Origin of the sequence: Leptospira dzoumogneensis (assembly GCF_004770895.1) — a bacterium.
Lineage (GTDB): Bacteria > Spirochaetota > Leptospiria > Leptospirales > Leptospiraceae > Leptospira_B > Leptospira_B dzoumogneensis.
The window spans coordinates 57672-173014 of record NZ_RQHS01000019.1 but is presented as its reverse complement, the minus strand read 5'-3'; the positions used below and the strand labels follow the sequence as shown (position 1 = coordinate 173014).

Below are 115343 nucleotides of genomic sequence, written 5' to 3'. Positions count from 1 at the left end.
TTTTTTCGGAAAGAATACGATGTAATTCTCTGGCCTTATTCCTAAAGGATTCGTTTGCAGGATAACAAAGGATCTGGTCCATTCTTTCCTTTCCCTTTTCCCAAGGAATAAAAACGAATTTTTCCCGATCCAGGATTTGATAATATTGATCTGCGGAAAATTCCGCTACTTCTCCTTGTATCTCGGATGCAGTAGGCGGAACGCTGCGCCTAAAGTAGAATTCATCCATTGCGAAAGAAATTTTGGACTTCTGCTCTGCGGAACGGATCTTTTCTTCTTCTTTGATCTTTTCTTGTATTTTTGCCTGCTCTTCTTTTTTAGAAGTTTCGTGGTTCCTGGCCTTGAGATAGTTTTGTTGTCCTTTGATCTTTTCTTTTGCTTGTGCAAAGAACATATCTTGGAATATTCTTCCTATCCCGATCAAGTCCAGAATGGTATAATACCAGGGGAAATAATCTAAATAACCTTTTCTTAATACTTTTCCGTAAGCTTTGACCAGATCGGGTTCTCGGAATATAGATTTGATCTGAGGTTCGTTGGATTCCACAAGTTGTCTGATACATAGGATTTTCCAAGTTTCTACGCTTGTGGCCGCTCCCAAACTTAGAATGATCTGTCTGACACTATTTGCATTTTTGTGAAAGAATGCATGGATAGTGGTGGTCTTGGTCTCCCAAGTGGAATAACCGATCTCCAGATCATCTATCAGCATTCTTTTTAATTCTTCCGGATAAGATTTGAATTCTTTATCAGGAACCAAAAGAACTTTCTTTTCCCAAGAACCTGATTCGGAGAGAAGATTCTTTTTTATATCGTGGAATCTGTTCCGATCTCTTTCCGCAGATTGTTTATGAAGTTCTTTTTCCGCAAGTTCGGAAAGACTGCGAATTAAAACCACACTCAACATTCCCGGAGTTCCAGGGCTTGGAGTGCCGGGTAGGGCTCTTGCAAAAGCTTCCGCTCTTTCCGTTTTGAACTTTGTGGTTTCAGGATTGGAAGTATTAGAATAATATAATTTTTCTTCCATAGCGATCTTTTGGAATTCGTCCATCAGAACGTGGCGTAATTGTTTTGTTCCTTTGGATTGGATAAAATCGTCCACATGATCCATGATCTGGACGGCTTCTTTCGAATTTTTGATCGCGAATAGTCCGTATCCAGGAACGTCTATTACTCTTCCCTTTTTATGAAGATCATCTTCTAATTCGAATAAGAAATCCTTAATAAACTCTCCGTTTGCCGGAATTCGGAAATGTTCATTATGGAATGCCTGTCTTAAATACAAAAATAACTGAGGGAATGGAGCTTCTTTCCTGGCCCCCCATTCCAGATCCGATTCCAGATTTTCCCAAAGAAGTGTTTTGCTTGTTTCTTGTTTTCGGTCCAGATAACTTAAGAGAGAAGAAACGGAATAATCCAGGAGTTCTAGATAGATCCTGCTCAGGTCCAATGATTCCGCTTCCGGAAAAGAAGCGTAACAAGGAAGTGCTTCCGGTTGTTTTTCGGCACTGTCGCTGACCAAGTAAGCAAGTTGAGAAATTGTGCCGTCTTCTAACAGACGTTTTAAGTGAAGATCGATATCTTTCGGACCTAGTTCTCCAACTTCAGGGACTTTATGATGAGGTTCGAATAATTGTCTTTTTTTTACGTTCTTGAAAGATGTTGCGGCAGAAATGGCTTTATAGACGGAATGAGTTATCTTGTCGTTCATGTAGTAACTCACTACTTCGTTTAACTTCTTAACTTTTAAGAAGCTGGGAACGGCTACGTTGCCTGTGTTCGGATCTAAGGGTTTGGGACCTTTTGCGTTCATCTTTGTCTATGAATAATTAAATATTAAGAATTTAGCATATAGTCTGCGAAAAGATATCCGCATAAAGATATGAGTATCCCTGAGGATATTCAAAACCATCATATAATGCATTCTAAACGCTTCCACCGAAAAACCTAATTCCTCCTTCTTTTTCGATAAAACCCGTATAAACCGAAGGGTGTATGCCGAAGTCCTTATGTGAATCCTCTTGACGAAGCATGAGGAAGAGCTTTCCTGGAATAGAATGCAACTAAAGAAAAAGACTCCCTTCTCTCCCAAAAAGGTATTATTCGTAATTTTAGACGGCGTAGGTTATACTCCTAAAGGCCCCGAATTCGGGAATGCGATTGCAGGCGCCAATCTTCCTTTTCTAAATAAGCTTTGGAAAGAATCTCCCACGATACTTTTGAAAGCACATGGGACTGCAGTTGGTATGCCTTCCGATGAGGACATGGGAAACTCGGAAGTAGGTCATAATGTTTTGGGCTGCGGGCGCATTTTTGATCAAGGAGCTAAGTTAGTCAATAACTCTATCGACGAAGGGTTGTTATTCGAAGGAAAAGCTTGGAAAGAAATAGTAGAAAATACTAAAACCAAAAATTCCACACTTCATCTGATCGGTTTATTTTCCGACGGAAATGTTCATGCACATATAGATCACACAAGATCTTTGATAGAAGCAGCGATACGGGAGAAGGTCCCAAGGATCAGATTGCATATTCTTCTAGACGGAAGGGACGTGCCTGAAAAGTCCGCTTTGGATTATTTGATCCCATTCGAAGAATGGCTGACCTCGCTTAGATCTAAAGGTGCAGATATAAAGATCGCTTCCGGCGGAGGAAGAATGACGATCACAATGGACCGTTACGAAGCGGATTGGTCCATGGTGGAAAGAGGATGGAAAATCCATGTCCATGGAGAAGGTAGAACCTTCCCGGATGCAAAAACTGCAATCGAAACTTTTAGAAAGGAAGATCCTGCAGTAATCGATCAGTATCTTCCTAGTTTTGTAGTGGAAGAATCGGGAAAACCTGTTGGGAAAATCCTAAGCGGAGACTCGGTAGTATTCACGAATTTCAGAGGGGATAGAGCGATAGAGATCTCGCAAGCGTTCACTCAGAAAAATTTCGGACCATTCGATAGAGGAAATTTCCCGGAAGTATGTTACGCGGGAATGATGCAGTACGACGGGGATTTACAATTGCCTGAACGTTTTTTAGTGAGTCCACCCGCAATAGATCGCACCTTAGGCGAATATATGGCAAAGTCCGGGATCAACCAATACGCGTTATCCGAAACACAGAAATACGGACACGTAACCTTTTTTTGGAACGGAAATCGTTCCGGTAAATTCGATCCTAAAAGCGAAGAATATAAGGAAATTCCTTCCGACGTAATTCCATTCGATCAAACTCCCGAGATGAAAGCCAGAGCGATCACTGCGGAACTTGAAAAAGTTTTAGCCGAGGATCATTCCGACTTCTACAGGATCAATTTCCCGAACGGGGACATGGTAGGTCATACCGGAAATTATCAAGCCACAGTCAAGGCTATGGAGTTTCTGGATGAATGTATGGCTCGCCTTGCAGAAGCATGCAAAAAAAATAATGTGATTCTATTAGTGAGCGCAGACCACGGAAACGCGGACGAGATGTACCAACTAGACAAAAAAGGAAATGTCGAGAAGGACAAAGAAGGCAAACCTGTTCCTAAAACTTCTCATACCTTAAATCCGGTTCCTTTTAGCGTTTTGGACCCTGAAAACGGGATTAAATTAAGAACAGATCTACAAAGTCCCGGGCTTGCGAATGTTGCGGCTACTATCTTAGATATTATGGGATATGAGACCCCGGAAGGATATCATCCCAGCTTGTTAGCAAAGTAAGATCAATCGCTTACACAGTGAATCGCATAACCTAGGCTCTTATCGAATTGGTTTACAATTCCATACATAAAGACTACGGTCCTCGCGTATTGATCCGCTGGGGACCCTGTGATCCCTCTGGACGCCGTCCAAGTTGCGGGAGATACAGGATTCGGGAACGCAGTAGTGTTTATGAATGGATCCGCACCTCCTTCTACCAAGGAGTACAATTCTTCCGCTCTAGGAAGTCTCCAGTTTTCTCTGTCCGCATATCCTATTCCAGGGCCATGTATATAATTTAAGTAGGCGCATCCGTCTAACGCGTTTGCCCAAGTAGAATTTGTGGTAGAACCGGAAGCGCAGCCAGGTCCCGTTCTTCCTTCCCAACAAGTTTTCCAAACTAAACCTGTAGAAGTATCCGTAGTAGTAATATCGCCGGTATAGGTTCCGTGTGCAGTTGGGCCGGAGTAGACTTGTCCTCCTGTTACTGTGGCTCCTGCCGCAGTAGTGAAAGTAGCTTGTTGCGAGACTCCGTTTCCCGCTAAGTCTTTTAAAGAACTAGAAGGAATAGTCCAACGGATCTGGGAATTCTCCGGAAAATAGGTCCAACTGATCGTAATGACTAAAGTTTGAGAATCCTGCCAATCGAAGAATGAATTGCTGTTTGGGATCGTTACCCATGAAGTTCCATTATAAATTTCTGTAGTCATGGACATTGTAGCGGATGTGTCCATCGGTTCCGCAAAATTCAAACTGATTGATCCTGGAGAAAGTGCTACTCCAGTTGCGCTGTTGCTTGGGCTTGTAGCGGAAATCGTAGGAGTCACTGTATCCACTGTGATGTCTGCGCTGTCAACTAAGGATACATTCCCCGCCTTGTCTCTTGCAACATACTTAAAGGAAGTGGTAGAATTCGCGGCAACATTGATAGGAGTAGAATATTGAGTGCCTACATTTATAGTTCCTGTTGGCCCATCAATATCCGGAGTAGAAGTGTCCGTAACATAAGAGATCTTATCACAACCTGCTCCTCCAATATCCGAACAAATAATGGAAACATTTTTAGAAGAATTATATGCGCCGCCTGCAGGATTTGTGCTCGTAGTGGGATAAGTATCATCCCGAACGATCTGGAAAATCCCGGAACCAGTAAGATCTTCGACCGGATCCGTAACACAAACTCTAATATAACTTGTTCCAAAAGGAAGAAGGCTCGCATTGATCGAAGCTAAATTATCCGAGTTTGCGACTGCAGTTCCGGTAGTTAAACTTGTGCCGCTTGTGCAAGAACTAGAATCTATTCGGACATCATAAGGTCCGGCAGTATCCGATCTCCAAGTAAGGTCGGAAGAATTGACTGCTCCGGAATTATTGCTTACGAATTTTGCGGTAAGGCTTCCGCTAATAGCAGGCCCGGGAAGACAAACATCTAATTCCCCCAAAATGCAGCGTACAAAGGTAGTTTCCCACCAAGCATCCGAAAATGGGATGGCCGGGTTATGCACTTCGATTGGTTTGCATAACATTCCAAATCCAACTAAAAAGATTAAAAGACGAGCCCGCATTTTGCTATCTTGACAAGGTATTTAATAATAAAAGGACGATTTTATCCTTAGTTCTATTTCTACCTGGTAAATAAGTTTTTAACACTTATTTTATCTATCCTATCGGGGATAAACTCCGACAAAAAAACTCATCCCATCCTGGATTTTAGGCTTTTTTTATCTGTTTTTCTTTCTTTTTCGTTATTGGAGATTGCCGGACTTTTGAAAACCCTTCCCATAACATTTCGGCAGATTGCTCCAAAAGGGAAGGATCTATGTTATTTTCGTGGATCCGGTGATAACGCAGGATCCCGGTAAAAGAACCCAGGATAAGAGAAGGATAAAGTAGTCTTAAATTTTTATCATTCTGAGCAGGAGCAAAATATTCCGAAATTTTTTGTTTTAAGGCTACTGCATCTTTTGCGCTTTCTTCATCTAGTATATAAGAAGATAGATTTCTTTCTATCATGATCAACTGGTCGAATTTGCCTTGGGAGAATAAACCAAGTCCTTTCCAAAAATCAAAAAACTGTTCTTTCGGAGACAAGTTCTTGGAGATAGATCTATCTAAGAATTCCGAAAATTCTTGGACTGAGATCCTATCTCTTAGGTTGAATGTTAACAAACCTGCAAAATATTTAACTTTAGTAACTGAAGAGAGTAGGGTAGAAGAAGGTAAAAAGAATACAGAGCGCAATCCTAAGAATTTAAGAAAACATCTCTCCTCTATTAGACTGTATAGAAAGCTTCAATCAGGTATTGATACAGATTTCTATGAAAAAATTACCAAAAAGTTCTTAGATGATTTCTATCCAAAGAAATGTATTAATCCTGCTTGCGAAGAAAGAATCTTAGATAAAGAGATCTCTACTAGACCAGATATAATACGCTGTAGTAAATGCCACCGACAACAGTCTCGTCTTAGTTATACACCATTAATGGGATTAAAACTACCTCTCTATATGTTCGGAGTGGTATTCCATGAATCCTTTTTACAGTTTCCTAAAGTTCTTACAGCAACAGAGATTTCTAAAAGACTTGGAATAGAATACAAGAGTGCATTAACTCTAAAAAGAAGATTCCAGTTATTCTGTTCTGATCAATTACCAAAATATAAAGTTCTTACTTACCAAGCCTTGGAAGAAGAATATAAAGGATTTAAACTAGATCCTAATATAGAAACAGATGTAGCTCCTAAAATGGGCTTAAAACCCTATGTATCTGCTGATTCTTGTGTTTTATACAGTACTAGTCAAAGAGCCAATAAGGGAAGATCCCGATACAGACATGGTGGTCTTACTAGCTCTATATATATGAATAAGAGCCTTGGGGGGAGGCAAATAGGGACTTTGGTACATGGTATCTGTGTACAGAATGGTCCTGCTTTCTTTGAGAGTGTTTCTGATACTAAAGCTAATACAATAGGACCACTGTTAGTAGAACAAATTCCTTATAGCGTACCTCTTTTTACAGACCAAGGTTATCCCTACTTATATAATCTCTACAAGAACCATAGATCGGTAAACCATTCGAGTAAATCTAAAGAGTCTCGTTCTGGTTTTGCTAGAAATAGATTCCAAAAGCATAATGTACATTCTCAAACTATTGAAGGGAATTTTAGACTACTGAAATCATCATTTAGTAGTTACTGTTATATAAAACCAGAATATAGTAAGTTATATTTGGATGAGTTTAGTTTTATTAAGACTGCGAAGTTTTTTGGACTAGATTGTATAACTGAGAGGTGTTTCGGATCTCATTTTTTCTGGGTAAGACGATCTACCGGAGCGGGGTCTGCGACGGTGGTGAGGATTGGACAGGAAAAATATCCCCATAGAAGAAGCACCAAAGAGACTAAAAAATGGCTTTTCCAAGCTATCAAAAATAGGAAATACCAGGAGCTTGAAAATGAAGAAAGGTTAAGGAGGGATAAAGAACAAAACAAATATGTTCTTAACAGTGCTGAAGCTATAAGTCGAAGGAGAAAAACTTTAGCAGGTGAAATGAAGAGGTTTAATGATTTTTGGTCAGATAATCAAAAATCAAAGCACAAAAGAAAGAGAGAGCTAAAATATGAAAACCTCTCTTTCAAAATATGGAACTCAATTCAATATTATAAAGAAACTTCTGGAGAACACCCATCAGTTCAATACATCGCAGATAGATTTAAGCTAGATAAAAGAACTCTTATGATCATCTTAAGGAAATGGCTTAAGTATGGTCTAATTCAAAAGAGAAAGCTCTTTAATAAAGAATCACACGACAGAAGGGTAGATTTCTCTATAGTCCAGAGATCAGATTCTTTGCCACATCTTTTATATACTCAATTTCCACGAATAAAGAACCAACTTCAAAAGGAGGTTCGCTAATGGAAACTGAGAACTATAAATTCGATGCTCCGGAGTTTTATAAGAAATTGGGTTCTCAGAATGAGATATGCTTTCTTACAGGAAGACACTTGAGTCCAGACAGTGCAAGAGCAGAACATATAAAGCCCTTGAGGCTCGGTGGAAAGCATGAATTTCAGAATATTTGTATAGTCTTAGGACCACTTTCTAAGCTGAAGAGATATCACACCGAAAAAGAGATAGTGGAGATCGCTTTTGATATTGTTAAACATAAGGGGGAGAAGTATGGATTCTCAGCAAGAAGAAAGACTTCGTAAGAAATTTCCTCATCAGTTTGCAGGACAAATAGCAAATAATCTGGAACTGAAATATGCATTCTTCCTCCGGGAAAGAGATAAGCCTCCAGTATTCTATACTTGGGGTAAATGTGCTCAGAAATCCGTAGTGAACTTAGATAGCTACTTAAGGCAATACATGTTGCCGAAACCAAAAGATCCTAAACATGCAGAATGGAATGTTTGTGTTAGAGTAAGCACGAACAGATTAAATGCCTTTTTCAGAAAGCCGAGGGAGAGATTTAGTCTTGAATGGGTCTTGTTGGAGTTTAACAACTTTTCTTCTTTGCCTCCCGAAACTCTTAAGTATGAATATCAATATAAATATTCAGCGAAGATAGAAGTTCAAAAGGTAAATAATCTTAAAGGTACCGCTGAGGATGTAGGAAGGAACATTGAAAATTTTGATTGGGATTATTGTGCTAAGAGGAATTGTATTAATTTAAATTCCTATAGCAGAGAACCAGAAGATGTTCTTGATTATAAATGGAAGAGGACCTATCTGATGAATATAAAAGGAATATTGGGATATAAGAATCCTGAGTGGGATGATAAGGTTAAAAGTATCTGCACTAATTTAAATCGTATAGCAAGGGAAATGAAAGATTAACTTAGCTTTTGATGGTTTTAAACAATTTTGAAAATGAATGATAATTATAACCTAAATAAATTAACATTAGAAATTGAAGATCCTCTTCTAGATAGGAAGGAAGTTATTTTAAATTTCCTTTCCTGCTTCGATAAGCAGATCCTAAAGGTAACAACCTGGGAAGGTGAATCTACTGTAGGAGTTTTTAAGTTTTTCCTAACTGAGGATTTAGAGAATAAGCGAATTATATCCGCTCCTTTTGATTTTGGAGAGGTTCTACTATTTGATACTTACGGAGAAATGCACGTATTTGAGATTGGGGAAATAGGAATGATCGAGGTAATCTCCGATCCGGTTACAATAGCTATTTTCGAAGAACATGAGCTACTTGGCTACTATTCCAATGAGAACGGATATTGAATAACCATCCCACCCAGATAAAGTGAGCCGCTATTTAATTGTGCAATTCCCTTTAGTTAGATAATCCTTAATATTTTCTGGTGGAAATGGATTCTTATAAAGGACTACTCCCTTTGACAGGGATTTCGGCTTTATTAAGACTTTCTCACTTTCAGTGTTATAACTAAATTCGAGTGTAGTCACAAAATTAAGATCTGAAAAATAGTTTCCTCCTGCTTTTGAAGGAGGTTGTGAATCTGTCTCCTTTTTCAGATATTCCATTCCTTCGCATCTTCCTTCAAGGCAGCCAAACATAGCACTGACCGTATAAACTGTCACAGCAGATATAGCTACGAAATTATAGAAATTCTTAGTGGTCCCTTTCCAATTAAAGCAACGAACCTGTTTGGGATAATCCGCAGGTTTCAGCGGGATTAACATTTTGCCGTCAAGCTGTAGATTTAGATTTCTAATTGAGAATGGCTCGGGATCATCTGATTCATTTTCAATTATGATTAAACCAACCAAATAGTCTTGAGATAAATGAATTAAGGCAGATTCTGTATTATCGACAACAAAGTTAGAAAGGAGATGATCTACAAAATCAGAATCTGACTTAAGTAATATGATTTTTCCTTTTATATCGTGATCCGATATCTGAATAACTTTTATAACGTCCAACTTTTCATCTCTGACGGTATCAGGATTAAAAGATATTGATTGTTTATCTCGATCAGGAAGTATGCATTGGGATAGAAGAAATATCAAAATAAAGAAACTTTTTCTTTTCATTTATTTATCCGAAGTCTTGAGAAAATATTATAATTAAAATCCAAAGTTAATAATTTCATTTTCTAATTAAAATACCTAATTGTATAGAAATTATTACTAATAGCCCGATCACTACGTAAAGGATATACTGTCTGATTCCACCGCTTGATGTATTGGATTCTTTTTGAAGATTTTCCCTAATTATATGAAGATCATCTCTAATCTCTTTCAAAAGATCTGTCCATTCAGAATTATTAGTTGGCTTTATATTTGAAGTAACGAGTCTATGATTTAAAGAACTCAACTCCATTTCTGTAACTTCGTTTTGCAATTCTTGATTTAATGACCATTTTTGCAGGGCTTTTTTATAATATTCCCTTGCGATCCTAATGTTACCTTTCTTCCGCTCCTGTCTTGCAATTCCAACCCATGCCTTTGTAAGTAAATATTCTGCCTTCGAGTTTACCGGATTTTCATCTAAAAGAGGGAATATTAATTTTTCTACATCTCTATATTTTTCTTCAGAGAGTAAAATTTCTGCTCTGGAAAGTTCATCTTGATTCTCTGCGGAAATTCCGTAGTGAAGAAAAACTAAAATCGTAAAGAATATAAGGTATTTCATCTATCTATCCGTATTGCTTGGTGTCCGAAACGAGGAATAGGCATTGTGCTTGAGAGAGTGTTCCACGATCCACTTACTGGTGATGCAGAATCTATGGAATAAATAGTATCTAATGGAGTGTTCAAGTTATTCGCTCCACCAAAGACATATATCCTTCTTGTTTCATAAGATATTTGTGATGCAGGAGCATAAAGAGATTGGGGGAGATCTGGACCCGCTGAAAATGATGTCGAACCTGGCTGATGAAAATCTGTTTTTGCACTCGACGTTAGTGCAGAGATCGGCTCAGAAGTATCTGTCACTATAGATCCACCAATCACACTAAACCATTGGTTATCGGATGGATATAAATCTTTTGGCTCAGGATTTACACAAACTCCCGCTCCACCGGACCTCGCAACATTGATAGATGGTTCACTACTTCCAGTCACTGTATTCGCAGTCGGAATAAAGCCATCGGTTCCAAATTGGACTGATCCATTACTTACAGATCTTCCGCCAGAATAATAGATCACACCGTCAATACTACATCCGGACATGTCTGTTCTTGATAAAATAGAAGAGTTAGAAGTATAAGAGAGCCATTGTCCAGTTGTTCCCAAATCTGGATAAAGTTTCAGAACCGTGTTCAAAGTTGGAGACGTTGTCACCGTTGCCGACCCGCTTCCCGAGATAACGTAAATTTCATCTCCTATAGAACCGGCAATTGCCCCTAAAGAGCTTTGCGGTAGATCTGCCTTAGTGATCCAAATATCATTATAGGGATCATAGGCTTCTACTTTTAAAGAAGTTGAATATACTGATCCCGATTTTTCTAAACCACCGATTATATATATTAGGTTTTTGTGAGAAACTATAGAAGCGAACGCTCTAGGGGTCGGGACACTCGTTATTGTTGGATACCAGGTTGCTGTATTTGCATCAAATAAATCTATTTGAGAAACAGGATTGCCATCGGAACCGATTCCTCCTACTATCCAAATTCCTTGCGTCTTTTCAGGAGAAGCTGAAACCCAAGTTCTAAATCGGATAGGAATGCCATTAGAAAAATTTGGTTTTTCGCAAGATGCAAAAACTTCATAATTGGTTTGAGGACTTAGTCCTGAAATTTCCATTATATGGGTCTTTGCAGACGTTAAGCTTGGAAAAATTCCTGTAGGTCCGAGTAAATATCCTTTAGTTAACCTAGAACACTTCCATAGAATTGTTACATTATTAGGTCCAAGCTTTGTAATTGAAGCGAATTCAATCTTGGAAGATGTTTCATCTTCAATACCCGATAAAACGGAATTTTGACATGCGGATAATAATGAAAGAATTATAAAATAGACTCCAATCCTTATCATAGATAGAGTCCCCAGGAAAAACGAACTCCTACCCTACATAAATTTGAATCGGATTCAATAGCGCACTGAACTTGCGGACCAAGTCGGAAAATATATCGTCCCGGCTTATCCCAATTCCAACCAAATTCCAAAAGAACACTTGGATCAACACCACCTCGACTACGATCTGATGAAGTCCAAGAAATAGAGCTAGCTCCTATCCCAAATAGAATATAAGGTGCTGAATTTCCGAAACTCTTTCCATAGTAGAAAGTTTGACTCCATATTGAAAGTTTACCGTTACTGGAGTTTCCATAGGAGTAATCCGATTGAAATCCAGCGAAAGAATTTTTAATGCCCCAAGATTTCTCAATAAAACCACCTGCTCCATATGTTTGTGGAAACAGGTTAGCCCAAGACCCTAATGATGCATTTCCGGATAATTGAAGTCCAAGTCTCCAATCATTTGAAGATGAAGAGACTAAATATACTTCAGACAATTCTGGCTTTAAATCAAAATTATCGGAAGGATGAATCTTAAGGATTTTAGAGGATTCTAACGAAACGAATCCTTGGTCGGTTTTTAAAACAATAGTATCATGTGCTCTTTCGACCAAAATACCACGTACTTCAGTTCCATCCGATAGAGTTACAATTGTATATGTATAGGAATTTTCTGGACCAATTTTACTTGGATCAATTCTAAGTATATCCTCTTTCGGAATACTATAACTATGACTTTTCCAGGATGTAAAAACTTTCCCATTCTTCTCAGAAACTTCTTTAACTATAAAAGCACTTCCATTTTGCAGGAGAATTTCCGCTGCAAAAACAGGAACATAAGACAAAAGAAATAATAAAACACAAACTCCTGCCGAACAGGCACTAGTTATATTAAGTTTATTGAATGTAACTGTGGATCGAGCGTCTGTTTGGAGCTTAATTCTCAATTCAGTTTTCTTTCCAAACGTTATAGCAATTTCGCATAACGAAAATTTTTAAAAATCATCAATTCCTATTGACATACTTTTTACTTATACTTCACGATACAACTGCAAAAAGCACATGTCTGTTTTAAAAAATGAAATGGTATTATATAAGTCTGGAGTTTTGAGATTTCATGTTAAAAATTCATTCGTTTAGAAAATTTTGGGAACCAAAGAAATTAAAAATGGTTCAAAGATATTTAATACTCCTATTTCTTTTTCCAATACTCTCTGGATTTTCAATCAAATCCATTATTGCCAGCTTAACTGGCAACCTTATCCCTCAAGGATTGCCTAAGTTATCTGCCACTCCTTCAGGCTCATTATCCTCAGATATAGAAATCGTTTTACCTCAAGGAACCAAGGGAATTATACCTCGAATATCTTTATCGTATCTATCCGGAAGTGGCAATGGGATTGTTGGAGTCGGGTGGAACCTAGAAGGGATTCATTTTATTTCAAGAGATTCGAGATTCGGGGTAAAATATGATAGTACAGATGATTTTGTCTCATCGCTTGCTGGACCTTTAGTAGATGTTTCTGGAAGTCGTATAAAGTTCCATTCCAGAAAAGAATCCTGGATTCAATTTATCCCAAGTGGGATATGCGGAGACGGACCCTGTTCGTGGACTGCAACGGATAAAGATGGACTTACATATACATTCGGCTCTACGGCAGATTCTAGAATTGAAGCCTTAAGCAGAAACGGTTCCATAAGAGTTTGGACGCTCAGTCAAGTTCGAGATTCTTTCGGAAATGGCTATAACGTTAACTATATAGAAGATGCCACAAACGGAGAATATTATCCGAAAGAAATTACATATCAAAATCGAAGCATCCAATTCAGTTATGAAGACAGATCCGATTCTTCTCCAAATTATACTTATGGTTCTCTTGTCCAAACAACAAAGCGTTTATCTGAAATAGAAATATTTGTAGATGGTTCTTTGATTCGTGGATATGGCTTGGATTATTCCTCTGGAAATTTGTCAGGAAGATCTATTTTAACTACTTTAAGCAGAGGAGAATCGAACGCTTTTGGATCTGAGGACTACGATGATCTTTCGTTTACATACGGCAGTGACGGATTCAGCTTACAATCTTTATCGGATACCAATTTAAACACTACGACTTCTGTTATGAATTTATTTGTTCCGAGTGGACTTTTAGTATATGCAAACGCATATTTCGGAAATCCTCTTCCAACTCAAGCAACTGCTACAGAAAAAAGACTAGCAGATTATCTACAATATTCGATGAGCATGCCTGTCCCAGAAAGGGATAGTTGTAATTACGGTCCCGCTGCTTGTTTATGCGCCGCTTACGCCCCTTGCTGGGGAGGTAATCAGGTTTTCTTTGAAAACCTAGTTTCTCTCTGCTTAGATTATAATAATTGGGGAGGTCCTACGTACTGCGCTTCAGGTATCCAGTCAGGTCTTACCAATTGGATGTCTATGGATATAGATGGAAATGGAATCCTAGATTTTGCAAGTGTAGTTGGTTCCGAGACTACAAACAGTATCCGTTTGAGAGCTTGGACTGTGAAGAATGGAACCATAGATTCTTCATCGAGCTTCTTAAGTCCTATAATTCCTCTCCATTATAATACATTTTCGCAAGCGGTCGATTTAGATGGGGATGGAAGAACTGATTTTGCCTTTGAAAACGGAGGCAAGCTCAACGTAATTTATTCCAAATCAACTTCTTTCTCAAGTGCAACGTCCTTTTCCAACGTAGCCATACCAGCTGCCAATAGGAATATGACAGTGTTTGCCCCCTATTCCTACTTTTTTGAATATTCCAGCACAAATCCCAAAAGAATGGCAGCAGATAAAGCACCTGCTGATTGGTTCGCGGATATGGACTCAAACGGTCTTGCAGATTTCATACATTACGATGGCAGTAAATTTAATGTTTATTTGAACCAAAAGGGAAGCTTTGCAAATCCGATTCAAATCTCAGGAACTTCTAATTATTTTATCAATGATTTTATTGATATGGATTCCGACGGCAAGTCAGAGTATGTTCGCTTAGTTCAGTATAGTGAAAACGCTCAATATACTGCATTAAGCTCGCAACTAGATGATCTTAACTCCCAAGCTCAAACTATTACGAATACATATAATACAGAAAACAATGTTTTAAACTCGATTATTAATTCAGGTGTATCCAGCGTTTCAAGCAGCGATTTAAATTCGGTAATTGATTATTATTTAAAAGGGTGTACCTACTATATTGCAAGTTTATCACTTAATTATTCAATGGATGATATCGTTCTCGTCCTCAATAGTTCTGGTGAAAACGTAGCCTGTCTCAATACGGATGTAAATTATACAGACATTACACAATTACAAGCTGCTCTCGCAGGTGGAACAATCTTAGCTTCAAATACTTTAACGAATGACTTACAGCTGGTATATGCAAACGAAATTAGCCCAATAAATACACAGATAAGCAATGTACAATCCCAACTAAATACAATCAATGCCAACTCTAACGGAACTATTCGATATCGTTTGGACGTTACGACTTTCGACTTAACTAAAAAAACTTCTGCTACCTCCCAATATGACTTAGGAACGAGTGCAGATCGTCTACAAAGCTTCTTTGGAGATGTAAACTCAGATGGTCTCCCTGATTTTTTAACTGTAGTCGGAACTAAAATTAAAGTTTCTTTAAATACAGGTAACGGATTTGCATCTCAGATTTCTAGTGATCTAAACTTGAGCGATGGAAAGAAGGCAACTCAGTTTAACTTCGGAGATGTTAATGCGGACGGACTTGAAGACGTAATTTTATACAATAAAGATTCCCAAAATGTAGAAAGTTACCTCTCAAACGGTTCAGGCTCGTTAACTTACAATAGCTCTTACGGATTCGGATCTTTCGCTTTAAGTGAACAAACCACAAATGGGGTTTACAAAGCGGACATAGGAAAGCTAACAATCCAAGACACAAATGGAGATGGTTTTGCAGATGCCTTACTTGTTAAACTTTGGATGGATAAGACCCAAGGACATGTTTTTGCAAGAAATAGTAATCTAAAAACTGCCCAAGAGGATGATCTGGTTTCTGTTAGTAACCGCGTACAAACCTCTACAGCAAGTTATACGGCAAAACATCTACATTCAGGAGCAATCCAATCAGGAACGGGAGATTACCCTAATTTGGTAGATAGTTCTCCGGGATTTTTAGTAACAACCTTAAATACAAACCTTGGATCGAACATAACCATCGGAGAAACATTCCAATATTATAATGCAAGATTATATTCCGGAGTTAGGAGTTTAGCAAGAGGTTTGGGTTTTGCAACCTTTACAGAAAAAGATTCTGGAACTGGATTTTATACTATTACAGAATATTTCCAAACTGATTATCGATTAGCAGGAATAGAAAGCACCCAAAGAAGCTATAATTCTTCCGGCAATTTAATGAGAGAGACCATCCAAAGTGGTTTTCAATTCCCAAATCCATATGGAACTGAAATTTCCGCGGCTACTAATATCTCTAAAAGTTCTTATCATAACGGAGATTTAGAAGTAAGTTCCAATGAAGAAATATCTTACGATAACTATGGATTTCCCACAAACCAGATAGAAACAATTGGTAACCATACAGTAATTACTACAAACACATATTCCCACGATACTTCTAATTGGAGGATCGGTAGAACAACTAGGACCAAAAAGACTGTGGATGGAGGTTTGGTACAAGATCAACTTTTTTCCTACTCTGGAGACAGTATAAACTCATTAACCCAATTTCCAGGAAATAGCGTAGAACAAACTTCTACTTTCACTTACGATTCGCTTGGCAATCCAATCACAATTACGAATGCAATTGGAGCTACGACAACATTATCATATGACGCTGCTTTAAGCCTATTTCCATCTCAAAGTATAAATGCCCTTGGACATGTTACAAAGACTGAATATGATATTTCCTTAGGAGTAGAGATATCCAAAACAGATCCAAACGGAGCTAAAAGCTCAAAGACTTATGACCCCTTCGGAAGACTTCTTACTGTTACTTATCCTGGAAATGAGGGTTGGAACGAATCTTACGAATATTCAAATACAGGAAAATATGATTTAAACGATTTATCTTCGAATGAATCCATCAAGAAGATTGTAAGAGATACCACAAGCGGAGTAGAAACTGTAGTGGTGCAATACACGGACCCAATGGGAAAAGTTATTCGAACAATTTCAGATACTGCAACTAGCGGTGTAAACTTGATAGAAGATACTGTTTATGATTACACCAAGGATACTATATCTAAAAAGACAAAACCTTATTTCAGTAATGGGACTCCTATTTGGATCACTTATCAATACGACGATCCAGACTTTAGACTCACTAGAGAAATGACTCCAGACTCGGGAGGAAATATCGCAACCACGATTTCTTATAACGGACTAACGACTACAATAAGTATTCAATATCCCGATGGGCAAACAAAAACGATCGTAACAGTGAAAAACGAACTAGGGCAGGAAGTTTCCAAATCGCAAAATGGAAAAACAATCACAACAACCTATGCACCAAATGGACAACCTTCGATCATTGCAGACCCAACGGGAAAAACCACGACCTTTACATACGATATATCTGGAAGAAGGATCAGCGTAAGCGACCAAAACTCTGGAACTGTGAGTTTTAGCTATGACTTACTAGGGCGAATTTTGAAGCAAACAGACGCTAGAGGGAAAAGCATAGACCTCACCTACGATCCATTGGACAGAGTCCTTACTAAAACTGCAAGTGGTGGAGAAACTCCCGTTACATATACCTATGATGAAAATTCTGTTTCCTATGCTATAGGAAGAACAACAAAGATAATAGACTCTTCTGGATCGACTGAATTTTCTTACAATGCTCAGGGGAAACCTACTCTACAAAAGAAAACCATAGATGATATAGCATTGATTAATGAAATCGAATACGATTCACTTGGACGAGAAACGGATTTGACTTATCCTGATGGAACCAAAGTCCACCAATCTTATTCGTTAAATGGCAACTTGCAAGAAGTCACTATGGATTCAGTAGACGGAACAAGTGTCGGAATCAGTGTTGCAAAATATGAAGGACCAATCTTTGCTGATGGTAGTCCAACATTCCGAAAAATCGCAGGTAATGGAGTTACAACAGATACAGTTATTAACTCGATCAATTTTAGAACTTCTCAATTAATATCTAAAAAAGAAGATGGAACTACTCTTTCCAATCTAAGCTACGGGTATGATGGACCAGGAAATATCTTAACGATTACGGACAATTATAAATCTGTAAATAATCAAACTTTTACTTACGATACATATAACCGAATTACCAAAGCAGTGGGAAATTATGGGACTGAAAACTACGTATATGCTGATAATGGAAATCTAATTCAAAAAGGAGATTATACTTTTACTTATGGTGACTCCAGTCATGTGAATGCAGTTACGAAAGCATACAGCCAAACTTCTGGAACACTCACTTATTCCTATGATGCCTCTGGAAACATGATATTTCGAAATGGGGATGTTCTTTTATACGATACATTCGGAAAAATGAAGGAAGTAGACTTTGCGGATGGAGGAGAAATTGAATACTCTTACAATTACGCTGGAAACCGGATACGAACATTAAATAAGAAAACGAATGCATTTACTTACTATTTTGACGATCTATATGAGATCATAAACGCTCCAGGAGTTCCTTCTAAACATACAGTATACATAAAAGGATTCCAGGGAGAAATTTTAACTCAGATAACAAGAGAAGATGCTGTTCTGGTTACTAAGAATACGGTAGCTAACACTTCTCTCGCATCTGAAATAAGAAGTTGGCTGGATGATGCAGGAATATGTTCCGGGGTTTTGATAGACTGTGAAAAATACTGGAAAAACCGATTCACTTCACCGACTATACAATTATTTACGTATTCTAAATATTTTCATCAAGGAATTCCGACTATTTATACCCGAATCGGGTATATCCTGTTTTTCTTAACCTTGCTTTACGCAGGTTATCCGTTCTTCCTTAAAGGAAACGAAGTCCTTAAGAGAATGAAATACGTAGGGTTAGGATCACCTATTTTACTGCTGTCGGTATTCGGAGTACTTATTCTAGAAGATTGCAATGGAATCTTGGGGACAAAGCATAAGAATGCTCCTTGGTTTTTATTAGCAGGCACATCTTTCAACTCAGATATAACTCCAGTATCTCCAAATCAACCTGGCAAATCAAACTCCTCTAGCAAAGCAGGAACTCCAGCTGTAGGAGCTTATTTTTATCAAACAGATCATTTAGGTTCCACGACTATGCTCACTGACGGATATGGGAACCAAGTAACTGGTCCAGGACAATCCGGTGTTAGTTTTATTTCATATAAACCTTATGGCGAAATCAATTATGCTAATTCTACCGGTCCAGATATTTTCCGTTATAAATTCACAGGACAAATGTCAGATTCAGAAACTGGAATGTATTATTATAAATCACGTTATTATGATGCATTTTTAGGGAGATTTGCTCAGGCAGATGACCGCTTTGATCAAGGAATTAACGGTCTCAATCGCTATATGTACGTAGGCGGAAATCCGGTAAATAGTGTTGATCCAAATGGACATAGCTGGTTAAGTAATTCCTTGAGTAAGGCGGGAAATTGGTTAAAGAAATCTCTTTTTATTAAGTCAATGGGTTTGCTTGACCCTAATCGGATTGATACAGGAGGAGTTGGAAGATCAATACAAGAAAGGACATTTATTTCGCATGATCGTTGGCGACCTTTTGAAAATAGAAAAGTAGGAAAAGATTTTAGAAGAGCCTTTTATCATCCAAGTTCCAAACACGGGTTAGATTATCAAAAGCAAGGCGCAGTTTACGGATATTTACTAACTGGCACTATCGAAGGTGCATATATGGGCTACAAATTAGGCGCATCAAAAAACCAATCGATTGCAGCAAAAAGAGAAAGAAATTTTCAAGTATTAGTGGGTTCTATAGAAATTATCGGAGCTTTGTTTATTGCATATTTCGGTCCAGGTTGGTCATACCCAATTGCAGGTGCGATGGCGTCAGACGGAGGCTCTCGAATTGAAAACAATAAGTCGAATCTTGCAGAAAGTAATTATCAATGTTCATTAACGATAGCTATAAATTACTACGCTTCACAACCTACATATGATTCTTTTGGTAATGTGCAGCCAGGAAGAACCGTCTTTACACAAGATCAAGTTGCAAAGGAATGCTCACAGAGCGATTAATCAAAAATTATGAATTTCAAGAAATTTACTTTAACAATCTTAGCTTTCACCGGAGTTATAAATTGTGCTGTTCCGCAAATGAAACTAAACCCTGCTTTAGCAGAAGTGAAAACTTATAGATCAATAGGGACTATAAATAACATAGAAATTGATGACCTACGAAGTCCCCTAGAGTTTGAAAAAGGTATTACTGCAAAGAATTCAATATCTCCGCAAATTTGGAGCGGCGATACTAATCCAGAAGTTAAAGTATATCTAGAAAATCTCATTACAAATTACATTCAAAAAAGTAATGTTCTGACATTTAACAAGAATGGAGATTTTTATATTAAGGTAAAAATTAACTCATTGAAAGTTGAAAGATCTGTCACAATATATAGATACTTAACATTAGCTTTATTAGATTTTCCAGTCATTGTGGCAAACGTAGACCTTACTGTAGAAATTAAAAAAGGAAAAAATTCATACCCTCCAATAAATATTCATAATACGGAAAAATTAAGTTACTGGGCATACACAGAAACTGGGTGGCAGCAGGTTTCGGACCAGGCGAAGGAGTTATTGGAAAAAGCAGTTAATTCATCCATGACATCTCTATTGGATCAATTAGCTTCACTCGAATTTCATTCTAAACAAAAATAAGTGCATCTTGGATCAAATGAACTAACATGCTTAAATAAATGAAAATATATTTCGTTTTTTCCCTTTTTTCAATATTTCTATTAAACTGTTATAGTGGAGGATTCTTTTATAAAGAAAATCCCAAAATATTACAAAGCGAAAAGACTAATAGTTTAACTATCACACAGGTGATCGACAGCCGACCTAATATTCCGAATGAAAGAAAAAGCTGGATTGCACTTATCCCACTTGTAATCTATGGAACTAACGACATTAATAAAATTGAGGATTCCAAAAGATATAATCTCGGGACTCCTATTTTAAATATATTTAATGCAGGAATTGAAACCGAGTTATCGAAAAAATTCTTATTAATAAAGAATGGGAAAAGAAAAAATCTAAGTCTTGAAGCGAGTTTAAATGGGCTAACGTGTAAAGAAAAATATTTTACATATGGCTTAAGTTTCTTCGGATCAATTCTATATATCTTAGGAGCGCCTGCGTTAAGACTTGAATGCAAAATAGAAGTATCTTTCACCCTTAAAGAAGGGAATAAGATATCTGATCAAATATCGATTACCCATTCCGATTCAAAGTATTCGATTCTTTATACTGACGCAAACTTGAACAAAATTAAGTCGCTTCCAATTGAATTAATTAGCGATATAATGTTCCAATATACCGAGCACCTTCGAACAAAAGGATTTTGAAAGAGTAAATAGAAGATTTTGTGAAGAATTATTTCAGTTGAAGTAACACAACTTAGGGAGATTTTGTATATAAATAGGATGCCCATAGGAAAGGAATCGTTAAAGAGACAGATTGGATGTTATGGGAAGTTAAAAGCCTGCTTCACTGAATGGATTTTTACTGTTATCAATTTTAAAGTTATTAATAATTTTAAACTCTGAACTTCCTTCAATTACTTCTCCAATAACATTCAGACCTGATTGAGTAGTATGGATAAATCTATATTTTTGAAAATCATAAATGTAAAACCCACTTTCAATTTTTCCATTGTGATTAATAGGCAGGATGTCGGAAGGTAAAATACCAGAGAAAACAATTATCCCAGTTTTATTCGTAAGTCGATAAGCAAGAATCCCATTGAATTGCTCATGTATTCTCTCCATCTTCTGAAACTCGGCAGTCTTTATATTATAAGCTAAAATATCACCGACACCTGCAGTTTCATTGACATTTGCAATTGTAAAGTCTTCTACTTTAATTAAAATTTGAGCAAACCTATTTAAATTTTCCTTCGTAAGTATCTTAAATATTCCATTTCCAAATTCTTTCATCCGCTGCAAATCAGATTTCAATTTAGTCTCGATCTTTTTTAAATTCTGTATATTTTTACTAAAATTTGGAGCTTCTGCTCTTTGAAGCCAGCGATTATAAATAGATTCAAGAAATACAAATGAAAAAGACCCAAGTAATTCTAAACCTCTTCTGAACGGAACTAATAATAAGCCTAAGATAATCGGTCGCCATAGAGAGAATTCATTGTTAAATATTTCAAGATCAACGTGAGTCACAATTAAACCTTGAGCAGAAAGATAAGCTAGGCGATAGATTGGATCAAAATTCCAAAATAAAATAGTTAAAGAAATTGTTCCTACTATAGGGGAGCCAACTCTTTTCTTTGCTTCTTCGTATATTTCTCTAAATATATCCATAATGAATTCGAAAAATTAATATGAATTTAGATAATCAAGGATTTCATAAAAATCCTGATGAACAACTTTCATTGCCAAACGTTGCTTTATTACTGAATTATCTGCTCGAAACTTAACTATCTGCCTCATTCTCATCAAAATCAGCCTTAAGAGATAATCTTTTCCAGATATACAATCAATTGGATTAACATTAGACTTAACTACTCGTTCAAAAATTTCCTTACATGAACTTTCAATGTCGGTAGTAGCAATAACCCGTAACATTTCTGAAATTAATTCGATTTTTCTTTTTTCGAATTTTGCTAAGTCAATTATACCATCGCTTGATGATACTAAGTGACTAATAGGATTACTAACGGTAGCTATTCCTATTGAATATTTATGCGAAATTGCAAAATGAACAAAAAGATCAAATAATATTGTTTCATTATTTATTTTCCAATTTTCATAATCAAATAGTTTCTTTAATTGTTCTTTTGATTGCTCTATGTCTTCTTCATCGAGAACTTCAAGAATTGCATTTTCATCTATAAAATAGTTTTCAATGCAATACTTCTTAAGAATAAAAAGCCGAAAAACTCCTGTTGGATTATTTCCCAACAAAAGTTCTAAATCTCCATCAACAATGAATATTTTTTTCCTACTGAAATCAACGTCAGCTTTGCATTCATCAATAACAGATTTTTTACCTCCAAGTGGAAATACTGTATTAACACGGAACGCAGTTTTAAATATTTTAGACAGTAATATCTCATAGAGTTTCTTACTTCCTGGTCCTGTATCCTCGATAAAAACATCAATATCATTGAAAGAAGTATAGAAAACAGCTTTAGCCTTCTTTCCCTTAATACTTCTTTCAAGCATTTTTGCCTACATCTATTGCTTTTTGCTCAAAACCGGCAATGATCTCTGGGGAATGTGTTGCAAGTATTAGTTGATTAGATGAATTCACATTAATTGCTGTGTCTACAAATCGCTCTTGCCATCTTAAATGTAATGAAAGTTCAGGTTCATCTATTATAAAAACGTTGCTCTTCTTTGCATATTCGTTAAGAGAAAGGTGAGCAAATATTATAAGTAACTGTCTTTCTCCAGAAGAAAGTGCTTCTATTTCTGCAAAAGAACCATCTGCACGAATAATTATCAAATGTCCTACAGTATCTATTTCTAATTTTTTTTTCGTATCTAAGTAAAATGAATTAATAGTTTCTAGAAATCTTGTAATCGGTTTATATAATACATCAATTTTTGCTTTATGATCATCTATTACTTTAATAAGTCCTGAAAGTCTTTCAATCTGTGCTTTATTAATAATCCACTCGATATTGAAACCTGGTTGATCTTTACCCACTCGTAAGTTATCAAATAAATTATTTAATTGCGAAAAAAATTCCTCTAAAACCGTTTCTGTTCTTTCACTAGATACACCAATATTAGTTAACGCAGCTTGAATTTCACCTTTTCTCCTTTTTAAATCATTCTTTTCAGTCCACAAAGGGACTTGTCCCTTAAAGTCTTCATCTACATTGAATTTTGCATAATTAAATGAAGAAACAAGAATACTTTCCCGTAATTCTTCCCAATATTTGTCCTCTTCCCTTCGAAGCCGTCGATAAGCATCCTGAATCAAATCTTGCGTTTCAAATAATCCTGCCGCCAACGAACCTTTGAAAATTTTTCGAAATCTATAATTTACGGGAGTCTTCTTAAGATAGTTTCTTTCAACGTAATATTCTTCAGGTTCATTTAGAATATCTTTATGTGTTCTATCTAATCCTAATATCATTGGAGGATTAACATTTGTCAGAAATTTGAAAACATCATGATCCGCATATTTTCTATTGAAATACTCAAAAATTTCTTCCTCCCCCATAGACCTTGCCGAAATGAATTTATATTCATCCGTGCTCTTCATTTGGATCTTCATTTTCCTTTCATTGTTAGATACAATTAACTCTAAATTTTCGTTCTCTTTAAGAGCTTTTACTAATACTTCCTGACCACCATCAGTATAACTCAAAGATACATCTGAGAATGGAATGGATAAAAGATCAGATAAAGAAGGAGTTAAAAGAGCCTGTATTAATTTAATAATAGTAGACTTTCCGCTACCATTTACTCCTGTGAGAAATGTTAAATTTGCATCGAAGTTAATATCGAACTCTAAATAATCATATACTTTGCTTGCTTTAAACTTTGTTATCTTCAAATTTTATTTTCCTCGGATATAGGGAAAACCATAGTACTAATCCATCAACTGCACAGAACCAACACAAAAGTGCAGTCAGAATCGCGGTCAAAACTACCCGTTAGACGCTCGTTGACAAGGGAATTTTTTCTTTACAGATTTTGAATAATACTTATTATATGATATGTACAAATTTGTTTGGGTATTATCATGGCAATGACTGCAAAAATTATCCAGTTAGATTCTGCTCGAAAGAGATCCGGAAAGCCTCCGAGAATTACTGATCAGGAAGGGTCAGCATTTGGAAAAGGTTTAAGTGATCAAACTATGAGAGAACTTAAGAAAAGGTTCTCCAAACCCATCACAGAAACAGAATATCGTAATAGAGCAATTTTCTCTGTAATGTCCCAAACAGGAATGAGAGCGAAAGAAGTAGTTTCTTTAAAGTTTTCAAATATTTTAAGATCACCAGAGGATGAAATACTTATTAAGTATAGAAAAAAGGGCGGTAAGGTAGCGTATTCTCTTCTTACCGAAGAAATTCTTACTCATGTGAGAGAGTATCACTTAAGGTTTGGAATCAAATCCGACTGGTTCTTTCATTCTAGACCAAGAAAAAACCAACATATTAGGAAACCATTATCTAAGAGAGGTTTGCAGTTTACCATAGAGTCCTGGGGTGTTTTCACTCTTAGCGGTCGTCGCATTCATGCACACTCACTGAGACATACCATTGGGCAGAAGGTAATGGAGAAAGCTGGCAGTATAGCTGTTCAAAAGATATTAAATCATTCATCTCCAGTAATATCATCTAAATTTTACCTTAAGCCCTTTCTTTCTTCAGCCACTGAATATTTGAACTGGGACTAAAATTTTGAGTAAAATAGAAGACGATAAGCTTTGGAAACAACTAGATTCCGTGGGAATCGATCATTTTAGAAAGATACAGCTTTTGCTAAATACCTTATATGAAGACATAAGGTTCCATCAAAATAAGGAATTAGCTTACTTTAAAATGAGATTAGTTACGGAGGAGAATATTAAAATATTCATTCAGAAAATGGGTAGTGAGGTTGAGCGCAAGAAGCATTATGAATACTTGATCTATTGTGAAGTAATCTTATTTGATTTCCGAACGGAATGTGAGAATTGGATCCACGTTGATGGAATTCAATTAGAGCGAGACAATTTAAGGAGCAGGGGAATTATAGATCATCCGGCTTTCGAGATTAACTGTGTGACTGACCTTTATTGTAAGTTTTCTAATCCAGTAGAAGAGGATGAAGTTCCGAATATAAATGACTTAAAATAACTTTTACTAATGACAACTTAGCTTCCGCCTTTACTACTTTTCCCGAAGAAGATTAACTTAAACCAATGAAATAACCATTCTTCACTTCGAAACATTTTATAGTCCCTTAATCTTTTTGTTTTCTTTAGACTTTTCTGCGATTACCTTACTTTCGATTCCTTTTTTCTTATTGGATTTTTTCCTTGAGACATTAGTGAGAGCATTTTTCATCTCCGGGGTTATATCGCTTATTTTCGTAAATTCATATAGTTCCATACTTTTTAGATATAAAACAAACTCAGGACATTCTTCTTTTACTGCTTCTATTATTGCCGCTTTTAGATTCTCTTGATTCGAGTAATATTCGGTTCTATATAAAGAACCCTGTATATGTTTAAAAAATCCTAATTCAATTAGGAATGCTTTAAGATCCTTTTGATAAATTGCCGGAATGGTAGATCTATCATGACCGGATACTTCCATGAGCTTGGTATCCAAATCAAAAGAAACAACGAAGATTTTATTTTTACTATTTTTCATCTACTTTATTAGTAGATGATTACTTATTTAATTTTCTAAGATAACGCTATACCACAATAACCCCGAACTTGATAGATACAGAATTACTGAGAATACTATCCAGTTTTCCGAATCATTGACGATTATTTCTTTATTATTATGAACTCACGCTTGAATCAAATCCAAATGCGGACTACGAACATTTCCTGGGGCTAAGGGTTTAGATGTTTTTATACATTTTGGAGCATACGAATATTAGCTAAATTCCTTCGGAAAATAATTAAAGCTAACTCTTTGTTTTCTTCTTTTTTCTAATTCCTCCTCTTTTAATTTTTAAATGAATTTTCTCTGAAAATTCTACTGACTCTTTTCCAGAATCAGAAATAGTTTTTGGAATCTTCTTTTTCTCGTAATCGCCTTTTTCTTTTTCTTGAATTGATTTAATAATCTTGTCATGATCATCTGGTATATCATTGTAATCTGCAAAATTCTGCCGTTTTATGTATGGGATAACTATTGTGTAGGGATCATTTACTTGAGCGATATATTCTAAACAGAAATCCTCGATGTCGCCTAATGATAATTTCTCCTTCTTCAATACCTTAAGTCTGCTTTTCTCGAATGTATCTTGGATTTTTATTGTAAGTATTGGATACGCGAGACCTTTAAATGCCCCTTTCAGAATTTCTTCATTTTCTAAAAATATTCCACCGAGCTTTTTTTCTTCTTTTGATGTCAAAGTATCAGATAAAATATACGCTAACTCAATTGAGATAATTAAATTTCTCGGATCAGAAAATTTTGAAAGGCGAAACCCAACATCTATACTTGGTCCAATATAGTCTCGCTTTACATCACCTTCCTCATCGATAGTAATTTCAGCATTAATAACTGGAAATCCAGCTATCCAAGAAGTCGCTTTTATTTTTAAAGGAAGGTTTCTCTCAGCAAGTTGATCGTGATATTCATTAATCGTCTTATAAAGAGCTAATATAATCTCTTTAGGTTGATTTTTATCTGTGATATCACAGTGGAATAAAATTTCATCACCTGCCGTCTTCCAAATGGTAGGGTAGCAAGTCGCTTTTTCGCCGATATTTTTTCTTAGAAGAAAAGGAACAACTTTATAGAAATTATCAAAAAATTCAAGCCAAGGTTGTTCCTTTCCTAAGCTCCTTTTACTATAAGCGTACTTGAATGAAGTTGAGCCAACGAGATCAATGCTTATGAATAAAGAAAGTTTTGATTCGAACGATTGCAATTTATATTATCTTATAGTAAGCCTAAAGTTTCTAATCTTACTTGCATTGCAGCAATTGATACTTGAAAATAAGTAGCAGTAACACTTAAGCTTTGATATTTTTTAAATTTAGATTTTACTTGGTCCGCAGGCATTAAGAATGCCGCAGCAAACCAATTAGCCTCCCATTCGAGTCTATCACTCCCGTTCCTTTCAACCTGAATGGCGATTTCACCTTGGCGTGAATGTAAAAAATAATGTCCTAACTCGTGAGCTATTGTAAATCTATCCCGAAGAATCCCAGTATAATTAGATAAGAAAATTTCAAAGTCCCCTTCACCATGGACAAGAATTGAGCCGTCCTCGGTAGCTTCTAATTTTTCTGGGTCTAAATAATGAAGCTCACCACCTAATGAATTAATTAAATCTTCAAGATCTGTTTCTGGTTTAAATTTTAATTTCGAAGCGATTCTTTCGGCATATTGACTAATCGCCTGCTTACTTGCATGAATTGGATTTGGTCTATCATATTCTATGTCGGATCTTTTAAAAGGGTGAATGCCACTTTTTCGTCTTCTCATATTGACTCTGCAAATGTATAGTATATTAATAATAGGTTATTCAGCAATATTTTTCTGGCTCAAAATATTCATGCGTCAATTTTATTATGTCTCTTTCGTTTCATATTTTATTCGATTATTAATGAAAATCAAAACATAAATCCATTTTTTCGCCAAATATTTGCCTCATTCTGTCACTTTTTCCCGATTTTCTATAAAGGAGAAGTGGCGGTGGAAAGTAAGAAAGAATTAACGGATGATATCGGGAAATGGTCAGAAATCAAACTAGATATTATCCAGGGTTACGCGTCTCTATTTCAGCAAATCTTAAGTAAAAAATTTACTACAATCTATATTGATGCGTTCGCCGGATATGGCGTTCATAAATCTAAGGAATCCGGTGTAGAAATAGAAGGCAGTCCTCTTCGTGCCTTAAAGGTAAACCCACAATTTATGGAATATCACTTCATCGACAAAGATGCTGATAAAGTCGATCATTTAGAAGCTCTCATAAATCCCTCTGACTATGATAATGTAAGATTTTATACGGGAGACTGTAATCTTGTCCTAAAGAAACAAATACTACCAAAAATTACTTTTGAAAGTTTTAAGAAAGCCTTCTGCGTTTTAGATCCATATGGAATGACATTAGACTGGGATACCGTTTTAGCGTGTGGAAAAACACGAGCAACAGACATTCTTATCAATTTCCCAATTATGGATATGAATAGAAATGCTCTTCGAGCAAATCGAGAAACAGTAACAGAATTTAATGAAGAGAAAATGAATTCATTTTGGGGCAATGATTCATGGAAGAAAATTGCATATCCAGAAACTCAGTATGAACTTTTCGGAGAGGATTCTCCAACTAAAATTAAGGGAACTGTTGATAGAATTCTTAATGAATATCTAAGACGCCTCAAGGAAGAAGCAGGTTTCCAATGCACTTTAAAGCCTCTGCCAATGAAAAATTCAAAAGGAGCAGTTGTCTATTATCTAATTTTTGCAGCCAATCATAGAAAAGCATGTGATGCTATGAGATATTTCTTCCGAAAATATGGAGGGGACGAATATGGCAGTAAAATCTAACATTGAATGGACAGAAGCTACTTGGAATCCTGTAACTGGGTGTACCAAAGTAAGTGCCGGATGTGCAAATTGCTATGCTGAAGTTCTTACACGCAGATTTGAAAAAGAATGGGGAAAATTTTCAGAAGTAAAAATTCATCCTAATCGGTTATCTATTCCTAAACGAAAAAAAACACCAACTACTTTCTTTGTAAATTCTATGAGTGATCTATTTCATAAAAAAGTTCCTACGGAATTTATTTTAGAAATATTTCAAGTGATGCGAGAATGTCCCCAACATATCTTTCAAATTCTTACTAAGCGTCCTGAACGCCTGGTTGAATTAAACTCAGAATTAATTTGGACACCGAATATTTGGATGGGAGTGACCGTAGAAAACAGAAAAGCCTATCCACGAATTGATCAATTACGAAAAACAAATGCAATAGTAAAGTTTCTTTCTATTGAACCTTTATTAGAAAGTGTTTTTGATATTAATTTAGAAGGGATTGATTGGGCTATAGTGGGGGGGGAATCAGGAAGAAATCCTCGACCTATTCAGAAAGAATGGATCATCGAAATTTTAAGAGAATGTAGGGGAAAGAACATTCCGTTTTTCTTTAAACAATGGGGAGGGACCAATAAAAAACAATCTGGTCGTCTTCTTAATGGCAGAATTTACAATGAGTATCCTAAAATATCTAAGCGCAAGAAAGCAATTTAATTAAATTTAAAACCTAACAATTCAGATTCATACATCTATTAAGAAATAAAATTTGAATTCCAATCCAATTTAGCTACATCTAAAATAGGAAATTCTTGAGACTTCTTTCCACAGACACATTCAACCCAATATAACCATTGCTTAGTTATAGGATCTTTTCGCTTTTTTGTAGAAAGACCATACCAGCTAGCGGGACAATTCAAACAGGGTTTTAAGTTTATACGGGTAATATCAGTTGGTTTTCCCATAAAGTAATTAATTCTTCTTAGAAGCTTCCTTTTTGATACCAATTCTTTTTACATACTCGTGCTGATAAGCTTGGTATCGATCAATTACTCCATTGAAGCTACTCATATCAATCGCTAAATCATATTTAGAAATTAGATACTCAATTAAATCCATTGTTGTTCCGTATTCTTGATATCTGTTTTGGATTATCCTAATCGATTCTTTAAAGTGATCGTTTTTACTAAACTCACTAAGTAATTTTTTGACATCTAGGAATCTTTCTTCGACTGTTTTCCAGCATAGACCATCCTTAATAGTAATGAAAGCTTTTGATTTACCGCCCACTTGCTGGTTCGATCCGTAGGATCTGAAGAATGCTTCATGAATTAAATCAAATAAAGTAGCTGTTACAGGTTCTTCTAAACGAAATACTGCAACATTAAATATTTTCCTTTTCATATTGTAGTCAGGACTTCTGAAAATAGCAGTTAATTGATCCCCGTATTTTCCAAGAATTTCATCTTCAGACCAAGAGTATTCAACACAAAGCAAGTTAGCAGATCTAAAGTTTATACCTAATCTTTTTGTAGTGTCTGCCCTGTTCTTTACTGCCCAGATAACACCATCTTGATTTAGGCGATTGAATAATAAGTCCAAAGAAGGACTCTTTAACTGATTAAAAAAATTGAATGAATTACTTCGGTAGGAAGTTATTTTAGATAGGTTGGATACGAAATATGGTGGCTCTATCACCTTATTCTTTTTTTGCTCCTCTTCTGTATTCCTTGCGAACTCAACAATTGAGACATTCGTTTTTGAGTCTAGTAGCTCTTCTGTTTTTCCTACATTTTGATTTTCCTTATTAAACATTTGTATTTCCTTTTTCAAATTTTAAGTATTATACATTAGACTTATCTACTATTTAAAATCGAAAGTCTGGAATAAGGAACCCTAAAATAAGAACTCCCTACGCAAATCTTTAAATTGATATTTGTGAATGACCAAATTCCCTATGTGATAAAGCCCAACCACAATAAACTAAAGCCCGAACCAGTTCTCTTATTTCCTTTTCTGGTTCGTTAAAATACTCAAGACTTTGGTGAGTGGCCCTTTGTAGTCGTCTAAACTTTCTCGTAAAATTAAACCCACCTCGTATCATTTGGTAATTCTCGGCAATGCCAGATAATCCAGCAACTCTCCAGGTATAAACTGCTTCTGATAATAGTGAACTTCTAACTATCCAAGGATCTATATTTCTTGAGAGTATCTCATCTGTTATTTTATCAGATAGTTGTTTTAGGATTCGATTAGCCTTCTTTGGATTTTCTGCATCTGCTCTGATAATGTATTTGTTAAATTCTGAAAGCAGTTCTAAAGAAGTTTTAAAAACATTATTAACATTGCTTATACCAGCATTATAGATACTGGCAATTAAGCCTTGGTTGTAGTTGTTATAAGTTACTGATAAACATTCCCAGGCATAACTATAGATAGACCAAATAGCATCTATAGCATTCCTCTGGTTCGGAGCATTATTGAATAACCTATCTATTCCCGGTAATTTCTTTAAAAACTTTGGTAATACTTGTTTTTTGGTTATGGATCTCTGAGATCCTCTTTTGTTTTTTCTAATAGGAGCTGCTTTTGGCATTTCTTTAATTCCTTGTTATTATATTTTCGAGTTATTGTTCAGAAAAGTCTCCACTCGAACAAAAGGCTTTTCCATTCATTTATGTGTTTATCTTTGCTTTTTTAGAGCCATTCAATTGATTGTACGGTCAACAGTCAGGCTCCATTTATATATTTTGTTATTTATACTTTCTTAATCTTACTTTTGTTATTTTATTAAATTTTTATTCTTCTTTTCTAAAAATTAGATTTATAGCATAACCAAAGGGTCCAATCAACCTTCTCTTTTTACAAATTCTGAGTTTTTATTACCAACAAGGATCTTTCGAATCAGAGAAAACATTGGTAGAATATTTTCTCAGCTACCATTTCGAAACCTAATTCAGTATATTAATTAGTTCAATATTCTTCCTTGAATATTTAAAATTGTTAATATAATGAATCAGTATTTAATCCTATGTATTAGACAGTTATCGCAAAACAATACATCGATTTCTGTCAAAAATATCAGATTTTCCTATCTGCTCATTTAACATTTCTATTTCCAGTATCTACTACCAGTTATTTGTTCTCTCCCTATCTAGTTTACTTATACATTCTATTTTCGTAGTAGTGAATAACATCCCAGATTCTTCGTCTGTTTGTTATATTACTAAATAGAAACTGTTTGAGTTCTACTAGTACATCCTTCAGTTTATTAGTTAGTATGTTAGACTCATCTGTTATTTGGTTTCTGTATTGTTGAATAGCAGATTTAAACCTATCTATTTGAAAGAAAATATTAACATTCCGAACTGTTACTGGAATATCTTCCTGTTTATATTCTCTAAGATCTATTACAGAGTGATCTTTATATTTTGAGATTGTTTCATAGAATATATTCAGATATTTTTCACATCTTTCTATTATTCTCATTTCATTAGGAGTAATCTTTATTCCATTATCTGTTTTACTAATTGTGTAGCCTAAGAAATGGATCTCATCTTTATCTAAATCAAATAATAACTTCCTAATCTTATCAGAGATTCCTAAGTTATACTTTTTTAAGTTACCAACTACAAATCTTAGGAGTTTAAATGCTTCGTCCTTAGTTGTACTAAAGAAAACAATATCATCTGCAAACCTTACAAACTGAATCTCTGGAAATTCTACTGTAACTGGCTTATCCAATATTTCATGTAAGTAAATATTAGAGAGAAGAGGACCTAAAACAGATCCTTGTGGAGTCCCTCGAGAGTTCTCTATAAACTGATTTTTCTCTAGCTTAGAAGACTTTAAAAATGCCTCTACATAGCTTAGGATCTCTGGACTTTTAACTTTCTCTTCTAGGATCCTAAGTAGGGGTTCATGATCAATTGAGTCGAAGTATTTCTTGATATCGATTTTAATACAGTATCTGTAGTCCCTTGATTTTAGCCTCTCTGAGAGGTATTCTAAAGCCTTGTAGGGCGATTTTCCTGGTCTATAGGCAAAACTGTTAGGAAGGAATAAAGGCTCGTAAATAGGTTCTAAAATGGCTTTTAGAAGGCTTTGAACAACCTTCTCAGTAGTTGAGAATACCCCTATTTTACGAGTTCTGGAGGGATCTGAGAGGTCTTTAGCGAACTCAATAATTTTGTATGGGGCATGGGCGTATTTGCCCTTTCGGATACGCTTAGAGATAGCCTTACAAACTCTAATTCCTCGCTTCATTCGGTGGTATATATCAATACCGTCGAGTCCATGAGATGACTTTCTATTTAATAGAAGAAGGGCTTCCCCGATCATATATGGGGATATAAATTTTGATATTTCTAGATTAATATAACCCTGTGTAGCTAACAGGGACTTAATTATATTTTGAAGAGATTTTATACATTTTTCAGGATCATATATTTCTTTTAACTGATCTCTAAAAGTCTTAGCTATCTTTGTTTTTTCACTTGTTGTATATTTCTTCAGCTTACGCTGTCTAATTTCATTAACCATTTACCCCCAGAAATATATTGAGAACAATCTTCCACCGACTCATTACGCATTTATCTGTTTCATTTCCTTTCACTATACTCTGATAAAATTTTCAGAAAAGTATAGAAACCTGTCAAGTCATTTTTATACTTTTGTCATTATACTTTATAAATTAGTTTATTATGTTTTTAGATTATTATATCACAACTTTTGAAGGAATGAATTACTAAATTACAGCATATTTCAAAGGGTCAAATTCTAAAATAATAACAAAACAGACAGAACAATCGTTCTTATTATCAAAAAATAAGGGCTAACGATCGAGGAGACTGACATAACAAATAACGCAAAATTTAGAAACTATTTTGTAAAAAGTACCAACTCAACTTAACGTTTATGGATATAATATCTAAATAGAGATTTGAATTTCTGATCTTATCTCTACTAAATAACTGCAAAAGGTTTAAAAATGATAGAATTGAATAACTTAATTGATGGAGTAACTGCGATTGCTACTAGTATGGGAGTAGGAGTAGCATGTAGTGGGCTAAAAACTTGGAAACAACAGATTTTGGGTAACAAAAAGTATGAGATATCTATAGAAACTTTGATAAAGCTAAGAATACTTTTAAATTTAGTGAAGAGGTTTCGAGCACCATTTATTCCTGCTTCGGAAGCCTTTGAATCATATAAAACGAAGAAAGGGGTTCCTCTTGATCTAATGGATAGTAAGGAATTAGATCAAGCAAACAATTATGCGATGGAGTCGAGATGGGCTAAGGTCATTGAAGCATTTTCGGATTTTGAAAGCTCATTCATTAAACTGGAAGTTATTTTTAGTGAAAAGAAATTAAATGAATCTGTTGGGACAGAGAGGATTACAGAGGTTTTATATAGATTATCAGATGCTTGGCGACAGCATACTTACTATCTATCTCAGTTAGAGAAAACCACATTACCGAACAAAAGAATGGAATTGGATCAAAAAATAGAAACCGTAGAGAAAATCTTATATTCACATATGGGAACGGAAATAGACAAAGAGTTAGAATCTTACTACTCTGACTTTGCGAAAGAGTTTAAAGAACATACAAAGTGATGCTGTAATAGATGATCGCTTAATTTAAGCAAGGGAAACCAAAATAAACTGTGATTTCCCTTGTAGTTAGCTTTGTCTTTATTTGTTTAGTATATAATTACTAAACTCGATAGCTTCATTAAATAGGTTCTCCTTCCAACTTTCATCTTGTACTGTTGGATTTTCTATCCGAACTATCTCCGTCCAAGGTAACTCAAGAATATCTTTAAATTTTGTTTCCGATTTCTCATAGGCATTTGAAAAAACTACCCCTATGCATTTGTAAAGATTAAGTTTCGCCTCATTAATTATATCCATGATATCTTGTGCTACAAGATGAGAGGATAAAATAGCAATATCCGATTCGTCTCCGCCTTCGGATCGGGTAAATAAGTCGGCAACCTTTCGGAATCTTTCTTTTATTTCTTGCCAACTTCGCCCAAGAACAAAGATTTTTTCATAGTTTTTAAGACCTGATCTCAAGCAAATGCTATGTACACGACCTGTAGACAATTTAGTATATGACTTGCCTGCAACTATCTCTAAAAGATATTTCTGAAATGTGGTCTTGCCGATATCCCCATTTCCTAACAATATATAGGAATATTTTCTTCTCATAATATGATAATCACCCTTTTTATTTTAAATATTGAATAGTTGGATTTTTTTGCCCCTGGTTTTATATAGTTAATTTCTGCTTTTTGAATTTGTGACATAAGGTTAATAAATTATTTGGAATTATTTGTAACAAGTTATCGTTGATTACTTTTGGAACCTATTTATTTTACTCTATTAATGTGTTCTCGTGTTGCTCAGTCTAATCGTTGGTCTAAAGCCCAACCCTTTCTCTTTGTCAAACCTGAAAAGGAAACAAAAAGCAGATACAATATTACTTTAACGGATAAAGCAGATATTATTCTTAAACCTGGAATTGACTATACCGTTGAAGATGCAACTTTTTGGCTTATAAATGAAGGGTCCAAAAGCTTTAAAGAAGCTATGCAGTATTCTACGTTTAATGCGAAAAGCGAAACTATCTTTGAACTGAAATCTTTTAAGAACAAAATAAGTACTCAACGATGTATATTGCCAGTTGATGCATTTTATGAATCAACTGGAACTAGCGGAGCTAAACAACCTTTTGCTTTTCGATTAAAGGATGGGCTACCTTTTGGAATGGCTGGTGTTTTTTCTAAATGGTTTAATCCCGATATCGGTAGTGAGATTTTCACCTTTGCAATAATTACAACCGAAGCTAATGAACTAGTAGCTAAGTATCATGAGAAGAGTCGGATGCCTGTGATCCTTCCACCAGAAAGTTACGAGCATTGGTTGGATGAGAAATTATCCCATAAGGATGACATAGCTTTGTTTTTTCAGACTTATCCTGCTGAGAATATGGAAGTTTTTCCTGTCTCAAAACAGGTTATAAGCACAAAGAATCGCATTTATGATGAGAATTGTCTCAAGGAAGTATATATAGAAGAAAATTCTCCAGAATTATTCTGAAGTACTTGCCTAAGTGCATATTTACTATATATACGTATAGATTATGAGTGAAGCTCAGATTTATATAGAAAAATCCACTGTTAAGATTCCTTTGCTTAATGTTACCTTAGCTGCTGGATTTCCTAGACCTTCCGATGATTACCTTCGGAAAAGGCTAGATCCTAAGGATTTGTTGGAATCAAACCCTTCTACAACATTTTACATGCGTATCTCCGGAAATGCTTGGAGTGAGTATGGAATTCATGATGGAGATCACGTTGTAATTGATCGTTCTATTCCTCCAAGTCACGGACGTATTGCAGTGGTTACATATGCTGGCAACTTTACTATCCGGCGGATTGGTAAAGTTGGTGATAGGTTATTTTTTCTTGAAAGAGATAACTACTTAAACCTCGTTCCTGTAGAACCTGAAGGCGATGTAGAAATTTGGGGGATCATTTCTTTTGGAATACATCGATTCTAACAGGAATCGAATATTTGCTCTCGTTGATGTTAATAACTTCTACGTTTCTTGTGAACGCCTTTTCCGACCTGATCTAAAAAGAAAAGCAGTCATCGTCATGTCCAATAACGATGGGTGTGCTGTTTCCCGAAGTGAAGAAGCAAAAGCATTAGGCATCAAGATGGGGATGCCCGTCTTCCATGCTAAGGAGATTCTCGGGGACAAAGAACTTATTACCCTTTCTAGTAACTATACAGTCTACGGAGATATTTCTTCTCGTTTCCAAGAGGTTCTAGAAACTCTTTGTTCAGATGTAGAGGCTTACTCTATTGATGAATGCTTTCTTGAGCTAACACATATGGCAAAAGCTAAGAAGGATCTAAGATCCTTTGCTAAAGAAATTAAAATGCGTGTAGAGCAATGGTTAGGGCTTCCTGTATGCGTTGGTATTGGTTCTACAAAGACCTTAGCTAAAGTAGCTAATTACCTGGCTAAAGAAGATAAAAGTAAACAAGGCATATACCTTATAGGAGAAGATAAGGAAGCAGTATTGTCGAATGTTCCTGTTAATGAAATTTGGGGTATAGGACCGGCATACCAAAGCCTTCTCGGTACAATAGGGGTACGTAATGCTTGGGAGTTTAGCCAGCTTCGTAAGAACTGGATACGTAAGAATATGACTGTCGTTGGATTAAGAACTGCTTATGAACTTAATGGTTATGCTTGCTACGAAATTGACGATATGCCTCAAACAAAAAAGGAAATCGTTGTAGCTAGAGCTTTCGGAGAAAGGATCGATAATTTAAATTCATTAATTGAAGCTACCTGCACGTATCTAACTCGTGCTGTTGAGAAACTTTGGAAGGAGCAAAGATTCGCACGAACCCTAACAATCTATATTCGTACAGATCCTTTCAAAAAGGATGAAAGACAATATTCACAGTCAGTTAGAATACAAATTCCAGTTGCTACGAGAGATCTCTTTGAATTACAGAACTACTGTATACAGGCTCTTAAGCAAATCTATAGATCTGACTTTCTATATAAGAAATCTGGAGTTATGCTATCTGATTTAGTAACCGAGGACCAACTACAGAAGGATCTCTTCTATGGTGATTCAGATGACCGGGTAACTGAAACGGTAGTAGGTATAAACAATCAATACTATACAGGCAAAGTAAGGACTGCAATTACTGGGTTTGGAAAGAAGTCCTGGCGAATGAGGAGAGAAACTATTTCTCCTTTTGTTACTTCGAATTGGAAAGATATTCCTGTGGTCCAAGCTAATTGTTAAGAAGTGGGAAAATTTGAAAAAAAGATTAATACCAGACTTCTAAAGCAGGTGATCCAGGAATCTTATCCCAAAATTGTCGAGAATAGCCTTCTCTAATATCCCAATGAGGTTTATAAATCCTTTCGGCATACTCTAGCACGAACCTATCAAATCCATCAACTTTATATCCATTAGGGCTAGCGATTCTAATAGATACCGCATCTGGAAAATACATTAATAACTCATTTTCCTCAGGATCATAGCTGAAGCCGGTAATTGAATTATTTTTAGCATTTCTCTTATCATACCATGATCCAAAGATTTTAACGTAGGCTCCTTCAAGAGGATTTTTCTTACTTCTTTCCAATAAACTTTCTATAAAATCTTGGAGCGGAACTTCTTTCATAATCGGCAATGATCTCCCTAAATGAGATTTGGAGACAATACTTATTTTAGATACGGTTGAAGGGGACCCAAAACTCTTAAGTCGCTTTTGGTGATATCCCATTTCAGGATAATGATAACTCTTTCTTCTCCCGATACTGTTAAAATAAATTACACAATATCCCGTTTTAGAATATTTGGTTAAATTGATTAAATCAAAAATCTGCGGACTTTGCAGAAAGGTAGGAGAAATAAGTGAGACTAAGTAAATTTCTAAAGGAAAAATACTATGAAACTCTAATGTACAATATGCGAGTGATAAGGGGAAGGTTGTATATGGTTCTTTATTATGCAAATAGCATTGAAGAAGACAGAAAGAAGGTTGGTTCTGATTCTTTACGGAGTATGAGTATGCATAGTGAATTTCTAACAGAATCGTATAATGAATATTATGCATTAAAAACTCATCATAGGAATTTTATATTACGTATACGGGAGACATATTCGTATATGGAAAAAGAATATAATCAAAAGACTTTTCCACCGGCTTTAAGAGATCATATCTTTCAGCGTGATAATTACACGTGCCAAAGATGCGGTATATCCAGGGAGCAGACGATTGCAAGGGGATATCGATTAGAAGTTACTCACAAAATACATCCGAAAGAAGGAGGATCGACTTCGTTTGCAAATGGAGAAACCATATGTTCTGAATGTAGGATAGGCAAGCAGCAGGCAGAAAAACAAAAGATCGGTTCGCGTAAAAGGCGTAGGCTTTCTAAAGTCTAACTCGATTGGATTAGTTCAACAGTTCGTTTATATTACTGCTGATAAAGAAATCTTTGTCTCTAAAATATAAACGAACTCTATGAAAGGATTTTTTAACTGTCATTCGTCAAAGTATCTACTCTCAGGAGCGGACAGCGGAATGGATACTATCAGCAAAAAACAAGTCGAGAGAACTTTGGAGAGAACGAATCGTAAAGAAGTTACTTTGTCCAGTCCTGAGAGTAATTTTTTACAAGATGCTTTCTTTGATGACCGGGAATCATTAGGTGAAATCATAGAGATTTCATTTACTACGCTGCCATAAGAATTATCTATTTCTTAATATAGATTATACTTTAATACTCTTCTCTGCAAGTCCGATCATTAAGGAATCTAACATCAAGATAAATCGGTATACTCTCTCATTGTAAGATAAAGAGTATTTCGAAATTGTATTTGGATTATCACTTGGATAAATCTTGTCAAAAGTAAATTCCTTATTAAAGGATTTCAAAGGAAGTAGAAGACCTTCCGGATTACCTTTTCCATTTTGAATGGCTAAGCCCGTCTGGTATACACTAGCATCGGTAAAACGGAAACCGTTTACAGCCACCTTTAAATGGTCGTGTTCTTCATGATTCTCCGGTGGTAAGGATTGATAATAATCCTTCAATAACTCTCCATCTTTTAACGAGAGCATAAGGAATATACATTCCATACTATCGTCTGGGTCAACTGCCAGCCACTGATGACTTTCAGTTACAAAAATTCCGTTATGCTTGCGATAGTCGAAGATTTTCATTTTGAGGTATAGATGTTCCTGCTAACGTATATTAATAAATTCCCTATATTTGTCAAAAGAATCTACTGCGATCTTTTCTAATAGACCATCTAATTCTTTGTAGGTTTCCCAGAATTCTTTGCCTATCATAAATGAAACCAGTTCTATTAAATTCATTTCCAAGTCCATATCACGAACTCCGGTCCAAATTCTATCTGAGATGACTGATATTAAATTTTCAATTGTATCTACTTCGTCTGATATACAGTAGTCTGCGATTTCTTTTGGAAATCCTAATAGTAAAAGAAAATCTCGACCGGCTTCTTCATGAAACTTACCTTCAACTGATAATTCTTCTGGATATAAAACTTTCCCAATATCGTGTAGAAACACTCCAGAGAACAAAATATCGGTATATAAACTTTCTCGTAACTCAGTGGAAAGGCCATTTACAACTCTTATAGCTACAGAAAGAGTAATTTCATGATGTTTAAGTAATCTTTCAGGGACTCCTAACTCTTTTTGAAAATGGTAAAGATCTTCCAGAGCTTCTAAAGTTCCTTCAGTTAAGGAATTTCTTTCGATTAATTCTAACATTATATTTTCTTCGAATCTATGATTGTATCTCAATGAATTTTAATTCTCTTATTATAGAAATACTTTTCAATCTATGACTTCAAAGTCCAATAACTCACATCTTGCTTTTGAGAAATTGGATTTGTTTTCTATGGGTGATTCCAAATTAAATTTGATAACTGTTCTTGGAGGATATATGTCCTCTGGTGCTCGGATCTTCGCTGAATCTAAATCGTAATCATTCTTTGTCTGAATATATACTCTAATTGAAGCGTTCTTTATTGTTTGATTAGAGTTATTTCTTATAGAAGCCTTACAGAATATTTCGTAACCAGCATCTGGATTATCTCTATTAATAAACCCTGAAAAAGGTAGAGCTTTACGCCAACAGGAGCAAGAAACAACTGGAAAAAGTGTCACATTTTCTTTTGCTTTAACTGTCGGCTTAGTGTGACAGGAATCCAAACATTTCCCGATCCAACCGACAACAAGAATGAATAGAAGAATCAATCCGATCTTTTCTCTCATTCTTCTTCTCTCTTGAAATAAACTTCTTTTACCTTACAGTCTGCTTTTCCATATCGCAGATCGTAAGCAGTTCCGTACGTTGATTTTAGGGAAATTAGTGATCCGGGTCTGTAGTTGTCTCCATTTGAGGTAATATCAGTTTCAGAAAGCTTATATCCTGTTTTGGTTTGGATTTCTACAGTAACATCAACTCCTAAAATAGTTTCTTTAGAGTTATTTTTAACAGTAGCAGAACAAAATAACTCATATGCAAGATCCGGATGACGACCGGCGATGAACCTTCCAATAAACTGAATAGGTCTTTTAGTACATGAACAGTGAGTAACTTTTAAACTCTTCTTGATTTCCTCTTTTCTTTTATCAGGACTACAAGAAACTAATATTAAGATACTCAAAACTGTCGCAAACAATTTATGGACAAATATAGGATGCAACGGCGTCACTTGTGTACACTGAGCTTTGGTAATTTTCTTTGTTTTCTCCGTTTAACTCTACAGATGCTGTTTCATAATACAAGTATCCAGAGGCTCTACTGTCACTGAAAGTTGATGAACTTAAATCGATCCCAGTATAGTTACCTGTCCAAGAATCAGAAGAGCGAGTATAGGTATAATTTGTTCCATCTTGTGGACCACCAGTGATCAAAACAGAGTATGTAAGGTTCTTAGCTTTAGGAGAACCAGGATATAATTCTCCCTCATCTACTAGATCCGCTCTTGATGCGTAAGTATAAGTAGAGACTTTAGAAAAATCTATTTTATTACCGAATGTATTGTGATCTGCATAGTTTTGATACTCATAAGTGTATAGATTCTCGGTAAAGACTATCGTTGTATCATCGGGCATAGACCATAAGGAACTACCACCGAGATTGTTAAGGACATACCCTCCTAAGTTAGTCATTCCCCCGTTTATTTTACCGTTAACACCCATATTGGAATATACTGAGCGACAGCCATCACCTGGGAGTTTTGTATTAGAAATATTCCATAGAACATTAACAAGGTCTTGAGTATTTCTTTTGTTCGTTTCAGCGACTCCATTTCCACAACCTACATATGTGAAAATTAGAAGAATTACCATTGTCAATTTCTTGGTAAGCATAACTATCCCTCCTTTTTGATTGGATCAATGCTGACTAAATTATTTCCTGTATTGATTATTTTTGTTATCTATATATCTAGCTGTAGAAACACAGCTTTTGAAATCATCTACACAATCATCAAAGGAATCTGTTCCTCGATAGTTATAGCAGGCGCGGTTGAGAATGACTTGGACTACGAGTTCATTTTCTCTGAGGAAGAGTCCAGAATCCTCGAAGTATTTATAACCGTCCCTTATGTTGTCTAAGGAGAACTTGCGAGAACATTTGGTATACTCGGTTTGCTTTGCTTTTTCAAAATCTTTAGTAGCGAGTGCTAAGAAGTTTTTATCATCTCTGAATTTAAGTCCGTTAAATACTTCCATAGGAATGACTTCGGTTCCGGATGAATCAACTACTGAGTAATAGTAGTGAAAAATCTTACTGACTGTCTCGTCGTTACTCCTCCAGAGCAGATTCGCATCAAGTTTAGAGAAAGGGATTTCAACAGTTCCGTCTTTAAACGCGAAAGTCTTATCAAACTTAATACCTTCATTTTGAAGTTTGAGTTTAACTTTAGGATTTTGAATTTCTTTCTTTTTTGTAGGAATAACCTCTTCAGTAGTTTCCGATTTAGAACCAGAGAAAGCGACTACGAAAGGTAAAGAAATTAAATCGATAAGCATCGCCGGTATAGTAAATGCATACCCTAACCCCATTATCCTCAGAGGTTGGAAAAGCATACAATTCCAGTAAGATTCTGCTTCGAGTGTATCCCGAGTGAACACACATGAAACTTTCTTTGAAGAGGTATCGGGAGATCTGGAGATAGAATACTCCTTCTCTTTCTTTACTTTCTCATACGTAACTTGAGTTTCCGAGTAGTTGAAAAGAAGCCCGTTAGCTGTAAGTCGGTAGTCGATCAGAAACTCTGATTTTGTTTGATCTGGGATCCTAGTTAGCTCTTTTTCAGAGGTTAAGCTGGAAGTTTTTATATACGGAAGGCAACCAACTAGGGCTGTCCAGAGACAGGAGACCAGTAACAGGGCGGCAATTTTATTCCAAATAGGCATTCGTTCCTCCACTCTCGGTTTTAGGTTTAGGTGTTAGCATAGGGATTTTCTGCTTCACAGGCTGAAGCGATGCTGGAACCGTATTCGTTGGTTCAATTTAGCTTAGATCTCATTTTATGTTAATAACATAATTTGTAAAGCTTTATTTTATTGACATTTACATTAAATGGCTTCAAAAAACACAGAAATAATATTTGGTGCGAAGACTAAGGCGATAATTGAAGCGTCAGGAGATACGCAAACTGAAGCCGCTAAGAAATTAGGACTTTCAGTACCTGGTTTAGGGAGCATAACGCAAAACAGAGTAAAAACAACTTCTCATGAAGTTCTAATTGCATTGGTTAATGTTTACAATGTCGATTTGCTCTATCTAGTTGATAACGATATTCCTGTCCTTCCGATTCGCTACAATTCTTCGAAAGAAAGAATGAAGCCTGAAACCGATGAAAACAAAGTCTTTTATGATTTGATAATAACTACGAAAGGTCTGAAAGAAATAGTATTTAATTTATTGAAAATCCCTGCAAAACATAGGAAAGCTATAGGAGACATGATAGCAGCGTTAGCCGAAAGAGATGATGATTAATTAAATATTCTTAATCTTGAAATCTCATAATTTTAACTTTACAATAATCTGAAAATTGAATCATCTAGGTAGCATGAATTATAATCCTATTGTAAATAGAATAAAACTGAGATTATTGGACTTAGCGAAATATCATAATCTAAAGTCGGGTGGATTTTTATCAGTACAGAATATTACTGGATACTTAATGGATAGTTCAAAGGGACCTGTGGAAAAAGGTCCAGATATAACTGAGGCAATTAAGTTGATTGTAGAAGAAGGATTATTCACTGTAAATGAAAAAGACGCGGGAATATTTCTAACTGATTCTGGTTTTCAATATATCAATGAAAACGCATGAAAGTATTCTTCAAATAAGTTTGAGTACTTTTTAATAAAATAGTCTATCTACCTATACTCTTTAGCGAAATAATTCAAAGCACACCGAAATTTGGAAATTTAGAGACATCGATATTTTTAATCTATATCAACAGTCCTTACCATATTCTTTTTATATATAAAGCAGAGCTTTTAATTCTTCCAATACATCCTTACTCTTTGATTTTACAATCGTATTAAATAATGTAGCGTAATTAGTAGGCTTGTGATTCAACAAATGGCTTAAATTATTTTCCGTAAAAAAATAATCATAATACGGTAAACTTAATGCAGCATGCCTAAAATCATCAAAATCATTTGCTTCAAATTTAATCTTATTTAATCCGCATCTCACGTTCGCATTCAATCCTGCGAGAATTCGGTAGGCAGGCATTTCATCGTTTATCTTTTCATATTTAAACATATTATAAATCATATTCATCATACCTGCAACACTTTCGGGTTCTTCTTTTTCAGGTAAACTCCCGTATACTTCTTCAAATATGATAGACATAGCTTTAATTACAAATGGTTCACTTAAGGAAACCATACCGCTAATTTCATCCATAAAAATCTTTTTAAAATCATCCTTACTGTGATTTAATGATTCTTCATCAGAATTTAATTTTGAAGCTAATCTTTCTTTATCCGAATTGTAACTATCATGTTCCCTTTCCTCAAGGAGATCCAATAAATCAATCATCTTCAAATGTGATTGCATATCTATTAGAGCTTTCTGAAATGCTAATTCTTGATTCTTTTCCAATATAGTGTTTGATAGATATGATTGTCCGATTATTTGACCTATACTGACCCAACAGAAATCATCTCGTTCGACATGAAGTTCTTTATGTGTATATTTTGTGAATAGATAAATTATTTCATTGGTAAATAAGTCATAATCATAGTCGATACCGATTCCGCCAGAAAACATATCCATTAATTTAGCAGTTGCCTTTCTCGTACTTAAATCTTTTTGCAAAAACAGTTCTGCATAAAGGGCAGAGCTAAGGGGTATTATAATTTTCTTATCATTCACTAGACGATTAATAATTTCAAATATTTGTTTATCTTCTGCATTATGAGCGACTCCCATAAATACTTCCCGCAAACGTATCCAGTATTTAGTATCTAAATAGATCTTCTTTTTTCCTTTAACTTGCTTTGACATCCTAAGTCTAAAACTCTTTAAAAATGATCTTATCGAAACTTGGCTTTCAGTGAGATATTGTTGATATATAGAAAGAAAATCGAATCCATCTTCTTTAATACGTTTTAGAATACTTTGTAATTTCGGATTTGATTCGCTATTCATATTGAAAACATTCCAATTTAATACTTGACAAAAGTCTCCACATATGTATATATTCCGCATCTAATTTTTTGAGAGGAATAGATGCCGCAGACTCTTTTAAAACCGGAATTTTATTTAGAAAATGATGTTTCCAGTGGTATATACAGAAAATCTGAAACTTGGTCGGAATTAGGCATATCTCTTAGGTTGAATGTTAACAAACCTGCAAAATATTTAACTTTAGTAACTGAAGAGAGTAGGGTAGAAGAAGGTAAAAAGAATACAGAGCGCAATCCTAAGAATTTAAGAAAACATCTCTCCTCTATTAGACTGTATAGAAAGCTTCAATCAGGTATTGATACAGATTTCTATGAAAAAATTACCAAAAAGTTCTTAGATGATTTCTATCCAAAGAAATGTATTAATCCTGCTTGCGAAGAAAGAATCTTAGATAAAGAGATCTCTACTAGACCAGATATAATACGCTGTAGTAAATGCCACCGACAACAGTCTCGTCTTAGTTATACACCATTAATGGGATTAAAACTACCTCTCTATATGTTCGGAGTGGTATTCCATGAATCCTTTTTACAGTTTCCTAAAGTTCTTACAGCAACAGAGATTTCTAAAAGACTTGGAATAGAATACAAGAGTGCATTAACTCTAAAAAGAAGATTCCAGTTATTCTGTTCTGATCAATTACCAAAATATAAAGTTCTTACTTACCAAGCCTTGGAAGAAGAATATAAAGGATTTAAACTAGATCCTAATATAGAAACAGATGTAGCTCCTAAAATGGGCTTAAAACCCTATGTATCTGCTGATTCTTGTGTTTTATACAGTACTAGTCAAAGAGCCAATAAGGGAAGATCCCGATACAGACATGGTGGTCTTACTAGCTCTATATATATGAATAAGAGCCTTGGGGGGAGGCAAATAGGGACTTTGGTACATGGTATCTGTGTACAGAATGGTCCTGCTTTCTTTGAGAGTGTTTCTGATACTAAAGCTAATACAATAGGACCACTGTTAGTAGAACAAATTCCTTATAGCGTACCTCTTTTTACAGACCAAGGTTATCCCTACTTATATAATCTCTACAAGAACCATAGATCGGTAAACCATTCGAGTAAATCTAAAGAGTCTCGTTCTGGTTTTGCTAGAAATAGATTCCAAAAGCATAATGTACATTCTCAAACTATTGAAGGGAATTTTAGACTACTGAAATCATCATTTAGTAGTTACTGTTATATAAAACCAGAATATAGTAAGTTATATTTGGATGAGTTTAGTTTTATTAAGACTGCGAAGTTTTTTGGACTAGATTGTATAACTGAGAGGTGTTTCGGATCTCATTTTTTCTGGGTAAGACGATCTACCGGAGCGGGGTCTGCGACGGTGGTGAGGATTGGACAGGAAAAATGAGATCCTAAATGCCTCATTGAACAAGTGATCCTTGTTACGGAAATGGCGATACATTGTACCAACTCCAACTTTTGCATGAGCAGAAATTTCGGGGATCCTTGTTTCGAAAAATCCTCTTTCTGCAAATAACTTGAGAGCGGAGCGAACGATCCTCTCTTTTGATTCATCCTGTTTCTTATGTAGTCTTTCTTCTTGAGGCTCCTTTTCTGTTTCATGTATGGGATCCTGATCGGGTGTGAGCTCTGGATCCGTGGAAATATCTAGGGTTTCTATCTGGGGGCTATTTTCCATTCGGGTAACCATTTTCAAATTTTATTTTTCTTAAATTTCTTTCTATAAAGTAAGGCCGAAAGTTTCGACTAACGATCATTATTGTCAAGGATGAAAGGCTAAATTAACATAATTTATAATCTATCTGATACATTTGCCTTCGATCAATGAAAACAAAGTTAATTCGATTAGACCTATTGGGATAAACTTGCTATTCATCAATACCGGAATCTGAATTCAGATTCCGTAAATCATTAGAATCTAATATATAAGCATATTAGAAAGAGATGTTATTTGAGAAATGATAAATTGGGATTTGAAGAATGTATAATTTGGAATATTGTTTCCGCTTTTAATAAGGATCTGGTTTGGAATGATTCTTATCTCTTAGGAAATAAATTTCAGAATGGGCAGGAGTTTATTTCGCCAATGCTTTCCAGAGAGTTAAACCGGAAGCATGTAATGTCTCTGCAGAAAGTCGGATATAACCGCCTTTTGCCATCTTCACCATTCCCACAAAACTTCCATAACATAAGGAAACTAGTTCCATGGAACCAAGGTCAGATTTTATATCTCCCTTTGCTCTTGCCTGTTCTAAGAATGTACAGATGAATTCCATAGTTTGGGAGGTTGCTTTTTTGCTGGCTTGGTCCAGATAAGGGGAATGATAGTGTAACTCTAAAAATTCAAACGCTTCCGGGTAACGGTGGTAGAAGGTTGCAAGCGCTTTCCACAAATGAACGAATAAGTCCTTGGACTTCGCTTTTTCAGGATAATTTTCTGCGAGAGTTTCTCTCAGTTTGTTTTTCCAGAAACGATATAGTTCGTTTACCAATTCTTCTTTGTTCTTATAATATCTGTATATAGTTCCGGCGCCTATCCCTGCATCCTTAGCAAGATCCGGTATAGGGGTTCCTTCAAAACCTTTTTCGGTGAATAACCTTAAGGCAGAGGTGAGTATTCTTTCTTTTTTATCTTCCGGATCTCGAACTACTGGCATTTGATTTTCCTGGAATTAAGGAATGGAACCGAAGTATTCCACTTCTCTTTGTAATAACACACCTGTTTCTTTTTCCACTTTTTCTTGGACGGTATTTACAAGTCCATACACATCGGAGGCCTTTGCTCCTCCGGTATTCACTATAAAATTACAATGTTCCGGAGAGATCTGAGCTCCACCAATTTGTAAACCTCTTAGGCCTACTTTATCTATGAATTGCCAAGCTTTGATCTCTTTTTCTTGTTCGTCGAATACCTTTGGGTTTTTGAACATGGAACCTGCACTTTTTTTATTTTGAGGCTGAGAAGAATTTCGTTTGTCTCTTTTTTCTTTGAGAGAAGTTTCGATCTCTTCTAAGTTTCCAGGTTTTAATTGGATCAGAATGGAAAGAATAATAGAATCTTTTCTTTTTAAAAATTCGGTAAATCTATAGCCGTGTTCTATCTCGGTAGGTTTTCTTTTAAGAATTTCTCCGTTTCTTAAAAATTCCACTTCTTGGATAAGATCGAAAAGTTCTCCTCCGTAGCAGCCTGCGTTTTGTATGACTGCTCCACCAGTCCAGCCTGGGATTGTGCTTAGGAATTCCGCTCCTGTATATCCTTTCTGAGAGATTTGGCGAAACACTGGAGTGGTATTAGTAGCTGCTCCAACTTGGAAAAGACCTTCTCCCATGTCTTTATACTCTTTAAATCCACCTGAAAGTTTTAAGATCACAAAATCATTCGGATGATCTGAGATTAGAATGTTTGTGCCGCCTCCGAGGATCTTCCAAGGCAGGTCCAGTTTTTTGAATACGGAAAGAGTTTCTAGGATTTGTTCCTGGGTTTCAGGCTCGACCATTACGGGAGAAATTCCTCCGATCTTAAAGGAGCAATGGACGCTCAAATCCTGATTTTCCCGGTAAGGTAGACCGGAATTTTCTAGGGAATTCTTTAGTTCTCGGATCTGTATTTCGGAAAGAATGGCCACTTTATTCAAGTTTCCCTGTTCGGATCTAGGAGCAAGAAAAAAGTCTAAGGCTTAAAAAAGGCTTATGAGAAGAGTGGATCGGTCCGAACATTCTTTTAGGGGCCGAAAGAATATGTTTTATTTGCTCTTACAATCCGTGTATCAAGATTATATCACCGGAAGATCGGATAGGGAAACTTATATCAATTCCGTGATCCGATTGGCTATGGACCAAGAAAAATTAGCAGGTCTGGTTTAGCTCGACCTTCTTCAAGCGTCTAAACCTGCTTACACGTAGGTTTTTTCAGTTTCCTCTTCCAATTCCTCGTCTTCTTCCCAAGGTTTAGTACTAGAGAGTTTTGCCTCTGCTTGAGAGTAAATTCTCTCTTCTATCCGATTCAATAGAGTTTCTAATCCGAAACCTTGGATGGCAGATACGTAGATCGTATCCAGATCTGCTTCTCTCAGAAGTTCGTTTCTTGCTTCTTCCGGTAGTCCGTCTACTTTGTTGAATACTAAGATCCTCGGGATATCGGATAAATTCAAATCTTCTAATATAGTTTCGACTGCTTCCATCTGTTGTCTGAATTCAGGATTGGAAACATCCACCACATGCACTAAAAGATCAGAATCTCCTAACTCTTCCAGTGTTGCTTTAAATGCATTGGATAGTTCCGGGGGAAGATCATGGATAAATCCCACAGTGTCGGAAATAATGATCTCTCTTTCTTCGGGGAAACGGATCCTTCTGGATGTAGGATCTAATGTTGCGAATAACTTGTCTTCGGATAATACCGTAGAATTTGTCATCGCATTCAGTAAGGTGGATTTTCCCGCGTTCGTATAACCCACGATACCGCAGACTGGGATCTCGTTTTTCTTACGTCTTCTTCTTGCGATCTCTCTTCGTTTTTTCAAGGACTTAAGTTCTTGTTCTAATCTGGAAATTCTTTCTTCTACTCTACGTTTTCCGATCTCTAGTTTTGTTTCTCCAGGTCCTCTTCCTCCGATCCCCCCGGTGAGCCTGGACATATTATCATCCAACTCGGAAAGTCTTCCTTTCAGATATTTTAATTGTGCGAGTTCTACTTGTAGTTTACCATCTCTGCTTGTTGCGTTTCTTGCGAAAATATCCAAGATCAATTGTGTTCTATCTAAAACCTTCAGATCCGCATAATCGGAGATCTTTTTTGCCTGAGAAGGTGTGAGTTCCAGATCGAATACTAATAGTTCTACCTGCTTTTGGATAGCTTTTAGTACGATCTCCTCTAGTTTACCTTTTCCTAATACTGTAGAAGGATCTAAACGATTTTTTCTTTGGATGAATGAGTCTACTACATGAACTCCCGCTGTCCTGCAGAGTTCTTTTAATTCTTCGATGGATTGTGCAGGAGGACGTATTCTATTATTTTCAGGATACACTCCTACTAAAAAGGCCCTGTTCTCTTTTTGGGCTCCTTTCAGATTTTTACGATATCTGGTCATCCTGCTTTCGATGTCCAGAATTTCGTCCAGTATACCTTCTTCCAATTGTCCCGGAACTTTTTTAGAAAGAACAGTCCAAGGTTCTCCCTCTTCGTCTTCCGGATTTACATGTGCGGAATAATAAGACTTAGGAAGTCCCTTATCATCCATTGTGACTGCAGTTATATAATCTAAACGTAATAAAGCTAAGTCTGTAAGATCTTCCTGGTTCAGGCTTTCTTCTTTGAGATGGCTGTGAACTAATCGGACACCTCTTAACCTGGCTTCGGATGTCCTGATCCGATCCAACCAAGGAATATCTATGGAAGAATCAGATCCCACGATCACGTGAGTTACGTATCCGTTTCGATCGATTAGTATTCCGATTTGTCTGCTGATTTCTAAGGAAAGTTCTGTGAGTGTTCTGGAAACTTCGGGCGTGATGATCACGTTTTCCCGAATTCTACGCTCGGAGAGTTTTTTGAGTCTTTGGATCTGATTGGACTTAAGTCCGGAAAGGTTTCCGCTGAGCTTACTGATAAATTTGCCTCTTCTCTAAGAATTAGACGGTACCATTTTCCAAAAGGAGAGTCAAGCAGTTCCGGCCGCAAAAAAGGTAAGAAGATCGAATTCTATAGATATAAAGGTATAGATGGCAAATCTATATCCTGTTCTGGAAAGAAATTATTACTTTTACGGTTTCATTACTTGCAATCGAGGATTCTAGCATAAAAAAAGGTAAACGGCCGATAACGGATGGTCGAAAAAAAGAATAGAGGCTGGCACAGGGAAATGTTTCTTGGACCAAAGCTTGCTTTTCGATTAAAAGAATGTTTGCCCCATTGAATTTCAGATTTTTATTTCCAGGCTTATTATTGATCGCCTCCCTTGGAGTCTGGTTTTCACCAATTCTTGCTCAAACTCCCGAAGATCCTAACAATACTTCCGACGTAGGGAATAATTCCTCGGACACAGAGGATACCTCTTCTTCCGATGAAACGGAAACGAATAAGAAAAAACCTAAAAAGCCGGTCCTGGATCCTGAAACCAAACGTTATAATGATCTTTTAAAAACAGGTTTGTTAAAGGTTTTTGAAGCGGAAGCCACATACAATTATCCTCGTTTAAAACATTTCGGACTGACACATCCAATTCCGAGAGTTAGAGCAGCAGCAGCTTTGGCTTTAGGAAGATTGAAAAATCCGGTAGGTGTAAAAATTTTACACCAGATGATAGATCGTGACGGGGAATGGGTGCGCCAGGCCGCATATAAGGGACTCGCGGATATAGGTTCCAGAAGTTCATTAGATTATTTTTATGTAGGTGCCAAGTCTTCCGATAGAGAGATCAGAGTTGCCTCTTTCCGAGGAATGGGTAAAACATTAGATCCTGGAGCAAGAGAAGTACTCTTAAAAAAAGGTCTTAAGTCTGACGATAAGGAAATCGTAAAGTCTACTCTTTTGGGCCTTGGATATTACCAAGTTCCGGAAGACCTTCGTATATTTATAGATTATCTAAATTCGGAAGACGAAGAATACCAAAAGGCTGCTGTGGAAGCTTTGGGTCGTCATAAGACCAGAACTTCCATGAAAATTCTGGAAGATTCTTTCAAAGATAAAACGAATCTTAGGAACCAGATCCTGGATACGTTGACAGAGCAGAAAAATTCGTTCGCGATCTTTGCATTATTAAGAATTTTGAATGCTAATGCTGATTCCGAAAATATAGTAAACGAGATCAGCGCAAGGTTGTATAAACTAAAAGCTGTCGGAAAATATATGACCATTGTTTCCGATAATACTCCTCTCCTAAGAGACCCTTATGTAGGAGCTCCTAAGATCCGCGACTTAGAAGCAGGGGAAGTTGGAAAAGTGATCAGCAAACATTCGGTAGCTTATATTATTGCGATCGAAGGCCAGAGAATAGAGGACTTTTATTATAAGGTTTTAGTAAACACCAAGTACAAGGATGCATTTACTGAAACTGTACAAGGCTGGGTGTTTGGAAAGTATATCCAAATTAGGACTATTTCCATGCCTAAGGAAGAAAAAGAAAAGAAGAAAAAACCGAAAAAACCTTCTATCTTGGATGATATGGAAACTTCCGAGCCGGCTCCTAATACCCAAACAGAAAATCCTAATTAATGTTTCTGTTTTAGGATGATCGATCTTTCTGAAATTTTATCCGTTTTTAAATTTGCATCTAAATCTGCCGGAACTGAGATCCTAAAATTATTCGGGAAAGAATCCACATTCGATCTGAAGGATCCAATGCAGATTTTGACCCAAGCGGACTTGGATTCTCATCGTGTATTAGAGGAAATTCTCAAAAAAAATTTTCCCGGAATTCCTTTGGTTATGGAAGAGCAGAATAATCATGAACCTCTTACGGAAACCTTTATCGTATGTGATGAGTTAGATGGCACTACTTTGTTTTCCAGAGGGATCAAAGAGTTTAGCGTAATTTTAGCTTATATAGAAAATGGATCACCTAAAGTCGGATGTATTTATTTTCCTGCCTTGGATACTTATCTCACTTCTCAAAGAGGTATCGGAACTTTTATCAATGATAGAAAGATCCTTCTGAAAAAAGGAGGAAGTCTGGATCGTTCCGTTCTTTCTCTTGAGATCAATAATACTTTCCAAGAAGAAGACTATCGCTGGATCGCAAGTGCGAGTAAGAATACTCTTGCGACTCGTGCTTTGGCGGCAACCGGGGCAGGATTTTTAGAATTATTGGAAGGCAAGACCGATCTATTCATGAACCTAAGCGGAGCCAAGATCTGGGACTTTGCCGCAGGAGTCCTTGCATTGGAAGAAGCAGGCGGGATCGCTTTGGACAAAGAAGGCAATCCTTTGAAATGGGATAAGATCAGAATGTCCGCATTATTAAGTAGAGATCCGAATTTTCTAAAAGAAGTTTACCGGCTTAAACCTTAGATCATTCCTTGGATTATGCAGGAATTTCTAACCATTTTGGATTCTAAAACGATCGATACCATTACGGTAAGTATTCGGGTGGCTTTGATCATTATTTTTGCCGGCGCCGTTGGCTGGAATAGAGAAGGCAAAAATCATGGGGCCGGTTTCAGGACCCATATTTTGATCGGTCTTGCTTCTACAGTTCTAATGTTATTATCTATTTTTATTCCGGAATTTTATTCCGTAGTGGGTGGAGATCCTTCCAGGATTGCGGCTCAAGTAGTTTCCGGAGTTGGTTTTTTATGCGCAGGCGCGATCATGAAGTTCGGATTGACCGTGAAAGGACTGAATACCGCCGCTTCTATCTGGATCGTTTCCGCGATCGGTTTGCTTGTGGGTGCCGGTTTATATTATGCAGGATTTCTAACTACGGTTGCTACCCTGATCATTCTGGTCTTATTCGATCTGGTGGAAGAAAGATATTTTGGAAAGTATGAATATAAGGTTTTGATCCTAGACCTGAAACAGAAAAAATTCCACCGAAAAGGGTTTAAAGAATTATTATTAAGAAATAAGTTAAGATTGGTTTCTGAATCCTTTATGCAGGATTATCAAACTAAAAACGCTCAGATCAAATTAACCATCGCGATGCCTAGAGACTTTGATATTCTAAAGATCGTAGATGAATTCAGAAATCTGGCGGATGTAATAAAGATCAGTATTGAATCGACCTGAGGTCGGGAAACTAGTACCGCGACAGGGATCGCAGCGGAAATCCGGCGATGCGCCATTTATGGTGCGTCGCTGATTGGAGCGTAGAGCCCGGTCCGAGCGAAGCGAGGAGTCGCCCCAAAATCTAATATTACAATTCCGAAATCTGTTTATGTCCTATTAGTTTCTCTCGGAATCTATTCGAATTTCGGAATTTGCTATGCTTTTTTATGAGCTTATAAAATGATTCTGACCTGGGAATATGGCCGAAAAAAGAACATCGATCCCTTCGGATCTCGCACAGGAACTTGTAAAAATTATCCGGCTTCTTGCCATGTCCGGCAAAAAGAATTTTAAAAAATATCTATACGATCCGTTTATCTATGCGGGCTGGGAAAAGGAAAAATCCCATTCTGCTCTTGCCGCAAGCAAGATGATAGATAAGATCCAAGAGGATTCTAATAATCCGTCGTACCTGCATACTATTCCTCATCAATGCAAACGTTTGGTCTCTCAAGCAATTATAGAAAGTCTTTCCGCTTTAGGTGACTCTTGTATTTTCTTTCTGGAGAAGATCCAGGAAATTGGAAGTGTTGCCGTTTCTCCCGAGGCTTTGGAGTTTATAGCAGTATTAGAAAAACCTTTAAAAGAATTCGAAAAAGTGACAAGCAGTAATAACGAGAAACTTTTCGAAGATTCCATTAAAAATTTTTCAAAAGAAGAATTAAAATCGGCATTCGAGCCTGTAAAACTGGATGGGACCAGACAAAAAGTATATTTGGATACCGAGGTCCATACTTTGTATCAGCAGATCCTTTCTGCGGCAAAGGTGAATAATCTGGTCCGCTGCAAAAAACTACTTTCCAGATATATTATTAACTACAGTGATTCGGAAACTTACAGCGAACAAGAGGTGGAGAATCTTTTGGACGCATTAGGAAAACGTGAAGTTGGATTTAAGGAAACTTTAAGGGATTCTCTTGCGATCGAACTTTACTTTTCCATAACAAAGGGTATATTAGAGGGAAATGCGAAGAAGGCGATCCAAGGTATCCGGAAATACGCTCATATTTTCGAAGGGGATCCGAATACAAAGTATTACTACGAAATAGACTCTTTAGAAAGAAAATTATACGGAATCATCCAAGCGAAGGATTTAATGAAAGAATTAAGGAAGGGTGTGTAAATGGCGAACCTCACATTTAACGAAAAAGTGGACGGAAGCAAATTGATCCTCACTGTCGCAGGAGAGATCGATGCTAAGACTGCTCCGGATCTGAAAATCAAATTGGAAGCGGCGGTTGGGAACGGGATCAAAACGATCATCTGCGATTGTTCCGCTCTTACTTATATCGCTTCTGCAGGGATCGGTGTTTTGAACTCCATCCAAAAATTCCTGAAGGAAAAATCAGGAGAGATCGTTTTCTGCAGTCTCAAAAAAGAAGTAAAGGATACGATGGAGTTGATGTATTTCACCAAAAAGGTGAGAGTTTTTCCTTCTTTAAATGATGCGTTAGGCGGAGTTTGAATCCTATTATGGATTTCTCTCCGGAAAAAATCCTATATTACTCCGTCGATCTGGACGAACTTTCCAAAATTCGGGGAGAGGTCCGCGAATTTTTAGGAGAAGATTGTTCGGATATAGTTAAGGGCAGGATCGTATTCTGCCTGGATGAAGCTATGACCAATGTAATAGAGCACGGATTTACGGAGCCTGATACTTCTAAAATCGAATTAAGAATGAAAAAAAATAAAGGAAGCTGGAAGTTTTCCATCCTAGACCAAGGCATTCCTTTCGATCCCACCAAAGAAAAAAGCGAAACCTGGAAGGAATTATACGACAGCGGAGCAGATGGAGGTTTCGGATTACGTTCCATTAAAAAGATAATGGTCGTACGTTACCAACGTCTCAAAAATCCTCCGCGTAATAAACTCACTCTGATCCATACGAGATAATAAGATGATTAAAAACAAATTCCTAAGAGCGGTTCTGCCCGGTATTCGGGCAAAACTTTCCTTTTTCACGGCCGCATTGGTCATCTCTATATTAGGTTTTACTTCTATAATCCATTATTCCCAGCAAACAAAAGCTTTAGAAGAGAAGCTGGAGTCCGAGTTAAAGGCTCCTTTGGAATATGTGAACTCGGTCGTTTTGGATCTGGAGAACCTGAGCCGAAGTATGATCTTGATCGAAGAATTCAAGGTCAGGGTAAAAGAGAAAAAAAAGCAGCTCAGTAAGTTCAAAAGGACAGTTGTCCAGAAGGAAGGCGGATTTTTCGGAGCGTTAAAATCATTCGGTCAATCCATTGGTCTGAATGTTAAAAGAGGAAATGTTTATAAATCTGTAGATACTTATTTTACAAAATATCTTTCCGAAAAAGAGATCCAAGAATTCGAATCTAAGGTTCGTAACGAATTAAGAAAAGAGAATGGGGCGCCGATTGACACTCCTGTTTACGAAAGGATCAGATCCATTGCTGAGAAGACTGCGCTTGCTCGTATCAGCGCGGAAACTTCTAAGATCAGAATAGAAGAAATTACCGAAGAAGTTAAGTTTTTAGATGCAGAGCTCGCTAAGGCAGACTTAGATCCTAAAAAGAAAAAAACATATCTAACAGATAAGGATAAATTGGAGAAGGAGAAGAAGCTTGCCGAAAAAGCGATCCCGGATGGAGAGAAAAAGGCAGCGTCAGGGGAGACTGCATTAACAAAGGCACTCCAGAATTTTTTCAGAGGATCTTTTAAGGATCGAATTTCCTCTTTAGGACTTCTTCCGGATAAAATTAGAATTTTAGCATATGATAGAGTTGGGAAGGAAACTTTAGATACGGGTTTACTCTTCTCTCAAAGTTCGGAAACCGGGAAAAAGTTACTCGCCCAGGCCGATTTTACGGAAAGCCGTAAAGGACTTTTTGGAGATACTGATGTTTTGGAAGTCATTCAAAACAAATCCGAACCTGAAAGTTATGAAGTAGGTGGGAGACAATACGAAGTTGTTTATCGTCCTGTTTTTAGGAATCCAAGCACTGCTGAAAGATCCAGATCCATGGCGGAAGAAATCGTGGAGAACCCGAAAGACTGGGCAAAGTATCTGGAAGAAGATCGAAAAATTTCCGCAGAGATCGCTGAGATCTCCCAAAGATTGAAAACTAGAATGTCGGAACTTCGTAAGGACGGAAAAGCTAAACCTTCTTCCGACAAAGAATTCAAAAATCTGGCTCTTGCTTATAGGCAAATGCTCAAAAAAAGGGACACTAAGTTAGAGCAGCTGCAACCTTATAGTTCCGTTTTCGAAAAGAATGAGAAAAAATGGAATGATGATCATAAATCTCTAAAAGACAAGATCTCAAACACTTCTAAAGAAATTTTAGAATGGGAGAAGATGCTGAAATTCCCTCTTAAAGAAGGAGAGAATAAAACTTCTCCGGAAGAGATCCAAGAAAAGATCCGGATCTTAGAATCCCAAGAAGAAGAATATAAAGATTCTTTAATTCGTTTAGAATCCACTAAGGGCGACTGGGGGAATTCTTACGAGCATAAGGCGGAAGATGCGTTTTTCGGTTTGAGAGAAGCTGCATTAGAAGATTTTACTTTTATTCCTTTCAAAACCGGTCCTGCAGGTATTAGAAGATATTATAAGGATGAAAACGAAAGAAAATCCGTTCAGGTCAAATGGAGACTTTTGAGAGAATGGATCCTTTCCGGGAATTCCGAAACCGAACTTCCTAAAACTCCTAAAGGGGTTGCTTGGGATTCGGGAATTCTGGTCCGAAGCAGAAGTGAGGCGGAAGAAGTAATGTGGGCGCTGGATTCTACTCCTCTTGTTGCTTCAGGAGAAGAAGAGGGGAAAGGGCTGGTTTATGACCTTCTCCGCAAAGACCTATTAGGATATAATATTATTCTAATAGATCGGACCGAAGGTGTCCGCCAAATGAAATCCAACCGGGAAGAGATGATCCGATATACCGGGATCATCGGGACAATCGCAATTCTTCTGGCTTACGGTTTAGCTTGGTTCGTAGTGCGCAGGATCAGAGTTATCAGTAAAAACGCCGAATCGATCGGAGAAGGTAATCTGAATGTTGAATTCCCTCCTGCCGGTTATGATGAGATCGGTATTTTAAGCGAATCCTTGAACGATATGGTTCATGGGTTAAAAGAAAGAGAAGAAATGAAAGGAGAACTTTTGGCTGCAGAAGAGATCCAAAAACGACTTCTTCCTGAAAAACTTCCCTCTAGTTTGAATGATTATGTTGAATTCGGTGCATTCTATAAGGCGATGACCGGAGTAGGCGGGGACTATTACGATTTTATTGAATTAGGTGGAGGAAAGATCGCGATCTGTATCGGTGATGTTTCCAACCACGGTGTGGGTCCTGCGATTGTGATGGCTCTTTTCAGGGCTCAGATCCGAGCAATTCTACGAAAAGGTGAAAGAGATCTGAAAAAGATCTTATTAGAGGCCAACGGTTATCTGTATGAAGATACTCCTGATCATATTTTTATCACATTCTTCTTAGCGATCTTCGATTCTAATACTTCCAGATTGGAATATATTTCTGCGGGTCACGTTAAACCTCTTTTCTTCGATGCATCCGATGGAAAGATAAAAGAACTTCCTGCTGGTGGCTTGCCTATCGGTATGGATGAAAATTCTTTCTTCGAAACTACGATTGAGAGAAGGGCATTAACCTTGGATTCAGGAGATATTTTCTTTGAATATACCGACGGTCTGGATGAGGCGAGAAGTCCTAACTCCGATATGTATACCAGAGAAAGGCTTGCGAAACTTCTGCATGCAAACGGAGAAAAACGTCCGGAAGAATTGATCAAGACGATCGTTACGGATGTGGAATCTCATACGCAACAGGATTTGAGTGCTACAGGTTTCTCTAAACTTTCGGATGATATCGCGATGATTGCGATTAGAAAAAGATAAGAAACCCACTGAGCGCTTTCGTGTGCTTATTAAATTTCCGTTGGATCCGTTTGTAGGAATTCCTACAAACGGATCTTAAACTAAGGCAGAATTAGATCTTTCCAATCTTCTTCTGAATTGGAAGGAGAAATATACACTTCACCTTCGGAATATTTATTTTTATTTTTTCTCCAATGAGAAAGTTTGAGATCCGCTTCTTCTAAACCTGTTTTTAGTACTTCTCTTAATTCGGAAACAGATCCGAAGGTCCCATCTAAAACTCCGGTATTTTTTGCGTCAAAATCAGCTCTGGATTTTTTGGTGAATGATCCGAAAAATTCCTTTTGGATAGATTCAATTTCTTGAATATTCCCTTCCTTTCTGAGTGCGGAAACTTTCGCTCCTTGGAATAGATCGAATGCGGAGTTTCCTCCCATCACTGCAAGAGTTGCTTCCGCCAGGGAATAATATGCGATTCCCGGTCTTAAAAATCCGCTGAATGCGTGGATCTGCCTTCCTCCGTAATTTTGTCTTAATACTATGGAAACTACAGGGATCTCGGAGAGAACATTTACATCAAGGGATTCTCCGCCGATTTGTTGTATCCTTGCTCTTTCTTGTTTAGTGCCCGGAACAAAACCTGGAGCATCAGAGATCATTAATAAAGGTATGGAATGTTTGTTTGCAAATTCGGTGAATACTCTGAATTTTTCGGTGCCGGGTGCGTCGGGAGAACCTCCTCCTTTCGGCTGATCCGCAATGATAGCAACAGTTCTTCCTTGTATTCTTCCGAGTCCTGTGATCAGGCTGGAACCTGGATCCCATTCTCCGAATTCTAAGAAAGTATTCTCATCCAAAATTTTCTGAACGATCTCTTCTTTCATATCGTAAGAAACAGTGATCTCGCTCGGAAGTTCGATTTCGGTCTTGTTCGAAGAAAAATTTTCGATCCTTCTATGATTTAATAAATGGAAGAATTTTTTAATGATCTCATAAGCTTCCGATTCGTTTTTTGCGGTGAATGTAGCCCATCTTTTTTTATTAGAAAATTCTTTATGGGTAGAAGCTTTACTTTTTTCATTCGGTTCTAAAAGAAGCCATACATCCGCACTTGAAGCGAGTTCCGAAACCCTAAGTCCTTCCGGATTTTTCACGAAGTGTAAGCAAGCACCTTTAAAGTTTTGTAATGATTTTTGGAAATCCCTTCTAGGTCTTAAAGAATCATAATCATCCAAATGGGAACTTCTGAACCATTTATTTCCATAGACTAAAAGTAAACTTGCTCCTGTTTTCTCAGCGATCCGAACGGACTCCTTCGCTTTGATAATACATGGAAGAGAATGAAATCCATCGCTGGTTCTCGGTCCCATGGAAAGAACCGAAGTTTGCCCCAATCGTATGAATCCTGAAACTAAAGATCCTGAACCGGAATAATTTTCTTTGATCGGTAGGAAAAATCCGCTCTCGGAGTGATGGATGAGTTCGTTCTCGTCTAAAATATTCCAATTTTCTGATATAACTCTTTGGCTTTTCTCTTTTGGAAGAAGGTTACATCCCAGCAAAGAATCTTGGATCCTTCTTATGATCCAAATGAGTTGGATCTTATCATTGGCTACAAAATCAACAGTGCCCGTTGCCTGACCCATAATTTTAGCGCCGCCGATCTCATAATTAGTAAATTTCTCACCGGTTACGGATTCAATCACGGAAGACCCGGTTAGAACTCGATAGGATTCATCTTCGTTTAAAAGAACCTGCAAAGATGCTTGAGAAGAACCGTAAACATCCAGCCCGGTGGAGGAACCTGTTCCGACTGCGACCGTAAAACAAAAATTGGGTCTATCTTCCGAGCTGTATTTTTTGAATTCCGATCCGTATTTTTTTTCGGTTTCGGAACATACTTCTTTTAAGATCGGATCCGAATGCGATTCGATTGCGGCTCTGAATTCGGACGCTTTCAAGTTTGCACTTAAAAGTGAATTCATGAAGAAGCCCTCAGCAGCTCTGTTCAAAGAAACCATTCCTTCTTTGATATTTGCTCCCGCTCCGTCATTCCAGATATATAAAGGCAGATCTTTTCGATAGGCGTAGTACGCGGCTGCTATATATTTTCTTCCTTCTAAATCTCCCGTTGCTCCGCCTGCAACTCTGGAATCTTTAAAAAAACATAATGCAGGTTTTCCGCCGATCTTTCCTTCGAATATTCTTGCTCCGGGAATATAGATCTCTTCTTTTCCTGTTTTAGGGTTTTTACGAAGAAGGTCGTCTGTTCCCGGGATTCTGATCTCTTTTGATGAATCGGTATCGAATACTTCGGAGACCCAGCATTCCAAGGGCCATTTTCCTTTTTGAAAGACAGCTAGATCCTTTGGATCCGTTCCGATACAATATGGAAATCTTGGATCATTCGGATGAGCGATGTCCATTCTAAGCTTTCCATCCTTAAAGAAGAAGGAAAGTGTAACTGTCTTTTCCGTATTTTCCGGAAGAAAATCCATTGTGAATTGGCTGTACAATCCATGTAAGAAGAATCGAAGGACCGATCCGGCTGATTCCATTATATTATTATAATTGAATACGTTTTCTTCGTTGGATCCCGGATCGAATTTTACTTTGAATCCGGAAACGAGCACTTCTAATCTAAAAATATCAACTTTTTTGAATATTTGAGAACCTTGTAAAATACATGCTCCCACTTTTGCGGTAGTTTCCAGATCGAATCTTGAAGTTCGTTTTTCAGGTTTAGCGCTTAAAGTGGAGAAGAGTATATATTGTTTTTCTTTTTCGGTTTCTAAGAAATACAGGAAATGTCCCGGGCTAGGGGAGAATAATCTTTTGATACTTCCTTGGGTCTGCCAATATTCCAGTTTTTTTCTTATTTGAGATATTAAGGATTCATCAAAATTTTCCGGGATCAACGGTAAGTTTTCCGAAAAAGATTTTTTGAATTTTTCCTCTAAAATCTCGGATCTTTCTTCGGAGACTGAAGACCAAGGTGATTTTAGAAAACGTACATAGTCGAATACATGTTTTCTGGAAATGGTTGCATCCCCCCCTTTGAATTTTTGGGGGCGATTTCCTCTGGAGTTTAATATCCTTCTGACCGTTTTTTCGAGTAAACTTTCCTTCTCTCTTTCTTCCAGATATAAGATACCATTCAATGCAAGATCTATAGAAGGAGTAGGCGGGGCATAAATGGAAAGTATCTCCAAAAGTTTTGCAGTAAGTTCTTTTCCTTCTCTTAGGTTTGCGTAAGCTTTTACTAAAAATATAAATGCATCTTTTTGGTCTTTAGTCCTGCGAAGAGGATTCCAAGGTCTGATCCCATAATAATGAAATGCATTCGATAAAAGTTTTTTTGTGGTCTTAGGCGGATTATATCCTTCCGTATCCCATTCGGAAAGCGCTCTTTGTATCTCTCCATAATGAGAAAATTTAGTCCCGGGATCCGAGGAGAATATTCTTCGCACTAAGACGTGGAATTTCAAAAGTTCTATATAGAAGTTTGCCCAATATCGGTTTTCAGGATCCGAAAGTTTTGAGAATTCGAAATTGGAAACTATAGAATTTATCTTTTCTATTGCATCTTGTTCTCTGAAAGTTCCTAGTATCCAGGACTTCAATAGAGTTCTTAGATCGGCACCTGAAGTTTTTTGGATAAGCGAAAGTCCTAATTCCGAATTCTCCTCGATCGAAGGCCAGATCTCCCAGATGGATCCTTTGAGCACATTATGATTTTCTAATTCTTTTTTGGTTTCAGAGTTCTGTTCTGTTTCTATTTTTGCTAGAATTTCTCCTTCGCTTAAACCTTTTCCCAAAACCATTCCGGAAGCCGTCATTCCTCTGACTAATTTATTCCTATCTCCATGTTCCAATAAATAGCCAAGTTTTCCGCCGACAGGCGCAGTAAGAACTGTTTCCATCTTCATCGCGGAGATGACTAGGATCGGATCTCCTTCTTGTATAACTTCTCCTTCTTTCCATGTCTCATTCGTTTGAGGATTATTGCAGATCTTTACGAATGTTCCTTGGAAAGGAGAACGTAATATTCCTTCGTTGGATATGTTATTCTTTTTATCTTTGGATAGAATGGAGAATCTAAGATATCTGAGTTTTCCTTGTTTATCCGGAAATCTTACTAAATGAAAAGAAGGTCTGCGGTCTATTCGTACAGGGATCGTTCTACCCGCAAATTCCACTAAAAATTCTTCTCCTAATTCTCCGCGGACGGAAACTCCGATAGTTCCTGAATCTTTTCCGTTTAGTAAGATCCTGTAACTGGAAATAGAAGTACGGAACAGGCGAGTCTTATACGTTTTTGTTTCCGATCTCAATTCGAATTCATAAAGAGAATATTCCGACTCTTGGGAATGAAGTAATTTGGGAAGGTCCCTGTCTCTAAAGGATCTTTTCAGATCATTCTCCGTTATAAATACGGATTCTGCAAGAGAACAGATAATCGCACCTTCTTCTTCCGATTCCTTCTCCGCTTTTGTAAGCTCTTCATTATTAGATAAAATTAAATTATCATATTCTCCCGAGCGAAAAAGATCATGTCTTATAAGTTTGATCAATTGTTCAATGTTTGTAGTGATCCCGCGGATATATAGATCGGAAAGTGCTCTTTCCATTCTAAGAAGAGCTTCTTCTCTTGTTGTTCCCGTAGTGATCAATTTTCCGATCATAGGATCGTAATCGCCTAAAACTCTATCACCTTTTCTGAATCCGAAATCGCATCTCACTCCGTTGAATGTAGGCAGTTCCAGATCTTTTATTTTTCCGGGAGAAGGTGAGTAGTTCTGAAATGGATCTTCAGCATAGATCCTGCATTGAATGGAATGATTTCTATCGGAGAATCTTCTTTTGATCACCGAGTCGTAAGGGATCTCTTGCTCTCTTCCGTCAAAAAATAAAATTTGCCATTTGGCTAGATCGATCCCGAGAGATTGATCTGTCACAGGATATTCCACCTGTAGCCTGGTATTCATTTCTAAAAATCCGAAATCGCCTGTTTCACAATCAAGTAGGAATTCCACGGTTCCCGCAGCACATCCTTCCGAGTAGCCGGAGATATAAGCGATCTTTTCCGCGGATGATAATAATTGTAATAATGTCCTATCATCTAAAAAAGTTTCTCCACTTTCTTCTACGACTTTTTGATTTCTTCTTTGTACTGCACATTTTCGAATTCCGACTGCAGTGGAGTTAAAAATTTGAACTTCGAAGTGAGCAGGTCTCTCTACGTATTTTTCAAAGAAGAAGGTCCCGTTCCCGTAAGATTGTAGTCCGATCCGAACCGCACTTTCTATTGCGGGAAGAAGTTCTTTGGAATTTCTTACGATGACCATTCCCTTTCCACCGCCTCCGCTGTCCAATTTGATCATGATCGGGTAACCGATCCTCTCCGCTTCTTGGATTGCGATCCCTTCTCCGCCGGTGATCGGTCCGCTTCCTAATAAAAGCGGGATCCCGTTCTCTAATGCTAATTTTCTTGCATCCAGTTTGTTCCCAACTTTTCTCATCACTGAGGCTTTTGGTCCCATGAATATTATATTTTTTTTATATATAAGGGAAGCTTCTTCTAAAGACTCCACGAATTTGAAGTCTTCCGATAAAAATCCATATCCGGGATAAACCGCATTTGCGTCCGAAAGTAAGGCTGCTGCTATGATCGTCTGAGAATTTGTGTATTTATCCGAACTTCCTATGTATAGGATCTCGTCAGCGGATTCATACCAGGATTGTTCTCTATCCGGATCGGTTACCACTGCGACGGAGCGGATCCCTTCTTCTCTTAAGGCTAAAAAGAATCTTTTGGCGATCTCTCCTCTGTTTGCGATGAGTACTTTTTTCAGGACTCCTTTTCTTTCCGGCAAAACTTCTTTTTTCTCGGAACGTCCAGGATTTAGGACTTTTAATTCTTTTATAACTGAATCTATTTCAGGAATACTTAATACTCCTTGGGTAAATGAATCTGGCTCTGGTTTTCTTGTGGGTATCATTCGCTTTCTCCTAAAATATCAGGAGGACTTCGGAAAATGCATAATCCCCCGTATGGCTGATGCTCAACCGAATAGAATTCGGCTTTAAGTCGTTCAGATAAGTTTCAAAATTTCCGTAAAAGCGAAAATAGGGACGGCCATAATCGTCGTTACGTATCTCTATTTCGGAATAATTTACGTTTAAATCGGGCTTTTGGAATAAACGATATCCATCTAATGCCTTGATCAATGCTTCTTTTGCTGCGTATCTTCCTGCGAAAAAACTTGCTCTTTGGTTTTCGGGTTTCGTTTGTCCTTTTTTTCTTTCCCAATCCGTAAAAGTAATTTTAAAGAAGAAGGTTGCCTTATCCTGTAAACTTTCCTTGAATTCCGGAATATAAGTAAGATCCACTCCTACGGAAGCATAGGGATTATTAATAGATTCGAAACCAGGAAGAGTTTGTGATTCTAATTTCATCTTTTTTCTTCCTGCTTGGATCTGTAGTTTGCGTTTAGCAGAATACCGATTTCTTCTTCCTGGAAGTAGGACTTGGTATGCCTTTCATACAAAGGTTTTCCTATACCCATTCTGATCTCATGGTATCTGTTTCGATTCGTGATCTCTCTTTTTCTTCTTAACTTCAGATAGGTTTCTCTTTGTTCTGAAGTCAATGCAGCCAAGAAATAATCGGAATGAACGAAAAGACAAAGCGCACCCACATGTCCGAAACCTAAGGTAGTCAACATTCCTGCCTTAATATTATGTTTACCGAATGGAATACTTTCATCCGTAAAAGTGATGAACTGATAATCGTTCATGTCCGGATCTACTTCTTCCAGGTTGCGGTTTCCGGTTACGATACCTTCTTCCAGGGTTTGTAATACTCCGATTGTTTGCCAAGCGGCGGCTCCTCCTTTGGAGTGCCCAGTAAGAGATTTTTGAGAAACTACAGGTAGTAAGTTTCCTGGACTTCTTCCTAACTTAGATAATAAATTATACAAAAGTTTGTTTTCATTCTTATCGTTTGCTTTTGTGGAAGTATCGTGTTTGTAAGCTACACCTATATCATCCGCTGTGAGTCCGAATGCGGCTAACGCGATTCTCAAAGGAGATTTTTCTTTTTCGGATTCTGCTCCTAAAGATAAAAGCCCTAAACCAGGCGCAGGAATAGAAGCTTGGATGCCATCCGTTTTAGAACCTGCATACGCCAAAATTCCATAAACAGGAAGTCCCGCTTCCAAAGCTAAATCCGCTCTTGCAAGAAGAACGACTCCTCCGCCTTGCGCTTCTACGAATCCTCCTCTTCGGATATCATTCGGGCGGCACATTCCTTTCGGATCGATCCCTTGTTCCAACATTTCTACGCTGCTTGCAGTCGCTTGCATGTCTCCGAATCCGACCAAACTTTCCATCGCAAAATCATCGAAGGCACCGGCCAACATAAAGCCCGCTTTGCCTTCTTTGATCAAACTTGCCGCCATCTCCAAAGAAATTCCCGCAGTGGCACAAGCTGCAACCGGGGTTTGGACGGGACCGTATCCTCCTACATAGGAAGTGAGCGCCCATGCTGTAGTAACGTTGATCAGTGACTCTTGCAATGCGTCATGCTGTCTTTCTTTGCCGAGTAAGAAGTCATGGAACATTCTTTTGAGTTTGCCCATTCCTCCCATACCTGAACCGACTGTGGAGCCTACAAGTCCTGGATGCAGGAATCTATACAATTCCATTGGTTCCATTCCGGAGCGTAAGAATGCTTCACATGTGCAATAAAGATTATATACCGTGATCGGATCTACTTGAGCAGTCAGATCTTTGGTGAGTCCGTATTTTGCCGGATCCCAACCTTTAGGGATCTGTCCTGCAACTTTTCTATTGAAGTCGGAAGCTTTTCTGGCTTTGATGGTGCTTCCTTTTTTTCTTCTCACGAACCATTTGTCTTTTTCCGGATCGTGATAGATTTCAGTGGCTTCCGGTTCCGCTTTTTTGAATTCTTCCGCTTCTTTAGAATTAGAAACAGGAATGAAGAAGTCCTCTTCCAAGACCACATCCACAAAGGAGAATAACGTGGAAGGATCGAAACCCACCGATTCCTTGTCTATGATCCGAATTCCAGTATGAGCTAAGATCTTTTCTTCGTATTTGGATTTGATCTCCCATTCTGCGAGAGCTTCTCCCGTTTCGGAATCTGTCCAACTTCTTCCTTTATCTGCCGCTTGGAATTTGATAAATCCCATCATCCAAGCAAGTTCTAGAGAAGCCTCTAAGGAAAGTGTGCCTGATTTTTCCAATTCCCATCTGGTCATGGAGCTGCCCGCTGGCCCCAATTCCGCAAAACCTACCACACAAATAGTTTGAGACAGATCTAATTCTTTTAAATGTCCTATCTCATTCAGTTTAGATTGAGAAGGGATAGAAGGATACTTATACACTTCCTTAGGCAGGAATTCTCTCGTAATAGATTTATGTTTTTCTAATACGATTTTATTCTTAAGTGCGAAGGTTTCCTTTTTGATCTTTGCTTCCGAAAGAATATCCGTGCGGATCTTCCCTAAAGTTTTTCCAAGATCGGTTTGAGAATCCAGGCCGCCCGTAAAATTTGCCTTAGTGATCTGCTCGGAAGAATGGAACACACAAGTGTGGATCAAATTTCCTAAAAGAAGCCCCATCTCTCTTCTGGAGAATGTAAATACTCCTGATCTTTCTTCCAGTGCCTGGGCAACAAGATCATTGGCCTCCATGAGACCGGTTCCTCTTACCCAACCGATCACACAACCGTGGATCCTTGTATGTTTTCCCCAATCATCTTCCTCGGAGAATTTTTTGCGGAACAATGTCTCGAGACCCAATTTAGTTTCTGCATACATTCCATCTCTTCCGAAGATACCATGATTCGGTGAAAGAGGTAAGATCACATGAAGCGGAGAAGTTTCAGTAGGTGTGTTTTTCACTCTTCCTAGAGTGCCTATCAGTTTTTCAACACCGAGCAGCATGACTCTCAAAGATATTAAAGAAGAATCATCCAACTGTGATCCTGTGTTTTCTTCTCCGACTGCGCCGAACGGAATTAAAACATCCGGCTCCCAATCTTTTTGGACCAGCCATTCCGATAAGGAGCGTATGTCTTCGAATGATCCTTGGGAGAAAGGAACTAACGTGAGAGAGGCGCCTTTTGCTCCGTATTTTTGGAAAATTCTTTTATAAAATTTAACTTTTTCGGGAGAATAAGAAGTAGTCGTTAGAATAATATCCGCTCCACCTGCAAGCAGAACAAAAACTGTTTCTAATGCGATTGAATTCGGACCTCCGCCGGTTACTAAAACTTTCAAACCGGAGAAAGAAATTCCGTCTTTGGAGGAATTCGAGATGGAGTTTAAAATGGCTGCCGTCTCTTTTTGATCCTCGCTCCAGTTCCCTCCCTGATCCTTACTTGTTCCGATGGAAATTTTTCCTTGGAAAAAATCCTTTAAATTTATAGAATATTCTACTTCTTTAAAGTTAAAATTCCCTTCTTCGGAGATCTCTAGTTTAGGTCGTAATACGGAGTTCTCCGCTTGGAAGACCGGTTTTCTGTTTTTATCCCACTGTGAAGAAAGAGACTTTAAATATTCTCTTTTGGAGCGAATGTTTTTTTTCTCTTCCGGAAATTGGATTTCATCCTTCTCCAAAATTTGGTCCCAATAATTTAAAACCTGAGACAACAGGGGATTTGTATGATTTGCAAAATACTTTTCTTCTTCTAAGCCGAAACTGTTCAAAGTTCCGACCCTGATCTTTGTGAGTGCTTGCAGTAATTTTTTCTTTGCCCATTGTTCCGAGTTGGAAAAACGAACTATCTTCTTCTCTTCAAATAAAGAAGAAGGTGTCGACTCTGCTTGGATCTTTTGCCTTGCTTCCTGTAGAATGTTTAGGTCTTTAATTAAAAATTCCGCAAATGGATCTTCTCCTAAAAGTCTGGATTGGAAATTCTTAATTGCTTTTCCAAATATTCCTTCCGCTCCGAAATATTTTCTTTCTAGTTCTTCCAGAGCGGCTGCATCTACTTTTGCTCCTCCGCCTGATCCTGAATTATTTGCGGAAAGTTTTCCGATCCGTATTCCTTTAGATTGAGCGAATAGATCTACCGCTTTATCCAGCCATTTAGAAGCGTCTTTAGAATTTCCTATCCGAGAACTTAACGAGATCGAGCTCAAAGCTCCTTTTCGCAATGAATCTCCTTCTCTTACGTATAAAGGAAGATAGATGCTGACCGCAAAAATTCCGGAAGAGCTTAAACCTCTTTCCTCTTTTAAATGTTTAAAGACTTCCGTTCTGCCGAAATCAGGCGGGAAAAATTTCTTCAAAGTTTCTTCAAAAGAAGTCCTAAGATACGGTCCCGGTTGTGTGTATGCGGACTGTTCTTCTAAGGATTTTACCAGATCTTTTAAGGACTTTTCATGAGCCCCATCTAAACTTGTGGTCTTGAATTCAGCTCCAAGATCCGCCATCACCTGATTTCTTTTGGAAGAATTCCCTCCGAATAGAGTATCTATGTTTTCGTCTTCTGAAATTTCTTCAGGTCGAATTCCCGCCTTCAAAGCAAGTAGTACGAATAACGCATCTTTCTTAGTAAGATTTACGGATGTTTCTTCCCCGCCGAATTGCTGAACTTCTTGGATCATTTCCAGGACTTGTGGTGCAGCGGTCCTGGCTTCCGTTTTTGCGATCGGAGCCTCTGCCGCAATTGGTTCCTGAATTTCTCTGAGTTTTGAGAATTCAGCAGTGTCACAATCTTCTAATTCTGAAAAGACCACATTTCGATTTTCTTCTATATGCAGTATTTCGAATGAAGAAGGATCCGAAATTTCTCTGAGAGTCTGCCTTGCCATACCTGCAAGATCTCCTCTGGCTCCAAGATCTATTAATCTTCTGACTTTCAGATCTTGGAAGAATTGATCCTGGGTCTTGATCCATTGAACAGGCATCGCAAATTGATAAGCGAGTAATTCGATCAGCAGGATCCTTCTGAGTTCCTTATCAGAAAGTTTCCGTTCTTCTTTTAGGATTTTCTCTAATATCGGGCTTCCTGATACTTCCTGAACGTATTTAATGAATTTCTTATCAATGGAGAATGGTTTTGCCACCAGATTCGGGATATATTTGCCATCCAATTCTTCGAAACCGGATATTTGAGGGACATTCGCTTCCAGGGTTTTTCTGAATTCTGAAACTCCGTTTACCAAAACTCTGGAATGAAAAGGTACATCGATTCCTTCTAAACGGATTGTGGTTTTTTTTCCTCTTACGATCTCTTTAAAACGATTTTCCATTTCGGTGAGAGCTTTTAGATCTCCCGTCACAGAATATTGTTTATCTCTGATGTTTAAGTTGACGACTTCTAAAGGAAGGCGCAGATCTTCTTTGATCTGCGCTACAACTTTTAGAATGGTTTCTTCATCCAAGCCTACATGACGATTTCCTAATACAACACTCATCCCGAAAGGACTTCTTCCTTCCTTGTCCCTTGGGACCAGACTTTGCATGGTAAGTCCTCTTCCATACACGATCCGGATCACATTCTCTAATCCTAAAAATCCTCTGGCAGATAGAGCGGAGAATTCTCCTAGAGAATGGCCTGCGAATGGCGCTTCCGAATCTAAAAATCCTCTTTCTTTTAAGATCTCCCAATCCGCCATGGACTTGGTGACCAAAGCAACTTGCGTAAATTGAGTAAGGTGAAGAACACCTTTAGGATGGTTCCAAACTTTTTTTCCCACTTTCAATGAAGTCGGATTGTCCTGTACAATTTTTAAAAGAGAGAAGCCTAACTCGTCTTTTGTAGTGTTCTCCGCTCTTTGCCAAACATTTCTAGCTTCCGGAAACTCATCCCTGAGTTTCATTCCCATTCCTTGGGATTGAGAACCTTGGCCTGTAAACACGTATCCTGTTTTTTTAGGAGAAACGATTGCTTTTGCGCTTAACTTCCTTTCTCCATTTCTATTCTCCAAGTTAACTGAGAGAACCTGAGATCCTTTTTTCTGAGAAACATGGATCGCCTCCAAAAGAAGTTCTTCTCCCAAATATACCGGAGCTTCGAAAGTTTCCTCGAAGGAAGATAATCTGGACGGATCCCCTTGGCATACGTCCATTACGATTTGTTTAATTACTCTAGAAGAGGTCCACAGTCCATGAACGATCCTTTCTTTCCAGCCGGCATATTTTGCAAAATCAATGTCCGTATGGATCGGGTTCGTGTCTCCGGATGCGGCTGAATATTCGCCCATATCGGAAGGAGCGTAAAAAGTTTCGGATATGATCTTGTAAGGTTTAGTAAGTGAGACTTCGGAATCCGCTTCGGTGAGATTAGAGAAGAATCGATCAAAAGATGTTGGAATTCCAACAGTAGTTTTTTCTTCTAATTTGAATTTTCCCCATTCTTCCGAATGAGAACCTGAAACTTTTTCGATCTTACCTTCGATTGTATGAAGTTCTTGGTCCGAACCTAAAGACAGAATAAGACGGTTTGCAGATGTGAATTTTAATTTGGATCCGATTGAATTCGTTTCTCGGTCTTCATTTTTATAGATCCAAGGGATAGAATTTAGAAGATTGGATTCCGCTTCCGATTTGATCAAAATACTTTTTTCGAAAGGTAAAGAATCGAATTCTTCGAATTTGGAATAAACATCTCGGATCAAAAATCCGGTTTGGAAAGAGCAGATCTTATTTTCTTCTTTTAAGATCTCTCCTAAGATCTGGATCTCTTGCCCTGAGCCTAGTTTTCGAACTTTAGCGAGTCTTGCTTTGGATCTTAGTTTATCTCCCGGAACTAACTCATTTGCTTCTTTTTCCCATCGGAAATTTTGGGAGAAGTGCAAAAGCCTGAATAAATTCTTATTTTCTAATGTAAATAAAGGAGAAAGGAGGACTTTCCAAGCGAATGCAGTACTCATCCCAAGAGGAGGATTCGGATCCGATTTTAGATCGGTTCTCCTTAATTCTCCGATTGCCTTTCTGAAATTTAAAATGGATTCTTTATCGATTACGATCTCGGATTCTAATTCTTGTGAAATACCCTTGGAAGAATTTAGATCGATCTTTTCATCCAATCCCCATGTTTTCAAATAGAGGTCTAGGCCGGATTTTTCTCTAAATGCGAGATCTTCCTCTATGAATGTACCTAAAGTTTTTCCTGAACTAAACTTTCTTTGGAAAGGTATTGCAGTTCCGTCTTTAGGATCGTAGAAGAATAATTTTAATTCCGCGGAATCTTTTTCTGAAAGTTTTAATTCTACTTTTAGTTTGTTTTCTTCCCAGACCTGGATCAGTAATAATTCTTCGGAGCCGCTTGTTTCCCAGATAAACTTTCTGCCGATCCTTGGTTCGAAGAATAGTTTTAAGTCGGATGTAGTTTGTCCGATTTTAGGGGATCTTAAAATCGCAGTCAGGAACCCTTTTCCTAATTCCGCTAAACTCAATATCCAATCATTTGAAGTTATATCAAGATTTTCAAATATAGAAATGGAATTGTTCCTGATTTGTTCTTCCGGGAACAAGTTCAGTATATTTTTCCCTTGAGAATTCGGATCGAATAGATCTTCCCAATGGATCTTTTCAGGTTTAGAATTTTCTAAACTTGCTTGTAAAAAATTTCGGAAGATGGAGGAGACAGGCTCGTTCGCCTTATGAATTCCTTTGATCGCTTTTGGTCCAGGGATCCAAGCGCAAGAATCCGGTTCCATATCCTCACAATGAGAATACCAAAGAGAATCCGAACGGATCCATTTTACCAAGTCCTCATCGATTACCGGGATAAAGTTTACCGGTTTGCCTGGTCTTTTGCAAACATCAAAGAAAAAAATAATATCTTCCGGTAAGATTAGGATTGTATCTGCGTTCTTATATCTGGTTTTCCATTCGTTTAGAAAAACATTCGGATCGAAGTCGCATCCTATTAATTCCAGTATAGAATTTTGATCGTTCGGTTCCGAGATCCGAGCTTCGGATCTTTGTACTAATTCTATAAATCTATTTCTAAAACTTTTATCTATAAAAGGATGATCCGGCCACCCTTCCGGAGAAATCAATCTTTGTCCAGGGCAGGTCAGTTCTAAATATCTAAAAAGAATTTGAGTATAACTCATTTCTTCTAGATCACCGAAGTAGGGCTTAGCAGTGGAATTTATGAGAGAGATTAATTCTTTCTTTTTGGATAGAACTGCTTTTTTAGCTTCTTCAGTTTCTTTTCCTTTTGTGAGTTCTTCTGCAAGAGTGGAAAGTTTGGTCCAAGTATTTTCCGCATAATAAATATCAGCACCTAATCCTGATCTACCCGAGATCACTCCGCCTGCGTTCTTTCCTTCTTGGGTGCTTTTCCAATTTTCAGAACCTGAGATCTCTACTAGTGCTTGTTTAATCTTTTCCGATGTAGCGCATTCTTTGGCAGCCATGAGCCTGGTTCCTAAGAATACCGCATCCACAGGCATCGGATTTTTTCCTGCCCATGTCCCGAATAACCAAGATCTGGAATCTTGAGGTTCTGCGATCCCTCCACCGACTGCTAGAATAATATTTTTACAGTCTCTGATCTCGCTGTAAGTAGAGCGGACCAATTCTTCCAGATCTTCCCAGCTATGATGTCCTCCTGCGGCTCCACCTTCTATCTGCATTAGGATTTTTGAATCCGGTATTTGTTTAGCGATGGAGATAACTTGTTTGATCTGTTTTTGAGTTCCAGGTTTGAATGAATTCAGCCAGATCCCATGAGCTTCAAAATCTTTTAATATTCGAATCGCTTCTTCCGTTTCCGGAATACCTGCAGAGACAGTAACTCCTTCGATTGGAGCACCTTCACTTTTGAGTTTTTTCACTAATGGAACTTGCAGGTTCCATAAGTAAGCATCTAAGTATAGTAGATTGATTACTATACCTGTACCTGCAGGTAATTCTTTTCGAAATACTTCCATTCTTTTTCGAAATAGTTCTTCGGTTACCTGTCCGCCTCCTGCCCATTCTACCAGGTATCCTTCTTTTGCAGCAGCAATGACTATTCCAGGTTCAACGGTAGAAGGAGTCATACCTCCTCCGAAGATCGGAGCTCTTCCTGTCCAAACAGAATAATTGTTCTTTAAGAAAACTTTACCATTCGGAAGCTCTACTGTTTTCGGCTGGAATTCCTTCCATGATTTAGGAAATTCTAAATTTACTTCTTTAGTAAAAGATCTGTAAGATTCGGATTTGCTTAAGTTCCGAACGAGATGGGATTTACCTTTTAAAATAGGAGAGCATAATTTTTCGGCGTCCACTCCCGGTCCGAAAGAGATCAGCAAAACTTTATTTTCTTCTTTTTCTAAACTTCCTAAGCAGATCTCCCAATCTAATGTTTCTGCCACTGCCATTCTGGATAATGCAAGTGCAATGTCGGATTCGGTTCTGAGATCTCTTCCGTCTCTTGTATCGTATAAAGGAATTTTTAGATCGGATTGTTTAGGATTGAATCCGATCCTTTTTACATCTTCTTCTAAAAGTACGGGGACCCTTCTTAATAGGGGGCTGTGAAATGGAGCGGAAATTTTAAGAAATGCCCAAGAATCCAGGTTAGGAAAACTATTATTTGTAAGGAAACTTCTGAACTCTAATAAAGACTCCGGGGATCCACATACTACTCTAGCCTTTGGACCATTCTTTAGACCTAAATATACGGTATCTTCTGAACTTCTGGTTATATTAAATTTTTCTAATTCTTCCTTTAATAAAGGATCGTTTTCCGATCTTAAGGCCGCCATAGGAGACGCGATCTCATCCGGTTTTAAAAGTTTTTTAGCGGAAATATCCAATTCTAAGATCGGAAATTCTTCTTGGACTCGAATTCCTAAACTAATCAAGTTCTTAAGTATCAGAGATAGATTCTTTAAGAATGTGGTTTTATCCGGAGAAGAAGATAGTAAAAATCCCGCATATACCCCTTGAGAATGGCCGAATATTCCTGAGGTTTCGTTGAATAGAACGTCCCAATTGGATTCATCTTGGAGAACTCTATATAATGCGGCAGCTTGGGCTAAAAAGATAAGAGGAATACTATAAGAACAATTCTTCAAGATAGAATGATCCGGAGTCAGCTCTGGCTGATCCAGCCAATCCTTTAAATGAAAACCTAAGGGTAATGCTCCTATAAGTCTGTCTTTATGGATTGTTTTACATTCTTCTTCGATAGAAGAGAAGATAGTTTGCCAAAATTCGGAATTAGAATGACCTTCTTCGTAGAAAGAACGTAACTCGGGAATTGGATCTAATCCTTGTCCACTAAAGGTTACGAATATTTTGGCGGATTGAGCGGAAAGATCCTTAAAGACAGGTGATACTTGTTCGGAAGACAATGCTCCGTTTGAATAATTCGTTTTCATTTACTGACCCTTCCATTTTTATTTTTTCATTTATAAAGATTTCATTTGAAATGGAAGAGTTTACGTTTTGATTTCAAGAAAAAAATTTTTTACGCTTAATAAAATCGAAATCGTAATATGCGAACGCTGTTCTACAACATGTAACAAATGCTATACATATCTATTTTCCTATTTTATAATATGAATGTATAATTATTATGCTGATGAACATTTGTTAGTTAAATAAGTTAGTTAACGATCGTTCGTTAATTGTATTTGATTATTGTTCAGAATATTCTATCTTGAGTTGAATGAATTTAAAATAAATGAACAATTGTTTACTATTTATTAGTAAAACGTTAAGTTATTTTGACGTATAAAGAAGAGGTTGTATGAAGAGATATTCGTTTTATGGGGTTCTGTCATTAGTCTGCGCATATTTGGTATGGGCGTATTCTTTTTTAGGAAATTCACCTGAAGAGAAGGCTCTTGAGATCAGTTCTTACTCTTATGGAAAGGATTCTAGTAAGGGAAACCTAATAGGAGTAGAACCTTTTATGCTTCCAGGTGATTATTCTAATCAAAAAAGATTTTTAGAAAAGACTGAGTCTTATTTTATACATGCAAAACGATCCGGATGGATCACTGATAAGACAATTTTCGTTTTTCCGGAATATTACGGGACCTGGCTCGTTGTTTCGGGAGAAAAATCTTCTTTATATACTTCTCCAGACCTGCAATCCGGGATGATCTATTTCATTCTTCGAAATCCTTTTTCTTTTTTGTATCACTTCTTCACTTCGAAGGAGAATGATAAGATACAAGCGGCTATATTTAAGATCAAAGCGGATAAGATGAGGGAGATCTATGGGGATACCTTCTCCGCACTTGCCCAAAAATACAAAGTAAGCATATTGGCGGGATCCATCGTTTTACCTTCTCCTTCTGTTCGGAATGGAAAGATAGTTTTAGGCACTACTTCTTTATTTAATACGAGTTTTGTGTTCGGAAAAGATGGTTCTGTTTTGGGGGAACCAATTCGCAAAAAGTTTTTAACGGAAGAAGAGAAACCGTTCTTAGATTCTAATTTAAAACCGGGAACAGTCATAGATACACCTGCAGGGAAAATGGGAGTTTTGGTTTGTGCGGACTCTTGGTATCCTGAATCTTATTCGAATCTAAAAGGATCCGGTGCGGATTTTGTAGCAGTTCCTTCTTATATAAATCGAGGAGAGACTCCGGTTTGGGATCAGGCTTGGGCAGGGTATAATGGAGAAAAAAATCCTTCCGATGTGGATCCAAAAGATATCGGTAAGATCACGGAAGGGCAGGCCTGGAAAAAATATGCGTTGGAAACTCGAGCTTCTCGATCCGGATTTAAGAACGGGATCAATGTATTTTTACAGGGAAAACTCTGGGATCTGGAAGCGGACGGCCGGGCTTTTATTTTACGGAACGGAAAGCCGGAAACCGTTTTGGTCCCAGAACATAATAAAAATAGAATATATAATCTTTGGCTTTAGGACTTTAGCTGGGACAAAAAATCGGAAGAAGCGCCGTTCGTAGGTAGAAGGACTACTTCCCCTTTTTTTAACGGGACCTTAGGGATCATGTATTGTACGCCCGCAAACCAAGGAAGGAAATATTTGCTTACTGCCATTACTCCGGAAACATCAAATCCGGTAGTGGCGATCACTTTAATCCCTGCGAATCCATCTTGGTAAATTTTGCGGATCATCCAAAGTCCGGATGTTTGGGTTTCCATCGTGATATCTGTGATGACAGCTTTAAGTTTTTGTTTATTCGCGAGATAAAGATCCCAGCCTTGGGATGCATCTATCGCACGAAGAACTTCGCATCCATTTTCTTGGAGATAAGTTTTTAGATTATTCGCATAACGATCATTGTCGTCCACTACAAGAACTAATGGTTTCAAGGTAACATCCCCGCTCCGGCGTATTGGTTATCTGTAAGTTTTCGATAAAGACCGTTTTGTTCCATTAGAGAAGAATGATTTCCTTCTTCTACAATTCTTCCGTTGTCCATAACGAGTATGCGTGGAATATCTTTGATCGTGGAAAGTCTATGTGCGATCACGAATGTGGTACGGTTTGCGAATAATCTGCGGAATGCATCGCTTACCAATCTTTCTGACTCAGCGTCTAATGCAGAAGTTGCTTCGTCCAGGATCATAATTTCAGGATCTCTTAATAAGGCTCTTGCGATCACAAGTCTTTGTCTTTGTCCGCCTGAAAGATTTAAACCTCTCACTCCCAAGATACTATCGTATCCATTGTCCATTTGTTTGATAAAGTCGTGAGCGTGAGCAAGTCTTGCAGCTCGTATCACATCTTTACGAGAAGCTCCCGGTTTTCCGTAGGCTATATTATCCGCCACTTTTCCATGAAATAGAAAAATATCCTGTGTTACGATACCTATCTTTCCACGGAGATCCGAAAGAGAAAGATCTTTGATGTTCTGTCCGTCAAACTCGATTGATCCGACGCTAGGATCGAAGAATCTAGGAATTAAGTCCATCAATGTGGACTTACCGCAGCCGCTTGCGCCTACGATTGCGATCGTTTCTCCCACTTTGACGTTCAAGTTAATGTCTTTGAGAACTTCTGCATTTGTTCCAGGATAAGCGAAGTTGATCCCTTTGAACTGGATGGAGTCTGTGACTCTTTCTACTTTTACTTTTTCATCTTCACTGTGATCTTCCGTTTCCAGATCTATGATCTCAAAGATCCTTCTTCCTGCGATGATTGCCTGGGAAATTTTTCCCACCATTTGTGATAGCTGTGTTAACGGGCGTAGAAGGAAAAGTAATGTCAGAAGGAATACCATGAACTGTCCCACTGTGAATGGTGAGCCGACGTTTCCTGCGAGAATATACCTTGCGCCTAATGCAAAAAATCCAAGAGCAACTAAAGAAGAAGTCAATTCCACTAAGCTCGGGGCGATCTGCAGATAATACTGTCCTTTAAAATTCCTGCGATAAACGTTCTGATTGATCTTCTGGAATTTTTCCTTCTCATACTTCTCCGTATTAAAAACACGGATCACTTTAATTCCGGAGATCATTTCTTGTAAATTCGCGTTTAGATCCGCCAGTTTCTCTTGGAATCTTTCCGTGGACCTTGTGATCTTTTTAGTGAATAATGTTACCGGCAGAATGATCAAAGGTACGGTCCCGCAAGCGATAAGAAGAAGTTCCGTATTCAAATAAAGTAATACTAGAAGGTGAGTGATCACATAGAAAAAATTGATAGTAGCATCTCTAAAATTGGAAGAGATAACCGCTGCCACGACTTCTACATCGTTGATGATCCTACTCATCAAAAGTCCCGTTTTTTCCTTAAAGAAAAAAGTGAGAGGGAGCATTTGGTTCTTCTCGAATAATTCCTGTCGTATATCCCGCACGGCCCAATAGCCCGCAGTCGCAAGACAATATACCGAGGCAAGATATGTGATCAGTTTGAGTCCGTATAAAGGAAGGATCAAAAGACAAACCGCCCAGACCACTTCCTTAGGTTCCATATACTTAGTGCGTCCGTTAGACCATCTTTTAACGTCGATAAGGACTTTTTTAGCTCTTTCTACCGGATTTAAACGGATCTCTAAATTGGATTCTTCTTTAGCGATGATCTCCTGCTCCGCTTCCGTAAATTCGAATTGGAAGCGGGTGTTCGGATCCGCAGCCATAGTATCGAATAAAGGAATGATAGAAGTTAATGAGACTGCATTTAAGACGGCAGTAAGAAGAGCGAACGCAATACCTAATGAAAATCTGTACTTATAACGTACTGAATAGCTCATTAAGCGGAAAAAAATTTTCATTCGATTTATGCTTCTGAAACGATTCGAGAAAAGTTTCTCACCAGTTCCAATCCGTTTTGTGTCATGATAGACTCGGGATGGAATTGAACTCCATATAAATGAGGTTTTGTTTTATGACGTACTCCCATGATAATCCCGTCTTCCGTCTTGGAGGAGACTTCAAGCACGTCCGGAAGACTTTCCGGTTGGATCACAAGAGAATGATATCTGGTAGCTAAAAATGGAGAAGGCAAGGACTTATAAATATCCTTACCGTCATGTTCTATCAAGCTGACTTTACCGTGCATGATATTAGGAGCGTTTACTATCTTTCCGCCATGGACAAGACCGATTGCTTGGTGACCTAAACATACACCTAAGATCGGTAATTGTCCCGCCAGTTCTTTTAAAATATCGATACAAACTCCAGAATCTTCAGGACGTCCAGGGCCAGGACTTAAGATAATTCCTTTCGGAGCCAATCTTTTGATCTCGTTCAGATCAATTTTGTCGTTTCGGTAAACTTCTACCTTATTGCCGATCTGTGAAAAATACTGATACAGATTGTATGTAAAAGAATCGTAATTGTCTACGAGAAGGATCATCTATTCCATTCTCCTTTCAATCCGTTCCTTGCGAAGTCTACTGCTCTAAGTAAAGCGGCCATTTTATTTTTGGTCTCTTCCAATTCGCCTTCGGGAGAGGAATCATAAACCACTCCACCGCCTGCTTGGACGAATGCCTTCTCTCCATAAAAGGAAATGGTACGGATCACGATAGCCATATCGGTATCTCCTTGGTAGGAAATATAACCTAAGGCTCCGGAATAAATACCTCTTCGGGTCCTTTCTAACTCGTCTATGATCTCCATAGCTCTGATCTTAGGTGCGCCTGATACCGTTCCTGCGGGAAGAGTAGCGCGGAGAAGGTCATAAACAGATTTACCTTCTTCTAAAATGCCGGAACATTGGCTCACGATATGCATAACGTGGGAATATTTTTCTATAATTTTGAAATCTTCTACACGGACACTTCCCGCTTCGCAAACCCTACCTAAGTCATTTCTTCCCAGGTCCACGAGCATGATATGTTCAGCGATCTCTTTAGGATCCGCCAAAAGATTTTCTTCCAAAAGTCTGTCCGCTTCCGGATTAGCTCCTCTTGGTCTTGTTCCAGCGATCGGTCTAAGGTACGTTTTTCTATCCTTACATTTTACCATGATCTCGGGAGAAGATCCCACTAAGGAAATATCGTCCAACTTTAGGAAATACATATAAGGACTTGGATTTACGGTTCTTAATCCTCGATACACTTGGAAAGGAGGGACACCTGGTCGGAATTCCAACTTTCTAGAAGGAACTACTTGGAAAATATCTCCCGCGTAAATATATTCCTTCGCCTTCTGGACCGCTTTTTTATAATCTTCGTCGGGAATATTAGGAGTGTATTCTAACTTCTCTTTAGATTCTACCGGATGTGCTACCCAGTTAGGAAGTTCTCCTTCTCGAATCTCTTTTTCAATCGCATCAATTCTTTCTAATGTAGCTTCGTAACAAGCTTTAGGATCTTCGTATTCTGAAAGTCGTGCATTTACAACGATCCTTAAAAGTCGATCCACATGGTCTACTACCAGGACTTCATCATATAAAGCAAAGTATGCGTCCGGAGCAGGTTCATCTTCCGGTTTAGTATCCGGAATATTTTCATAATAACGAACAGCACCAAAGGAAAGAAAACCTACTGCGCCACCTTGGAAAGAAGGAAGTCTATGATCCGGAACGTATTTATCGTCTCCCATAGAATATTCCAATAGGAATAACGGATCATAAGTGATGATCTCTGTTTCGGGTTCTTTTCTTTTGGAAACGTAGAATAGACCGTTCTTTCCATAGAGCAATCTGTACGGATCTTTTCCTAAGAAGGAATTCCTGCCTACATTCTCTCCGCCTTCTACCGATTCTAGAAGAAAAGAATGTTTGGCCTCGGTGCCTCCCCATTTTGCAAAAAGAGACACCGGGGTTTCCAAATCCAAGAAGACTTGTTTGAAAACAGGGATTAGATTCCCGGATTTTGTTTTCTCCAGGAATTCTTCGTATGTTAAGGAAAATTCCTTCAGAGGTTCGGTCCTTCTATCCCTTTACCTTCTGTCAGGTAACGAGAGATGATCAATCTTTGGATCTGAGAAGTTCCTTCGTAAATTTGGAAAATTTTAGCGTCTCTCATCAGTTTTTCAACCGGATACTCCGAGTTAAAACCGTAACCGCCTAACACTTGAACTGCGTCAGTCGTAATTCTCATACAAGCGTCGGCGCAGAATGCTTTAGCGATGGAAGCTTGGTATGTATTTCTGTAACCGTTATCGATCAACCAAGCTGCTTGATGGCAAAGAAGTCTTCCCGCTTCTATATCTCTTGCCATCTCGGCGATCATAAAAGAAATAGCTTGGTTCTCTATGATAGGTTTACCGAAAGCGGTTCTAGTTTTAGCATATTCTAATGCATGTTCCATAGCAGCTTTTGCAACACCTACCGCTCCAGTCGCAACTCCAGGGCGAGTATGATCGAATGCTCCCATTGCGATCTTAAATCCATCGCCTTCTTTACCGATCATTTGGCTTTTATGGACCTTCACTTCTTCAAAAGTGATCCCTCTTGTGTCGGAACATCTTTGTCCCATGTTCAATTCTTTTTTGCCAATGACAACACCAGGAGTTTTGGAACTAACTATAAATCCAGTGATACCTTTATGACCTGCAGCAGCATCGGTTTTGGTAAGAACGAAAAACCAATCCGCATAACCTGCGTTAGTGATCCACATCTTGGAACCGTTGATGATATATTCATCTCCAACTTTTCTTGCAGTAGTGCGGATACCTGCAACGTCTGAACCCGCGCCAGGTTCGGTAACTGCATAAGCGCATAGTTGGAATTGTTCCGTCATAGGTTGGATCCATTTTTTCAGAACTTCGTCACTTGCTCCGATAAGCACAGGCGCTAATGCCAAATTGTTTGCAAGGATAGCGGTCGCCATCGCAGAACAACCCCAGAATAATTCCTCACCGATGATCGTATCATCTAATTCGGTCATTCCGGCTCCGTTATATTTTTCCGGAATATGGATATTCATTAATCCGATTTCCCAGGCCTTTTTCAAGATCTGAAGAGGATATTCTCCCGTTTTATCGTGATGTTCCGCTTTTGGGCGGATCTCATTTTTTGCAAAATCTCTGGCAAGACCTCTAAGCGCTTTTTGATCGTCTGAAAGAGCGAAATCCATTATAACTATAACCTTAATTGGAATGAGGGTAATCTGCGGGAGACGCGATGTATGAACCCTGGGAACAGGTTCTAAGCGGAAGGGTACCGAGTCAAGAACGTACGATTGGATTAAAGGGTATGAGAAGAATCCTGAAATCCTTTAAATGCCGAAAAGACGGCATCGGTTTCGGATCCAGGTTTTGGAAATAAATTTCCAATCGGGAAATGCCGAGCGAAAAACTCTCTTCATCTGAGACCCGAATGAGTTTTCATTTCGTTCCATTTTGAAGGTTTCAAATCCTTCTTTTAAATATGTTTTATAAAAAAAGAAGAAGGTTAGATTAGCGAAATTTTATATAAGCTTTCGAATTTTGATTGTGGGCGGTCAGAACTTTTCCGGATTATCTTTAACCTCGGTCTCGGGATTTTACCGAGGCCAAAACAATTAAAAGGATGTTTCCATGAAAAAACTAGTATTAGCGCTTACGACTCTTGCTCTCGTTGCAGCTTTCGCACTAAGCGCAGAAGAGAAAAAAGAGGCTCCTAAAAAAGAGGAAGCAAAGAAAGAAGCACATAAGGCTGACGCTAAAAAAGAAGCAAAAAAATAATCCCGAAAGGGTTTATTGACGTCAGCACTGGATATAAGAGTGCAGCGACAAAAAGGGCCTCCCGTAAAGGAGGCCCTTTTTATTTCAATATAGCTAAAGAAGAACTATGTGTAAGTCGGTCTTCAAAAAAGAATCCGGCAGGTCAGACCGCACCGGATATAAGAGTGAAGCGACGATAGGAGTCCGAAGACTCCCGTTTCTTATTCATAAGATCCTCCCCTCATTGTCAGCTATTTTTTCCCACAGGCCCATTTCTGACTCTTTTGGTCGCCCGTGCGTAATTACGGAATTTTTATCTGTTATAACATAATTTTTGCTTGTAAAACAGATGCTTTTATGGTATGGTCTTTTGCACACCGGAAGCGAAAACGGAAGGTGGAATTAAGGAAAAGGAAGAATTCCAAATGAAAAAACTAGTATTAGCAATCACCACTTTGTCTCTTGTCGAGCGGCTTTTGTATTTAGGTCCCTAATATTTGGGATTTCATAAAATGAGCGGACCTTCTACCCAACTCCAAAGCTAATCTTCCGTTTTCCATTTTGTTCGGATGAAGATAAGGAGTATTGGTCACTACTCTGATAATTTTTTTACCATACTTCTTAGCTAATAATTCTTTAAGATCTCTAGTCTCACTTGCGATCACACTTACGCAAGAGTCGAAAGCCCTCATTAGAATTTTATCAGAAACAGGCTTGCGGTTCTCAATATCGTGGATCACGATCCTTTTGATACTTGGATCCAATATAAATTCTTTGATCGGTTCCGCATCCGCAACACCACCATCTAAAAATTCCTCTCCTTTTAGGTTTGGAATTTCGAATAAAATGGGGAATGTCATGGAGGCCATGATCATATCTACGATATTCCCTTCGGTCTTTAATTCTCTGATACCTTTTGTAAGATTAGAAACTGCGATCCCCATTTTAATAGGCATCTCTGAAATATCCTTACCTCCTAAATAAGGTTCTAATAAGGTCCTGATCTTTTTTCCGGAAAGAATGCCTGAATAATTTTTAAGTCCTTTTTTAAACGGTTTCAAGAACTGACTGAAAAAGTTCCCGTCCCAAAAATCGCTTTTTTGCAAAGTAAGAATAAACCTTGTGATCTCTTCGGGGGGAATTCCTGCAGAGACTAAGGAACCGATCAAAGCTCCTGAACTAGAACCCGCGATCGCAGCCGGTTTGAAACCGATCTCTTTTAGTCCTAGAGAAAAACCTGAGTGAGCATAGAAGCCGAAAAACGCCGAGTTCAGCGCTAATGCGTCATACGATTTTTTAAAGATAAGATTCGGCGATTTTTTGGAAGCCATTGCGAATTTCTTAATTTGGAGGGCGGCTTTGTCGAGAATTTTACCTCAACTTTTAGGACTTTCGTTTTGCGAATTCGGAAGAATCATCTTGAAACAATTCAATTCCGGGAGTATCACTATGGTATGAGCTATCGAACTTTTTACGTCACCACGAAGAACGAAACCGAGGCTTTAGAGATCGCGGAAACTTTAGTAAACGAAAAACTGGTAGCCTGCGCAAATTTGATCCCTGGAATGAAATCCATTTATAGATGGCATGGAAGATTGGAGCATAATCAGGAAACGGTTCTTTTGTTAAAAACCAAAGATTCTGAGGCGGAAAAAGTCGTAGCAAGAATTTCGGAGCTACATAGTTACACGGTCCCATGTATTGTTTCCTGGGAAATCAAAGAGGCGAATCAAAAGTATTTACGTTGGATAGATTCGGAAATCGGAAAATAATTCTTTCCCTTTAAACAATCTTTCCATACATTCGGATATTTTTATCGAGTCTCTTGGTTGGAAATTCCGACAGATTCGTGACTGAGGCGGATGAATGGAAGAAAAAGCGGAAAAGTTTTGGACCTGGTTTTCCCAAAACAGCCGGTATTACACTAAACTAGATGACCTGGATGATAAAGAAAGAGATCGCCTTTTGGACGATCTGATGGATCGACTTCAGGAAGTGAATTCCGAGTTTTTTTTCGAGATCGGTGGGGGAGATGAAAGTCCTCACGAATTCACAGTCGTGACAGCAGGAGACGAGGATCTTTATGCGGAAGCGGAAAGATTCGTAGACCTCGCTCCTGAAATTTCAGGCTGGGACGTATTTTCCGTAGACCAGTACCAAGAAAAAGGTACAGTCATATTTCACGAAGGACTGGAATTAGATTCGGAAGAGATCTGGTTTCTGCCTTTAGAGAATACAAGTCTTCCTAAAAGTTTCGGAGTTCGGATCTGTTTCCCTGATTTTCCGAATGTAGAATCCAGTCCTCATCTCAAAAAAGCAGTCGGCTTATTATTAGAAGCTCTTCTCGGCGAAGATACTTATACCAAAGAAATAGGATATTACGAGATTGGAATGCTTCCTGACGATCCTGAAGAGGAAGGATTTATAGAACTAGTGGAATTGCCTGATTATATCCAGTGGAGAAAGGAAAGAGAGGCATAAAAAAAGGCGGGCAAGCCCGCCGTTAAAAAAGGGGAATGGAAAACCGAAATTAATTCTCCGATTGGATCACTAAAGTGGTTTGCGGGGTTTTGGAGTGTTTCACATCCAGACCATAAATCAGCACAGTAGGCACCGCGTATTGGGAATCGAAAGTATCGATAGCGATCGCGATCTTATTTCCTGCAGGAACATCATACGCTACCGCATTTAGATCGATAGACATATCTTTTGTTTCGTACCATCCAGCATCGAAAATAGTAGATGTACCATGAGTGATCAAGGTAGCAGTGCCGTATTTGTCTACATCGTAGAAGTAAACGTTCACGTTAGCCTTTCCTAAGCTGGAAGAGATCCTTCCGTTCCAGAACATTTTACCTCTGATCTTCAACGTAGAACTTAGGTTAGAAGATTGGTAAACGATACCGTTCACTCTGCTTACTAAAGCTAAATTGGTTGTCACAGGAATATCCGCGTGAGAAGCAAGAATATCCGCAAGTAAAGGAAATCCGGTGCTCGCAGCAGTGTCCGCTCCGGAAAGAATTCCGGTATTAGTAACGGTAGTGTTTTGGCTTGTACCGATCTCTCCGTTAGTGAATAGACCTCTAGGTTTCAGATAAAAAGTTTTATCGGAAACGGTAGGAGAAGGCCAAGAAGGAAGAGTCACTCTAGGTCCTGCAAAACGTTTTTGGAAAGTAACCTGAGGTTTGTCCATGATCCCGTTATTGATCCCTTTCAACCAATAATCGAACCAATCGTATGCGTTATCCCAAACTGTACCGGAAAAACCTAGGATACCCCCGATTTCTGCGGAAGCATGGATCCCTTCGTTCATTAAAAGTTTTTTAGGAACAGTGATCTTAGAATAATAATCCAAAACCGCGTTCGGGTTAAATAAATAGTCCTCGAAGTTATTCGAGATCAGAACCGATTTACCTGCAGAAGCATTCAACTGTCCTACAAAAGTTTCAGGAGAACGATCCGCTGCCCATGTGGTCACAGAATCGATATCCGTATGCTGTAAAAGTTTTCCGAAATTTTGCGCGATGATCGGATCAGGTTTTCCTGTGATATAGCTGGAAGCGACAAGCAATAATCCCCAGATCAATCTAGGAGTATCGTTGCCATAAAGAGAACGTTTGAGATTTCCCCAGCCGCTCATTGCAACAGCAGTTTTAATTCTAGGTTCGGTGCTCACACCCGCTAAAGAAATTCCGGCACCATAAGAGATACCTGAAATACCGATATTTGCGGAATCGGTTTGAGTGTTTGCAAGCAGCCAATCGATAATTTTGCTAAGATCCGCTCTGTCTTTTGGACCGGCAGTATCAATGAGTCCTCCGGAAGCCCCGAAACCTCTTGTGCTATAAGAGAGAACAATATATCCCTTTTTAGCGAGTTTTGCGGCAGGAACCAGATACTCGTATTTATTCAACGCCCAGCTATTAACGAAAATTACCGTTGGGTATTTTCCGGTAGCGGAAGGGGTAGAAGGTGTGAAAAGGCTGGCTTCTAACACAACTCCGTCGTTTGCAGTTACCTTAATGGTATTGTCGAAAGTGAAACTTCCGTCGCTCTCTTGCGCGAATGCGTTTTGGATCTGACCGCTTGAATCTTCTAACTCGGAAACACCTTTGTTTCCGGAAGCTTGAGCCAGGCTTGGATCTAAGGAAGCTAAGAGGGCTGCAGCTTCCGCATTTTGGGAAGAATCACTTTTACAAGAGTAAAAAGATCCTCCCACGATCATCATTAGTATGCAAAATCGCATAACTAACGTTCGGTATATTTTTCTCATCACTATTCTCCATACGCTTTTTCAGTCTTTGACTTTTAGCTAATTTATGAAGATGGAGTATAAGACAGTTATCAGTGAGGGTCGTCTTGGATTCGAATCTTGGACAAATTAAAAGGTCTTAATTTTTTATTTGAACAAATTCAGAGAAGAACGTTCGTTCAATTAAGAGACTTTAGATTTTCTAAGATACTCTCTAGGAGAAACGCCTTGTATAGATTTGAATGCAAGATTGAAAGTCGCCTTTGAATTGAAGCCGGATCTGTAAGCGACGGAGAGAATATTGGCTCCTTCTTCTTTTTGTAATATACGAACTGCTTCCGCTACTCTGAAACCGTTCACGAACTTTGCAAAGTTAGTTCCTTTTCTTTGGTTTAGAAATTCTGAAAGTTGATATGGTTTGATGTCTAACTGATTAGCGAGTGTGGAAAGGGAAAGATCTTCCTGCAGGTATAATTTTTCTTTTGACATCAAACTTTCTAAACGATTTTCCAGATCGGATGTGTCCACACCTTCTAATCTGGAGTTACGATATGCATCTCTCATAGAAGGTCCCATCTCGCTGAAAACTTCAGGCGCATAAATTTGTGCCAGATAACCTGCGACCGCGTAGATGACCGTGCTTAGAACGGAAATGAATAATAAATGAATATCTCTGATCAAATAAGAGATAACAAGGATAGAAGTTACACTTCCGCTTCCGATTATAACGAACAGAAGTATCCTCGCACCCGCATCTTTTTTCAGTCTTTCCAATCTGAAAGCGGCTCTTGTCTGCCAAACGATAGAAGAATAAAATACCAAATTCGCGGAATAGGCGCCTAACAGCAGGATATCCGACCAACTGGTGGAGCCCTTTTCGAAATAATCTACAGGTCTGCTCTCAAAGATTTGAGGCAAAACTAAATAGAGTACAGGGAACAAGATAAGAAGAAGTATTCCTGGAAGATAAAAACTCCTTTCGAATGCTGTGAACTTCTCCTCTCGAACCGTAACAGAATACAAACTGTACATTCCGGGTCCTAAAAACCATGCGAATGGAATATGAAGATGATTTAAAAACGAAGGTTCGAAATAAATCCCCTTCAAAAGAAAATAAACATATAAGAACTGGATAGAAACACAAAATGATAATAAAGATAAGATCTTTAAACCGGCAGATTTCTCCGGTCGGAGCAGGCATGCCACAGATAGAAGCATACAAAACAGAACTCCGAAAAATACGATCTCATGGAAATGAGGAATCACGAACTAATTGGATGAATTTTTACCGCCTGCTTGTCAAGTTCTTACGTTTAGAATAGAAGGCCCTAAAATCACTTTTCAGAGCAGAAACCTGGGCCCTTTTAGTCTAAATATCCTGGAAAGAGACCCATTTTTTGAGATTCCTTTCTAAGTTTTTGGGGAAATTTTTCGAAACTATAGATATGGCATTCAGAGGGCTCCTCATCTTCTTCTTCTTAATTCCCTCTTATATATTTTCCGAAACTCCAATACTGTTCCGATGGAAAATGAGATCCGGAGACGATCTGGAATTGAATGAATACCATAGAGTAAAGGCCAGGCAAGGCCTTAGAGTTATCAATAGAGAAGATAAAAATCGAATTTTGTTAAAGGCGACTAGCTGCAAAAAGGAAGGTTGCGATTTTTCAGCAATATTCGATACATATATTAAATTTCCTGAATTAGATCCTGCATTCTATAAAGACAAAACTTTTAAGAGTAAATTTAACATTTCTGAATTGGGCCAATATACGGTTCCTCCCGAATACAGTATGCCCAATCTAAGATCGCTGCCTAGTTTCTCCGCGAAAGAAGTAACTGTGGGAGAAGAGTGGACCAAACCCGCTTCTGAAAGTTTTCAGTTCCCTGCAGCCAGAATAGAGATCCCGGTCCAGGCAAAGTATATTTACCAAGGTAAGGGAAACTGGGAATATGCAGGCAAAAAGGGGAATGCTGACCTAATCGAATATAATTATAACTTAATGAAAGAATCGGAGCCGATCGCTCAGAATATACCCTACAAAATTTACGGTTTTGCAAAAGGAAAAGTATTCTTCGATTCCGAGCAAGGTATTCCTCAATACAAATATGTCCAACTTGCTTACACATTCGTATTCCCGAACGGGGTCGCACAAGAAATGTCTTTCGAGATCCACGGAGTGTATTCTAAACAAAATTCCGTTACCGAAAACGATAAAGATAAGATAGCAGAAGAAGTCAAAAGGATCTTAGGTCCGTTCCCGGAGGGAACTACTTACCCTAAAAAGAAACCGACCGGCAAAAAGAGCAATGGATTGGAATGGCCTGAATGGGAAGGAAATCCGGAAGAAGAAGTTCCGGAACGCGCACCTGTCGAGATCAGAAAATCGAATGAAGGTGTTGTACTTTCCTTAGATAATCTTCTTTTCGATTATAATAAATCAGAATTAAAACCGGAAGCCAAAAAGGTTTTAGAAAGAATTGCGGACGTTCTGAAAAAATATCCTGACAGAGAAATTCGGATCGGCGGACATACTGACGATAAAGGAAGCCAAGAATATAATCTCAAACTTTCCCAGGACAGGGCATTATCGGTTCTGCAAGAGTTAAGGGATTCTCATGGAATAGAAGAAACTAGAATGTCTTATAGAGGTTACGGAAAATCTCAACCTGTAACTGAAAATTCCACGGAATTAGGCAGGGCGAAAAACCGAAGAGTGGATATCACCATCGTTTTAGAATAATATCGGCTTTTGCCCTTTTGCAAAAATACGAATTAAAAGTAATCTTCACTTTTGCATTCGTTAAAATGATTATTTTCCATTAAGCAGGAAAGAAGGATGCTATTATAGGATTCTGTTCCGGGCTCGTGTGCGCCTACAGCTTGACAAACTGCGTCTCTCATAACTTTTCTTCTGTCTTGGCAGCGTTCCACCGGATTAATTCCGCAGGATATAAAACCGAATATTAGAATAAGACAAAATACGAGATTTCTAACTTTCATTCTTTTCACCTATTTCTGTTTGGATTAGCAAGCGGATAACATAACGAAGGATATGGAAAAAGCAAGGAGTTTTGGCAAAAAGAGGCGGAGAAACTTTGTTATAAAACAAATTCTATTCGTGGATATAACCCCAGCTTTCTAATACTTTTCTGACTTCTTTTCCTAGCGCTGCCTGCTCCGAAGATTCTGAATTTCCCGAAAGACCGGCATCGTTATAAAAATAAGGTATTTTAGAAGTTTTGAATTCGTAAGGAAGTTTTGCAGAAGCAACTGATTCGGGAGAATCTCTGTAAATTTTAGAACTCGCTTCCGATAGAATTCCCCATTTTCCGGATTTATAATCTTCCGGTTTTCCATCCTTGGAAATGGACAAACGAAATCCGAAAACAGGTTCTACTGTGTAGAAGGAGAGGATACTTTCTTTGCCTGGTGCTTGTTTTACAGTGAGAGAAGCGGACTTTGTTTCTAATCTATTTTCAATAAATGGAGTATCGGATTGTATTTTATAAATTCCAGCTTGGATCCCGATCTCAATCTTACGAGTACATTCTTTTTCGCATTCAGGCAATCTGAGTTTGAAAACATTTTTCTTTAAACTATGAGAATCTAATTCCTGTCTCGCCTTTGTTAGAAGTATAGAGTTACTCGCAGAAAGATTTTGTAATTCTCCGGGGTCTGAAGCCAAGGAATAGAATTCCTCGGACATTTTATGAGGTTCTCCTTCTTTGGTCCTTCTTACAAAATCATAACCTGGATATCTACGGATGAGTTTGTATTCTTTGGTCCGAATGGATTCCGAAAATCTTCCTTCGGTATATACAAAGTCCTCGGATTGCGGACCTTCTTCTCCATAGATCGCTTTGGAATAATCATTTCCATCGCAGGAATTCGGATCACAAGGTAAGCCCAATGCTCCGGCTAAAGTGGGAAAAAGAGAAAGCAGGGAGACTTGTTCGGGGAAAGTTCTTTTTTTAATATTCGATTTTGCTGATGCAGGAGGATGGATGATCCAAGGAACCTTGATCTCCTCGTCGTAATGTGTTTCTCCGTGAGCATGAAGATTTTCAGCCACAAAATGATGATGATAATAATGTTCCATGGATTGTAATTCTCCATGATCTGCGACTATTGCGATCCAGGATTTATCGAATGCACCTGTCTTTTTAGCTTCTTCTAAAATTAATCCTATAACTTCGTCCGTATATAAGATCTCTGCCATATACTTTCTTACATAAGGATCGTAACTATTCCAGATCTTAGGATCCGTCTTCTTCGCTAAGATATCCATATACTTTTTTTCAGGAAGATAAGGATAATGAGGAGTGTTGATATTAATATGGAGAAAAAATCTTCTGTTTTTATTCTCTTTCAGGAACTTTATGGATTCTGCATGTATCAGCTCGGTATCGTCTTTGTCTTTTCCTGGTTGGAATAATTTATGAAATCCTAGATCGACTCCCACTCCAGTATAATCCAGGAGAAAGACATTATTCATTAGGCTTGCAGTTAAATAACCTTTGGATCTGAGATGGTTCGGAAGAGTTTCCGGCTTTTTAGAATAGAATATTTTTCTATGAAGATTGCTGGAATAGAACCAAGCATTTCCGAGACCCAATTCGGATGCGATCTTAGAAGTAAAAAAGGAGATCATACTCGGCTTGGTCCAATTCCCGTTAGAGTAAGCATTCTCAAAAACGATAGAGTCGGAAGCGAGTTCGTCCAAATAAGGACTGGTAGGAACAGGTGAACCGCCGAATCCTAAACGATCCGGCCTAAGTGCATCCACCACGATCAATATTATGTTTTCTTTAGGTCCCCAAAGTTTTGGGTCGGCTACTGAAGCATATAATGCAGGCTGTCCTACAAATAAAAGATCGTTCTGATTTTTAGGAGCCCATTCAAAATTCCAAACAAGAGAAGGATCCTCTTCCAAAGATTTGGAAATGGATTCCGGGATCTTGATCTTATGATCGATCCATTCTCTCCCTTGGCTTTGTACATCTTCGGAGAATACGACATTATTTCCTAATTTCACGATCAGTTTTCCGGAACTTGGAACATTCTCCCCTAAAGAAGAAAGTGCAGTTGTGGAAAAATCCAGAATGACATTTTGTAGATCGTAAAGTTTTGCTCCAGGAATAATAAACTCGGAGGAAATATCGCAGCCTCCATTTTGGAATAAGAGTAAACTATCTCTGGATTCGTTTAAAAGAGTTTGTTTATCTTTTAGAATGGTTAATTGAGTGTTTCTCCATTTTTCATTCAGAGGAAGTTCCGAATAACGGGATGGATTTTTTTTATAATGATAAGAGATCTTTTTAACGGCTTCTTCCGAATTTCCTCTGCATACACTTCCAGATTTTTTTAGAGAACGAAGTCCGTCCCAAACAGGGATTATGGTCTCTTCTTCTTTTGAAAACGATCCGGGAAAAATTTGCCTACAATCCTGCAAAAGATTACAAAGCAGGATTGGGATCAATATCCTAGAAAGTTTGGAACCAAAAGAAATCATGAGAACAAGGACAGAATTTTACTTGAGGGGTCCGTTTACAACACTTATCATCCGGATGAACACCATTCAGTCGGCGCTTGTTTGAGCGAACAGAACGTTCGTTACTAAAAATTCAATGGACCTGTGAGATCGGTGTCTAAAAAATAGGGCCATATAAACGATCTTCGATCCTTCGAAGGTTTTTAAACCAATCCAAAGGAAAAGGATTATGGCAGAAAAAGGCATTTCAAAAGACCTGATCGGCACAAAACTCGACTCCTACGAATTCGACGTAGAAAGAGGAAAGATAAAAGAGTTTTGTCTAGCGATCGGTGAAAGCAATCCGATATACTTCGATTTAGAAGCGGCAAAAAAAGCGGGATACGAGGACATTCCAGCTCCTCCTACATTTCCCACAGTGATCCAGTTTTGGGGATATCCTAAAATTTGGAAAGATATGGAGAACATGGGAGTCGATACTTCCAGGATCCTACATCTAAAAGAAAAATATAATTATGTTAAAACTCTTTATCCCGGTAAGGTTTCTTCTCAGGGAGAATGTGTTAACGTAACTGTCGGTAAAATGGATACAATGACTTTCCGCACCACTATTCGTAATGCGAAAGGTGAAACTGTGATCGAAGCAGAGATGTCCATTTTCATCCGTAAACCGGAACAGTGATAGGAGGATTAAGATGAGTAAGATTGAATTCGACAAGTACGAAGTAGGACAAGAGCTCCCTCCTTTAAAAGTGGATACTATTACGCACGCGCACCTAGTACGTTATGCGGGAGCGAGCGGTGACTTTAACCCGATCCATAACGATCCGGATTTCGCTCGTAAGACCGGATTGGACGGAACTATCGCTCATGGTATGTTCGTAATGGCTCAGATCGGAAGACTTTGTACTTCTTGGGCAGACCAAAAGCAGATCAAAGAATTCGGAGTCACTTTCAAAGCAATGACCAAGCCTGGACAAAAGTTAACTTGTTCCGGCAAGATCAAACGTAAAAAAGAAGAAAACGGAGAAAAACTTCTTACAGTAGCTGTAGAGGCTGCCGACGAATCAGGAGAAGTGAAAGCCTCCGGAGAATTAGTAGTAATCTGCTGATCTTTTCGTTTATCCGAACTATAAAAAGGCCTCCGATCTCGGGGGCTTTTTTATGCAGGATATTCGGGAGTTTCTCTGGATTCGATCGCGATGATAGTGATATCATCGTATCTTTGTTCGTCTCCTCTGGATCTTTCTTCCATTACTACTAATTCTTCCAATAGTTTTTGGAGGCTGACGCTGGAAAGTGTGGAGGCTCTGGATGCAATTGTTTCCACAGTGCTCCATCTATTTTCCTTTCTTCTGTTCTCGATGAGTCCATCAGAGAAAAGTAATAAACGGCTTCCTGTAGGGAACTTATAGGTGGAGAATTCGATCTCTAGATCATCGAATAATCCTAGTATAGGACCTGTTTTATGGAGTAATTCGAAATTACCGTCAGGAGAAAGCAAGACCTGATCGGGATGTCCCGCAGAAGCATATAGAACTTCCTTTTTTTCTAAATAGATATCTGCCACAAAACAAGGGAAAATACTTTCTAAGGTATCGAATTTTCTTAAAAATCTTCCATTCAATTCTTTTAATACAAGAGTAGGGCAGGCCAGTTTTTTCAATTCTTCGTATTCGGTTTTTAAGGCCATGGTCATTAAGCTTGCCTGGACCCCATGTCCTACTGCGTCCGCTAAAAGCACTCTAACTTGGCCGGGATTGATCTCCGAAATATCTAAAAAGTCACCGCCCACTTTTTCCAAAGGTTTGTAAACGTAGTCGAAACGAATTCCTTTGATCTCTCTTTCGGGAGGAGTGAGTATTTTTCTTTGTACGTTCTGAGCGATCTCTAATTCTCTATTGATCTGCTGGAGGGTATCGTTTAGAGTTCTAGTCCTATCTTCCACCTTTTGGACCAACTTTTCTTTCATTTCGAAAAGTTCTAAGTTCATAGTTTGTAGATCTTCCGTAAGAAGTTTCGCTTCTTTATATTTGGAAGAACGATCCGAAGCGATCACCAAAGACTGCAAGAATACGAAAAGTACGAGTGCAATATGAGAAACCTGGTGGGACGAAACTTTTAGGATATAAGTGTAGAATAGATCTATAGCTACTCCTAAGAATAGTATACCCGAACCGTATAAGATATAAGAAGAGTTATTTTCTTTATCAAAGTCTATTCCAAAGATCACATAGATCACATAACCGATCGTGATACCTATAAATAAATGGAAATAGGCAACCTTGCTGCTATTGAATTCCAAAGAGCCGAATAAGGTCATTAGGATGAACAGAGAGATGATCGCTAAAGAAATTCTTATGTATAGTTTAGATGCATAAACTGTAAATGTTTCATAGAAGAATAGCAGATATAATCCGGTAGCGCACATCATGGAAATCTGTTCTATCATCTGTATCCCGTTCTGGTTGATAGAAGGGAAAAATTCCATTAGAAGTCTTGTATTCGTGACAAGAGTCCTAATGCCGATCGCCATACTCATAAATCCGAAATACAAAGGAGCCTTGCTGGATCTTAAATATAGATACAGGGAGATATGATAAAGCCCCATGATCACTAAACTGGAGAATGCAAAAATATCCGTGAAGATTGTCCTTGTCCTTGTGGACAACATCACTTCGGAAGGACCTAACTTAATAGGAGAGCTGATCCCGCCTTGTCTTGCGAAATTATTCGTAACAAAAATGGAAATTTCTATCTGACTGGAGCTGGGAACAAAAGAAAAAGATCTGGGCTGCACTCTTGCAACGCTAGACTGAGTAGAAGTAGACGGGCCTCCTGATTCTCCTTGGAACTCTCCGTCCAAGTACAATCTATAGGAACTCCAAACGGTGCCTAAACCTAGAGTAAGTACCTTCCCCACCCAAACATCCGGTAAAAGGACTTTAAGTCTATAGGTTGCATAACCTAATCTTTCATAAGATGGATGTAATTCTGTTTCTCTATTCCAAGAACCTGGAACAGTCATGTTCCCGTGAAAGGATTCTAAAATTTTTCCAGGCTCTTGGCTCCAGAAAAATTCCCATTCTCCGGATAGATCTACCGGGCCGGAACTTGCACTTTGGATGCCTCTGAGATCTATTACACCTTTGTAAGCGCGTAAATTTTCCTCCTTATGCCAGGGGGTGAGAGACAAAAGGAAAATGAGGAAGCCGATGGGGCCTAATAAGAAGAATAAGTACTTTGCAGTGTGCATTGAGCAGGAAGGTTGAACCATCCTCCATCGGATTATATTTTCTCGTCAATCTTTCTCCGACTAACAAGAGTATTCGAGAGAATATTGGAAAATAATAATTTCCAATATTGACTATAGAACGTTTGACCTTCTACTTTTTGCTTGGATTCCGTAAATACGAAAGAAACTTCCCAAAGCCTAAATTCGGGGAACTTCAAAGATTATTAGAGGAAAAAAATCGAAAAATTATACGTCCAATCAGGCGTTTTTCGGAAAAAAGAAGTATTTTGGCAAATAGACTTAAAAACCGGAAATTCATGTTGCCATGTCGATCCTCCGGAAGAGCATGAAAAAGACCGATACGAATCATAGACATGGACCGTTTTCATTTTTTTAGAAACTATTCTATTTTAGCTAGCGTTACACTCGTATTGGCTTCTTATTCCTCTTGTTCAGGGGAGAAGGATGAGCCATCCATTCTAGAGATCAGAGATTTATTGGACTCCGGTCATTTAACGGAATCCGTTCAGAAGGCTAAAGATAAGGCACTTATTACGGGAAAAATGGACCAGGTCCATTATTTGAGAGGATGGATCCATTATTTACGCAAAGAAGATCCTTCTGCAGAGAAGGAATATAAACTTTGTTTAAAGGAAAATAAAAACTCTATCGATTGCCTTAGAGGTCTTGCGCAGATCGAAAAACATAAGCAGAATTATGAAAAGGCAGAAACAAGATACAAACAAGCCTTAGTGATCGCACAGGCAACCAAAGACCAAGAATACAGTTCTATGTTACTTACCGATCTCGGAAATTTATCTCTTTCTCAAGATGAAAGAGAAGAAGCAATGGACTGGTACAATAAATCCATCCAAGTAAAACCGGAAGGTTCTGCCTATTATGGACTTGGTTTTGTACATTTACTGGATCGAGACAAGGTTGCTTCTGTCCAATCCTTAAAAAAAGGATTAGGGACCGAATACAGAGATCTAATTATCAAAGCGGAAACCTATTATCTTCTGGCAAAGTTACAAAACGATTTCGAAAAAAATCCTAAGGCAGCAAGCGAGTCGGCAAAAAAAGCCTTCGAATTATTTCCAGCAATGGAGAAATACTCAAAATCTTGGGAACAATATTCCAAACTTTCCAGTTCTAAATAAAACAGGACCCAATGAATTTTCTCAGAACGATCTGGCGTATCATCCATAAACAAATCATCTTACCTTTCCAAGAATCTTATGCACCTATTCACGAAGTTTGTTTAGGCACCACTATCGGTTTACTATGGTCCATGACTCCTTTAGTAGGAGTGCAGATGTATTTGGGACTAGGAACCTGGTTGATACTTCGATTATTCCGTATCCGTTTTTATCTACCTATCGCGATCGCTATGATCTGGATCACAAATCCGGTCACTCTTCCGTTTTTTTATTCTCTATTCTATTGGATAGGCAAACAGGTTTTACTTTTACTCGGGATCCCTTTCCAACAGATCAGTTTTGATACGTTATTATCTATCTCTAAAGAATCTGAGTCTATGGATCTGATCAGCGGATTATATCATTGGACAATTTTCTTATTCGATAAGATGGGACTTCCTATGTTCGTAGGTGGATTTGCTTTCGGGATCCCTTTGGCTCTACTCGGTTATCCGATCACCTATCGTTTATTAAATTCGTATAGAGCCAGAAGAGCACATGAAGAAGGTATCAGCCTGCAGGAATGGGAACTAAAACACGTTAGAAAAGATGTGGGATTGTTCGCAGCCAAAACACCTTAAGGTTCATTGTGTAACGTTCGTTCTTTTCAATATATTTTTTCCAATTTAAACATTATTTGTTGTCCGAATTCCTTTTGGATCGGCATAGTATTTGTTACTCGATTCAATCCGGGAGAATATATATGATTCGTCGATACTTGGCCCTTTTCTTTTTTACGGCCATATTATGGAGCCTTCCTGTTTCCGCTCAAAAATTTGAAACAGATGAGGATTTAACTAAATGGATCAAATCCTTAAAATATGAAACTAACCTAGTTCCTCTTTCCAATAAAGACGGAAAACTGATCGCGAATATCCAAGTCCCGAAAGGTTATAAATATCTAAATCCAAAAGATAGTAAGACAGTATTGGAAGATGTTTGGGGAAATCCTCCCACAAGCGAACCTGGATTAGGGATTTTATTCATTGCAAGCGAGACTCCATTGGATCTGGGGTCTTATGCGATCACTATTGACTATGTGGAAGAAGGTCATGTAGACGATGAAGATTCCAAAGAGATCAAATACGACGAATTATTATCCGAGCTGCAAGAATCCGCAAAAGAAGAAAGTGAGCAAAGAAAAAAAGACGGATACTCCGGATTGGAATTAGTTGGCTGGGCTTCCGCTCCTTATTATGATTCTGCCGCTAAAAAATTGCATTGGGCAAAAGAATATAAATTCGAAGGAACAGAAACGAATACTCTCAATTATAATATTCGAGTTTTAGGAAGAAGCGGTTATCTTCTGCTCAATGTACTCGGAGACATTTCCGTTTTAAAAAGAGTAGAAGGAGATGTAGGCAGAATTCTAAAGAGTGTTGAATTCTCCGAAGGAAATCGTTATGCAGATTACGATTCTAAAATAGACAGCTTAGCTGCTTACGGGATCGGAGGTTTGATCGCAGGAGGACTTCTGAAAAAGGCGGGATTATTTGCAGTGATCGGCGGATTCTTGCTGAAAGGAGCAAAATTACTGATCCCGGCTGCGATAGGATTATTCTACGCAATCAGAAGATTTGTTTTCGGAAAAGGAAAACCGGAAGATACAACTGCTTCCGGACCTTCCGACAAAGAAACCTAAACAATTCCCAAAAGATTAGAAAGCGTTTCCGCATCGTATTTAGATTTGCCGGAACCGCTTTCCGCTTCTGAGATCAAAGATGCGATCTTACGATTGATCGGCGCCTTATGACCGATCTCATCCGCTAAACTTATAATTTCTCCATTCAAATAAGGAATCTCGGTTTTTCTTCCGTGATGAAGGTCTTCCCACATTGAAGATCTTGCCTCCGGATCAATTTTGACCATGGAAGAAGCCACTCTAAAAAACAAGAAGTCCGGCAAACCTAAAATGATAGGCGCAAGCCAAGGGATCATTTTGCCTGCACTTGCAGGTTGTATCCCGGAAAGTTTAAGTATTTCTAAACCTTCTAAGATCATAGAAGCTAAAATTTTTCTGTAAGTTCTTTGGGACAATTCTTCTCTGAGAGGAATACCTGCGAGTGCGTTTAAACTATTATTCAAATTGAAAAGAAGTTTTCCCCAAAGAATACCTTCCATGTTTTTATGTACGATAGAAGGTAGACCTGCTCTTCTCAGACAAGAATGGATCTTGTTCCCGAATTCATTCGACCTGACTACAAGTTCTCCGCTGGTTCCCTGATGGAATTGGCCTTTTCCTTTCGCCACCACATTGAACGGGACCATGCCAGGTAAATTCCTATCGTTTAACTCCGGTAATACGGAAGCTAACTCTTTTGAGTTTCGAACTCCATTTTGAAAACTGACTACTATAATTTTGGATAATTCTTCAGGTGAAAAAAGTGAACGAATGGATTTTCCTACTTCTACCGTATCCTTACTTTTGACCGTGATCAAAAATACGTTAGAGTCTTTGGCTTCTTTTATGTCGGTAACATAGCGGACCTGGCTTGGGGCGAGGGTGAAAGAATTTCCCTTATAGTCGCTGATCCCTAAACCGAATAATTGGATCTCTTGTTTTAATCTTTCTCTACCTATAAATACTACAGGATACCCTGCTTTTACCAAGTATGCTCCGATGTATGTTCCGATACTTCCGGAACCCAAGATCGCAAATTTTGGGGAAAAACTCATAAGCGGAAAGAATGAAGAATATTAGAAAAATACCAACTACAAAATCAGTATTCTGCCCTTAGGTTCGGGCATAAAAAAAGCCGGGAGATTAAACCCGGCTTTTTTCAGACTCAACGTTCGAAATTACTGATTCGATTTCGCGTTGGAAGCCATTTTTAGGAAGTAACCTTCCACGTCATACCAAGGTTTTCCGGAATTCAAAGTGTTGGAAGCTTGTAAGTGGTCCACACCAGTTACTAGAAGTCCGTAATCAGGTCCACCTTTGAAGGTTCCCCATTTCAAAGAAGTGTAAGGAACTAATCCGTCGCAAGTTCCGCCTTGTCCGTTGAACAATCCGCCGGCAACACATGCAGGTTGGATGATCCCCATTAAAGGGTGTTGGATCAGGTCAGGAAGAGTGATGTAAGATCCGTAAGAGAAATACTTAACGGAAGAAGCATCGGGAGTGCGAGTATTGAAAGCCGCAGTTCCGCTGGTAGTTAAAGAACCTAAGGCTCCAAGAGCGTCTTGGTTTCCGCTGCCATACACCAATTGAACTACTACACCTAATACAGCGCTCACGAAAGGTTTGATCCAATCAGGAAGAACTGTGCTTACGATGTCTGCAATTGGGGATCCTCTGTGAGGAGTATTCAACGTGGTCAAAGTGGAAACTTTGGAAGAAAGTCCTAAGTTGGAAATCGCCCAACGGCTATCCAATCCACCTTGAGAGTGCCCAATGATATGCACTTTGCTAAAGCCGTTTGCGGCCATGTATACAAGGACTTTGTCTTTTAACTGAACACCGCGAGTCTCATTGGATTGAGCTGCAGTTTTAGTAGGAGCATAAGTAGTCGCACCTTGGGATTGAAGGTAAGTGTCCATTCCTCCCCAATAGTTCACGATACTAATAATTCCGGAAGAATCCTTTCCCCAACCGAAAAGTCCATGGGAAAGAACGATCGGATATGATCCGGCTAATGGTTTGGAGGAAGATCCTCCCCCTGAAGCGAACAACGTGCCGCTACACAAAAATAGGAGCAATACCGCTAGTCCTAATTTACGCATTTGAGTTTACCTCTTCACTATTCTCTTGCTGTCTGTATGGTCTCAGATTGAGATTCGCTTAGTTTAACTTGTTCGCTTTTTTATCTGTATCACTCAGTACAAAACCGAGCTTTTGAAGATTAAATCAAGACTCATAACTGTCAAGATAAAACGTTCGAAAAAAGTACTGATAAAATAACGTTTGATATAGAACTAATTTCTTTTTATAACAGTCGGTTTTTAATAGATATTCCCTTAGGGATGGATTTAGGGCAGAAGGTCCCAAGCTGAAAAATCCGAATTTTCAAGCCTGACTAACGCATTTGGGATAGAAGGTCCTCTGGTTTGGAAATTTCTTTCCGAGAGAAAGCGGAGTGGACGGGTCAGTCAGAAGATGATCTGGATTGAGATTGGAGCTTGTTCTATTTTAGTGTTGGGTCCATGCGGGTGAATAGGCGAAGGTTCGCATATTCACTACAACTAAAAACCCTTCTTCGATTCATCGCAGTATCAAAACATTTTTTCTTTTTGTAAACAATCGTTCATCTATATTCAAAAAATTTGAAAAAGATTGACTGTGGATTATTATACACTTTCGTAGCGAAACTCTAAGAGATAGAATAGAGAAGAGGGATCATTATGAAATACGATGTTCTTATTAAAAAAGGAAGAATATTCGATGGAGAAGGGAACGGATCCTTTATCGGAGATGTAGCAGTTCTTGATGGAAAGATTGTAGAGATCTCTAAATCAATTTCAGGCGATGCAAAAAAGATCTACGATGCAAAAGGACTTTGGGTCACTCCAGGATTTATAGATTTTCATACGCACTATGATGCAGAGATAGAAGCTTCTCCGGGACTGAAAGAATCCGTGATGCACGGAGTGACTACGATCACAATGGGAAGTTGTTCTCTTAGTCTTTGTATCGGATCACCTGAAGATCTTGCTGATATGTTCAGCAGGGTAGAGGCAATCCCGAGAGAACAGGTGCTTCCACTATTACAAAAAAAGAAAACTTGGAATTCGATGAAAGAATATGCGGATCATTTGAATTCACTTCCTTTGGGGCCGAATGTTTCTACATTCTTAGGACATTCTGCCATCAGAGCTTATTCCATGGGATTAGAGAGATCTCTTTCTTACGGAGTAAAACCTACAGAACAAGAGATGATCCAAATGGAAAAACTTCTGCAAGAAGCGATCGATTGCGGATACTTAGGACTTTCTATCAATACTCTTACTTGGGACAAGATGGATGGTAGTCGTTTTAGAAGTAAACCTCTTCCTTCTACATTTGCGAAATGGTCCGAGATCAGCAGATTGAATAAGATCGTTCGAAGAGAAGATAGGATCTTCCAAGGAGTGCCGAACGTTTCTACAAAATATAATGTGTTGTTGTTCTTTAAGGAAAGTCTTGGGATTTTTAGAAAAAAGCTGAAGACCACGATCATTTCTCTTATGGATCCAAGATCCAATCGTACTATCTATAAGCTTGTGGCATTTCTGACTCGGATCGTAAATACGATCTTAAAAGGAGATGTTCGATTACAGGCTGTCCCTGCGGTATTCGATCTTTACGCGGATGGAGTGGACGTAGTCGTTTTCGAAGAATTCGGTGCTGGAACCGCGGCTATACATTTAGCGGACCTTGCGGAAAGAAGGAAACTTCTACTCGATAAAGGATATAGAAAATGGTTCCGAAGACAATGGACAAATTGGTTTTTACCTAGGGTATTCCATCGAGATTTCAATGAATCCAAGATTGTAGAATGCCCCGATCAAAAGTTAGTTGGCAGATCCTTCTCCGAATTAGCTAAAGAAAGAAAACAACATGTGGTCGAAACATTTTTAGATCTATGTGCGGAATATGGGAACGATATCCGCTGGTATACCGTGATCGGGAACGATCGTAAGGGTCCTTTAAAATATATAGTAAGTCATCCGGACGTATTGATCGGATTCTCGGATGCGGGCGCTCACTTAAGAGGAATGGCACATTATAATTTTCCATTACGTTTTTTGAAATTAGTCAGAGACGCGGAACTGGAAGGAAAACCTTTCCTCACTGCCGAAAAAGCGGTATGGAGAGTTACCGGAGAGATCGCGGACTGGTTCGGTTTGGATACAGGCAAATTGAAAGTGGGAGCACAAGCGGATATAGTCTTACTAAATCCAAACGGATTAAACGAAAAAGTGGAAACTATCCAAGAAACCTCAATGCCTGAATTCGGTGGAATGGTCCGTTTAGTTCGCAGAAACGAAGAGGCGATCCGTGCAGTTCTTATCAATGGAAAGATTGCAGTCGAGAATGGGACCGTTCTTCCTGAGATCGGTAAAGAAAGCGGCTTTGGAAGATTTATGGCCTATAAGGAAAAAGATTATCTATATTCTTCTGCGAAAACACAAAAGAGGGAAGCTGTAGGATCGGTGGCTTAAAAGTTCCTCATCTTTTTGTTCGGAGTATGAAATCGGAAAGTTCGATTAAGGAATTCTGACTACGATCTTTCCGAAATGTTTTCCGTCTTTTAGATATTCTAATGCTTCTTTGAATTCGGAAAGTTCGTAGACCTTATCTACTACAGGTTTGAGTTTCCATTCTTCTATCTTTTTGTTCATAGAAAGGAAACCTTCTCTATGACCCACCACTATCCCTTGGACCTTGATTTGGTTCATGACTAAAGGTAGAAGATTCAAATCCTTGATGGCACCTGCTAAAATCCCGATCAAATGGATTGTGCCGAATAGTTTTACTGCCTTAATGGATTGTTCTAAGGTTCCGGCTCCTCCCACTTCTACGATATGGTCCGCGCCTTCTCCTCCTGTTAGCTCTCTGATCTTTTCTCCCCAAGAGATAATGTTTCTATAATTGATTAGATGATCCGCGCCTAAGGATTTTCCTCTTTCCAGTTTTTCATCCGAAGAAGAGGTGAGATAAACTGTGGCTCCAATAGCTTTAGCAAATTGTAATGCGAATAAGGAGACTCCGCCTGTTCCTTGGATAACGACGGATTCTCCTTTTTTGAGTTGGTTCTCCACAAAAAAGGAGGACCAAGCGGTAAGTCCCGCACAAGGAAGTGTGGCTGCTTCTTCAAAGCTAAGATGAGAAGGCATCGGGACCACACCTGTCGCAGGAAGAACTGCATATTGTCTTAGGGTCCCGTTTAAAGGACCGCCGAGTGTGGTTCTGAGTTCTTTTTTATTTGCGTGTCCTGACAACCAATATGGAGCAAAGGTGGCGTTGATCTTGTCTCCTGCTTTGATGCCTGAAACATTCTCTCCTACCTCTATAATTTCCCCTGAACCATCGCTGCAAGGAATCATTGGAACTGGAAAATTCGGATTGTACTTTCCTTGGACTACGAGATAATCCCTGAAATTTAAGGAAGCCGCTCTAAAACGTACTAAAACTTCTCCAGGGCCTGGCTTGCCTGGGTCTGGTAGATCGATTAAGGAGAGATTTTCTTTTCCGAAAGAGGAAAGTTGGACCGCTTTCATTTGATTATACTTTTATAATATAGTTCGGAGGACAGAAGGGCTCCCGGGATCAGGAGCCCTTCTGCGTCAGCTTAACTTCTGCCTAGTCCTAGTTTATCGGCGCCTACAAGGATACTCATGTTTCCTGCAGGGTGTTTGTTTTCTTTCATCAATTGGTGAGCTTGCGCAGTTTCGTGGAACTGGAAGGTTTGAGAAAGAACTGGATCCACTTTTTTATCGATCACTAATTGGTTCAGACCGATTGAGTTCTCGTCGTTCGCAAAGTGGGAACCTTGGAGACGTTTTTGGCGCATCCAAAGGTATCTTAAATCTACAGTTGCGTTATAACCAGTGGTTCCAGCGCAGATCACTACCATTCCTCCGGTTTCACAAACGAATACCGAAGTAGGGATAGTGGTCTCACCCGGATGTTCGAATACGATCTTAGGATTGTTTCCTTTTCCTGCGATGTCCCAGATTGCTTTTCCGAATTCTCTGGCTTGTTTGGTCCATTCTATAAATACTTCAGGCTTATTGATATCCGAAGTAAGAGCGCCCCAATGTTTGAAGTTGTTTCTGTTGATCACTCCGGCAGCGCCAAGTTTTTTACAGAAGTCGATCTTATCATCGGAAGAAACTACTGCGATCGGAATTCCACCGGCAGCTTTTACGATTTGGATCGCCATAGCTCCTAATCCGCCTGCTCCTCCCCAGATAAGAACTACGTCTCCCGGTTTTACATCATTCGGTTTCCAGTGGTGAAGCATTCTGTATGCGGTTGCTCCAACGAGCATGTAAGCGGCTGCTTCTTCCCAAGAAAGATGTTTTGGTTTAGGAAGACATTGGTGGTCCTGGACTTTACAGAACTGTGCGAAAGATCCCCAGTTAGTTTCATATGCCCAAATCAATTGGGAAGGTGCAAACATAGGATCTTTTCCTTCTTTGACCCAAGGATCGTTTTTGTCCCAGATACCGCAGTGTAGGACTACTTCGTCTCCTACTTTTACGTTCTTAACTTCGGAACCTACTTTATATACGATACCGGATGCGTCTGATCCGCCGATATGAAACTTTTCAGGTTCACCTTTTTTGTTTCTCGCGCCGATCACATCGACTGGAAATCCAAGACCAGCCCATACGTTATTATAATTAATTCCGGCCGCCATAACTGCAACCAGCACTTCGTCAGGCTTAATTTCTGGAACGTCGATCTCTTCGGGTTGGATAGACTTGATCGGGTCTCCAAAACGCTCCGGTCTAATGACCTGTGCATGCATTTTTTTAGGGACCACTCCTAATGGAGGGAGTTGGCCGATTGGTACGATTTCAGGTGCGCTCATGGGGACCAGAAAACCGAACCGACCGAGGCTTACGAGAAAAAAAAGAGTCCTAAACCTAGCTTTCGGGCTTAAGTAAGAAGGATATGATCGATCCTTTCTTCCAAACCGCGGACCCTATCCTCAAAAAATCGTACTGAGGAGATAGAAAGTATCAAACTATGCAATAGATCCACAAGAAGGGAAAGCTTTAGTTCTGCATTTTTGGCCGGGGGATTACGATCCACAGCCGCATCCAATAACTTTCGGTACTGTGCCCCATAATGATTCGTGTATTCTTGGACCAGATTTTCGGGTGCAGAATATACCAAGCTGAACGGAAGTTTGGCTCTATCAGGGAACTGTCTCGCGATATCTGAAATTGCTCTGAATACTGAGACAACTTCTTCTCTTAAACCTTTATCTTTTACCAATCTGCTTCGGATATCGTTCAATATCATTAGATGAGTGGCGACCAACGCTTTTCTGAAAAGGTTTTCTTTGGAATGAAAGTGATGGTAAATGCTAGGCTGCTCCAACCCGCATTCTCTACTGATCTCTCTGAGAGAAGTTCCATGGAAACCTTTGCGAGCAAAAGCTATCGCAGCGCCTTCTAAAATTCTCTCTCGAGAATTTCTGAAAACTCCGTTTGTGGGGTAGACAGGGCTACCGTCCTTCTTTTTCACCGATCCGACCTCTTTTAGGAGGATTCATCCGGCGAATTTATTTTTTTGTCTGAAGATCGAAGATCCCGAAATCGCCGGAAGATCTATCCTTTAGGATAGAAATTTCACTATATTAGCGAAGATATAACAAACGCCAGAATTCCGCAATTCATTAACTTATTGGGAAAGGCTATTTAAGTTAAACTTGCAAGAATGCTAGTCTTACCTGATTGTAATGAAGTTCTAAGGATCAAAACTCTTTTTTAAAAACTTCGAAGTAGTTGTTCAACTCACTCGTACCAGGAAGCCTTCCTTCCGCTCCCGGTTGTTTTTTGCCTGGAGAGCCGGGTTGGTTTAGGTTCTGGTCTTTTTCTTCCCGCCCGAATGCCGCTGCAGGAGTGTATAATTGGCTACCGAATAGTAGTTCAAAGTTTGCAACGTTAGACTCTGATTCATCTAATCTGATCTCTACTAAGAAATGATTCTCTCCGAATCTTGCTTCCCATTCATACACGAAGGAAGGTTCCACAAATCCTGTGAATAATGGGGATAACTTTCTATCTTCGCTGTCAGATTGAAAGATATGTACCATAACGGACTGTTCCGGATTTTCATGAGCAAGCCCGACGCCTAACTTGCGGACGATCTTTCTGTCTTTACCTTCCGGGAATTGAAGTTTGAATGATACTGTGCTCCCTTTAAATACGGAACCTGTGAAATGGGATTTTCGATCTACGATATATCCTCTATCTTTTAGAGAGACCTTAACTTCTTCTACTAACTTCTTGAATGTAGGAGGTCCTCCCGCTATGGACTCTTTCGAGTTAGCTGGTGGATTTGTAGTAGAAGTTTGGGAATACAGACCAGTTTGGATAATTAAGAATAAAAACAAAATAAAGGGAAAGAATCCGAATGTGGGAAGTTCTAATAGAAAAGATCGCATGATTAACTAACAGACTAACTCGGATCGTACATTCTCGCCAGATTTTTTCGAAAATAATTCGGAAAATAGGTGAGAATCCCTCGGGAAAAGCCGGAAAAAAACGATAAATTAATTATGCGCCCTTGTTCAAAGACAAAACTCGGAGGAATCATGAAAACGAATCTGGGTATTTTCACCTTAGCTATTGTCTCGATTTTCATTCTGTCCAACTGTGTTTCCCAATCCAAGTATGATGCCTTACAGGCGATGTACGATCAGAAAGCGAAGGACCTTTCTAATTTAGAAAAAGATAAGTCTTCTCTCCAAAGATCGGTAGAAGATATGAAAAGGATCCAGGAAGAAACGGAAAGAAGGATCGCCGACTACAGAAGCCTATTAGAAAGTTTTAAAGGAATGATCGATTCAGGAAAACTTAAGATCAGGATCGTAGATGGAAGAATGGTGGTAATACTTTCTTCCGATATATTATTCCCTCCAGGTTCCGCGAGTTTATCATCCAAAGGAACGGATGCAATCAAAGAAGTCACAGGAATTCTATCTTCTCTTCATGGAAGAAGATTCCAAGTAGAAGGTCATACGGACGATGTGCCTACAGGTATCAAAGGATATTCCAACTGGGAACTTGCATCTGCAAGAGCTTTGACAGTATTACATACAATGGTGAAATCCGGAATGCCTGAAGAAAGGATCAGTGCAGCTTCTATGGGATCTTCTCGTCCTTCTGTCCCGAATACAAGCGTGGAGAATAGAACCGCAAATCGAAGGATAGAAATTGTAATCGTTCCTGACTTATCTAATTTACCTGGAATTGAAGAATTACGTAAATTGAGCGAATAGACCAAGCCTAGGATTCGCTTGGCGAATTCTAGCACCTTATAAACTATGGTCCTATCCCCTCTTTTAATAAGATCCCTTCGGTGTTTAGGTAGGTTGTATGATCAGCGTTTCGGGTTTGTCTCTGAATTTCGGAAAGAAAATTCTTTTTGAAAACGTTACTGTTAAGTTTAAGGAAAGCTGCAGATACGGTCTGATCGGAGCCAACGGTTCCGGTAAATCCACTTTTATGAAAATCCTTGCCGGAATGGAACAAGCAGCTGCAGGTTCCGTTGCAATTGACGCAGGCGTAAAAGTCGGTTACTTAAAGCAGGACCATTACGAATACGAAAACGAAACAGTATTGAATACTGTGATGATGGGGAATAAAGAACTTTGGGCAATCGCCAAAGAAAGAGACGAAATTTATTCCAAGCCTGAAATGTCCGACGAGGACGGTATCCGAGTTTCCGAATTAGAGGAAGCTTTCGGAGAAATGGGCGGATACGAAGCGGAAAGTGTAGCCGGAGAATTATTAGAAGGTTTAGGAATTCCTACAAACATCCATGGCCAGACACTTTCATTTTTAACAGGCGGTTTTAAACTCAGAGTATTACTCGCTCAAGTACTATTCCAAAAACCGGATGTTCTACTTTTGGATGAGCCTACCAACCACTTGGATATCAAGACGATTCACTGGTTGGAATCCTTCTTATTAAATTATAAGGGAGTGGTCATAGTCATTTCCCACGACCGTTATTTCATCAACTCTGTTGCTTCTCATATCTGCGACTTGGACTATCAGACCATGACCGTTTATCCAGGAAACTACGACGAGTATATGGAAGCTTCTCAGGCAGCAAGAGAAAGAGCTCAGTCTGATAATAAACGAGCAAAAGAGAAGATCGCGGATCTGCAGGAGTTCGTTAGTAGATTCAGTGCGAACGCTGCAAAATCTAAGCAGGCAACTTCCCGCCAAAAGATGATCGAGAAGATCAAAGATAATATGGCGGAGATCAGACCTTCTTCCAGGCTTTTCCCGTATATAATTTTCAAAATGAAAAGAGTTCTTGGTAAGGACGTAATTCTTGCGGATAATATTTCCAAGGCTTACGAAGACAGAGTTATCTTTAAAGATTTTACGATCAATATCACCAAAGGGGAGAAGATCGCCATCATCGGAACGAACGGTGTAGGAAAGACAACTCTCTTAAAAACTCTGATGAAACAGATCGAACCTGATTCAGGAACGGTTGCCTTCGGAGATTCCGTGGAGGCTTCTGTATTTCCTCAAGATCATAGAGAAGGGATCGGTGAAGACGCCGATTCCATCATAGAATGGTTATATAGATATGCTCCTCCCGGCACAGAGATGGAAGAGATCAGAGCTATTTTAGGAAGAATGCTTTTTAGCGGTGACATGGCTAAAAAACCAACCCAGGTACTTTCCGGAGGAGAAAAATCCAGGATCATTTTAGGAAAGATGATCATGGCTCAGGACAATCTTCTGGCCTTGGACGAACCTACAAACCACTTGGATTTGGAATCCATCGAATCCTTGAACTATGCGTTAACTAAGTTTGAAGGAACTATCTTATTCGTTTCTCACGATAGGGAATTCGTAAGTTCAATTGCGACCCGAGTTCTGGAAGTTACCACAGAAGGTATCCGAGACTTCAAAGGAACTTACGAAGAGTTCTTAGAAAGAGAAGGCCAAGAATTCTACAAACGTCTGGCAGGTGGACCTGTTCTTACAGAAGCCGAGTAAGTTCAGATATATTTATCCAGAAGTTTCATTAATATCGGCATAAATACTGTTATAGAAACGCCGGTCGCTAAGATCCATTTTGTTTGAGTTGATATCAACTGGTGGATTTTAGCGATTTCTTTATAAACTCCTAAAAATCCGGAATGCATTTCCTCTTTTAATTCCAATTTCATTTCGGTCATTTCCGTTCTGAGTTCGAATTTACAAATTGCGATCTCGGATTTGATCTCAGATCTAACTGCCGCAAATTCCGATCTGACTTCCGTCTTGAACCCTTCGAATTCAGATCGAAAGATCGCAAGCTCAGTTTTGACATTTGTAATTTCGCCTTTTAGGCTAGTAGAAGTTTGATCGGTACTATTTTTAAATTCAGATAATTCTGTTTTGATTTTTCCGACTTCCTCGGTAAGTCTCTTCTCGAATTGGTTACTTGATTCTTCCAAAAGTATCTTACTCCCTAAATTCCAATTGAAATTTACAAAATCTAAAAATTCGTCCCTTCCTTTCGGACCTAAAATGTTCTCTAACCCGGCGGGAACTTTTCTATAGATTGGCACCTTCATTTTAACCTCCGACGGTTGTTTGGCAACTCGTTCTTCAGTTTCAGGTACTCAATTTTCCTTAGTGCTTGCGTTTTTTATTAAAAAAATTCCGGAATATCTATTCGGAATCTATATTCAGTTTTATGAATATGTTTTCAGGTATTTTAAGAGTTCATCCAAGGCTTTCTTGCGATGAGAAACTGAATTCTTTTTCTCATCTGAGACTTGGGAAAAATGAGCGGAGAAGGGCGGGTAATAAAAAATGGGATCATATCCGAATCCATTTCCACTAGTATCATAAGTATCGGAGATCAGTCCCGGGCATTCTCCTTCGAAAGTAAATTCTCCTTCCGAAGTGACTAACGCGATTACGCATACATACTTTGCGTTCCGGTTTTTTTCTCCCTTCATTTTTTCCAGGAGAAGTCTGGCTCTTCCCTCGTCGTCTAAACCTTCTCCGCCAAAACGAGCTGAATAGACTCCAGGTTCTCCACCTAGAGCTTCTACACAAATTCCTGAATCGTCCGCTAGGGAAGGAAGTTTGGAAAGAGAGAATAATTCCCTGGCTTTGAGAAGAGCGTTCTCAGTAAAAGTTTTTCCGGTTTCTTCCGGACCGAAATCGATCCCTAACTCCTTCGGGGTGGATAAGGTGAACCCTAAAGGAGAAAGGATGGCTCGAATTTCGCGAACTTTATGGGAATTATTGGAGGCTAAAGAAAGGGATTTCAATTTCCCAATTTGAACTCGTCAAAAGCATCTTCTATAGTGGGAAGAACTTTGAACACTTTGTCCAACATTGTGATCTCGAATAATTGGAGAAGATCATCGTCGTTAACTACGATGATGATATCACCTTCTGCTGAGTTGAACTTTTTTTTGTAGGAGACTAGGATCCCCAACGCAGTTGAGCAAATATGACTCACCTCTGTAAGATCGATTATGATCTTAGGAGAAGGTTCGAAATTATGGTCGCTCAGGTTGCGGTCCAGTTCCTCGCTGTCGGATTGCAGAATGGATCCGGAAATTTTGATGATGTGGATGTCGCCTTGAACCGTTATTTCCATGTGGGTAACGAACCTTGTGTGCATATTCGATTTTTTTATAGCAAGCAAAAAACGGCCTTTCACGAACTTCTTTGCATCTTCTTCGCGAATAATTTTAGAAAAAGAAGAGAATGGGACTTTTTCGGGGAATTTCTCCCGAAAAAGCTTCGTTTATGTCCCTATTAGTTGAGATATCTCAAGCCTTCGTTCTAATTTAAGATTGAGAAACCTTCCGTAATTGTTCGCTGAAAACTTGGGAGGTCATCTTAACTTTGTATTTTGCGATCAATTTATCTTTGAGGATTGCAAACGGTTTTTCAGTGATCAAATGATAAAAATACGCGAAGAAGAAAACTGCGAGTCCAACCGGAATGGTATAGAGTAAGAATTCATGCTGCTCTAATTTTTTATCCGCAAAAAGTAACCTTCTGGAGAGAGGTGTCATCACTACGATATGGATAATGTAAGCACAGTATGATAATTTTGCAAAGGGAGAGAATCCTTTCCAAGAAAGGAATTTTCCGATAGGATCTCCTTTTCTCATAGAGAGAATAAAAATTCCGATCCAAAGCAGGGCGAAACTTGGAAAACGAATGATCTGATGGAATCCCATTTTGAATTCATCTACCAATGCAGTATAAGTAAAAAGTCCGATCCAAAGTCCTGCGTGCAAATAATTTGCCCAAGGTCCTAATTGAAGCGCCTTTTCGACCCATGATTTATGAAAATTGAATATATATGCGAATATAATCCCATAAAGGACCGAATCTATATGTCCGTGGAACGGATAATAGATGTATCCATTGTACAGATCTACACTTTCAGAACCTGTGGTCTTTAAGATCACTGTATACATAAAGATTGCACGGTAGATCAAAGGAATAGAGGTCAGAAGGATCAAAAATCCTAATCTAAAACGTTTAGGAACATATCTGAAAATAACTAAAAGAAAGATCGGAAAAGCTATATAGAATTGTTCCTCTAAAGAGAGAGACCAACCGTGGAACATGGTTCCTTTAAAATAGTCGGAAAGATATAAAAAGTCGAACCAGATCTTACTTTTAGCCGCTTCGATCTGAGCTGCAAATTCGGGAGGAGTGCTTTTTAAAATAATCGGGATAAATATGAAATATTGTAAAATTAGAAAAATATAAAATGGAGGAAATATTCTTAAGGAACGTTTTAAATAGAAAAACTTCCAGTTAATTGTGCCCTTGGATTCTAATTCGGCGAACAAAGGGCTTGCGATCAGAAATCCGCTTAATGGGAAGAATAGATCTAAACATACGGATCCGTTATTTAAAAAGTTCCTTAAATAGGGGTCTATATCCGGAATAAAGGTATAAACAGTGCGGTACATATGACCGTAGATCAGCATAAAAAAACCCAAGGTTCTTGCCCCGTTAAAAGGTGCGATTTCCCTTTCGTCAGGTCTGAAAATTCCCAGGAAATATTCTTTCATTCAATGATCCTTACTATTGTGGATTTATAGTGAAAGGAGTTCTTGTTCAGGATTTGGAACTCCTCACTTTCTTTTTCCGGTGTTTCTAATGTGATCGTAATCGCAGGTTCCGAGTCGGCGCATCGGAAAGATTTTGGAACTAAAAAATGCCATTCTTCATTTAGGCAGGAATTATATCCTTCTCTAGTTAATCTGAGAAGAATTCCTAAACTAAGATCCCCTTGTCCGAAATCTTTAGGATCGGATTTCCAGCGAATTCTATATTTGGTTTCTTTTTGAGGAGAGATAGCCGTTACGAATTTTTCAGGCCTATCATCGTATTCAAATTCCGTATTTTTGCCGTAAATGGCAATACAGAGAAATATTATGGAAATGGAATAGATTAGGAAGTTCCTAGTATTAGGGAATTCAAATTTGGATAGAATGACCTTTAGGTTCAGATAATAAAGAATTCCCGCTAAAACATAAGTGAACCAATAGATATGGGAGATCTGGCCTCCCTTCATCTTGAATGCGCCGAATAGTGTGATAAAGAATGCCCAAATCAATATTCTGAGCAAGGATCTATCAAATTCTTGTAATTTATCTTTCCAGAAACTAGGAATTCCGAACAATAAACCCACAATTAAAAGTGCAGGGACCTGTTTTGGAATACTCAGCGGAGAAACGTAATAAGAGAGAACATACTGTAGGGTAGGACCTAATTTATGAAAGGTGGAATTCTTAAGAGCTAGTCCTATTATCTTACTTAAGTTTCCCGGAGTATTCGTAAATTGTTCAATGAGTGGAGGGGTCCAACAGATAATCGTAAATAGTATCGCAAATAGAATACTGAATCCGAACTCTTTCGTTTTGTATTGAGAAAGCCCTTTGTTTCTATAAAAATAAAAACATCCGACTAAAAACATCGGAACTATAAAAGAGATCCCAACGATCTGGTTTTGGACAATTATATTCGCACAAACTACAAACCAGAAAAAATTCCGGATAGAACCGTTTGAAAAATCAGCTAAGGAGAGGATTAAAACCAAGGTTGGTAAAAGAACTACTCCAGGTCCCCAGATGTTTGAAAATGCATTCGGTAAAAGAGGAATTAATCCTAAAACCAAAGATGCAAATAATAGAACTGTAGATCTGTTCTCTTCTACTTTTGAATAAAGAATTCTTAAACCGATCAGAAGGAAAAAAAGATTATAAAGAACGATCCCGATCGAGTGCGCTCCATGAGGAGATTTCACGAAGAAGAATATCTTTTCTGCAAGAGCCAGATAATAGAATACGATAGGCCCGGGATGATTTACTAAAAAGCGGGAATATGCCCCTAAACTTTCTTCTAATTTTCCTGCCTTCCAGATCTGAAGAGCATTGGCTGCATAATCTCCAGTTTCCTGGTAAGGTTGGTTAAAGAACCCTGGATTAGCTAATAGATATGCTAAGCAGAATAAGATCGGGAAAAGTATATAAAGTGGAAGTTTGTTGTTGGAAGATGTTTGCATGAATCGGAGAAGAATAGTTGGCCGATATTTCCAGTAAGCTTCTGTTTTTCGATTCCTGGGTCAAGTAGATTCCTTTTTAGAACGTGCTTTATGCAAAGAAGTAAAGCGTGTAAAGAAGCTTAAATAATTTATGTTGGAATTCCGACAAATCTAAGAAGTCCTACAAAATTTTGGAAATAAATTACGCTTGATCCGAGTCGGATCGTTACTCTAAGCTTCCGGGACTTACTTTTCTATACCAATCAATGGATCCGTTATTTTTTAACTTCTACTCCTTCGGTTCGATCTTAATCGTTCTGTACTTCTTATATGCCGGCTTCTTCTTTCTTACGATCAAAGAAAGAAGTATGGCTGCTTTTCATTTAGGAGTCTGCGCTTTAACCACCGTTTTTCATAATATAGGATATTTCTGGGGATTTATTTCCTTCGAAGAAGGCACAATTTTTCATAGGGTCATCGCAGTTGCAGGACCGTTGATGAGTTTTACCCAATTAGTAGGATTCTTCATCTATTTTCCCGAACCTAGAAAGAAAGGGATCTTACCGGGTTTGATCTTCTATTGGCTTCTTTATCTAGGAGTATTAGTAGTCACCGGATATTACGTTTTCATTTGTTGGGATGCTCCTAGATCTTTTGTTCCTGGGAGTCATTATTGGGACTATGAAGTCCATGTATTTTACAGTTATTTCATATATATAATCTTATTCTACGAAGTATGTTATCTTGTGATCGGGATTTGGAAAGCGGTCATAGAAACGGGAAAAGAGAGAAGATCCGTAATTTATATTCTTCTGAGCTATGCTGTGATCACAGTGGTTCCGGGAATTTTAAATGCACTTAGTCGAAACGGAACGGTAGCACGCGCAACATACCAACAATCCTTTAATCTTGGAATGGTTACTGGAATGTTTTTGATCATGATCGTGTATGTGAACGCTACTAAAGAAAGAACTACGATCTTAAACCGTATCATCGGAGTATCTTTAGCTACATTCTTCG

At 38.3% G+C, this 115343-nt stretch carries 96 protein-coding genes (2 of these 96 cut by a window edge); 43 read left to right on the top strand and 53 right to left on the bottom strand.

What is annotated here, in order from left to right; translation table 11 throughout:
- On the bottom strand, positions 1–1813 hold the 5' portion of the coding sequence (locus tag EHR06_RS14365) for a hypothetical protein (protein WP_135757634.1). Its footprint begins 212 nt before the window's first position; only the first 1813 of its 2025 coding nucleotides appear in the window; its start codon is at positions 1811–1813; the stop codon falls past the left edge of the window.
- 244 nt (positions 1814–2057) lie between these two features.
- Here EHR06_RS14365 and gpmI point away from each other — a divergent pair, with 244 nt between their 5' ends.
- A complete protein-coding gene (gpmI, locus tag EHR06_RS14360; RefSeq protein WP_135757633.1) occupies positions 2058–3698 on the top strand; it encodes a 2,3-bisphosphoglycerate-independent phosphoglycerate mutase in 1641 nt (546 codons plus the stop codon).
- Positions 3699–3700: 2 nt separating this feature from the next.
- Here the strand turns inward: gpmI and EHR06_RS14355 are convergent, their stop codons facing one another.
- A complete protein-coding gene (locus tag EHR06_RS14355; RefSeq protein WP_135757632.1) occupies positions 3701–5242 on the bottom strand; it encodes an Lcl domain-containing protein in 1542 nt (513 codons plus the stop codon).
- 145 nt (positions 5243–5387) lie between these two features.
- On the bottom strand, positions 5388–5768 hold the full coding sequence (locus EHR06_RS14350) for a hypothetical protein (protein WP_244288611.1): 381 nt from the start codon (positions 5766–5768) through the stop codon (positions 5388–5390).
- 4 nt (positions 5769–5772) lie between these two features.
- On the opposite strand from EHR06_RS14350, the gene EHR06_RS14345 reads away from it, so the two are divergent.
- Genes EHR06_RS14345 through EHR06_RS14330 form a run of 4 tightly spaced genes read left to right on the top strand, consistent with a single transcriptional unit; the run spans position 5773 to position 8913 of the window.
- Positions 5773–7590, top strand: a complete 1818-nt coding sequence (locus tag EHR06_RS14345; protein WP_244288610.1) for a transposase — start codon at positions 5773–5775, stop codon at positions 7588–7590.
- Positions 7590–7886, top strand: coding sequence for a hypothetical protein (locus tag EHR06_RS14340; RefSeq protein ID WP_135757631.1), 297 nt, complete (start codon positions 7590–7592; stop codon positions 7884–7886). The genes EHR06_RS14345 and EHR06_RS14340 overlap by 1 nt, the downstream gene beginning before the upstream one ends.
- Positions 7855–8514, top strand: a complete 660-nt coding sequence (locus tag EHR06_RS14335) for a hypothetical protein (protein WP_135757630.1) — start codon at positions 7855–7857, stop codon at positions 8512–8514. The genes EHR06_RS14340 and EHR06_RS14335 overlap by 32 nt, the downstream gene beginning before the upstream one ends.
- Before the next feature lie 33 nt (positions 8515–8547).
- Positions 8548–8913: a hypothetical protein gene (locus EHR06_RS14330; RefSeq protein ID WP_135757629.1), complete on the top strand. Its 366-nt coding sequence runs from the start codon at positions 8548–8550 to the stop codon at positions 8911–8913.
- A gap of 30 nt (positions 8914–8943) precedes the next feature.
- On the opposite strand, the gene EHR06_RS14325 is transcribed toward EHR06_RS14330, so the two are convergent.
- Genes EHR06_RS14325 through EHR06_RS14310 form a run of 4 tightly spaced genes read right to left on the bottom strand, consistent with a single transcriptional unit; the run spans position 8944 to position 12560 of the window.
- Positions 8944–9684, bottom strand: a complete 741-nt coding sequence (locus tag EHR06_RS14325) for a hypothetical protein (protein ID WP_135757628.1) — start codon at positions 9682–9684, stop codon at positions 8944–8946.
- A gap of 55 nt (positions 9685–9739) precedes the next feature.
- On the bottom strand, positions 9740–10285 hold the full coding sequence (locus EHR06_RS14320; protein WP_135757627.1) for a hypothetical protein: 546 nt from the start codon (positions 10283–10285) through the stop codon (positions 9740–9742).
- Entirely contained in the window at positions 10282–11631 is a 1350-nt protein-coding gene (locus EHR06_RS14315) for a Kelch repeat-containing protein (protein ID WP_135757626.1), read from the bottom strand. The genes EHR06_RS14320 and EHR06_RS14315 overlap by 4 nt, the downstream gene beginning before the upstream one ends.
- Positions 11628–12560 (bottom strand): LA_3334 family protein, encoded by a 933-nt coding sequence (locus EHR06_RS14310; protein WP_135757625.1) that lies wholly within the window; start codon positions 12558–12560, stop codon positions 11628–11630. The genes EHR06_RS14315 and EHR06_RS14310 overlap by 4 nt, the downstream gene beginning before the upstream one ends.
- Positions 12561–12730: 170 nt before the next feature.
- Here EHR06_RS14310 and EHR06_RS14305 point away from each other — a divergent pair, with 170 nt between their 5' ends.
- Genes EHR06_RS14305 through EHR06_RS14295 form a run of 3 tightly spaced genes read left to right on the top strand, consistent with a single transcriptional unit; the run spans position 12731 to position 21183 of the window.
- Entirely contained in the window at positions 12731–19852 is a 7122-nt protein-coding gene (locus EHR06_RS14305) for an RHS repeat-associated core domain-containing protein (RefSeq protein WP_244288609.1), read from the top strand.
- Between the two features lie 9 nt (positions 19853–19861).
- The gene (locus EHR06_RS14300; RefSeq protein ID WP_135757624.1) at positions 19862–20494 is read left to right on the top strand and encodes a hypothetical protein; all 633 of its coding nucleotides are present in this window, start codon (positions 19862–19864) and stop codon (positions 20492–20494) included.
- A gap of 38 nt (positions 20495–20532) precedes the next feature.
- Complete coding sequence (locus EHR06_RS14295; RefSeq protein WP_135757623.1) at positions 20533–21183, top strand: hypothetical protein; 651 nt, start codon at positions 20533–20535, stop codon at positions 21181–21183.
- A gap of 129 nt (positions 21184–21312) precedes the next feature.
- Here the strand turns inward: EHR06_RS14295 and EHR06_RS14290 are convergent, their stop codons facing one another.
- From EHR06_RS14290 to EHR06_RS14280, 3 genes are read right to left on the bottom strand one after another with little or no spacing between them, the layout of a single operon-like run.
- Positions 21313–22152: a hypothetical protein gene (locus tag EHR06_RS14290; RefSeq protein ID WP_135757622.1), complete on the bottom strand. Its 840-nt coding sequence runs from the start codon at positions 22150–22152 to the stop codon at positions 21313–21315.
- A gap of 15 nt (positions 22153–22167) precedes the next feature.
- Positions 22168–23016 carry a DUF4435 domain-containing protein gene (locus tag EHR06_RS14285; RefSeq protein ID WP_135757621.1) on the bottom strand — a complete coding sequence of 283 codons (849 nt, stop codon included), beginning with the start codon at positions 23014–23016 and terminating at the stop codon, positions 22168–22170.
- Positions 23009–24361 carry an AAA family ATPase gene (locus EHR06_RS14280; RefSeq protein WP_135757620.1) on the bottom strand — a complete coding sequence of 451 codons (1353 nt, stop codon included), beginning with the start codon at positions 24359–24361 and terminating at the stop codon, positions 23009–23011. The genes EHR06_RS14285 and EHR06_RS14280 overlap by 8 nt, the downstream gene beginning before the upstream one ends.
- Positions 24362–24550: 189 nt before the next feature.
- Between EHR06_RS14280 and EHR06_RS14275 the strand changes: the two genes are divergently transcribed.
- Positions 24551–25210: a site-specific integrase gene (locus EHR06_RS14275; RefSeq protein ID WP_135757619.1), complete on the top strand. Its 660-nt coding sequence runs from the start codon at positions 24551–24553 to the stop codon at positions 25208–25210.
- A gap of 4 nt (positions 25211–25214) precedes the next feature.
- A complete protein-coding gene (locus EHR06_RS14270; RefSeq protein WP_135757618.1) occupies positions 25215–25652 on the top strand; it encodes an LIC_13246 family protein in 438 nt (145 codons plus the stop codon).
- A 96-nt stretch (positions 25653–25748) separates the two neighbouring features.
- On the opposite strand, the gene EHR06_RS14265 is transcribed toward EHR06_RS14270, so the two are convergent.
- The 3 genes from EHR06_RS14265 to EHR06_RS14255 all read right to left on the bottom strand — a co-directional run bounded on the left by EHR06_RS14265 (position 25749) and on the right by EHR06_RS14255 (position 27971).
- Positions 25749–26171: a hypothetical protein gene (locus tag EHR06_RS14265; protein ID WP_135757617.1), complete on the bottom strand. Its 423-nt coding sequence runs from the start codon at positions 26169–26171 to the stop codon at positions 25749–25751.
- A 265-nt stretch (positions 26172–26436) separates the two neighbouring features.
- Positions 26437–27411 (bottom strand): hypothetical protein, encoded by a 975-nt coding sequence (locus EHR06_RS14260; protein WP_135757616.1) that lies wholly within the window; start codon positions 27409–27411, stop codon positions 26437–26439.
- An 11-nt stretch (positions 27412–27422) separates the two neighbouring features.
- On the bottom strand, positions 27423–27971 hold the full coding sequence (locus EHR06_RS14255) for an ImmA/IrrE family metallo-endopeptidase (protein ID WP_135757615.1): 549 nt from the start codon (positions 27969–27971) through the stop codon (positions 27423–27425).
- A 210-nt stretch (positions 27972–28181) separates the two neighbouring features.
- Between EHR06_RS14255 and EHR06_RS14250 the strand changes: the two genes are divergently transcribed.
- Together EHR06_RS14250 and EHR06_RS14245 are read left to right on the top strand one after the other, a co-directional pair.
- Entirely contained in the window at positions 28182–29039 is an 858-nt protein-coding gene (locus EHR06_RS14250; RefSeq protein WP_135757614.1) for a three-Cys-motif partner protein TcmP, read from the top strand.
- A complete protein-coding gene (locus tag EHR06_RS14245; protein WP_135757613.1) occupies positions 29023–29742 on the top strand; it encodes a DUF5131 family protein in 720 nt (239 codons plus the stop codon). The genes EHR06_RS14250 and EHR06_RS14245 overlap by 17 nt, the downstream gene beginning before the upstream one ends.
- Before the next feature lie 255 nt (positions 29743–29997).
- On the opposite strand, the gene EHR06_RS14240 is transcribed toward EHR06_RS14245, so the two are convergent.
- The 3 genes from EHR06_RS14240 to EHR06_RS14230 form a co-directional block, all read right to left on the bottom strand.
- Complete coding sequence (locus EHR06_RS14240) at positions 29998–30840, bottom strand: hypothetical protein (RefSeq protein WP_135757612.1); 843 nt, start codon at positions 30838–30840, stop codon at positions 29998–30000.
- Positions 30841–30949: 109 nt separating this feature from the next.
- A complete protein-coding gene (locus tag EHR06_RS14235) occupies positions 30950–31621 on the bottom strand; it encodes a hypothetical protein (protein ID WP_135757611.1) in 672 nt (223 codons plus the stop codon).
- A 563-nt stretch (positions 31622–32184) separates the two neighbouring features.
- Positions 32185–33567, bottom strand: coding sequence for a reverse transcriptase domain-containing protein (locus tag EHR06_RS14230; protein ID WP_135757610.1), 1383 nt, complete (start codon positions 33565–33567; stop codon positions 32185–32187).
- Between the two features lie 448 nt (positions 33568–34015).
- Here EHR06_RS14230 and EHR06_RS14225 point away from each other — a divergent pair, with 448 nt between their 5' ends.
- Complete coding sequence (locus EHR06_RS14225) at positions 34016–34645, top strand: hypothetical protein (protein ID WP_135757609.1); 630 nt, start codon at positions 34016–34018, stop codon at positions 34643–34645.
- Between the two features lie 78 nt (positions 34646–34723).
- On the opposite strand, the gene EHR06_RS14220 is transcribed toward EHR06_RS14225, so the two are convergent.
- Positions 34724–35242 carry a hypothetical protein gene (locus EHR06_RS14220; protein WP_135757608.1) on the bottom strand — a complete coding sequence of 173 codons (519 nt, stop codon included), beginning with the start codon at positions 35240–35242 and terminating at the stop codon, positions 34724–34726.
- A 150-nt stretch (positions 35243–35392) separates the two neighbouring features.
- Here EHR06_RS14220 and EHR06_RS14215 point away from each other — a divergent pair, with 150 nt between their 5' ends.
- The 3 genes from EHR06_RS14215 to EHR06_RS14205 are packed head-to-tail and all read left to right on the top strand — an operon-like array spanning position 35393 to position 37869.
- Positions 35393–36133: an SOS response-associated peptidase gene (locus EHR06_RS14215; RefSeq protein WP_244288608.1), complete on the top strand. Its 741-nt coding sequence runs from the start codon at positions 35393–35395 to the stop codon at positions 36131–36133.
- Positions 36134–36176: 43 nt separating this feature from the next.
- Positions 36177–36596 (top strand): LexA family protein, encoded by a 420-nt coding sequence (locus tag EHR06_RS14210; protein WP_135757607.1) that lies wholly within the window; start codon positions 36177–36179, stop codon positions 36594–36596.
- Complete coding sequence (locus EHR06_RS14205; protein WP_244288607.1) at positions 36577–37869, top strand: Y-family DNA polymerase; 1293 nt, start codon at positions 36577–36579, stop codon at positions 37867–37869. Before EHR06_RS14210 ends, EHR06_RS14205 begins: the two co-directional genes overlap by 20 nt.
- Positions 37870–37894: 25 nt before the next feature.
- Here the strand turns inward: EHR06_RS14205 and EHR06_RS14200 are convergent, their stop codons facing one another.
- Positions 37895–38254 (bottom strand): hypothetical protein, encoded by a 360-nt coding sequence (locus tag EHR06_RS14200; protein WP_135757606.1) that lies wholly within the window; start codon positions 38252–38254, stop codon positions 37895–37897.
- 278 nt (positions 38255–38532) lie between these two features.
- Between EHR06_RS14200 and EHR06_RS19430 the strand changes: the two genes are divergently transcribed.
- Both EHR06_RS19430 and EHR06_RS19165 read left to right on the top strand, forming a co-directional pair.
- Positions 38533–39021: an HNH endonuclease gene (locus tag EHR06_RS19430; RefSeq protein WP_425269508.1), complete on the top strand. Its 489-nt coding sequence runs from the start codon at positions 38533–38535 to the stop codon at positions 39019–39021.
- 139 nt (positions 39022–39160) lie between these two features.
- Complete coding sequence (locus tag EHR06_RS19165; protein ID WP_167492303.1) at positions 39161–39325, top strand: hypothetical protein; 165 nt, start codon at positions 39161–39163, stop codon at positions 39323–39325.
- A 24-nt stretch (positions 39326–39349) separates the two neighbouring features.
- On the opposite strand, the gene EHR06_RS14190 is transcribed toward EHR06_RS19165, so the two are convergent.
- From EHR06_RS14190 to EHR06_RS14165, 6 genes are all read right to left on the bottom strand, one after another.
- On the bottom strand, positions 39350–39802 hold the full coding sequence (locus EHR06_RS14190) for a hypothetical protein (RefSeq protein WP_135757604.1): 453 nt from the start codon (positions 39800–39802) through the stop codon (positions 39350–39352).
- A 21-nt stretch (positions 39803–39823) separates the two neighbouring features.
- Positions 39824–40378 (bottom strand): hypothetical protein, encoded by a 555-nt coding sequence (locus tag EHR06_RS14185; protein ID WP_135757603.1) that lies wholly within the window; start codon positions 40376–40378, stop codon positions 39824–39826.
- Positions 40379–40444: 66 nt separating this feature from the next.
- Positions 40445–40885: a hypothetical protein gene (locus EHR06_RS14180; RefSeq protein ID WP_135757602.1), complete on the bottom strand. Its 441-nt coding sequence runs from the start codon at positions 40883–40885 to the stop codon at positions 40445–40447.
- Positions 40882–41280: a hypothetical protein gene (locus EHR06_RS14175; protein ID WP_135757601.1), complete on the bottom strand. Its 399-nt coding sequence runs from the start codon at positions 41278–41280 to the stop codon at positions 40882–40884. Before EHR06_RS14175 ends, EHR06_RS14180 begins: the two co-directional genes overlap by 4 nt.
- Before the next feature lie 16 nt (positions 41281–41296).
- Positions 41297–41989, bottom strand: a complete 693-nt coding sequence (locus EHR06_RS14170; RefSeq protein ID WP_135757600.1) for a hypothetical protein — start codon at positions 41987–41989, stop codon at positions 41297–41299.
- Positions 41990–42028: 39 nt separating this feature from the next.
- Positions 42029–43039 carry a hypothetical protein gene (locus EHR06_RS14165; protein WP_135757599.1) on the bottom strand — a complete coding sequence of 337 codons (1011 nt, stop codon included), beginning with the start codon at positions 43037–43039 and terminating at the stop codon, positions 42029–42031.
- Between the two features lie 166 nt (positions 43040–43205).
- Between EHR06_RS14165 and EHR06_RS14160 the strand changes: the two genes are divergently transcribed.
- Both EHR06_RS14160 and EHR06_RS14155 read left to right on the top strand, forming a co-directional pair.
- A complete protein-coding gene (locus EHR06_RS14160) occupies positions 43206–43625 on the top strand; it encodes a helix-turn-helix domain-containing protein (RefSeq protein WP_135757598.1) in 420 nt (139 codons plus the stop codon).
- Positions 43626–43698: 73 nt separating this feature from the next.
- Complete coding sequence (locus EHR06_RS14155) at positions 43699–43965, top strand: hypothetical protein (RefSeq protein ID WP_135757597.1); 267 nt, start codon at positions 43699–43701, stop codon at positions 43963–43965.
- Positions 43966–44115: 150 nt separating this feature from the next.
- Here the strand turns inward: EHR06_RS14155 and EHR06_RS14150 are convergent, their stop codons facing one another.
- Positions 44116–45297: a hypothetical protein gene (locus tag EHR06_RS14150; RefSeq protein ID WP_135757596.1), complete on the bottom strand. Its 1182-nt coding sequence runs from the start codon at positions 45295–45297 to the stop codon at positions 44116–44118.
- An 81-nt stretch (positions 45298–45378) separates the two neighbouring features.
- Between EHR06_RS14150 and EHR06_RS14145 the strand changes: the two genes are divergently transcribed.
- The gene (locus EHR06_RS14145) at positions 45379–46701 is read left to right on the top strand and encodes a transposase (RefSeq protein ID WP_135757595.1); all 1323 of its coding nucleotides are present in this window, start codon (positions 45379–45381) and stop codon (positions 46699–46701) included.
- Here EHR06_RS14145 and EHR06_RS14140 read toward each other — a convergent pair.
- The 3 genes from EHR06_RS14140 to murB all read right to left on the bottom strand — a co-directional run bounded on the left by EHR06_RS14140 (position 46597) and on the right by murB (position 48940).
- Entirely contained in the window at positions 46597–46992 is a 396-nt protein-coding gene (locus tag EHR06_RS14140) for a TetR/AcrR family transcriptional regulator (protein WP_244288606.1), read from the bottom strand. The genes EHR06_RS14145 and EHR06_RS14140 overlap by 105 nt on opposite strands.
- A gap of 397 nt (positions 46993–47389) precedes the next feature.
- Entirely contained in the window at positions 47390–47971 is a 582-nt protein-coding gene (locus tag EHR06_RS14135) for a TetR/AcrR family transcriptional regulator (protein WP_135757594.1), read from the bottom strand.
- Positions 47972–47986: 15 nt separating this feature from the next.
- Positions 47987–48940, bottom strand: a complete 954-nt coding sequence (gene murB / locus EHR06_RS14130; RefSeq protein WP_135758061.1) for a UDP-N-acetylmuramate dehydrogenase — start codon at positions 48938–48940, stop codon at positions 47987–47989.
- 112 nt (positions 48941–49052) lie between these two features.
- Here murB and EHR06_RS19340 point away from each other — a divergent pair, with 112 nt between their 5' ends.
- Positions 49053–49178 (top strand): hypothetical protein, encoded by a 126-nt coding sequence (locus tag EHR06_RS19340; protein WP_279305031.1) that lies wholly within the window; start codon positions 49053–49055, stop codon positions 49176–49178.
- A 29-nt stretch (positions 49179–49207) separates the two neighbouring features.
- Here the strand turns inward: EHR06_RS19340 and hflX are convergent, their stop codons facing one another.
- Positions 49208–50878, bottom strand: a complete 1671-nt coding sequence (gene hflX, locus EHR06_RS14125) for a GTPase HflX (RefSeq protein WP_341867511.1) — start codon at positions 50876–50878, stop codon at positions 49208–49210.
- 347 nt (positions 50879–51225) lie between these two features.
- On the opposite strand from hflX, the gene EHR06_RS14115 reads away from it, so the two are divergent.
- From EHR06_RS14115 to EHR06_RS14085, 7 genes are all read left to right on the top strand, one after another.
- Positions 51226–52527: a HEAT repeat domain-containing protein gene (locus EHR06_RS14115; RefSeq protein WP_135757591.1), complete on the top strand. Its 1302-nt coding sequence runs from the start codon at positions 51226–51228 to the stop codon at positions 52525–52527.
- Positions 52528–52542: 15 nt separating this feature from the next.
- Entirely contained in the window at positions 52543–53322 is a 780-nt protein-coding gene (locus EHR06_RS14110) for an inositol monophosphatase family protein (protein WP_135757590.1), read from the top strand.
- A gap of 15 nt (positions 53323–53337) precedes the next feature.
- Positions 53338–54039, top strand: a complete 702-nt coding sequence (locus EHR06_RS14105) for an MgtC/SapB family protein (protein WP_135757589.1) — start codon at positions 53338–53340, stop codon at positions 54037–54039.
- A gap of 238 nt (positions 54040–54277) precedes the next feature.
- On the top strand, positions 54278–55201 hold the full coding sequence (locus tag EHR06_RS14100) for a hypothetical protein (RefSeq protein ID WP_135757588.1): 924 nt from the start codon (positions 54278–54280) through the stop codon (positions 55199–55201).
- Positions 55202–55543 carry an STAS domain-containing protein gene (locus EHR06_RS14095; protein ID WP_086447289.1) on the top strand — a complete coding sequence of 114 codons (342 nt, stop codon included), beginning with the start codon at positions 55202–55204 and terminating at the stop codon, positions 55541–55543.
- Positions 55544–55551: 8 nt separating this feature from the next.
- On the top strand, positions 55552–55971 hold the full coding sequence (locus EHR06_RS14090) for an ATP-binding protein (protein WP_135757587.1): 420 nt from the start codon (positions 55552–55554) through the stop codon (positions 55969–55971).
- A gap of 4 nt (positions 55972–55975) precedes the next feature.
- Positions 55976–58954, top strand: a complete 2979-nt coding sequence (locus EHR06_RS14085) for a PP2C family protein-serine/threonine phosphatase (RefSeq protein ID WP_135757586.1) — start codon at positions 55976–55978, stop codon at positions 58952–58954.
- An 80-nt stretch (positions 58955–59034) separates the two neighbouring features.
- Here the strand turns inward: EHR06_RS14085 and EHR06_RS14080 are convergent, their stop codons facing one another.
- From EHR06_RS14080 to EHR06_RS14070, 3 genes are read right to left on the bottom strand one after another with little or no spacing between them, the layout of a single operon-like run.
- Entirely contained in the window at positions 59035–64935 is a 5901-nt protein-coding gene (locus tag EHR06_RS14080) for a carboxyl transferase domain-containing protein (RefSeq protein WP_135757585.1), read from the bottom strand.
- Positions 64936–64945: 10 nt separating this feature from the next.
- Positions 64946–65392: a holo-ACP synthase gene (locus EHR06_RS14075; RefSeq protein ID WP_135757584.1), complete on the bottom strand. Its 447-nt coding sequence runs from the start codon at positions 65390–65392 to the stop codon at positions 64946–64948.
- Entirely contained in the window at positions 65389–75294 is a 9906-nt protein-coding gene (locus EHR06_RS14070; RefSeq protein WP_135757583.1) for a type I polyketide synthase, read from the bottom strand. The genes EHR06_RS14075 and EHR06_RS14070 overlap by 4 nt, the downstream gene beginning before the upstream one ends.
- Before the next feature lie 371 nt (positions 75295–75665).
- Between EHR06_RS14070 and EHR06_RS14065 the strand changes: the two genes are divergently transcribed.
- A complete protein-coding gene (locus tag EHR06_RS14065; RefSeq protein ID WP_135757582.1) occupies positions 75666–76796 on the top strand; it encodes a carbon-nitrogen hydrolase family protein in 1131 nt (376 codons plus the stop codon).
- Here EHR06_RS14065 and EHR06_RS14060 read toward each other — a convergent pair.
- From EHR06_RS14060 to EHR06_RS14040, 5 genes are all read right to left on the bottom strand, one after another.
- Positions 76793–77209, bottom strand: coding sequence for a response regulator (locus EHR06_RS14060; RefSeq protein WP_135757581.1), 417 nt, complete (start codon positions 77207–77209; stop codon positions 76793–76795). The two genes, EHR06_RS14065 and EHR06_RS14060, sit on opposite strands and share 4 nt — an antisense overlap.
- Positions 77206–79113, bottom strand: a complete 1908-nt coding sequence (locus EHR06_RS14055; RefSeq protein ID WP_135757580.1) for an ABC transporter ATP-binding protein — start codon at positions 79111–79113, stop codon at positions 77206–77208. The genes EHR06_RS14060 and EHR06_RS14055 overlap by 4 nt, the downstream gene beginning before the upstream one ends.
- A 5-nt stretch (positions 79114–79118) precedes the next feature.
- Positions 79119–79697 carry an anthranilate synthase component II gene (locus tag EHR06_RS14050; protein WP_135757579.1) on the bottom strand — a complete coding sequence of 193 codons (579 nt, stop codon included), beginning with the start codon at positions 79695–79697 and terminating at the stop codon, positions 79119–79121.
- Positions 79694–81118: an anthranilate synthase component I gene (gene trpE, locus EHR06_RS14045; protein WP_167492310.1), complete on the bottom strand. Its 1425-nt coding sequence runs from the start codon at positions 81116–81118 to the stop codon at positions 79694–79696. The genes EHR06_RS14050 and trpE overlap by 4 nt, the downstream gene beginning before the upstream one ends.
- Before the next feature lie 86 nt (positions 81119–81204).
- Positions 81205–82368, bottom strand: a complete 1164-nt coding sequence (locus tag EHR06_RS14040; RefSeq protein ID WP_135757577.1) for an acyl-CoA dehydrogenase family protein — start codon at positions 82366–82368, stop codon at positions 81205–81207.
- Positions 82369–82810: 442 nt separating this feature from the next.
- Here EHR06_RS14040 and EHR06_RS19160 point away from each other — a divergent pair, with 442 nt between their 5' ends.
- Entirely contained in the window at positions 82811–82957 is a 147-nt protein-coding gene (locus EHR06_RS19160; RefSeq protein ID WP_167492302.1) for a hypothetical protein, read from the top strand.
- 461 nt (positions 82958–83418) lie between these two features.
- On the opposite strand, the gene EHR06_RS14035 is transcribed toward EHR06_RS19160, so the two are convergent.
- Complete coding sequence (locus EHR06_RS14035; RefSeq protein ID WP_135757576.1) at positions 83419–84267, bottom strand: patatin-like phospholipase family protein; 849 nt, start codon at positions 84265–84267, stop codon at positions 83419–83421.
- 123 nt (positions 84268–84390) lie between these two features.
- Between EHR06_RS14035 and cutA the strand changes: the two genes are divergently transcribed.
- Entirely contained in the window at positions 84391–84708 is a 318-nt protein-coding gene (gene cutA / locus EHR06_RS14030) for a divalent-cation tolerance protein CutA (protein ID WP_135757575.1), read from the top strand.
- Positions 84709–84802: 94 nt separating this feature from the next.
- Entirely contained in the window at positions 84803–85417 is a 615-nt protein-coding gene (locus tag EHR06_RS14025; protein ID WP_135757574.1) for a hypothetical protein, read from the top strand.
- A 49-nt stretch (positions 85418–85466) separates the two neighbouring features.
- Here EHR06_RS14025 and EHR06_RS14020 read toward each other — a convergent pair whose 3' ends face one another.
- Positions 85467–87164 (bottom strand): CocE/NonD family hydrolase, encoded by a 1698-nt coding sequence (locus EHR06_RS14020; protein ID WP_135758060.1) that lies wholly within the window; start codon positions 87162–87164, stop codon positions 85467–85469.
- Positions 87165–87371: 207 nt separating this feature from the next.
- Positions 87372–88406: a helix-turn-helix domain-containing protein gene (locus tag EHR06_RS14015; RefSeq protein ID WP_135758059.1), complete on the bottom strand. Its 1035-nt coding sequence runs from the start codon at positions 88404–88406 to the stop codon at positions 87372–87374.
- A gap of 227 nt (positions 88407–88633) precedes the next feature.
- On the opposite strand from EHR06_RS14015, the gene EHR06_RS14010 reads away from it, so the two are divergent.
- The gene (locus EHR06_RS14010; protein WP_135758058.1) at positions 88634–89932 is read left to right on the top strand and encodes an OmpA family protein; all 1299 of its coding nucleotides are present in this window, start codon (positions 88634–88636) and stop codon (positions 89930–89932) included.
- A gap of 372 nt (positions 89933–90304) precedes the next feature.
- Here the strand turns inward: EHR06_RS14010 and EHR06_RS14000 are convergent, their stop codons facing one another.
- Complete coding sequence (locus EHR06_RS14000) at positions 90305–92704, bottom strand: sulfatase family protein (protein WP_135757572.1); 2400 nt, start codon at positions 92702–92704, stop codon at positions 90305–90307.
- A gap of 208 nt (positions 92705–92912) precedes the next feature.
- On the opposite strand from EHR06_RS14000, the gene EHR06_RS13995 reads away from it, so the two are divergent.
- Both EHR06_RS13995 and EHR06_RS13990 read left to right on the top strand, forming a co-directional pair.
- Complete coding sequence (locus EHR06_RS13995; RefSeq protein WP_100708333.1) at positions 92913–93365, top strand: FAS1-like dehydratase domain-containing protein; 453 nt, start codon at positions 92913–92915, stop codon at positions 93363–93365.
- Between the two features lie 13 nt (positions 93366–93378).
- On the top strand, positions 93379–93795 hold the full coding sequence (locus EHR06_RS13990; protein WP_086447269.1) for a MaoC family dehydratase: 417 nt from the start codon (positions 93379–93381) through the stop codon (positions 93793–93795).
- 50 nt (positions 93796–93845) lie between these two features.
- On the opposite strand, the gene EHR06_RS13985 is transcribed toward EHR06_RS13990, so the two are convergent.
- A complete protein-coding gene (locus tag EHR06_RS13985) occupies positions 93846–95939 on the bottom strand; it encodes a PP2C family protein-serine/threonine phosphatase (protein WP_135758057.1) in 2094 nt (697 codons plus the stop codon).
- 353 nt (positions 95940–96292) lie between these two features.
- On the opposite strand from EHR06_RS13985, the gene EHR06_RS13980 reads away from it, so the two are divergent.
- From EHR06_RS13980 to EHR06_RS13970, 3 genes are all read left to right on the top strand, one after another.
- Positions 96293–97078, top strand: coding sequence for a tetratricopeptide repeat protein (locus EHR06_RS13980; RefSeq protein WP_135757571.1), 786 nt, complete (start codon positions 96293–96295; stop codon positions 97076–97078).
- An 11-nt stretch (positions 97079–97089) separates the two neighbouring features.
- Positions 97090–97698, top strand: a complete 609-nt coding sequence (locus EHR06_RS13975; protein ID WP_135757570.1) for a DUF2062 domain-containing protein — start codon at positions 97090–97092, stop codon at positions 97696–97698.
- Between the two features lie 122 nt (positions 97699–97820).
- Positions 97821–98759 carry a DUF2167 domain-containing protein gene (locus EHR06_RS13970; protein ID WP_135757569.1) on the top strand — a complete coding sequence of 313 codons (939 nt, stop codon included), beginning with the start codon at positions 97821–97823 and terminating at the stop codon, positions 98757–98759.
- Here the strand turns inward: EHR06_RS13970 and EHR06_RS13965 are convergent.
- Both EHR06_RS13965 and EHR06_RS13960 read right to left on the bottom strand, forming a co-directional pair.
- Entirely contained in the window at positions 98756–99793 is a 1038-nt protein-coding gene (locus EHR06_RS13965; RefSeq protein ID WP_135757568.1) for a 2-dehydropantoate 2-reductase, read from the bottom strand. The two genes, EHR06_RS13970 and EHR06_RS13965, sit on opposite strands and share 4 nt — an antisense overlap.
- Before the next feature lie 123 nt (positions 99794–99916).
- The gene (locus tag EHR06_RS13960) at positions 99917–100840 is read right to left on the bottom strand and encodes an esterase/lipase family protein (RefSeq protein WP_135757567.1); all 924 of its coding nucleotides are present in this window, start codon (positions 100838–100840) and stop codon (positions 99917–99919) included.
- A gap of 618 nt (positions 100841–101458) precedes the next feature.
- Between EHR06_RS13960 and EHR06_RS13955 the strand changes: the two genes are divergently transcribed.
- Positions 101459–103258, top strand: a complete 1800-nt coding sequence (locus EHR06_RS13955) for an N-acyl-D-amino-acid deacylase family protein (protein WP_135757566.1) — start codon at positions 101459–101461, stop codon at positions 103256–103258.
- Between the two features lie 45 nt (positions 103259–103303).
- Here EHR06_RS13955 and EHR06_RS13950 read toward each other — a convergent pair whose 3' ends face one another.
- From EHR06_RS13950 to EHR06_RS13935, 4 genes are all read right to left on the bottom strand, one after another.
- Complete coding sequence (locus EHR06_RS13950; RefSeq protein ID WP_135757565.1) at positions 103304–104317, bottom strand: zinc-dependent alcohol dehydrogenase family protein; 1014 nt, start codon at positions 104315–104317, stop codon at positions 103304–103306.
- A gap of 71 nt (positions 104318–104388) precedes the next feature.
- Positions 104389–105636, bottom strand: a complete 1248-nt coding sequence (gene ccrA / locus EHR06_RS13945) for a crotonyl-CoA carboxylase/reductase (RefSeq protein WP_135757564.1) — start codon at positions 105634–105636, stop codon at positions 104389–104391.
- 68 nt (positions 105637–105704) lie between these two features.
- Positions 105705–106298, bottom strand: a complete 594-nt coding sequence (locus tag EHR06_RS13940; RefSeq protein WP_135757563.1) for a TetR/AcrR family transcriptional regulator — start codon at positions 106296–106298, stop codon at positions 105705–105707.
- A gap of 229 nt (positions 106299–106527) precedes the next feature.
- Positions 106528–107220, bottom strand: a complete 693-nt coding sequence (locus EHR06_RS13935; RefSeq protein ID WP_135757562.1) for a hypothetical protein — start codon at positions 107218–107220, stop codon at positions 106528–106530.
- A 150-nt stretch (positions 107221–107370) separates the two neighbouring features.
- Between EHR06_RS13935 and EHR06_RS13930 the strand changes: the two genes are divergently transcribed.
- Complete coding sequence (locus EHR06_RS13930; protein WP_208757799.1) at positions 107371–108057, top strand: OmpA/MotB family protein; 687 nt, start codon at positions 107371–107373, stop codon at positions 108055–108057.
- 97 nt (positions 108058–108154) lie between these two features.
- Positions 108155–109801 carry an ATP-binding cassette domain-containing protein gene (locus tag EHR06_RS13925; RefSeq protein WP_135757560.1) on the top strand — a complete coding sequence of 549 codons (1647 nt, stop codon included), beginning with the start codon at positions 108155–108157 and terminating at the stop codon, positions 109799–109801.
- A 2-nt stretch (positions 109802–109803) separates the two neighbouring features.
- Here EHR06_RS13925 and EHR06_RS13920 read toward each other — a convergent pair whose 3' ends face one another.
- From EHR06_RS13920 to EHR06_RS13900, 5 genes are all read right to left on the bottom strand, one after another.
- On the bottom strand, positions 109804–110364 hold the full coding sequence (locus EHR06_RS13920) for an LA_3696 family protein (protein WP_135757559.1): 561 nt from the start codon (positions 110362–110364) through the stop codon (positions 109804–109806).
- A 120-nt stretch (positions 110365–110484) separates the two neighbouring features.
- Positions 110485–111072, bottom strand: coding sequence for an RdgB/HAM1 family non-canonical purine NTP pyrophosphatase (gene rdgB / locus EHR06_RS13915; protein WP_135757558.1), 588 nt, complete (start codon positions 111070–111072; stop codon positions 110485–110487).
- A complete protein-coding gene (locus EHR06_RS13910; RefSeq protein ID WP_010514772.1) occupies positions 111069–111407 on the bottom strand; it encodes an STAS domain-containing protein in 339 nt (112 codons plus the stop codon). The genes rdgB and EHR06_RS13910 overlap by 4 nt, the downstream gene beginning before the upstream one ends.
- 193 nt (positions 111408–111600) lie before the next feature.
- Positions 111601–112848: an acyltransferase family protein gene (locus tag EHR06_RS13905; protein WP_135757557.1), complete on the bottom strand. Its 1248-nt coding sequence runs from the start codon at positions 112846–112848 to the stop codon at positions 111601–111603.
- Positions 112845–114344, bottom strand: a complete 1500-nt coding sequence (locus EHR06_RS13900; protein ID WP_135757556.1) for a hypothetical protein — start codon at positions 114342–114344, stop codon at positions 112845–112847. The genes EHR06_RS13905 and EHR06_RS13900 overlap by 4 nt, the downstream gene beginning before the upstream one ends.
- 245 nt (positions 114345–114589) lie before the next feature.
- Here EHR06_RS13900 and EHR06_RS13895 point away from each other — a divergent pair, with 245 nt between their 5' ends.
- On the top strand, positions 114590–115343 hold the start of the coding sequence (locus EHR06_RS13895) for a SpoIIE family protein phosphatase (RefSeq protein WP_135757555.1). It continues 2384 nt past the right edge of the window; the window shows 754 of its 3138 coding nt (coding positions 1–754); the start codon lies at positions 114590–114592; the stop codon falls past the right edge of the window.

Bases quoted from the DNA above. Each gene is read 5' to 3' on its own strand.
- gpmI (WP_135757633.1), top strand. From the start codon at position 2,058: ATGCAACTAAAGAAAAAGACTCCCTTCTCTCCCAAAAAGGTATTATTC.
- EHR06_RS14355 (WP_135757632.1), bottom strand. From the start codon at position 5,242: ATGCGGGCTCGTCTTTTAATCTTTTTAGTTGGATTTGGAATGTTATGC.
- EHR06_RS14340 (WP_135757631.1), top strand. From the start codon at position 7,590: ATGGAAACTGAGAACTATAAATTCGATGCTCCGGAGTTTTATAAGAAA.
- EHR06_RS14335 (WP_135757630.1), top strand. From the start codon at position 7,855: ATGGATTCTCAGCAAGAAGAAAGACTTCGTAAGAAATTTCCTCATCAG.
- EHR06_RS14330 (WP_135757629.1), top strand. From the start codon at position 8,548: ATGAATGATAATTATAACCTAAATAAATTAACATTAGAAATTGAAGAT.
- EHR06_RS14325 (WP_135757628.1), bottom strand. From the start codon at position 9,684: ATGAAAAGAAAAAGTTTCTTTATTTTGATATTTCTTCTATCCCAATGC.
- EHR06_RS14320 (WP_135757627.1), bottom strand. From the start codon at position 10,285: ATGAAATACCTTATATTCTTTACGATTTTAGTTTTTCTTCACTACGGA.
- EHR06_RS14315 (WP_135757626.1), bottom strand. From the start codon at position 11,631: ATGATAAGGATTGGAGTCTATTTTATAATTCTTTCATTATTATCCGCA.
- EHR06_RS14305 (WP_244288609.1), top strand. From the start codon at position 12,731: ATGTTAAAAATTCATTCGTTTAGAAAATTTTGGGAACCAAAGAAATTA.
- EHR06_RS14300 (WP_135757624.1), top strand. From the start codon at position 19,862: ATGAATTTCAAGAAATTTACTTTAACAATCTTAGCTTTCACCGGAGTT.
- EHR06_RS14295 (WP_135757623.1), top strand. From the start codon at position 20,533: ATGAAAATATATTTCGTTTTTTCCCTTTTTTCAATATTTCTATTAAAC.
- EHR06_RS14290 (WP_135757622.1), bottom strand. From the start codon at position 22,152: ATGGATATATTTAGAGAAATATACGAAGAAGCAAAGAAAAGAGTTGGC.
- EHR06_RS14285 (WP_135757621.1), bottom strand. From the start codon at position 23,016: ATGCTTGAAAGAAGTATTAAGGGAAAGAAGGCTAAAGCTGTTTTCTAT.
- EHR06_RS14275 (WP_135757619.1), top strand. From the start codon at position 24,551: ATGGCAATGACTGCAAAAATTATCCAGTTAGATTCTGCTCGAAAGAGA.
- EHR06_RS14265 (WP_135757617.1), bottom strand. From the start codon at position 26,171: ATGAAAAATAGTAAAAATAAAATCTTCGTTGTTTCTTTTGATTTGGAT.
- EHR06_RS14255 (WP_135757615.1), bottom strand. From the start codon at position 27,971: ATGAGAAGACGAAAAAGTGGCATTCACCCTTTTAAAAGATCCGACATA.
- EHR06_RS14245 (WP_135757613.1), top strand. From the start codon at position 29,023: ATGGCAGTAAAATCTAACATTGAATGGACAGAAGCTACTTGGAATCCT.
- EHR06_RS14240 (WP_135757612.1), bottom strand. From the start codon at position 30,840: ATGTTTAATAAGGAAAATCAAAATGTAGGAAAAACAGAAGAGCTACTA.
- EHR06_RS14235 (WP_135757611.1), bottom strand. From the start codon at position 31,621: ATGCCAAAAGCAGCTCCTATTAGAAAAAACAAAAGAGGATCTCAGAGA.
- EHR06_RS14230 (WP_135757610.1), bottom strand. From the start codon at position 33,567: ATGGTTAATGAAATTAGACAGCGTAAGCTGAAGAAATATACAACAAGT.
- EHR06_RS14225 (WP_135757609.1), top strand. From the start codon at position 34,016: ATGATAGAATTGAATAACTTAATTGATGGAGTAACTGCGATTGCTACT.
- EHR06_RS14220 (WP_135757608.1), bottom strand. From the start codon at position 35,242: ATGAGAAGAAAATATTCCTATATATTGTTAGGAAATGGGGATATCGGC.
- EHR06_RS14210 (WP_135757607.1), top strand. From the start codon at position 36,177: ATGAGTGAAGCTCAGATTTATATAGAAAAATCCACTGTTAAGATTCCT.
- EHR06_RS14200 (WP_135757606.1), bottom strand. From the start codon at position 38,254: ATGAAAGAAGTTCCGCTCCAAGATTTTATAGAAAGTTTATTGGAAAGA.
- EHR06_RS19430 (WP_425269508.1), top strand. From the start codon at position 38,533: ATGTACAATATGCGAGTGATAAGGGGAAGGTTGTATATGGTTCTTTAT.
- EHR06_RS19165 (WP_167492303.1), top strand. From the start codon at position 39,161: ATGGATACTATCAGCAAAAAACAAGTCGAGAGAACTTTGGAGAGAACG.
- EHR06_RS14190 (WP_135757604.1), bottom strand. From the start codon at position 39,802: ATGAAAATCTTCGACTATCGCAAGCATAACGGAATTTTTGTAACTGAA.
- EHR06_RS14185 (WP_135757603.1), bottom strand. From the start codon at position 40,378: ATGTTAGAATTAATCGAAAGAAATTCCTTAACTGAAGGAACTTTAGAA.
- EHR06_RS14180 (WP_135757602.1), bottom strand. From the start codon at position 40,885: ATGAGAGAAAAGATCGGATTGATTCTTCTATTCATTCTTGTTGTCGGT.
- EHR06_RS14170 (WP_135757600.1), bottom strand. From the start codon at position 41,989: ATGCTTACCAAGAAATTGACAATGGTAATTCTTCTAATTTTCACATAT.
- EHR06_RS14165 (WP_135757599.1), bottom strand. From the start codon at position 43,039: ATGCCTATTTGGAATAAAATTGCCGCCCTGTTACTGGTCTCCTGTCTC.
- EHR06_RS14160 (WP_135757598.1), top strand. From the start codon at position 43,206: ATGGCTTCAAAAAACACAGAAATAATATTTGGTGCGAAGACTAAGGCG.
- EHR06_RS14155 (WP_135757597.1), top strand. From the start codon at position 43,699: ATGAATTATAATCCTATTGTAAATAGAATAAAACTGAGATTATTGGAC.
- EHR06_RS14150 (WP_135757596.1), bottom strand. From the start codon at position 45,297: ATGAATAGCGAATCAAATCCGAAATTACAAAGTATTCTAAAACGTATT.
- EHR06_RS14145 (WP_135757595.1), top strand. From the start codon at position 45,379: ATGCCGCAGACTCTTTTAAAACCGGAATTTTATTTAGAAAATGATGTT.
- EHR06_RS14140 (WP_244288606.1), bottom strand. From the start codon at position 46,992: ATGGAAAATAGCCCCCAGATAGAAACCCTAGATATTTCCACGGATCCA.
- EHR06_RS14135 (WP_135757594.1), bottom strand. From the start codon at position 47,971: ATGCCAGTAGTTCGAGATCCGGAAGATAAAAAAGAAAGAATACTCACC.
- EHR06_RS19340 (WP_279305031.1), top strand. From the start codon at position 49,053: ATGTTTTATTTGCTCTTACAATCCGTGTATCAAGATTATATCACCGGA.
- EHR06_RS14110 (WP_135757590.1), top strand. From the start codon at position 52,543: ATGATCGATCTTTCTGAAATTTTATCCGTTTTTAAATTTGCATCTAAA.
- EHR06_RS14105 (WP_135757589.1), top strand. From the start codon at position 53,338: ATGCAGGAATTTCTAACCATTTTGGATTCTAAAACGATCGATACCATT.
- EHR06_RS14100 (WP_135757588.1), top strand. From the start codon at position 54,278: ATGGCCGAAAAAAGAACATCGATCCCTTCGGATCTCGCACAGGAACTT.
- EHR06_RS14095 (WP_086447289.1), top strand. From the start codon at position 55,202: ATGGCGAACCTCACATTTAACGAAAAAGTGGACGGAAGCAAATTGATC.
- EHR06_RS14090 (WP_135757587.1), top strand. From the start codon at position 55,552: ATGGATTTCTCTCCGGAAAAAATCCTATATTACTCCGTCGATCTGGAC.
- EHR06_RS14085 (WP_135757586.1), top strand. From the start codon at position 55,976: ATGATTAAAAACAAATTCCTAAGAGCGGTTCTGCCCGGTATTCGGGCA.
- EHR06_RS14080 (WP_135757585.1), bottom strand. From the start codon at position 64,935: ATGATACCCACAAGAAAACCAGAGCCAGATTCATTTACCCAAGGAGTA.
- EHR06_RS14075 (WP_135757584.1), bottom strand. From the start codon at position 65,392: ATGAAATTAGAATCACAAACTCTTCCTGGTTTCGAATCTATTAATAAT.
- EHR06_RS14070 (WP_135757583.1), bottom strand. From the start codon at position 75,294: ATGAAAACGAATTATTCAAACGGAGCATTGTCTTCCGAACAAGTATCA.
- EHR06_RS14065 (WP_135757582.1), top strand. From the start codon at position 75,666: ATGAAGAGATATTCGTTTTATGGGGTTCTGTCATTAGTCTGCGCATAT.
- EHR06_RS14055 (WP_135757580.1), bottom strand. From the start codon at position 79,113: ATGAAAATTTTTTTCCGCTTAATGAGCTATTCAGTACGTTATAAGTAC.
- EHR06_RS14050 (WP_135757579.1), bottom strand. From the start codon at position 79,697: ATGATCCTTCTCGTAGACAATTACGATTCTTTTACATACAATCTGTAT.
- EHR06_RS14040 (WP_135757577.1), bottom strand. From the start codon at position 82,368: ATGGATTTCGCTCTTTCAGACGATCAAAAAGCGCTTAGAGGTCTTGCC.
- EHR06_RS19160 (WP_167492302.1), top strand. From the start codon at position 82,811: ATGAAAAAACTAGTATTAGCGCTTACGACTCTTGCTCTCGTTGCAGCT.
- EHR06_RS14035 (WP_135757576.1), bottom strand. From the start codon at position 84,267: ATGGCTTCCAAAAAATCGCCGAATCTTATCTTTAAAAAATCGTATGAC.
- cutA (WP_135757575.1), top strand. From the start codon at position 84,391: ATGAGCTATCGAACTTTTTACGTCACCACGAAGAACGAAACCGAGGCT.
- EHR06_RS14025 (WP_135757574.1), top strand. From the start codon at position 84,803: ATGGAAGAAAAAGCGGAAAAGTTTTGGACCTGGTTTTCCCAAAACAGC.
- EHR06_RS14020 (WP_135758060.1), bottom strand. From the start codon at position 87,164: ATGATGATCGTGGGAGGATCTTTTTACTCTTGTAAAAGTGATTCTTCC.
- EHR06_RS14015 (WP_135758059.1), bottom strand. From the start codon at position 88,406: ATGCTTCTATCTGTGGCATGCCTGCTCCGACCGGAGAAATCTGCCGGT.
- EHR06_RS14010 (WP_135758058.1), top strand. From the start codon at position 88,634: ATGGCATTCAGAGGGCTCCTCATCTTCTTCTTCTTAATTCCCTCTTAT.
- EHR06_RS14000 (WP_135757572.1), bottom strand. From the start codon at position 92,704: ATGATTTCTTTTGGTTCCAAACTTTCTAGGATATTGATCCCAATCCTG.
- EHR06_RS13995 (WP_100708333.1), top strand. From the start codon at position 92,913: ATGGCAGAAAAAGGCATTTCAAAAGACCTGATCGGCACAAAACTCGAC.
- EHR06_RS13990 (WP_086447269.1), top strand. From the start codon at position 93,379: ATGAGTAAGATTGAATTCGACAAGTACGAAGTAGGACAAGAGCTCCCT.
- EHR06_RS13985 (WP_135758057.1), bottom strand. From the start codon at position 95,939: ATGCACACTGCAAAGTACTTATTCTTCTTATTAGGCCCCATCGGCTTC.
- EHR06_RS13980 (WP_135757571.1), top strand. From the start codon at position 96,293: ATGGACCGTTTTCATTTTTTTAGAAACTATTCTATTTTAGCTAGCGTT.
- EHR06_RS13975 (WP_135757570.1), top strand. From the start codon at position 97,090: ATGAATTTTCTCAGAACGATCTGGCGTATCATCCATAAACAAATCATC.
- EHR06_RS13970 (WP_135757569.1), top strand. From the start codon at position 97,821: ATGATTCGTCGATACTTGGCCCTTTTCTTTTTTACGGCCATATTATGG.
- EHR06_RS13965 (WP_135757568.1), bottom strand. From the start codon at position 99,793: ATGAGTTTTTCCCCAAAATTTGCGATCTTGGGTTCCGGAAGTATCGGA.
- EHR06_RS13960 (WP_135757567.1), bottom strand. From the start codon at position 100,840: ATGCGTAAATTAGGACTAGCGGTATTGCTCCTATTTTTGTGTAGCGGC.
- EHR06_RS13955 (WP_135757566.1), top strand. From the start codon at position 101,459: ATGAAATACGATGTTCTTATTAAAAAAGGAAGAATATTCGATGGAGAA.
- EHR06_RS13950 (WP_135757565.1), bottom strand. From the start codon at position 104,317: ATGAAAGCGGTCCAACTTTCCTCTTTCGGAAAAGAAAATCTCTCCTTA.
- ccrA (WP_135757564.1), bottom strand. From the start codon at position 105,636: ATGAGCGCACCTGAAATCGTACCAATCGGCCAACTCCCTCCATTAGGA.
- EHR06_RS13935 (WP_135757562.1), bottom strand. From the start codon at position 107,220: ATGCGATCTTTTCTATTAGAACTTCCCACATTCGGATTCTTTCCCTTT.
- EHR06_RS13930 (WP_208757799.1), top strand. From the start codon at position 107,371: ATGAAAACGAATCTGGGTATTTTCACCTTAGCTATTGTCTCGATTTTC.
- EHR06_RS13925 (WP_135757560.1), top strand. From the start codon at position 108,155: ATGATCAGCGTTTCGGGTTTGTCTCTGAATTTCGGAAAGAAAATTCTT.
- EHR06_RS13920 (WP_135757559.1), bottom strand. From the start codon at position 110,364: ATGAAGGTGCCAATCTATAGAAAAGTTCCCGCCGGGTTAGAGAACATT.
- EHR06_RS13910 (WP_010514772.1), bottom strand. From the start codon at position 111,407: ATGGAAATAACGGTTCAAGGCGACATCCACATCATCAAAATTTCCGGA.
- EHR06_RS13905 (WP_135757557.1), bottom strand. From the start codon at position 112,848: ATGAAAGAATATTTCCTGGGAATTTTCAGACCTGACGAAAGGGAAATC.
- EHR06_RS13900 (WP_135757556.1), bottom strand. From the start codon at position 114,344: ATGCAAACATCTTCCAACAACAAACTTCCACTTTATATACTTTTCCCG.